Raw genomic sequence first — 115,343 nt, forward strand, 5'->3', positions numbered from 1 at the left:
GTGAGCTTTGGATCTACACCCTCAACACCCTGCAGATTCAGGGTGCACCCAGGAAAAAATCTCAGTTCATTGATATAACGAGTTTCCCGCAGGTGCTGGCGATGACTGACCTGAAAGTATTCATGGGCACTGAGCGTACCGGACAATCGTTCAGAAGTCATCAACCCAAATTCATAGCTTTTTGGAAAATGAGCTTTTGGGAAGGCTATCTCAAAGCTTCATTGAGCAAGGACAGAAACAATGAAAAGGAAATGCTCTACGAATATCATGAAAAAATAAGGAATAAAGCGATTGAAAAGTCCAGATCTGATTTAATAAAAGACTGGGTTCTAGCTCGATCTTTGCTGCTGTCAAGAGATTTCATTCAAACCAAAGAGGTGACGGTTCCGGCTGCCACTAAACCAGCCACTTCAACTCAACTCACTTCGGCAACAGTTACAAATACTGAAAAAGCAAAAAAAACAATAAATGCCACCAGACGACGAACGGAGCTGAAGCCAGGCATCAGACCCTCTACAGAACAAGTCAATGAACAACTACATACACAGTATTTGTTGCAACTGGATAACAAGATTATTCAGGAAGTCAAATGTATTCATGAGAACCCGGAAGTTTTTTTGCAACAGGTGGAAAAGCACATTACTGCATTCAGAAAAGTTTTATTAAGAAATCATGACCATACAACAAACAAGCTTGGAATGGGTTATTACTATTTTCTGAAAGCACTGGCCATGTTAGGGGCCAAAATGTCGGATGACAACAAAACTATTGAGTTGTCCTTTAGTCCCGAAGTCAAGCTCAACGCCAAAAAGATAAAAGAGGCTATTGTATTGTCTAATAGTCATTTTTTCCCTTATGCCCCGATACTCTTGCTATTTTTTGAACATGGTATGGAAGGCAACCCCAGCGCAGTCACGCAAGCTCATCTCTCTGCATTCTCGGGGGTATCTCAGTCTATTGAGATTTTATTCGAATCGGACTCAGACTCAGCGGTTCAGGCCGGAATGTTACTCAAGTGGCTGGTGCTGATTCCAAGGACTTTCGAACTGAAACTGGCCTTTGATCCAGACACATACCTGAAAAACCCCCATAGCCAGATGCCGGGAAGGGTAACACCTTCCATAAGTGTACTCAGAGAGTTTCTGGAGCAGCTTTCAATAAAAGGCTCTGATGGAGCAGTTGATTTTGTTTTGAATCGAATGAGCCAGAAATTTAAAAATACCCGACATTTTTCAAAAATACAGTATGAACGAGTGTTAGTAAAACCGGAATCAACTGCAGCTGTGCTTACCGCAAAAGAGGCTAATGCAGCGGCAGAATTAGCCGTAAATGAAGAGCAAACGAAAGCGAGAGCGTTCAAGGAAGCGAAAGAGTTAGAGGAAGTGAAAGCAAAAACCTTATCGGCAGTGGATTTAACAGCGAAAGTGCAAGTACTAACAGCAAAAAAAGCAGCTCAAAAAGCAGCACAGGAAGCAAAAGCAAAACTGACAGCAGCAAAGAAAGCGATAGCGGCAGCTGAAGAGGCAGCGACAAAGAAAGCGATAGCGGCAGCTGAAGAGGCAGCGGCAGCTGAAGAGGCAACTAAAGTGAAAGCGGCAGAGAGGGCGGAAGCAACAATAAGATTGATACTGTACTTCGCAACCGGTCGAATGGAACTGTTGGATTTTGGTTGCCTGGATTTATCTCTGTACATCATTAACTTTTCTATATTCGGCTCTGAAGCAAACCCGGAGATTCCCATATTCCTTAGAAAAGCTCAGAGGACGCTCTCTAAAGATATTGACCGTCATAATCGGGCATTGGCAGATATTATAGAACTTGCTTTTTATCTGGTTGGTGCATCAACAGAAGCAGAGCCGACTCTCCCCCATCTTAAAGCCCTCCCCTTCGTTAACCAGGCTCGCTTAACATCCCTTCATTTTGGTCATGATGTACAACATCTGACAAAGTTAATTGGTTTTTCTCGTGAACTGGTTACCGAGGATAACACGTCGTATTGTTATAACACCCTTTCGCTGATACATCAGCATATCATCACGCTCATCGGTGGAAATGCAGAAAATGCACGAAAACTCCAGATTGATTCAGGTGATTGGGAAGAATTACGCAAAATATTTAAGCTCTTTATATGGCATAAGCCAGTAAAGGCTGTTGCACGTAATGTTCAATCAAAATTCATCGACTACTTTGTCTTTAACAGTGAAAATTTGAAAAGGTTCGCAGATGGAGACGAAAGTGCTTTTTTTCTTGCCATTGAACAAGCCAAACAAGCTGGCTATCAGAAATTAAAACAGAAGTTAAGTCTGTATGAAGATAAAATGGATTCCGAATCATTGCAGATGTCAGGCTGGCTTCATTGCCTGGCTGGATTGACGCTTCTGGAGGCAGAATTAAGATCTTTCCAAGAGCCGATAGTATTAACCAGTCGCAAAAGAGTTCTGCCCAGTGCACATGATCATTTCAGGAAAGCACGTCAACTTGGCTTCCCTTATGGTGGTTATCTGGAATCACTGGTGAGTATGCGGCTAAACAACTACCAGCATTATCAGACCGAAACATCAGAAGCCCTGCAAAAAGACTCGACCAATGGGCTTGTCATTCAATACGCATCGACCATAAAACCAGGGGAAAAGCTCTTTATTGAAGCGGGCAAAATTGTTACGGACACATTGCCCGGATTGTTATCAAGCTCTCTAATGGGTGTGAGTTTTGCTGCCGAAGCAGCCATAAGAGTATTTACTAATGAACGGTTTAATCTTCTGCATATTCCTCAGGCTGGTTGGTCAGCACTGATCACAAAGCAATTTTTGATTACCCCCGTAAACCATAACCTCCAATTTGTGTTCAATAATGATGGCACTGAAGTTGAAAAAGCGTTATTTCCCAGGATAATTGATCCAGACAGTATTGAAGGAATACTTTTGAAACCACTGGAAAAAACAAAGCATTTTTCCATTAAAAAAAGACCGAAACACTATGGTATTTGGCTGGATGGTGAAATCAAAAGTGGTGGCAGGTCAGAAAATATTAAAAAGTATTTAAGACTTGTCAAATCTTTTGTATTGGGTGAATCAGACGCACTGGATATATCATCAGAGGCAGCAGCTTCTGATGTTGAACAACTCTCAGAAAATACTGCAAGCTATGAGCTAAGCCGATATGATTATGCAACATCGTTTGAAGTACTGCGGGAAACACCAAAACCTGAAACCTATTTCGATGAGTTCGTTTATAACCTTCCCCGGCTGGAATCTCACCCAAATTATGAGGCTATAAGTAATGCTCTTTTGAAGAAACATCGCACAAAGTCAGCCCTGGTTCATTATTACTTATGGGCTTACGAGACCCTTAATGATCACTTTGATAACGAACGGGATCTGTTCTGGGATGAGATAATGACAAAGAAGATTGACGAAAATGAACCAATGAAACGTGCTTTCCTGGCAGTTCTGGCAACGTCCGACTTAACGGTTATGTACGATAAAAACCGGGAGGCCATGAACATTGCATTTCAAACGTATAATAGAGATCTTGCCTCCTGGCTGGCCTTTTTTCACAGGATCTCGGCCAATTCCGCCTTTATTCTGGGAGAGACACAAAAAGCAGATTTCCATCAAAAGCATTATGATAACCAAAAAGCAATATTACTTTATTCAGTACCTGACCCGTAAGATTACCAGAAAGACCAAAGGCTAAGTTAGCCTTATCTGTTGTTTGAACTATAATACAACGGTCTCCTACTGTAAGGGATGCCGTTATGCAATATGCTCTCTTCAAGTCATTTCTTGATGCCATTTCGACATTGACCAGCCATCAGAAGAATATTCTTAACAAAGCTCTTTCTCCAGAGGTTGAGACCAAGACGCATCAGCCGAACCTGAGCACCACCATTCAACAGAAATTCTCTGAGCACCCGAGGTGCCCTCATTGTGAAAGTGATCAGATAAAACGCTGGGGTAGCAGTGATGGCAAGCAGCGCTACCGTTGCAAGTCATGCCACAAAACATTTAATGCATTAACAGCAACCCCGTTAGCCCGGCTTCGACATCCTGAAAAGTGGCAGACTTATCTGAATGGAATGAGCCACTCCACAACCCTGCGAGTGGCAGCATCTGAATGTGGCGTCACTCTGCGCACCTCTTTCCGCTGGCGACACCGCTTCCTTGTCGTGCTGGAGGATGACCAAGGAAATGATCTGGGTGATATTGTTGAACTGGATGAAACATTTTTGCGTGAGTCCTTCAAAGGGCAGAGATCAGAGCTACCAAGACCAGCAAGACAAAGAGGTAATGATAAAAAAACGGATTGCCGCAAAATTCCCGTTTTGGTCGCAAGAGATCATTCCTCACGAACAGTTGATGGCATCCTCGCCAATGAAAGTGCATCGGAGATGCAGCAGCACCTCGAAGGCCATCTGTCTTCAAAAGCCATTCTGTGCGCTGAAGCCAGCCTGGCTCACGAAAAGCTGGCCAGAGACATGGAGCTGCCGTTGAAAGAGTTAGTGACCTCAGCCGGCCAGCACGTCATTGAAGGTGTGTTCCACATCCAGCATGTGAATGCTTACCACAGCCACTTGAAAGGATGGATTCATGGTGTTTTTCACGGGATTGCGACCAAATACTTGAAACATTATCTGGGCTGGCGGCGAGTGCTGACAGAGGCTACCGAGCTAACAGGTGAACGGCTTTCTGAAAAAATTGCGGGACACTGGTTCAAACAACAGATAAAAGCAACTTAGCCAAGACCAAATGTGTAAATTGAAGACTTGGGTTCAGTTTACGCTCATTATTTTCTATAAACGGCGATAGTTTTCTAACCAGTCAAATAAGGGATCTACAACCCAGCGTTCGGCAGAATTACATAAACCCCATTAAAAGCTATTCACGCAGATACAAAGCCACTCTTGCTACATCTTGGTCCCACTGCTATTTTTTCTCAGTCTCCGTAGAGATCAGAACAATTTATTCAATCAGTATCAATAAAAGCTGTTATTTAACAGGTCAACTCTGATTAACAAATTATCAAATGGGGTCTACGGCAGCTCTATGCCTGTTTGTCACAGAAGACTGTTAAAACTTCACTTAATTGCGCTGCTATTCGCGATTGAAATGAACGTACATTCAGGTCATGCCTCCAGCTACCAGAATGAACCTGGGTACAAGGCGCCAGAAATCCGCTTTTTAGGTCTCTACGCAGGATTTAAAGCCAATAACTTTCACCTCAAGCTGAGTAATCATTATCACGTAATACACGACGTTGGCACCCCCAAAAAGCTGTCCCTTTTTTTCAGGCATCAATGGTTGAGTCACCTGCCCGGCTTTCTGTTAGCAAAGCTGCTTCCTCCTTCAATCGTACCCTACCCTTCTTTCAGTCGCGGATTTCCCTCACTGTCCCGGGCTTTTGGTGATGCCCCCGATTGCAACCCTCATCCGGTGATGATCGATCACTCTTTGCTGAAAGGCCAACTGTCAATTCAAACCACTTGTATCGAAAATCATCCTGTCTGGCAAATTACGGCCTCACCCTCGACATCATCGTCAGAGACTCAGGCCGTCGAGGGTGATTCTCTGTCTGCCTGGCTGTCGCTTTGGAAACTACTAAACGACACCCATACCAGTACCCTTTTCCTGCGTCCCTGGCGAGAAAGTCAGCAGAATCGCCTGCAGGCCATTATCTGCCAGACCAATCCGCTTACAGAGCATAAAAAGTGTCAGAGCGTTCTTATTGATTTCCCGCTGAATCACGCAAAACCCTGGCTATTGCCCGAACTGGCTAGAAAAGACAGTATCAGCGCTGACGGGCAAACCGCTTTGGACAGTAGTTATATCAAGCGGGTCAATCAGGCTATTGATTGCCTCTCTTCCCACGATAAGTTGTTTGGAGAACCCAATAAAAGCAAGCCAGCTGACAAAGAAAAAATACACGCTTGCCAAAATAATCACTGGCTTTATCAGTGGTCAGATCAAAACTGGGTTTATCAACCTGGCATTCCCGAGACTGCAATAAACCCCGGTCCGGCACTCATGACCGGGAAGTACTTTAACCTCTGGGCACTGGAAAAGGTATCGCCCGGCAATGATACCTACCCGGCCTGGTCGAGATCTTCTTTGTTCATCGCCCGCAACGACAGACATCGGAAATACCATTTCTGGGGAGCAGGTGACCCGGTGCTGCTGATGCGGTTCGCTGATGCCCCTTATAATGTCGAGGATCATTACGCCGGTTGGGATGGACCAGAGATTGGCACCCTGGTAGAAAGTGAGCATCTCAACCTGGCTGCCCTGCTTATGAGCACGGTGACCAATACGCCCTTTAATCTCTATCAGTGGCGGGGAATTCTCTCAGGGTTCACATCACCCATCCCGAAAAGCCTCAGTGTCCTGGTAAGGGAGCAGATTCTGAGCGACCCTGGTTCACTTTACCAGTTTGTTAAACGGCGGCCTGAGTTACTGAACAATGTGTTGACCTATTTAAACCGTGAGTTTCCGGGCCACCCTGTCCACTCATACTTTTCCGGTCGTGTATCACCTTTTTTTAGCCATCAAACAAACGGAAACCCATTGGCTTTGGTGCCCGAAACAAGCAACGTGTTCGACGGCTTTAATCCTCCTGCCATCCCTCATCAGCCAGATATGTCACTCTCTTCTACAGGGTTTGTATCAGGCATAATGACTGCTTCTGGTGTCCAGGGGAATAATGGACTGCCTGAATTCCAATCCTGCCCGGCTTTTTCCTCTGAACAAAAAGCGCAACAAAGCAGCAACAGAAGTCAACGAAGTGCTAAATCAAATGGTGAGAACAATATTGACGACAATGAGCCACCACCGGGCGGCAGCCATCGGGTCACACTGGCAAACGCAGTATCTTCGGCATCCTTGCTTAACCATCTATTGTATTTTTACCGGCGCTTCGAGCTCAGGCCCGGAAGAGTGATTGGTGTGTCCGATTTTCTTCAGGAAGAACTTGATATTAAATCCAGTGGAAGATTTGAAACATTGGTCAGTGAATGCCAACCACCTGACTGCGACAGTGAAACATTATATGACCAGATACTCCAGGGTTTTGATCCGAAAAACCAACAACACATGGAATTGGCATCAAAAGCCTTGCAAAATTCTATAAAGGTCATCGTGCCTGGTGGTCAGAAATATCGCTACTACAGCCATGATATAAACCATGCTCATACGCCTCAACAGCCTCTGGAGGAGTTTGAAGGTATTCATACGTTCCTCTTTAGCGAGAATCACGCGGTAAGACTGTCCCGTCACGATGACAACGACCTGTGGTTCAATCACTTCCTGAACCGCCCCCACTTAAGCAAACAGGAGAACAAATGGCTGCGAGGCAGTGAGTTTGAAAATGCGTTATGGGAGCTGTTTCCACAATGGCAAAAAGATATTTTATTATGCCGGGAAAGTCTTCAGTGCAACACTATAAAATCTGCCAGCAAGCAGCTAAAACAGGCGTTTACTGCACCCGATAAATTCATGCAGGGAGAATACGGACACAACCTATTCAGTTTTTACAACAAATTACGCCTTGTTTGTTACACGTTCGACGATACAGGGAACCCCGACGGAACATTTTACATCAGCAAAAACCTGCTTGGAGCAGTGATTTTTTTCTGGGAAGATTCTGCCAGTAAATATATCGCCCTTATAGCTCCGGATCTCTCGACATCAACAATAAACTACAAAATGCAATTTTTGGATATTCATGTAAAAGCTTATTACGAGGGCGCCTTTTTAGTAAAAAAACAGGATGTCCGCTATGTAATTCCTGCACTATTGGTGCTCGCACCTGTTTTTAGAAAAATCTATACAGAAATCTGGAGTGTTATATCAGATATTGGTGGTGCTCTTGTTTATGGGGGTATAGCCAGGTGGCAACATCTTTCATTGTTGGTTAAGCCCACCGAACTTGGCAAGGTCCCTGTTATTAATGATATTGATTTGGCAGTTGAGGATATCAAAAGTCTGAAAACCATTTCAGCCGCTTTAGAGAAAAAGCTAAAAAGTACCCTGTCTGGCCCCATTGTTAGAAGCGGCAACATTCATGCTATGGCTCTAACCAACCCAAAAGAATTGCAGCGCAAACGGCTACTGCATAACGTAAAGATCACCTGCCTTCACGATAAAAACAATGAAAAGACACTGGGGGACGTCCGTTACAAGACAAAAAAATGGCGAATCTTATCGATCGATATTTCTGCTGGCCCTGAAGGGTATTTCGATTTCACGCGTGTAGAACCTTTTGCCAGGAATTCCAAACTGCTTATGCCAAGCCTGCCCGCTATGGTTGAACAACTGCTTCAGGACACACAACCTGATCAAACCTACCCGGGTATTGTTGCAAATCGACGGGTGCAAAATGCCCGAAATGCATTGAAAATATTGCTATCAAGTGACGCTGAGCAACAGGTACAGACAATTATTCAACAGTCAGTGTTCAGCGGTTCTTCAGAATTATCCAGGTTACCGGAATTTCTGCATCCTTATATTAAGCCGCAGTCTTACAATGAACAGGAAAGCACTATCAAGGTAGAGAATAAGGCAGAAAACGATGCCAGAGATCAACACTCTACAGTTGCTCATGACAGTGAGGTGGTGGCACCTGATCCTGCTGAAGGGTCAAAAAAGGGAAAGAATAAAACCGCCGCACAAAAGCCAATCCCGAATAAGATCAATTTCGAATCTGCATTGTCACAGTCCGTAGAAATATCAGACTGGCTTAAGGAGATGGATTATAACTTTCCGGACGAGCTTAATAAGGCAATAAAGATGCAACATTGCGATGCCACAGGAGAAGGCGAAACCCCTGAAGAAAGCCCTGCGCGAGATACAGAACTCAATACACTGCAAAATCAGCTGGAAGACGGAAAAACAAAAACCCTGCAAATACTGGCCTGCTCCGGAGCTTCTGCAGATAAATCCGGTGACCAACCGGTCATCACCATCAATCTCGCTAATACCCCGGGCAGTCAGCAGCGCAGAGACTTGGAACAGGCCGCTTATGAGAGCCACTTCCCCTATGCACAACTGGTTCAGGCGTTGTTCATTTTGAACCAGAAACTCCCATCTGGAAAACCAGAAGTACTTCAGATCTATGAAAAAACCTTCGAGCTGCTGTTACCGGCAGCCATTGCCGGTATACCGCTTTCGTACCAATTATTAATCGGGATGCAATTACACAACCAACATCCGGCAGGCTGGCCCCAGATGGAACCTGTCAACCGGCTGTTACGCAGCATGGCTACCAGAGCGACAAGCTTCAACCAGATAAAGGTTGAAGGCCTGTTGAAAGGTGGATTTCTGGAGCAGCTCTATCAGGATACTGACGTCACTACCCTGACCAGGATTGAGCAGGGGTTAGCCAGAGAGTCAGATCTCTCAGACAGAGGCAGTCAAGTAAAGGCCATTGTCAATGCCCTGAGAGAACCGGATAACCCCTCCACACTAACAGCACTAAAGACAATCCACTTCGGGGCTCGGGAACTGGAACAAACCATCGGGTCGCTGATACTGATACTGGAGAGAAAAAAAGAACCCGCAGTCGGTCAGATTCACAGTGAACTTTGGTCGTACAGCCTCAACGCCCTGCAAATTAAGGGCGCCTCGAAAAAAAAACCTCAGTTCATGGATATATCTTATTTCCCAAACGTACTGGCCATGACTGATCTGAAAGCATTCATGGATACTGAGCAAACCGGACAACTGCTCAAATATCATCAACCCAGATTCATAGCCTTTTGGAAAATGGGTTTTTGGGAAAGCTATCTCAAAGCGTCGTTAAGCAAAGACAGCAAGGCTGAAAAGGAAATATTTGACGAGCATCATGACCAAATAAATAATAAGGCGATTAAAAAGTCCAGACCCGATTTAATAGAAGACTGGATTCTTGCCCGATCTTTGCTGCTTTCAAGAGACTTTATTCAAATCAAAGAAGTTCCGCCTCACCCTACTCCATCGACTTCGGCGCAACTAACGTCTGAAACAGATAAAAACCCTGAAAAAGCAAAAAAAACCGCAAACGCAGCCGGTCAAGCAACAGCACTGAAGCCAGGTATCCGACCCTCGGCAGGACCATTCAATCGGGAAGAACATCTCCAGAATTTGTTTCAACTGGATGACAAGATTATTCAGGAAGTCAAATTTATTCAGGAAAACCCGGCATTTTTTTTGCCGCAGGTGGAAAAGCAGATTTCTGTATTCAGAAGGGCTTTACTAAAAAATAAAAATCAGACAAACGAGCTGGGAATGGGTTATTACTATTTTCTAAAGGCACTGACACTGATGGGGGCAAAAATACCAGAGGATTACGAAACGATTGAGTTGCCCTTTAGCCCGGAAATTAAACTCAACGCCAAAAAGTTAAAAGAGACTATTGTGTTGACCGGTCACAAAAGTGCACTGGCCAGTGCTTATGATCATTTCATGAAAGCACGTCAACTCGGCTTCCCTTATGGTGGTTATCTGGAATCATTAGTGGCTATGCGGCTAGACGACTATCAGTATTATCAGGACGAGACATCAGAAGCCTGGCAAACAGACTTGGCCAATAAGCCTGTTATTCAATACTCATCGACCATAAAACCCGGGGAAAAGATCTTTATTGAAGCAGGTAAGATAGTTACGGACATTTTGCCCGGGCTATTAGCAAGCTCTCTACATGGTGTACGTTTTGCCACTGAAGCAGCCATCAGAGTCTTTACTAATGAACGGTTTAATCTTCTGCATATTCCTCAGGCTGGTTGGCCAGCACTGATGGCAAAGTTTTTTTTGATTAACCCCTTTGAACATAACATCCAATTTGTGTTCAGCAATGATGGCCCTGAAGTTGAAGAAGCGTTATTTTCCAGGATAGTTGACCCAGGCAGTATTGAAGGAATGCTTTTGAGGCCACTGGAGAAAAAAAGGGAATTTACAATTAAAGAAAGACCAAAACAATATTGTATTTGGCTGGACAGTGAAATCGAAAATAGTGACAGGCCAGAAAATATTAAAAAGTATTTAAGTCTTGTCAAAGCTTTTATATTGGACACATCAAAGGTGCAGACTACATCATCTGGGAAAACAGCTTCTGATATTGATAAATTGTTGGAGGATATTGCCAGCTACAAGCTAAGCCGGACAAAATTGTTTGAAGTGTTGAAGGAAACATCACATTCTGAAAACAATTTAGATGAATTCTTTTATAACTTGTCCTGGCACCAACCCCACCCGAATTGTATGGATTTAAGTTATGCTCTTTTGGAAAAACATCGCACAAATTCTGCCCTGGTTCACTATTATTTGTCGGCTTACGATACCATCACTGATAGCCGTTACAACGCACAGGTTCTGTTCTGGAACGCGATAATGAAACAGGCGATTGAAGAAAATGAACCAATGAGAGAGGCTTTTTTCGCACTTCTGGCAACCGCCGATCTGACGGTTATGTACGATGATAACCGGGAGGCCATGAGCATCACATTTAAACCATACAAAAAAGACCTTAATTCCTGGTTGTCTTTTTATCACTGTATGTCAGCCCAAATCGCCACTATTCTGGAAGAGGCGCAAAATACAGATTTCAATTCCACTTATTTTGAAGTCTCAAAAAAATATAAAATCATTAAGCACCGGATCCGTTGATTCTGTCGCATAGTGATTGAGTTTACTGCGTTGACCCGATGCTGTCAGTCTGGCCTCTGTAGACAAAGCCGCTCACTGCAGCAACATAAAAAAGTTATCACAAGATTCGCAGCCAGCAGCCAATCCGAACACGGAACCATTCTTGCTACATCCTGAACCCACTGCTATTTTTTCTCAGACTCCATAGAGGTTAGAACAATTCATTTAATCAGTATAAAAAAACTGTTGTTTAACAGGTCAACTCTGATTAACAAATGAAGTTATCGAATGGGATCTACGGTAATTCTATGCTTGTTTGTCACAGAAGACTGTTAAAACTTCTCTTAATTGCTCTGCTGTTCATAATTGAAATGAACGTACAATCAGGTCATGCCTCCGGCCACCAGAATGGACCCGGGTACAGCGCACCAGAAATCAGATTTTGGGATCTCTACGCCGGATTTAAGGCCAATAACTTTCACCTCAAGCTGGGTAATCATTATCACGTATTACACGACGTTGGCACCCCCAAAAAGCTGTCCCTTTTTTTCAGGCATCAATGGTTGAGTCAGCTGCCCGGGTTTCTGTTAGCAAAACTGCTTCCGCCTTCAACCGTACCCTACCCTTCTTTCAGTCGCGGCTTCCCCTCACTGTCCCGGGCTTTTGGTGATGCCCCCGATTGCAACCCTCATCCCGTGATGATCGATCACTCTTTGCTGAAAGGCCGACTGTCAGTACAAACCGCTTGTATCGAAAATCATCCTGTCTGGCAGATTACGGCCTCACCCTCAACATCATCGTCAGAGACTCAGGCCGTCGAGGGTGATTCTCTGTCTGCCTGGCTGTCGCTTTGGAAACTGCTAAACGACACACATACCAGTACCCTTTTCCTGCGTCCCTGGCGAGAAAGTCAGCAGAATCGCCTGCAGGCCATTATCTGCCAGACCAATCCGCTTACAGAGCATAAAAAGTGTCAGAGCGTTCTTATTGATTTCCCGCTGAATCACGCAAAACCCTGGCTATTGCCCGAACTGGCTGGAAAAGACAATATCAGCGCTGACGGGCAAACCGCTTTGGACAGTAGTTATATTAAGCCGGTCAATCAGGCTATTGATTGCCTCGCTTCCCACGATAAGTTGTTTGGAGAACCCAATAAAAGCAAGCCAGCTGACAAAGAAAAAATGCATGCTTGCCAAAATAATCACTGGCTTTATCAGTGGTCAGATCAAAACTGGGTTTATCAACCTGGCATTCCCGAGACTGCAATAAACCCCGGCCCGGCACTCATGACCGGGAAGTACTTTAACCTCTGGGCACTGGAAAAGGTATCGCCCGGCAATGATACCTACCCGGCCTGGTCGAGATCTTCTTTGTTCATCGCCCGCAACGACAGACATCGGAAATACCATTTCTGGGGAGCAGGTGACCCGGTGCTGCTGATGCGGTTCGCTGATGCCCCTTATAATGTCGAGGATCATTACGCCGGTTGGGATGGACCAGAGGTTGGCACCCTGGTAGAAAGTGAGCATCTCAACCTGGCTGCCCTGCTTATGAGCACGGTGACCAATACGCCCTTTAATCTCTATCAGTGGCGGGGAATTCTCTCAGGGTTCACATCACCCATCCCGAAAAGCCTCAGTGCCCTGGTAAGGGAGCAGATTCTGAGCGACCCTGGTTCACTTTACCAGTTTGTTAAACGGCGGCCTGAGTTACTGAACAATGTGTTGACCTATTTAAACCGTGAGTTTCCGGGCCACCCTGTCCACTCATACTTTTCCGGTCGTGTATCACCTTTTTTTAGCCATCAAACAAACGGAAACCCATTGGCTTTGGTGCCCGAAACAAGCAACGTGTTCGACGGCTTTAATCCTCCTGCCATCCCTCATCAGCCAGATATGTCACTCTCTTCTACAGGGTTTGTATCAGGCATAATGACTGCTTCTGGTGTCCAGGGAAATAATGGACCGCCTGAATCTCAGTCCTGCCCGAGTAATCCCTCTGCACAAAAAGCCGAACAAAGTGGCAACAAAAGTAGACGAACTGCGAGCCCTGACGGCAGGAATAATATTGACGATAATGAGCCGCCACCACCGGACGGCAGCCACCCGGTCACACTGGCAGACGCAGTAACATCAGAATCCTTGCTTAACCATCTATTGTATTTCTACGGGTGCGCTGGACTCCGGCCTGAAAAAATAGGCGATATATCGGATTTTCTTCCAGAACAGCTTGGTATCACATCCAATAAAAAATTTGAAACCCTGTTCCATCAATGCCAAATACCCGATTGCGATAGTGAAACATTATATAATCAGATGTTCTGGCGTTTTGACCCGAATAATCAACGACACATGATTCTGGCATCAAAAGCACTGGAAAACTCTATACGGATTTTTGTTTCTGATGGTCAGGGATATCACTCCCACAACTACCATGATCGTACGCCTCAACAACTGGACAAGTTTGAAGATGTCGTTACGTTTCTGTTTCACGAAAATCACGCTGTAAAACTGTCTCATCTCAGTGACAACAACCTGTGGTTCACCCACTTCCTGATCAGCTCCTGCTTGAATAAGCAGGAAAACGAATGGCTGCAAGACAGTGATTTTGAGAATGCATTATGGGAACTGTTTCCACAATGGCAAAAAGACATTTTGTTATGCCGGGAAAGTCTTCAGTGCAACGCCATAAAATCTACCAGCGAACAGCCAAAAGAGACGTCCATAAAATCTGCCAGCCAAGTGCTAAAACAGGCATTTACTGCACCCGATAAATTCCTGCGGGGAAAACAGGGACAGAACCTGTTCAGGTTTTATAATAAATTAGGTTTGGTTTGTTACCCGTTCGACGCTACAGAGAAACCCGATGGAACGTTTTACATTAGTAGAAACGTGCTTGGCGCGGTGATTTTCTTCTGGGAAGAATCTGCCAGTAAATATATCGCTTTTTTAGCACCTGATCTCTCCACATCAGCAATAAACAACGAAATGCAATCTTTGGATATTCATGTAAAAGCTTATTACGAGAGCGCATTTTTAGTAAAAAAACAGGATATCCGCTACGTAATTCCTGCACTATTGGTGCTCGCACCTGTTTTTAGAAAAACCTATACAGAAGTCGATAGAGTTATATCCGATATTGGAGATGTTCTTGTTTATGGTGGTTTGGCACGATGGCAACATCTTTCGTCATTGGTTGGCCCTACCGAACTTGGCAAGTTACCTGTTACCAATAATATTAATTTGGCAGTCGATAATATCAAAAGTCTGGAAACCATTTCGGCCTCTTTAGAGAAACAGCTAAGCAGCGCACTGGCTGGCACCGTCGTAACACGCAGCTACATTCATACTATGATTTTAGCTAACCCCAAAGAATTGCAGCACAGTCGGCTACTGCATAACGTAAAGATCAGCTGCACTCCCTGTAAAAACAATGAAAAGGCAATGGGGTTCGTCACTTGCAAGGCAAAAAAATGGCGAATCTTCTCGATCGATATTTCTGCTGGTCCTGAAGGCTATTTCGATTTCACCCGTGTAGAACCTTTTACCAGAGGTTCCAAACTGCTTATGCCAAGCCTGCCCGCTATGGTTAAAAAACTGCTTCAGGACACGCAACCTGATCAAACCTACCCGTGTATTAATGCAAATCGACGGATGCATAATGCTCAAAATGCATTAAAAATCTTGCTCGCGAGTGACACTGAGCAACAGGTTCAGGCGATTATTCAACAGTCACTGCTCAGCCGATCTTCAGAATCATCCGGGTTACCGGAATTTCTGCTTCCTTATATCAAGCCCGAACCTGACAAGGCACTGGAAAGCAATAGTGATATTGACGAACATGCAACAGTTTCTACTGCTAATTATGCCGAAGGTGCAGAGGCGATAACAAAAGATTCTTCTTTCAATTCCCATAAGAAGGAACAGAAACAACAAGAAATAAGCGACATTGCCACTGTGCCGGAAAAAAACGATATCACAGTAGAAGCAAGCCCTGATGATCAACGCTCTACAGTTGCTCATATTAGCGAGGCAGTGGCACCTGATACTGCTGAGCACTCAAATAAAGGAAAGAATAAAACCGCAGCCCAAAAGTCAATCTCGAATACGATCAATTTCGAAACAGCCTTATCTCAGTCCGTAGAAATATCAAACTGGCTTAAGGAGATGGATCATCGCTTTGCGGACGAGCTGAACAGGACAACAAAGACACAAGATTGCAAAGCCCCTGCAGAAAACCCTGCACCCGATACAGAATTCGATACACTGCAAAAACAACTGCAGGACGGAAAAACAAAAACCCTGAAAATACTGGCCTGTTCCGGAGCATCTGCTGATACATCCACAGACCAACCGGTCATCACCATCGATCTGGCCCATACCCCGGGCAGTCAGCAGCGCAAAGGCCTAGAGCAGGCCGCTTATGAGAACCACTTCCCCTATGCGCAACTGGTTCAGGCGTTGTTCATTCTGAACCAGAAATGCCCTGCTGAAAAATCAGAAATACTGCAGATCTATGAGAAGGCTTTCGAGCTACTGTTACCGTCAGCCATTGCCGGTATACCGCTTGCCTACCAATTATTAATCGGAATGCAATTGCGCAACCAACATCCGGCAGGCTGGCCCCAGCTGGAACCTGTCAACCGGCTGTTACGCAGCATGGCTTCCAGAGCGACAAGCTTAACCCGGATAAAGGTTGAAGGCCTGTTGAGCGGTGGATTTCTAGAGCAGCTCTATCAGGATACAGACGCCATCACCCTGACCAGGATTGAGCAGGGGTTAGCCAAAGAGTCAGACCTCTCAGACAGAGGCAGAGAGGTGAAGCACATTGTCAGTGCCCTGAGAGAACCGAATACTGCGTCCATATTAACAGCCCTGAAAACAGTTCGACCCAGGGCTCGGGAGCTGCAACAAACCATCGGCTCACTGATACTGATACTGGAGAGAAAAAAAGAACCCGCAGTCGGTCAGATTCACAGTGAACTTTGGTCGTACAGTCTCAACGCCCTGCAAATTAAGGGCGCCTCGAAAAAAAAACCTCAGCACATGGATATATCTTATTTCCCACAGGTACTGGCCATGACTGACCTGAAAGCCTTCATGGATACTGAGCAAACCGGACAACTGCTCAAATATCATCAACCCAGATTCATAGCCTTTTGGAAAATGGGTTTTTGGGAAAGCTATCTCAAGGCTTCGTTAAGCAAAGACAGCAAGACTGAAAGGGAAATATTTGACGAGCATCATAACCAAATAAATAACAAGGCGATTAAAAAGTCCAGACTCGATTTAATAGAAGACTGGATTCTTGCCCGCTCTTTGCTGCTTTCAAGAGACTTTATTCAAATCAAAGAGGCTCCTGCCTGCCCCACTCCGGCGCAACTAACGTCTAAAACAGGTACACATTCTGAAAAAGCAAAAAGAACCGTAAATGCGGCCAGGCAGTCAAAAAAAATGAAGCCTGTTATCCGACCATCAACAGGACAACACAATGAACAAGTACATACCGGGTATTTACTTCAACTGGATAACAATATTATTCAGGAAGTCAGATTTATGCAGAAAAGCCCGAAATTATTTTTGCAACAGGTAGAAGAGCACATCACAGCATTCAGAGTAGCTCAGGTACAAAATGGCAATGATTCAACAAACACGCTGGGAATAGGTTATTACCACTTTTTGAAGGCACTGGCCTTGATAGGGGCCAAAATGTCAGATGACAACAAAACTATTGAGTTGTCCTTTGGACCGGGAGTCAAACTTAACGCGAAAAAGATAAAAGAGTCTATTTTAATCTCTAAAGAGTATTACTTCCCCTATGCTCCAATGCTCTCTCTGTTTTTTGAACATGGTATGGAAGAAAAGCTTAAAACACCAAAGCAGGCCCTCTACTCTGCATTCTCCGGGGTGTCACAGTCCATTGAGATTTTATTAGAATTGCAAACATATGCACCGGTTCTGTCCGGACTGTTACTCAAGTGGCTGATACTGATTCCAAAGACTTTCGAACTGAAACTGGCCTTTGATGCAGAGACTTACCTGAAAAACCCGCAAGTCAATATTCCGGGCAGGGTAACACCTTCCATTGGTTTACTCAGAGAGTTTCTGGAGCAGCTTCCGGTAAAAGGCTCTGATGGCGCAGTTGATGTTGTTTTGAATCGAATGGGTCAGCAATTTACCAATACCCGGCATCTGCAAAACGTACAGCATGAACAAGCGGAAGCGACTGAGTCCGTGTCAGCAGAAGCGGCTACGACAAGTGCAGCAGATGCCATAGCTGAATTAGCCATAGAGGTAGCGATAGCAGAAGCAAACTCGCACTTGTGCTCGAGCTCGTGCTCGTGTTCGAACTCGAACTCAACAGAAAACGCTATAGTGTTAGCGGAAGCAATAGCGGAATCGAAAGCAAACGTCAAAGCGAAAGCGATAGCCTTGGCGGAAGCGACAGAGAAAGTGACAGCAGAAACGAACTCGAACGCGACAGCGTTAGATAAAACGACAGCGGTAGTGGCAGCGTTAGATAAAGCGGCAGAGACAGGTAAAGCGGCAGCGATCACGGTTCTGGAAAGGTTAAAGGAAGCGAAAGCGAAAGCAATTAAGGAAACGATAGACGAAACGGTAAACGAGGCGGTCAAGGTAGCAGTAAAGGAAACGGCAGAGAGTAGAGCAGCAACATTAAGATTGGTACTGTACTTCGCTACTGGTCGAACGGAATTGATTGATTTTGTTTACCTGGATTTATCCACATTGACCATTGTTTTTTCTATAATTGGCTCTGAATCACACTCGGGACTCTTCGAGTACCTGAAAAAGGCTCATAGGCAGCTCTCTAAAGAGACTAATTTTGATGATCAGATGATGGCAGATATTATAGAACTTGCTTTTCATCTGGTTAGTGTATCATCAGAAACAAAGCCGACCCTTTCTTGTCTTAAAGCCCAACCCTTCAATGCCCAGGCCCTTTTAACCGCAATGCATTTCGGTCATAACTTACAACTTCTGACAAAATTAATCGGTTTTTCTCGCGAACTGGTTACCCAAGATACCAAATTGTATATTTACAACATTCTTTTGCTGGTTCACCAGTATATTCTCGAGCTTATCGGTGGAAATGCAGAAAAGGCAAAAAAACTTCAGGTTGACTCAGATGGTTGGCAAACACTACATACATGTTTTAGGAACTATGTATGGCATAAGCCAGTCAAGGCTGTTGCACATAATATGCAATCAAAAGTCATAGACCATGTTGTCTTTAACAGCGACAGCGTAAAAAATTTCACAGATGGAGACGAAAATACTTTTCTTGTTGCTATTGAGCAAGCCAGAAAAATTGGCTATCAAAAATTAAAACAGCAGTTAAACCAATATGAGGGAAAAGTGGATTCTCAATCTACAGCGATGTCAGGCTGGCTTCATTGCCTGGCTGGATTGACGCTTCTGAAGGCACAAACAAGTTCTGATGACCAGCGGGTAATATTGACCGGTCGCAAAAGAGTACTGACCATTGCTCATGAGCATTTCGCAAAAGCACGTCATCTCGGCTTCCCCTATGGAGGTTATCTGAAATCACTGGTGGACATGCGGCTAGACAACTACCAGTATTACCAGAACGAGACATCAGAAGCCTGGCAAAGAGATCTGACCAATAAGCCTGTTATTCAATACGCATCGATCAAAAAACCAGGGGATAAGATCTTTATAGACGCGGGTAAAATTGTCACGGACATCCTGCCCGGGCTATTATCAAGCTCTCTATATGGTGTACGTTTTGCCGTTGAAGCAGCCATCAGAATCTTTACTAATGAACGGTTTAATCTTCTGCATATGCCTCAAGCTGGTTGGCCGACACTGATCGCAAAGCACTTTTTAATTCTCCCCGTAAACCATAGCTTACAGTTTGTCTTCAACAATGATGTCACTGAAGTTGAAGAAGCGTTATTTCCAAGGATAAGTGATCCTGACAGTATTGAAAGAATACTTCTGGAACCAATGGAGAGAACCAGGCAATTTGCCACTGAAAAAAGACCAGAACAATATGGTATTTGGCTGGACAGTGAAATCGAAAATGGCGACAGGCCAGAAAGTATTAAAAAGTATTTAAGCCTTGTCAAAGCTTTTTTATTAGATAAATCAGATCTGCTGGAAACACCGGCAACAGTTTCTGATAGTGATCAATTATCAGAGAGTACTGCAAGCTATAAGCTACGCCGACTTGACTATACAGCATTGTTGGAAGAACTACAGGAAACACCACAACCTGAAACCGGTTTGGATGAATTCGTTTATAACCTGCCCAGACTGGAGTCTCACCCAAATTACGAGGCTATCAGTAATGCTCTTTTGAAAAAACATCGCACAAAGTCAGCCCTGATTCACTATTATTTATGGGCTTACGAGATCCTCAATGATAGTCGTAACAACGAACGGTATTCGTTCTGGAATAGGATAATGACACAGAAGATTGAAGAAAATGAACCAATAAAAAAGGCTTTTTTCGCACTTCTTGCAACCGCTGATCTAACGGCTATGTACGATGATAACCGGGAGGCTATGTGCACCGCATTTAAAAAATACAAAAAAGATCTTAATTCCTGGTTGTCTTTATTTCACTGTATATCGGCTGAAATCGCCTCTTTTCTGGGAGACGACCTAAAGAAAGATCACCATTATCTCGAGTATTTTAGAGCCTTGACAGAATATTAAGTCATTAAGTAACAGCCCCCTTATTCTCATCTATCTGAATACCAACTTTTTCCATCCCTCTGCGTTCCAACTCAGTTTAATTGGCTGAAGCTATTCGCCTGTTGTTGTCACCAAAGCTATAAACGCCTTAAAGGATGAAAACCTTCTGAAAAATATTAGTGTTAGGCACCCTACGGTTGCCACTCATTTCAACTTCGACAGCCCAAAAGAATTCATCAATGAACATGAAACAAACTGACGTACGATTCTCAACGTATATCAATTTAGCAAATAGATTTTTGTCGTATAATTATTGAGTCTGCTGCTTTAACCCGAAGTTGCCAGCCTCACCTCCGGAAACAGAGCCGCTACCTTCAGCAGCAACATAAAAACGTTATCACAAGATTCGAAACCAGCAGCCAAACCGAACGCGGGACCATTCTTGCTACATCATGAACCCACTGCTATTTTTCCTCAGTCTCCATAGAGACCAGAACAATTCATTCAATCAGTATTAATAAAAACTGTTATTTAACAGGTCAACTCTGATTGACAAATTAATAATTATCAAATGGGATCTACGGCAATTCTATGCTTGTTTGTCACAGAAGACTGTTAAAACTTCTCTTAATTGCCCTGCTATTCATAATTGAAATGAACGTACAATCAGGTCATACCTCCGGCCACCAGAATGAACCCGGGCACAAGGCACCAGAAATCCGCTTTTTGGGTCTCTACGCCGGATTTAAAGCCAATAATTTCCACCTCAAGCTGGGTAACCATTATCACGTAATACACGACGTTGGCAGCCCCAAAAAGCTGTCCCTTTTTTTCCAGAATCAATGGTTGAGTCATCTGCCCGGGTTTCTGTTAGCAAAGCTGCTTCCTCCTTCAACCGTACCCTACCCTTCTTTCAGTCGCGGATTTCCCTCATTGTCCCGGGCTTTTGGTGATGCCCCCGATTGCAACCCTCATCCGGTGATGATCGATCACTCTTTGCTGAAAGGCCAACTGTCAATACAAACCACTTGTATCGAAAATCATCCTGTCTGGCAGATTACGGCCTCACCCTCGACATCATCGTCAGAGACTCAGGCCGTTGAGGGTGATTCTCTGTCTGCCTGGCTGTCGCTTTGGAAACTACTAAACGACACCCATACCAGTACCCTTTTCCTGCGTCCCTGGCGAGAAAGTCAGCAGAATCGCCTGCAGGCCATTATCTGCCAGACCAATCCGCTTACAGAGCATAAAAAGTGTCAGAGCGTTCTTATTGATTTCCCGCTGAATCACGCAAAACCCTGGCTATTGCCCGAACTGGCTAGAAAAGACAGTATCAGCGCTGACGGGCAAACCGCTTTGGACAGTAGTTATATCAAGCGGGTCAATCAGGCTATTCACTGCCTCTCTTCCCACGATAAGTTGTTTGGAGAACCCAATAAAAGCAAGCCAGCTGACAAAGAAAAAATACACGCTTGCCAAAATAATAACTGGCTTTATCAGTGGTCAGATCAAAACTGGGTTTATCAACCTGGCATTCCCGAGACTGCAATAAACCCCGGTCCGGCACTCATGACCGGGAAGTACTTTAACCTCTGGGCACTGGAAAAGGTATCGCCCGGCAATGATACCTACCCGGCCTGGTCGAGATCTTCTTTGTTCATCGCCCGCAACGACAGACATCGGAAATACCATTTCTGGGGAGCAGGTGACCCGGTGCTGCTGATGCGGTTCGCTGATGCCCCTTATAATGTCGAGGATCATTACGCCGGTTGGGATGGACCAGAGATTGGCACCCTGGTAGAAAGTGAGCATCTCAACCTGGCTGCCCTGCTTATGAGCACGGTGACCAATACGCCCTTTAATCTCTATCAGTGGCGGGGAATTCTCTCAGGGTTCACATCACCCATCCCGAAAAGCCTCAGTGCCCTGGTAAGGGAGCAGATTCTGAGCGACCCTGGTTCACTTTACCAGTTTGTTAAACGGCGGCCTGAGTTACTGAACAATGTGTTGACCTATTTAAACCGTGAGTTTCCGGGCCACCCTGTCCACTCATACTTTTCCGGTCGTGTATCACCTTTTTTTAGCCATCAAACAAACGGAAACCCATTGGCTTTAGTGCCCGAAAAAAGCAACGTGTTCGACGGCTTTAATCCTCCTGCCATCCCTCATCAGCCAGATATGTCACTCTCTTCTACAGGGTTTGTATCAGGCATAATGACTGCTTCTGGTGTCCAGGGAAATAATGGACCGCCTGAATCTCAGTCCTGCCCGAGTAATCCCTCTGCACAAAAAGCCGAACAAAGTGGCAACAAAAGTAGACGAACTGCGAGCCCTGACGGCAGGAACAATATTGACGACAACGAGCCACCACCGGGCGGTAACCATCCGGTCACACCAGCAGACGCAGTGCACTCAACATCCTTGCTTAAACATCTATTGCATTTTTACAGACACTGCGGACTTTGGCCTGGAAGAGTAATCCATGGCTCGGATTTTCTTCCAGAGCACCTCGATATCACATCCAGTGAAAATTTTGAAACCCTGGCCCGTCAATGCCAACCACCTGACAGTGAAAGTGAAGCATTATATAACCAGATGCTCCGGGGTTTTGATCCAAAAAACCAACAACACCTGGTGCTGGCATCAAAAGCCCTGCAAAACTCTATACTGGCCATCGTTCCTGACGGTCAGAAATATCGCTGTTATAGCCATGATATAAAACATGATCACATGCCTCAACAACCTCTGGAAGGGCTTGAAGATTGTCATACGTTCCTGTTTCACGAGAATCACGCTGTAAGACTGTTTCATCACAGTGACAGCAACCTGTGGTTCACTCACTTCCTGATCCGATCCCAATTAAACGAAGAGGAAAACCAATGGCTGCAAGACAGTGAGTTTGAAAATGCTTTGTGGGAGTTGTTTCCACAATGGCAAAAAGACATTTTATTATGCCGGGAAAGTCTTCATTGCAACGCCATAAAATCTACCAGCGATCAGCTAAAAGAGGCGTCCATAAAATCGGCCAGCAAACAGCTAAAACAAGCGTTTACTGCACCCGATAGATTCATAGAGGGAGAACACGGACATAACCTACTCAGTTTTTACAATAAATTACGCCTTGTTTGTTACCTGTTCGATGATACAGAGACTATCGATGAAACTTTTTACATTAGCAAAAACCTGCTTGGAGCCGTGATTTTTTTCTGGGAAAACTCTGCCAGTAACTATATCGCCTTTATAGCTCCAGATCTCTCGGCATCAACGATAAACAACAAAATGAAATCTTTGGATAATCATTTAAAAGCCTGTTCCGAGGGCGCATTTTTAGTAAAAAAACAGGATATCCGCTATGTAATTCCTGCACTGTTGGTGCTCGCACCTGTTTTTAAAAAAACCCATGCAGAAATCGAAAGTGTTTTATCCGATACTGGAGATGCTCTTGTTTATGGGGGTTTAGCCAGGTCGCAACATCTTTCATCAGTGGTTAAACCCACCGAAATTGGCAAGATACCTGTTACCAATGATATTGAATTGGCAGTCAGGGATATCAAAAATCTGGAAACCATTTCGGAGTCTATAGAGAGTAAACTAAGAAGCGCTCTGTCTGGTACCATCGTTAGGCGCAGCAATATTCACACTATGGTTTTAAACCCAAAAAAATCGCAGCGCAGACGGCTAAGGAATACCGTAAAGATCAACGGCTATCCTGATAAAAACAATAAAAAGGCCATGGGGTTGAGCCGTTGCAAAGCAAAAGAGTGGCGAATCATATCAATCGATATTTCTGCCGGTCCTGACGGGTACTTCGATTTCATCCGTGTAGAACCTTTTGCCAAGGGTTCCAAACTGCTTATGCCAAGCCTGCCCGCTATAGTTGAAAAACTACTTCAGGACACGCAACTTGATCAAACTTACCCGGGTAGTAATGCAACAAAGCGACAGGCGCAAAATGCTCAAAATGTATTAAAGATCTTGCTCGCAAGTGACACTCAACGACAGGTTGAGGAGATTATTCAGCAGTCAGTGTTCAGCAGCTACTCAAAATCATCCAGGTTACCCGAATTTCTGATGCCTTATATCAAGCCACAACCTGACAACGAACAGGAAAGCACTATTAATGTAGAGAATAAGACAGAAAATGATGCGAGCGATGAACACTCTACAGTAGCTCATGACAGTAAGCCAGTGGCACCAGTCCTGGCTGAACATTCAAAAAAGAAAAAAAACGAAACCTCCGCCAAAAAGTCAATTTCCGATACGATCGATTTCGAAACGGCATTGTCTCAGTCCATAGAAATATCAAACTGGCTTAAGGAGATGGATTATAACTTCCCGAATGAGCTGAATAGGGCAACAAAGGCACAAGATTGCGAAGGCTTTGAAGAAAACGAAGCCTCTAAAGAAAACCCTGCGTCCGATATAGAATTCAATACACTGCAAAATCAACTTAAGGAAGGAAAAACAAAAACCCTACAAATACTGTCTTGTTCAGGGGCTTCTGCAGATACATCCGGTGAGCAACCGGTCATCACCATCAATATGGCAAATACCCCGGACAGTCAGCAGCGCTCAGGGTTAGAACAGGCTGCTTATGAAAACCACTTTCCCTATGCACAACTGATTCAGGCGTTGTTCATTCTGAACCAAAAAATCCCATCCGGAAAACCGGAAGCACTTCAGATCTATGAAAATGCTTTCGAGCTGCTGTTACCGGCGGCCCTTGCCGGTATACCGCTTGCCTACCAATTATTAATCGCGATGCAATTACACAACCAACATCCGGCAGGCTGGCCCCAGATAGAACCTGTAAACCGGCTGTTACGCAGCATGACTTCCAGACAAACCAGCATCAATCAGGTGAAGGTTGAAGGCCTGTTGAGTGGTGGATTTCTGGAGCAGCTCTATCAGGATACAGACGTCACCACCCTGACCAGGATTGAGCAGGGCTTAGCCAAAGAGTCAGAACTCTCAGACAAAGGCAGAGAAGTGAAGCACATTGTCAATGCCCTGAGACAACCGGATACCCCCTCTATATTAACAGCCCTGAAAGCAGTTCATCCCAGGACTCGGGAGCTGCAACAAACCATCGGGTCACTGATACTGATACTTGAGAAAAAAAAAGAACCCGCAGTCGGTCAGATTCATAATGAACTTTGGTCGTACAGCCTCAACGCCCTGCAAATCAAGGGAGCCTTGAAAAAAAAATCTCAGGTCATTGATATATCGTGTTTCCCATATGTGCTGGCCATGACTGACCTGAAGGCATTCATGGATACTGAGCGCACCGGACAATTGCTCAAAAATCATCAACCCAGATTCATAGCCTTTTGGAAAGTGGGTTTTTGGGAAAGCTATCTCAAAACTTCGTTAAGCAAAGACAGCAAGACAGAAAAGGAAAGATTTGACCGGCATCATGAAAAAATAAGCAATAAAGCGATTAAAAAGTCCAGATCCAATTTAATAAAAGACTGGATTCTTGCCCGATCTTTTCTGCTTTCAAGAGATTTTATCCAAATCAAAAAGGTTCAGGCTTCCCCCACTCCATCCACTTTAACGCAGCTATCATCTGGAACAGCTACAAACTCTGAAAAAGCAAAAAGAACCGTAAATGCAGCCAGACAGTCAACAGAACTGAAGCCAGGCATTCAACCATCAAAAGGACTATTCAATGAACAACTACATAACCAGTATTTATTTCAGCTGGATAACAACATTATTCAGGAAGTCAGATTTATGCAGGAAAACCCGAAAAGATTTTTGCAACAGGTAGAAGACCGCATTACCGCATTCAGAAAGGCTCTGGTAAAAAATAGCAATAACTCAACAAACAAGCTGGGAACAGGTTATTACTATTTTCTGAAGGCACTGGCCATGATAGGGGCCAAAATGTCAGATGACAACAAAACTATTGAACTGTCCTTTAGCCCGGAAGCCAGACTCAACGCGATAAAGATAAGGGAGTCTATTTTAGTGTCCAAAGATCTTAACTTCCCTTATGCCTCGATGCTCTTTCTGTTTTTTGAACATGGCATGGGAAGAAAGCCTAATCAAGTAATCCAGGCCTATTGCTCTGCATTCTCCGGGGTATCACAGTCTATTGAGTTTTTATTAGAATCGCGCGCAGATACACCGGTTCTGGCCGGACTATTACTCAAATGGCTGGTGCTGATTCCAAAGCCTTTCGCACTGAAACTGGCCTTTGATGCCGACACTTACCTCAAAAACCCGCAAAGCAAGATTCCAGGCAGGGTAACACCTTCTATACATATACTGAGAGAATTTCTGGAGGAGCTTCCGGTAAAAGGCCCTGGTGGTGCAGTTGATGTTGTATTGAATCGATTGAGCCAGCTATTTACAAATACCGCGTATCTGCTAAACGAACAGCATGAACAAGGGGAATCGTCTCAGTCAGCCTCAGTGGCAGCAATTGAGGCCAAGAAAGCGGCAGAAGAAGCCATAGTAGAAGTAGCCATAGCAGTAGCGGTAGCGGTAGCGAACGAGAACGAGAACGAGTTAGCGAACGAGATAGTAAAAGTGAAGGCGACCGCAAAAGAGAAAGCGATGGCGTTAACGAAAGCAACAAGGAAACTGACACTAATAACGAAGTCGAACGCTACAGGGTTGGAGATATCGACAGAGGTGGTAACGGCGATAGGTAAGCTGGTAGACGCAGGTAAAGCGGCAGCGAATACGATAATAGAAGTGTTAACGGACGAGAAAGCGAAAGCGGTAGAGGAAGCGGTAGAGGAGGCGATAGACGATACGCTAAGGGTAACGGTATTAGAGGCGGAAGAAAGAACAGAAGCAGCATTAAGATTGATACTTTACTTCGCCACTGACCGAACGGAATTGATTGATTTTATTTGCCTGGACCTATCCATATTGACCATTGTCTTTTCTATAATTGGCCCTGAATTAGACACGGAGCTCCCCATATACCTGAAAAAAGCCCAGAGGAATCTCTCTGAAGATAGTGAACCTGAAAATCGGGCAATGGCAGATGTTATAGAGCTTGCTTTTCATCTGGTTGGTGCATCACCAGAAGCAGAGCTGGCCCTCCCTCATCTTAAAACCCAATCCTTCGATAACCAGGCTCTCTTAACCGCTATGCATTTTGGTCATGACTTACAATTTTTGACAAAATTAATTGGTTTGTCTCGCGAACTGGTTACCGAAGATAGCCATTCGTTTTATAACATTCTTTTGCTGGTTCACCAGCATATTCTCACTCTTATCGGTGTAAATGCAGAAAAGGCAAAAAAACTCCAGGCTAACTCAATGGGCTGGAAAATATTAGGCACCGGGTTGAAGAACTCTGTATGGTATAAGCCGGTCAAGACTGCTTCCCATAATATGCAATCAAAAGTCATGGACTATGTTGTCTTTAAAAATGACAGCGTGAAAAAGTTCTGGGATGGAGACGAAAGTATTTTTATTCTTGCTACCGAGCAAGCCAGAAAAGTTGGCTATCGGAAATTAAAACAGCAGTTAAACCAATACGAGGGTAAATTGGATTATCAATCTTTACAGATGTCAGGCTGGCTTCATTGTCTAGCTGGATTGACACTTCTGGAAGCAAAAGTAAGTTCTGATCACCAGAAGATAATATTAACCGATCGCAAAAGCGTCCTGATCAGTGCTCATAATCATTTTATGAAAGCACGTGAAATTGGCTTTCATTATGGTGGTTACCTGGAATCTCTGGTATTTATGCGACTAGCAAACCACTACCAGTATTATCAGAACGAGACATCAGATACCTGGCAAAAAGACTCAATCTATAAGCCTGTTATTCAATACACATCGACCAAAAGACCAGGAGAGAAGATTTTTATTGAAGCGGGAAAGATTGTTACGGAAATTTTGCCCGGTTTGCTGGCAAGTTCTTTACTTGGTGTACGTTTTTCGGCCGAAACAGCCATCAGAATCTTTACTGATAAACGGTTTAACCTTCTGCATATCCCACAGGCTGGCTGGCCGACAATGCTCACAAAGTACCTTTTGAGTTGCCCTGCAAACTATCGCATCCAGTTTCTGTTCAGCAATGACGGTCCTGAAGCTGAAAATGCGCTATTTCCCAGGACAAATGATCCAGACAGTATTGAGGGAATACTTCTGAAACCACTAGATAAAACAAGACAGGTATCCATTAGCGAAAGACCAGAGTATTATGGTATTTTTCTGGACAGTGAAATCGAGAATGGTGACAGGCCAGAAAGTATTAAAAAGTATTTAAGCCTTGTCAAAGCTTTTTTATTCAATAAATCAGATCTGTTGGATACACCATACGAGGCAACAGTTTCTGACAGTGATCAATTATCAGAGAGTATTGCAAGCTATAAGCTAAGCCGGTTCGACTATACAACATTGTTGAAAGAACAACAGGAAACACCACAACCTGAAACCGGTTTGGATGAATTCGTTTATAACCTCCCCAGGCTGGAATCTCACCCAAATTACGAGGCTATAACGAATGCCCTTTTGAATAAGCATCGTAAAAAGTCAGCCCTGATTCATTATTATTTATGGGCTTACGAGACCCTCAATGATAGCCTTGAAAACGAAAGGGATCTGTTCTGGAGTGAGATAATGACAAAGAAAATCGAAGAAAATAAACCAATGAAAAAAGCTTTCTTGGCACTTCTGGCAACCGCCGATCTAACGGTTATGTACGATGATAACCGGGAGGCAATGATCAATGCATTCAAACAATACAATATAGATCTTTCTAGCTGGCTGGCCTTTTTACACTCGATCTCAGCCACTTCCGCCTTATTTCTGGGCGAGAAGCAAAAGGCAGATTATCATTTCGAGCTTTTTGAAAAACTAAAAGGCATGTAACTTCATTAATTAACTAATCAGCAGGAATAGCAGGAAGACCAAATCCGTAAATTGAAGGCATGTGTTCAGTTTACGCTTAGCTACAAAGCCACTCTTGCTACATCCTGAACCCACTGCTATTTTTCCTCAGGCTCCATAGAGATCAGAACAATTCAATAAATAAAATCTGTTGTTTAACAGGTCAATTCTGATTAATAAATTAATAATCATCAGTTGGGATCTATGGCAACTCTATGCTCGTTTGTCACAGAAGACTGTTAAAACTTCTCTTTATTTCGCTGCTGTTCATGATTGCAATGAACGTACAAACAGGTCATGCCTCCGGCCACCAGAGTGAACCCGGATACAAGGCACCAGAAATCCGCTTTTTGGGTCTCTACGCCGGATTTAAAGCCAATAACTTTCACCTCAAGCTGGGTAACCATTATCACGTAATACACGACGTTGGCACCCCCAAAAAACTGTCCCTTTTTTTCAGGAATCAATGGTTGAGTCATCTGCCCGGGTTCCTGTTTGCAAAACTGCTTCCGCCTTCAATCATACCCTACCCTTCTTTCAGTCGCGGCTTCCCCTCACTGTCCCGGGCTTTTGGTGATGCCCCCGATTGCAATCTTCATCCGGTGATGATCGATCACTCTTTGCTGAAAAGCCGCTTATCAGTGCAAACCACTTGCATCGAAAATCATCCTGTATGGCAGATTACGGCTTCACCCTCGACATCATCGTCAGAGACTCAGGCCGTCGAGGGTGATTCTCTGTCTGCCTGGCTGTCGCTTTGGAAACTACTAAACGACACCCATACCAGTACCCTTTTCCTGCGCCCCTGGCGGGAAAGTCAGCAGAATCGCCTGCAGGCCATTATCTGCCAGACTAATTCGCTTACAGAGCATAAAAAGTGTCAGAGCGTTCTTATTGACTTCCCGCTGAATCACGCAAAACCCTGGCTATTGCCCGAACTGGCTAAAAAAGACATCATCAGCACTGACGGGCAAACCGCTTTGGACAGTCACTATATCAAGCGGGTCAATCAGGCTATTCACTGCCTCTCTTCCCACGATAAGTTGTTTGGAGAACCCAATAAAAGCAAGTCAGCTGACAAAGCAAAAGTACACGCCTGCCAGAATAATCACTGGCTTTATCAGTGGTCGGATCAAAGCTGGCTTTACCAACCGGGTATTCCCGAGACTGCGGTAGAACCCAGCCCGGCGCTCATGACCGGGAAGTACTTTAACCTCTGGGCACTGGAAAAAGTATCGCCTGGCAATGATACCTGTCCAGCCTGGTCAAGATCTTCTTTATTCATCGCCCGCAACGACAGACATCGGAAATACCATTTCTGGGGAGCAGGTGACCCGGTGCTGCTGATGCGGTTCGCTGATGCCCCTTATAATGTCGAGGATCATTACGCCGGTTGGGACGGACCTGAAATTGGCACCCTGGTAGAAAGTGAGCACCTTAACTTGGCCGCCCTGCTTATGAGCACGGTGACCAGTACGCCCTTTAATCTCTATCAATGGCGGGGAATTCTCTCAGGGTTCATATCACCCATCCCCAAAAGCCTCAGTGCCCGGGTAAGGGAGCAGATTCAGAGCGACCCCGGTTCACTTTACCAGTTTGTTAAACGGCGGCCTGAGTTACTGAACAATGTGCTGACCTATTTAAACCGGGAGTTTCCGGGGCACCCTGTCCACTCACACTTTTCCGGTCGTGTATCACCTTATTTTACCCGTCAAACAGACGGAAACCCACTGGCTTTGGTGCCCCAAACAAGCAACGCATTCGAGGGTTTTCATCCTCCTGCCATCCCTCATCAGCCAGATGTGTCACTCCCCTCTATGGGGTTTACATCAGGCATAGTGACAGCTTCTGGTGTCCAAGGGAATAATGGACCGCCTGAATCTCAGTCCTCCCCGAGTAATCCCTCTGCACAAAAAGCCAAACAAAGTGGCAACAAAAGTAAACGAACTGCCAGCTCTGTCGGTAGGAACAATATTGACGACAATGAGCCACCACCACCGGGCGGCAAGCATCCGGTCACACCAGCAGACGCAGTACCCTCAGCATCCTTGCTTAAACATCTATTCTATTTGTACAGGCGCTCCGGACTTCGGCCTGAAAGAATGGCCCATAGATCGGACTTTCTTTCAGAACAGCTTGGTATCACATCCAGGGAAAAATTTGACACCCTGCTCCGTCTATGCAAACCACCCGACTGTGGCAGTGAAACATTATATAACCAGATGCTCCGGGGTTTTGATCCAAAAAACCAACAACACATGATGCTGGCATCCAAAGCACTGGAAAATTCTATACAGGTCATTGTTACTGATGGTCGGGGGTATCTCTCCTATAGCTACCATGACCACACACCTCAAGAGCCTCTGGATGGGCTTGAAAATATCCATATGTTTCTGTTTCACGAGAATCACACGGTAAAACTCTCTCATCAAAGTGACAACACCCCCTGGTTCACTCACTTCCTGATCAGCTCCTACTTAAACAAGCAGGAAAACGAATGGCTGGAAGACAGTGCGTTTGAAAATGCTTTATGGGAACTGTTTCCACAATGGCAGAAGGATATTTTGTTATGCCGGGAAACGCTCCAGTGCAACGCCATAAAATCTGCCAGCGAACGGCTGGAGGAGGCGTCCATAAAATCTGCCAGCGAAATACTACAACAGGCGTTTACTGCACCCGATACATTCATGCAGGGAGATCTCGGACAGAACCTGTTCAGGTTTTACAATAAATTACGCCTTGTTTGTTACCCGTTCGACGATACAGAGAACCCTGATGGAACATTTTACGTTAGCAAAAACCTGCTTGGAGCAGTGGTTTTTTTCTGGGAAGAGTCTGCCAGTAAATATATCGCCTTTATAGCCCCTGATCTCTCCACATCTGCAATAAACGACAAAATACAGTCTTTGGATAATCATGTAAAAGATTATTCCGAGGGCGTATTTTTAGTAAAAAAACAGGATATCCGCTATGTGATTCCTGCACTCCTGGTGCTGGCACCTGTTTTTAGAAAAACCTATGCAGAAGCCGAGAGTATTATATCCGATACTGAAGATGCTCTTGTTTATGGGAGTTTAGCCAGATGGCAACATCTCTCGTCATTGTTTAAACCCACCGAACTGGGCAAGGTACCTGCTACCAATAATATTGATCTGGCAGTTGAGAATATTCAAAGTCTGGAAAAGATTTCGGCCTCCCTTGAGGAAAAGCTGACACGCGCCCTGCCTGGCACTACCGTCAGACGCAGCAACGTTCACACCATAGTTTTGGCCAACCCGAAAGAATTGCGGCGCAGTGGATTACTGCACACCTTAAAGATCCATTGCTTTCCCGATAAAAACAAAGAAAATACAATAGCGTTCGCCGCTTGCAAGACCAAACAATGGCGAATCATATCGATTAATATTTCTGCCGGTCCCCAGGGGTATTTCGATTTCACCCGTGTAGAACCTTTTGCCAAGAGTTCCAGGCTACTTATGCCAAGCCTGCCCGCTATGGTTGAAAAACTGCTTCAGGACACACAACTTGATCAAACCTGCCCGGGCATTGATGCAAAGAAAAGGGGGCAAAATGCTCAAAATATATTAAAAATCTTGCTGGCGAGTGACACTGAGCAACAGGTTCAGGCGATTATTCAACAGTCACTGCTCAGCCGTTCTTCAGAAGCATCCGGGTTACCGGAATTTCTGCTTCCTTATATCAAGCCCGAACCTGACAAGGCACTGGAAAACAATAGTGATATTGACGAACAGGCAACAGTTTCTACCGCTGCTTATGTCGAAGCTACAGAAGCGATAACAAAAGATTCTTCTTTCGATTCCCAAGAGAACAAACAGAAACAACAAGAAATAAGCGACATTGCCACGGTACCAGAAAAAAACGATATCACAGTAGAAGCAAGCCCTGATGATCAACGCTCTGTAGTTGCTGATAACAGTGAGGCAATGGCACCTGATCCTGCTGAACGCTCAAATAAAAGAAAGAATAACACCCCAGCCCAAAAGTCAATCTCGAATACGGTCGATTTCGAAACGGCCTTGTCTCAGTCCGTAGAAATATCAAACTGGCTTAAGGAGATGGATCATAGCTTTGCGGACGAGCTGAACAGGGCAACAAAGACACAAGATTGCAAAGCCTCTGCAGAAAGCGAAGCCCCGACAGAAAATCCTGCGCCCGATAAAGAATCCAATACACTGCAAAAGCAACTGCATGACGGAAAAACAAAAACCCTGAAAACACTGGCCTGTTCCGGAGCATCGGCTGATACATCTACAGACCAGCCAGTCATCACCATCAACCTGGCCCATACCCCGGCCAAAAGCTTAGAACAGGCGGCTTATGAGAACCACTTTCCTTATGCGCAACTGGTTCAGGCGTTATTCATTCTGAACCAGAAATTCCCAGCTGGAAAATCAGAAGTATTGCAGATCTACGAAAAAACCTTCGAGCTACTGCTACCGGCAGCCATTGCCGGTATACCGCTTGCCTACCAATTATTAATCGGGATGCAATTGCGCAACCAACATCCGGCAGGCTGGCCTCAGATGGAACCTGTCAGCCGACTGTTACGCAGCATGGCTTCCAGAGCGACAAGCTTCAACCAGGTAAAAGTTGAAGGTCTATTGAAGGGTGGATTTCTGGAGCAGCTCTATCAGGATACAGACGCCATAACCCTGACCAGGATTGAGCAGGGGTTAGCCAAAGAGTCAGACCTGTCAGACAGAGGCAGAGAGGTAAAGGCCATTGTCAATGCCCTGAGAGAACCGGATACCACCTCGATATTAACATCCCTGAAAGCAGTGCGTCCCGGGGCTCGGGAGCTGCAACAAACCATCGGGTCGCTGATACTGATACTGGAGAAAAAACAAGAGCCTGCAACCAGTCAGATTCACAGTGAACTTTGGTCGTATAGCCTCAATGCCCTGCAAATTAAGGGAGCCTTGAAAAAAAAACCTCAGCACATGGATATATCTTATTTCCCACAGGTACTGGCCATGACTGACCTGAAAGCATTCATGGATACTGAGCAAACCGGACAACTGCTCAAATATCATCAACCCAGATTCATAGCCTTTTGGAAAATGGGTTTTTGGGAAAGCTATCTCAAGGCTTCGTTAAGCAAAGACAGCAAGAGTGAAAAGGAACTATTTGACGGGCATCATGACCAAATAAGTAATAAGGCGATTAAAAAGTCCAGACCCGATTTAATAAAAGACTGGATGCTTGCCCGCTCTTTGCTGCTTGCAAGAGACTTTATTCAAATCAAAGAGGTTCCGGCTTCCGCCACTCCGGCGCAACTAACGTCTGGAACGGGTACACATTCTGAAAAAGCAAAAAGAACCGTAAAAGCAGCCAGGCAACCAAAAGACCTGAGGCCTGGCATCCGACCATCAACAGGATCGCACAATGAACAATTATATATCCGGTATTTAGTACAACTGGATAACAATATTATTCAGGAACTCAGACTTATTCAGACCAACCCGGAGAATTTTTTACAACAGGTAGAAGCTCACATCACTGCATTCAGAAAAGCTCTGGTAAGAAATGGCAACGATTTAACAGACAATCTGGGAATCGGTTATTACTATTTTCTGAAGGCACTGGCCATGATGGGGGCCAAAATGTCAGATGATGAAAAAACCATTGAGTTGTCTTTTACCCCTGAAGTCAAACTCAACGCTAAAAAGATAAAAGAGACTATTAGATTGTCTGATAAACATTTCTTCCCCTATGCCCCATTGCTCTTGCTGTTTTTTGAGCATGGCATGGGAGGAAATACTAATACAATAGCGAAGGCCCATTACTCTGCATTCTCCGGAGTGTCGCAGTCTATTGAGATTTTATTAGAATCGCTCTCAATCCCACAGGTTATGGCCGGACTATTACTCAAGTGGCTGATACTGATTCCAAAGCCTTTCAAACTGAAACTGGCCTTTGATGCAAACACCTACCTGAAAAGCCCGCAAAGCAATATTCTCGGCAGGGTAACACCTTCCATACGAATACTCAGAGAATTTATGGATCAGCTAACGGTAAAAGGCTCTGACGGCGCAGTTGATGTTGTTTTGAGTCGAATGGGCCAGAAACATACCATTACCCAGCATCTGCCAAACAAACAGAATGAAAAAGCGGAAAAGAAATCGGCTGCAGCCGAGTCAGGCAAAGCAGGAGTGGCTGGAGTACTGTTAGCCGCAACGAAAGAAGCTCTGAAAGCTTTAGAAGTAGCGAAAAATGCTTCGAAAGCAGCAGCAGTAGCTCTGGAGACAGCAAATGCAGAAGCGAGAGAGGCTTCGAGAGCGGCTGCAGTTGCCTTAGAGGTAGCGAATACAGAAGCGAAAGAGGCTTCGACAGCGGCAGCAGTAGCCTTAGAGATAGCGAATACAGAAGCGAGAGTATTAACGTTAAATACGGAGTTAGCAAAAGCTAAAGCGGAAGTGATAGCTGCAGAAAAAGCGCTGGCGGCAGCGAATTTGGAAACAGTAGAGACAGCGGAAGCAGAATTAAGATTGACACTTTACATCGCTACTGGCCGAACGGAACTGTTGGATTTTCATAGCCTGGATTTTTCGACATTGATCATTAACTTTTCTATATTAGGCTATGTTTCAGACTTGGAGGTTACCACATTCCTGAGACAGGTTCAGAGCGAGCTCACTAAAGATATTGATCCGGAGAGGCGGGCACTGGCAGATATTATAGAACTTGCTTTTTATCTGGTTCTGTATAATCCATCACCAGAAGAAGAGCCGGATCTCCATCATCTTAAGGCCCTTCCATTCTCTTCCCAGGCTAACATGACCATTCTTCATTTTGGTCATGACTTACGACTTCTGGCAAAAATAATTCATTTGCTTCCTGAAATAGCTGTCCACGATACCATGTCGTATTATTACAACACCTTTTTTCTGATTCACGAGTATATTCTCACGCTCATTGGTGGAAATGCAGAAAAGGCAAAAAAACTCCAGATTGATTCAGTTGGTTGGCAAACATTACACGATTGGTTTAGGCACTATACATGGTATAAGCCAGCAAATACTGTCGCAAGTCGTATTGAATCAAAAATCATGGAACAGGTTGTCTTTAACTATGACAGCTTGGAAATATTCATAGCTGGAAACGAAAGTATTTTTATTCTTGCTATTGAGCAAGCCAGAAAAGTTGGCTATCAGAAATTAAAACAGCAGTTAAACGAATATGATGGTAAATTGGATATTCAATCTGTACAGATGTCAGGCTGGCTTCATTGTTTGGCTGGATTGACGCTTCTGGAGGCACAAGTAAGTTCTGGCTTGCAGCGGGTAGTATTAAACGGACACACAAGCGTCCTGTCCAGTGCTGTTTATCATTTCGGAAGAGCACGTCAACATGGCTTTCCTTATGGTGGTTATCTGGAATCACTGGGGTTTATGCGGCTGTCAAACCACTTCCAGTATTATCAGGATGAGACTTCAGAAGCCTCGCGGACAGACTCCACCAATAACCCTGTTATTCAATACACATCGACCAAAAAACCAGGGGAAACGATCTTTGTTGAAGCAGGTAAAGTTGTTTACGATATTTTGCCCAGCTTATTAACAAGCTCTAGATTGGGTGTACGTTTTGCGGCTGAAGCAGCTATCAGACTCTTTACTGACAAGCGGTTTAATCTTCTGCAAACCCCTCAGGCCGGTTGGCCAGCACTGATCGCAAAGCATTTTTTGATTACCCCCGTAATCCATAACCTGCAATTTGTATTCAGCAATCATGGCCCGGAAGTTGAAGAAGCGTTATTTCCCGAGATAAGTAATCCTGACAGCATTGAGAGAATACTTCTGGAACCACTGGAGAAAACAAGGCATTTCCCCATTAAAAAAAGACCAAAACAATATGGTATTGCTCTGGACAACGAAATCAAAAGCAGTAGCAGGCCAGAAAATAGTAAAAAGTATTTGAGCCTTGTCAAAGCTTTTGTATTGGGTAAATCAGAGGTGCCGGATATATCATCCCTGACAACAACTTCTGATGTTGATCAATTATCAGAGAATATCACAAGCTATGAGCGAAGTCGGTTTGACTATACAACGTCGTTTGGATTGCTACATGAAACACCACAACCTGAAACCGGTTTGGATGAATTCGTTTTTAATCTGCCCCGGCTAAAATCTCACCCAAAGTATGAGGCTATCAGTAATGCTCTTTTGAAGAAACATCGTACAAAATCAGCCCTGATTCACTATTATTTATGGGCTTACGAGACCCTCGATAACAGCTATGACAACGAACGGCAGCTGTTCTGGGAAGAAATAATGACAAAGAAGATTGAAGAAAATGAATCAATGAAAAAAGCTTTCCTGACACTCCTGGCAACCGCCGACCTAACGGTTATGTACGATGATAACCGGGATGCCATGAACACTGCATTCAAACAATACAATACCGATTTTGCTTCCTGGTTGGCCTTTTTTCACGGGATCTCGGCCACTTCCGCTTTTGCTCTGGGAGAGACACAAAAAGCAGACTTCCATCAAAAGCAATATAAAAACCAACAAAAAATATTACTTCATTCAGCACCTGGCTGGTTAAGAGCACTGGAAAGGCCAAATGAGTAAATTGAAGGCATGTGTTCAGTTTACGCTCAGCTACAAAGCCACTCTTGCTACATCCTGAACCCACTGCTATTTTTCCTCAGACTCCATAGAGATCAGAACAATTCAATAAATAAAAACTGTTGTTTAACGGGTCAACTCTGATTAATAAATTAATAATCATCAATTGGGATCTATGGCAACTCTATGCTTGTTTGTCACAGAAGACTGTCAAAACTTCTCTTTGTTTCGCTGCTGTTCATGATTGCAATGAACGTACAAACAGGTCATGCCTCCGGCCACCAGAGTGAACCCGGATACAAGGCACCAGAAATCCGCTTTTTGGGTCTCTACGCCGGATTTAAAGCCAATAACTTTCACCTCAAGCTGGGTAACCATTATCACGTAATACACGACGTTGGCACCCCCAAAAAACTGTCCCTTTTTTTCAGGAATCAATGGTTGAGTCATCTGCCCGGGTTCCTGTTTGCAAAACTGCTTCCGCCTTCAATCATACCCTACCCTTCTTTCAGTCGCGGCTTCCCCTCACTGTCCCGGGCTTTTGGTGATGCCCCCGATTGCAATCTTCATCCGGTGATGATCGATCACTCTTTGCTGAAAAGCCGCTTATCAGTGCAAACCACTTGCATCGAAAATCATCCTGTATGGCAGATTACGGCTTCACCCTCGACATCATCGTCAGAGACTCAGGCCGTCGAGGGTGATTCTCTGTCTGCCTGGCTGTCGCTTTGGAAACTACTAAACGACACCCATACCAGTACCCTTTTCCTGCGCCCCTGGCGGGAAAGTCAGCAGAATCGCCTGCAGGCCATTATCTGCCAGACTAATCCGCTTACAGAGCATAAAAAGTGTCAGAGCGTTCTTATTGACTTCCCGCTGAATCACGCAAAACCCTGGCTATTGCCCGAACTGGCTAAAAAAGACATCATCAGCACTGACGGGCAAACCGCTTTGGACAGTGGCTATATCAAGCGGGTCAATCAGGCTATTCACTGCCTCTCTTCCCACGATAAGTTGTTTGGAGAACCCAATAAAAGCAAGTCAGCTGACAAAGCAAAAGTACACGCCTGCCAGAATAATCACTGGCTTTATCAGTGGTCGGATCAAAGCTGGCTTTACCAACCGGGTATTCCCGAGACTGCGGTAGAACCCAGCCCGGCGCTCATGACCGGGAAGTACTTTAACCTCTGGGCACTGGAAAAAGTATCGCCTGGCAATGATACCTGTCCAGCCTGGTCAAGATCTTCTTTATTCATCGCCCGCAACGACAGACATCGGAAATACCATTTCTGGGGAGCAGGTGACCCGGTGCTGCTGATGCGGTTCGCTGATGCCCCTTATAATGTCGAGGATCACTACGCCGGTTGGGACGGACCTGAGATTGGCACCCTGGTAGAAAGTGAGCACCTTAACCTGGCCGCCCTGCTTATGAGCACGGTGACCAGTACGCCCTTTAATCTCTATCAATGGCGGGGAATTCTCTCAGGGTTCATATCACCCATCCCCAAAAGCCTCAGTGCCCGGGTAAGGGAGCAGATTCTGAGCGACCCCGGTTCACTTTACCAGTTTGTTAAACGGCGGCCTGAGTTAATGAACAATGTGTTGACCTATTTAAACCGGGAGTTTCCGGGGCACCCTGTCCACTCACACTTTTCCGGTCGTGTATCACCTTATTTTACCCGTCAAACAGACGGAAACCCACTGGCTTTGGTGCCCCAAACAAGCAACGCATTCGAGGGTTTTCATCCTCCTGCCATCCCTCATCAGCCAGATGTGTCACTCCCCTCTATGGGGTTTACATCAGGCACAGTGACAGCTTCTGGTGTCCAGGGGAATAATGGACCGCCTGAATCTCAGTCCTCCCCGAGTAATCCCTCTGCACAAACAGCCGAACAAAGTGGCAACAAAAGTAAACGAACTGCCAGCTCTGTCGGTAGGAACAATATTGACGACAATGAGCCACCACCACCGGGCGGCAACCATCCGGCCACACCAGCAGACGCAGAACCCTCAGCATCCCTGCTTAGACATCTATTCTATTTGTACAGGCGCTCCGGACTTCGGCCTGAAAGAATGGCCCATAGATCGGACTTTCTGTCAGAACAGCTTGGTATCACATCCAGGGAAAAATTTGACACCCTGCTCCGTCTATGCAAACCACCCGACTGTGGCAGTGAAACATTATATAACCAGATGCTCCGGGGTTTTGATCCAAAAAACCAACAACACATGATGCTGGCATCCAAAGCACTGGAAAATTCTATACAGGTCATTGTTACTGATGGTCGGGGATATCTCTCCCATAGCTACCATGACCACACCCCTCAAGAGCCTCTGGACGGGCTTGAAAATATCCATATGTTCCTGTTTCACGAGAATCACACGGTAAAACTGTCTCATCAAAGTGACAACGCCCCCTGGTTCACTCACTTCCTGATCAGCTCCTACCTGAACAAGCAGGAAAACGAATGGCTGGAAGACAGTACGCTTGAAAATGCTTTATGGGAACTGTTTCCACAATGGCAGAAGGATGTTTTGTTATGCCGGGAAACGCTCCAGTGCAACGCCATAAAATCTGCCAGCGAACGGCTAGAGGAGGCATCCACAAAATCTGCCAGCGCACTGCTGGAAGCGGCGTCCATACAATCTGCCAGCGAAATGCTACAACAGGCGTTTATTGCACCCGATAAATTCATGCTGGGAGATCTCGGACAGAACCTGTTCAGGTTTTACAATAAATTACGCCTTGTTTGTTACCCGTTCGACGATACAGAGAACCCTGACGGGACATTTTACGTTAGCAAAAACGTGCTTGGCGCAGTGGTTTTTTTCTGGGAAGAGTCTGCCAGTAAATACATCGCCTTTATAGCCCCTGATCTCTCCACATCTGCAATAAACGACAAAATACAGTCTTTGGATAATCATGTAAAAGATTATTCCGAGGGCGTATTTTTAGTAAAAAAACAGGATATCCGCTATGTGATTCCTGCACTCCTGGTGCTGGCACCTGTTTTTAGAAAAACCTATGCAGAAGCCGAGAGTATTATATCCGATACTGAAGATGCTCTTGTTTACGGGGGTTTAGCCAGATGGCAACATCTCGCGTCATTGTTTAAACCCACCGAACTGGGCAAGGTACCTGCTACCAATAATATTGATCTGGCAGTTGAGAATATTCAAAGTCTGGAAAAGATTTCGGCCTCCCTTGAGGAAAAGCTGACACGCGCCCTGCCTGGCACTACCGTGAGACGCAACAACTTTCACACCATAGCTTTAGCCAGCCCGAAAGAATTGCGGCGCATAGGGTTACTGCACACTTTAAAGATCCATTGCTTTCCCGATAACGGCAAAGAAAATACGATAAGATTCGCCGCTTGCAAGACCAAAAAATGGCGCATCTTATCGATCAATATTTCTGCCGGCCCTCAAGGGTATTTCGATTTCACCCGTGTAGAACCTTTTGCCAAGAGTTCCAGGCTACTTATGCCAAGCCTGCCCGCTATGGTTGAAAAACTGCTTCAGGACACGCAATTTGATCAAACCTACCCAAGCATTGATGCAAAAAGAAGGGGGCAAAATGCTCAAAATATATTAAAAATCTTGCTGACAAGTGACACTGAGCAACAGGTTCAGGCGATTATTCAACAGTCACTGCTCAGCCGTTCTTCAGGCTCATCCGGGTTTCCGGAATTTCTGCTTCCTTATATCAAGCCCCAACCTGACAAGGCACTGGAAAGCAATAGTGATATTGACGAACATGCAACAGTTTCTACTGCTACTTATGTCGAAAGTGCAGAGGCGATAACAAAAGATGCTTCTTTCAATTCCCATGAGAAGAAACAGAAACAACAAGAAATAAGCGACATTGCCACGGTGCCAGAAAAAAACGCTATCACAGTAGAAGCAAGCCCTGATAATCAATGCTCTGCAGTTGCTCATAACAGTGAGGCAGTGGCACCTGATCCTGCTGAGCGCTCAAATAAAAGCAAGAATAAAACCGCAGCCCAAAAGTCAATCCCGACTACGATCGATTTCGAAACAGCCTTGTCTCAGTCCGTAGAACTATCAAACTGGCTTAAGGAGATGGATCATAGTTTTCCGGACGAGCTGAACAGGGCAACAAAGACACAAGATTGCAAAGCCTCTGAAGAAAACCCTGCACCCGGTACAGAATCCGATACAGTGCAAAAGCAACTACAGGACGGAAAAACAAAAACCCTGAAAATACTGGCCTGTTCCGGAGCCTCTGCTGATACATCCACAGACCAGCCAGTCATCATCATCAACCTGGCCAATACCCCGGGCAGTCAACAGCGCAAAGACTTAGAGCAGGCGGCTTATGAGAACCACTTCCCCTATGCGCAACTGGTTCAGGCATTGTTCATTCTGAACCAGAAATTTCCATCTGGAAAATCAGAAATACTGCAGATCTATGAGAAGGCTTTCAAGCTGCTGTTACCGGCAGCCATCGCCGGTATACCGCTTGCCTACCAATTATTAATCGCGATGCAATTGCGCAACCAACATCCGGCAGGCTGGCCTCAGATGGAACCTGTCAGCCGACTGTTACGCAGCATGGCTTCCAGAGCGACAAGCTTCAACCAGGTAAAAGTTGAAGGTCTATTGAAGGGTGGATTTCTGGAGCAGCTCTATCAGGATACAGACGCCATAACCCTGACCAGGATTGAGCAGGGGTTAGCCAAAGAGTCAGACCTGTCAGACAGAGGCAGAGAGGTAAAGGCCATTGTCAATGCCCTGAGAGAACCGGATACCACCTCGATATTAACATCCCTGAAAGCAGTGCGTCCCGGGGCTCGGGAGCTGCAACAAACCATCGGGTCGCTGATACTGATACTGGAGAAAAAACAAGAGCCTGCAACCAGTCAGATTCACAGTGAACTTTGGTCGTATAGCCTCAATGCCCTGCAAATTAAGGGAGCCTTGAAAAAAAAACCTCAGCACATGGATATATCTTATTTCCCACAGGTACTGGCCATGACTGACCTGAAAGCATTCATGGATACTGAGCAAACCGGACAACTGCTCAAATATCATCAACCCAGATTCATAGCCTTTTGGAAAATGGGTTTTTGGGAAAGCTATCTCAAGGCTTCGTTAAGCAAAGACAGCAAGAGTGAAAAGGAACTATTTGACGGGCATCATGACCAAATAAGTAATAAGGCGACTAAAAAGTCCAGACCCGATTTAATAAAAGACTGGATGCTTGCCCGCTCTTTGCTGCTTGCAAGAGACTTTATTCAAATCAAAAAGGTTCCGGTTTCCCCCACTCCGGCGCAACTAACCTCTGGAACAGGTACACATTCTGAAAAAGCAAAAAGAACCGTAAAAGCAGCCAGGCAACCAAAAGACCTGAGGCCTGGCATCCGACCGTCAACAGGACCATACGATGAACAAATTTATAACCAGTATTTATTACAACTGGATAACAATATTATTCAGGAACTCAGACTTATTCAGAGCAACCCGGAGAAATTTTTGCAACAGGCAGAAAAGCAAATCACTGCATTCCGAAAGGCAATAATAAGAAATGGTAACCATTTAACAAACAGACTGGGAATCGGTTATTACTATTTTATGAAGGCACTGGCCATGATGGGTGCCAAAATGTCAGATGACAACAAAACCATTGAGTTACCCTTTGGCCCGGAAGTGAAACTCAACGCCAAAAGGATAAACGAAACTATTTTATTGTCTGGTGATCATGGCTTCCCTTATGCCCCGATACTCTTGCTGTTTTTTGAATATGCTATGGAAATAGAGTCCAGTGCAACATCCAGAGCCATTTACTCTGCATTCTCCGGGGTGTCACAGTCTATTGAGATTTTATTAGAATCGGATTCAAACCTAATGGTTATGATCGGAGTATTGCTCAAGTGGCTGATACTGATTCCAAAGCCTTTCGAACTGAAACTGGCCTTTGGTACAGAGACTTATACGAAAAACCCGCAAAGCAATATTCCCGGCAGGGTAACAACTTCCATACGAATACTCAGAGAGTTTATGGAGCAGCTTCCGATAAAAGGCTCTGATGGTTCAGTTGATACTGTTTTGAGTCGAATGAACCAACAATATACTATTACCCAACATATGCGTAACGGACAGCATGAACGATCGCTGGTGAAAGCGGGAACAGCTGCGGCAGTGATAGCGACGTTGAGAGAGGCTGCGGCAGAGAGAGAGGCTTCGGCAGTCAGGGAAGCTGAGAATGCGGCAGCAGTAGCCATAGAGTTAGCAGATACAAAAGCGACAGCAGCAGCGATAGCGCTGGCAGAAGCTACAGTGGAAAAGAAACCTCAAAGGAGAGCGCCAGAGGAATCGGGAACGGTAGCGACAGCAATAGCGGAAACGAAAGCGGCAGTGACAGCGGCAGCGAAAGCAAAAGTAGTAGCGGAATCGAATGCGGCAGAGAAAGCAAAAGTAGCAGCGAAATCGAAAGCAGTAACAAAAGCGGCAGCGGAAGCAGAAGCAAAATTGCAAGCGGAAGCTGATAAGGAAGCAATATTAAGACTGATTCTCTACCTCGCTTCTGGTCGACCGGATTTGTTGGATTCTGATTATCTGGATTTATCTATGTTGACCATTTACTATTCAGTCTTCGGCCTGGCATCAGACTCGAACGTGTACGTATCCCTGAAAGAAGCTCAGGGCAAGCTCTCTAGTGATACTGATCCTGATATTCGGGTAATGGCAGATATTATAGAACTTGCTTTTTATCTGGTTAGTGAATCACCAGAAGCAGAGCCGGATCTCCCTCATCTTAAAGCTCTTCCCTTTGAAATCCAGGCCCGCACAACCGCACTTCATTTTGGTCATGACTTTCGACTTCTGAAAAAAATAATTCATTTGCTTCCCGAAATGACTGCCAACGATAAAGAATCCTACTGGTACAACACCTTTTTTCTGATTCACGAGTATATTCTCAGGCTCATTGGTGGAAATGCAGAAAAGGCAAAAAAACTCCAGATTAAGTCCTATGACTGGGAAACATTTCTCGCACGTTTTCAACACTTTGTATGGCATAAGCCAGTAAACACTATTGCAAGTCATATTGAATCAAGAATCATCGAACATATTGTCTTTAATCATGAACACTTGAAAATGTTCACAGCTGGAAACGAAAATATTTTTATTATAGCTATTCAACAAGCGAGAAAAGCTGGCTACGAGGAATTAAAACAGCAGTTAGAAGAATATGAAGATAGAATGGACTCTCAATCATCAGAGATGTCAGGCTGGCTTCATTGTCTGGCTGGCCTGACACTTCTGGAGGCACAAATAAATTTGGACTCTCAGCAGATAATATTAACCGGTCACAAAAGAGTTATGCTCAGCGCACATGCCCATTTCCAGAAAGCACGCCATCTCAACTTTCCTTATGCCGGTTATCTGGAATCACTAGTGGCTATGCGACTGGATAACTACCAGTATTACCAGGACGAGACATCAGAAGCCTGGCAAACAGACCTGGACAATAAGCCTGTTATTCAATACGCATCGGCCAGAAAACCAGGGGAAAAGATCTTTATTGAAGCGGGTAAGATTGTCACGGACATCTTGCCAGGGCTATTAGCAAGCTCTCTATATGGTGTAGGTTTTGCCGTTGAGGCAGCCATCAGAGTCTTTACTGATAAACGGTTTAATCTTTTGCATATCCCCCAGGCTGGTTGGCCAACACTGATCGCAAAGCATTTTTTGATTACCCCCATACACCATAACATCCAATTTGTGTTCAGCAATGATGTCCCTGAAGTTGAAGAAGCGTTATTCCAGAGTATAAGTGATCCTGAAAGTATTGAGCGAATACTTCTGGAACCACTGAAGAAAACAAGGCTTTTTCCCATTAACCAAAGAATAAAACAATATAGTTTTTGGCTGGACAGTGAAATCAAAAGTGGTGACAGGCCAAAAAATATTAAAAACTACTTAAGCCTTGTTAACGCTTTTTTGTCGGATAAATCGGAGGCGCCTGATACATCATCTGAGGCAACTGCTGCTGATATTGATCAATTACCAGAGACTATTGCCAGCTACGAGCTAAGCCGATATGACTATACAAACCTGTTTAAAGCACTGCGGGAAACACCACAACCTGACTCCAGTTTTGATGAATACGTTTATAACCTTCCGCAACTGAAATCGCACCCGGATTATGAAGCTATAAGTCATGTTCTTTTGAAAAAACATCGCACAAAGTCGGCCCTGATCCACTATTATTTTTGGGCGTACGAGACCCTCAATGATAGCTGTGACAACGAACGGGATCTGTTCTGGAATGGGATCATGAAACAGAAGATTGAAAAAGATGAAAAAATGAGAAGCGTTTTTTTGGCACTGCTGGCAACTGCCGATCTAACGCTTAAGTACGATGATAACCGGATGGCCGTGAGGACCGCATTCAAAAAATACAATCTGGAAATTAGTTTCTGGGTGACTTTTTTTCACATTTTCTCACGCGAAATCGAATTTTTTTTGCATAAATCAGAACATGGAAATGGCGATGGATGAGATGTGGATGTTTATTAAAAACCGAATGATAAGTACCTGGCCAGTTGGTTTCGCATATTCTGGCGAGTGGATTTTTTCATCCTTCAAGGCGCAACGACGGGCGCGTAGCCATAGCTACGCAACCAGAGTTGGAACGCAGAAGGGTGGAAAAAGCCGCCGTCCAGAATATGCGAAACCAACTGGTTAGGTACTTAATGTTCGGTCTTTAAAAAGTTGTTGATAATCTACTCAGTAAGAGTATCAGGAGGCCCGTGGCTGAAATACCCAACCTGACATCAATGATGTGTATAGTTTGCTCGGGAATAATCCGGTATATTGTTGTTCAGCCTTATCTCATCTCTCAAACACTGTAGCATCAACATTCTCATGCAAGGCCAGAATTTATTTCATGCTGAGCCGGGGTCTCCCGCTCAATCAGACAATCAGCGTCCTCTGACGGTAACAGAGCTGAACAGCCAAACCCGGAGAATGCTGGAAACGCGCTTCGCAAACGTCAGGGTGGAAGGCGAACTTTCCGGCCTTGCCCGACCCGGATCAGGACACTGGTACTTCACCCTTAAAGATGCCAATGCCCAGATTCGCTGTGCGATGTTCAAAAACCGCAATCGCAGCATTCGTTTTGTTCCGGCTGAAGGCATGCAACTGATTGTCAGGGGTCGGGTGAGCCTTTATGAGGGCCGGGGCGACTACCAGCTGATTGTCGATCACATGGAAGAAGGCGGTGCCGGTGCTCTTCAACGTGCTTTTGAGGCGCTTAAGCTGAAGCTGGACAACGAGGGTCTGTTCAATGCGGAGCGGAAAAGGCCCCTGCCTGCCCTGCCCTCCCATATTGGTGTTGTGACCTCTCCAACAGGCGCGGCTATCCGCGACATCCTGGCGGTATTAAAAAGACGCTTCCCCTCCATACCCATCACAGTCATTCCCAGTTCGGTTCAAGGGAAAGAAGCCGCCGACGAGCTGGTCAGATGCATTGAAATGGCCAATCGCAGTGGGTTGTTTGACGTTTTGATTGTCGGTCGTGGGGGTGGTTCACTGGAAGACCTCTGGCCTTTCAATGAGGAAAGAGTCGCCAGAGCCATAGCGGCTTCTGAAGTTCCCGTGGTCAGTGCTGTGGGCCATGAAATTGATTTTACCATTGCTGATTTTGTCGCTGATTACCGGGCACCGACGCCATCGGCGGCAGCTGAAGTACTCAGTCCGGACCAACAGGATATTCTCAATAAGCTCGGTCTGCTGAATCGAAAGCTACAGACTCTGATGAAGCATCGTCTGCAGGCCCTGTCCCAGCGGCTTGATAACACCAGTCTGCGCCTGCGTCATCCGGGGGAACGCCTGAGAGAGCTCAACCAGCGGCTGAAAGATCTGGACATTCGTCTGCAACAATCGATGACCATAGCCCTTCAGGCTCAGGCTGCAAAGTATCAAAGGCTAAACGACAGGCTTTTACAGTCTTCACCTTCAAGACGCATTGAGCGGCTGCAAGGAGAGTTGAATCTGCTGAAAAGCCAGCTTGATTCATTTCTGCAGGTACTTTTAAAACAGAAAGAAAATCGCTTGAAACAACTGACAGGCATGCTGGATGCTGTCAGCCCTCTGGCAACCCTGTCTCGAGGCTACAGCATTGTCGCCAGAGGCGATGAATTTATTCGGGATGCCGGACAACTGACTGAAGGTGAACAGGTGACAGCCCGATTCAGCCAGGGTTCAGCAGACTGTCAGGTGATTAAGATTCACAAATCGTAGGCGTTTTGCAACACCTTCTTGATGAAAAAGATAAAGAAACACTCTTGTTTTCTTAATGTATCCTTCTTCTCTGTAAACCAGAGGGCAAGGATAGAATTATTAAACAATCACTTTTTGCGGCACTGCTGTTACTGTCGTTTTCTGTGGTCTGCCCATCAGTCACTGTAGACACAAACGGCAATGTAGGACCAGGCTCATCACCTGATGACAAACGACACAAACCTGATAGTCAGGAAGTGCAAGCGAATCTTATAGAGTCAATTTCCTGGCCATGGCGTTACGCGACGAATCTGCTGGTTGCTTATGAGCTCATTCTGACTACCAGAGACGCCTCTCCAGGCTCAAACCCTCATTCACCCATAGCTGTAGAAGCAGTTTTCACTGTTGGCTGGCTTTTAAAAAGCTATTGGAATGCCAATTCACTACTGTTTAACCCAATTGAGCAACAAGAGGCGAGTCAAAATCACCGACTTGCTATCACCGCCGTGATGCCAGGCTCGGAACAAGGCCCACCTCCCTATCAACCATCAGAATCATCAGGCCAGGGTGCCCCACAAACCAGCACTTACACCAGAGGCTATTTCACCAGTCTCCTGTTTTCTGACTCTGCCGACGGTGACGAGGGTCCTGAACAACACCTGCATACTTTGGGTTTAAATTGTTATATCTATCCCTGTAATGGTGTTTGTCGATTCCGACAATCTTCCGACCCATCCGATAGCGTAGAGCCAGGTTGTGAAGAAAGTTCGACATACGACACTGAAGAAACATCCGGAAAAAGTGCATGCTCCCACCTGGCCAGTAGACACTGTTATCGTTGCGGCCCTGTAGACGGGGTCGCCTTAGACGGGGTCGCAGACTCAACAGGTGCAGGGGCCGCCAGTACAATTGACACTACCGGGCGAGCAACCTGCAACGTAATCTTAGTCGGCGAGGATGGCCAACTGTGGCAATGCCGGAAAGTCTACAAGAATGAAAAAACACTTTTGTCTCACAAAAACCAATACCATAGCGGGCAAAAAACCTGTTACGTCACAATAGTCGGGGAGGATGGGCAGCCAAGGCCTTGCGGAATGGTCTGCCAGAATGTTGTAGCCCTCAAGTATCACAGGAGAAGCGTCCACACCAGGCAACAAACCTGTAACGAAACCATAGTTGGGCAAGATGGCCAGCACCGACCATGCGAAAAAAACTACAATAGTCTTCAAGCCCTGTCGAATCACAAAAACTTATACCACAGCGGGGAAAAAACCTGCGGCGTAAAAGTAGTCGGAAAGGATGGCCAGCCACGACCATGCGGAATGGTCTACAGAAGTGTTGGTGCCCTGTCGAGTCACAAAAGTAGATTCCATACCGGGCAAAAAACCTGTGTCATGATGGTGCTCGGGAAGAATGGCCGGTCGCAGCCATGCGGAACACTCTGCAGCAATGCTAAAGCCCTGTCAGCTCACAAAACCGCTCTCCATAGCAGGCAACGAACCTGTGACGTAACCGTGATCGGGGAAGATGGCCAGCCTCACCGATGCAGGACGCTCTGCAAAAGTTCTAAAGCCCTGACGGATCACAAAAGAACCTTCCATACTGGACAACAAACCTGTGACGCAACCTTAGTTGGGGAAGATGGCCAGAAGCGACTATGCGGGACAGTCTGCAAGAATGCTCAAACTCTGTCTAATCACAAATGCAGAATGCACAGCGGGAAACGAACTTGTGGAGTGACCATGGCCGGAGAGGACGGCCAGCAGCAGGCATGCGGAAAGGTCTACAAGAGTTATCAGGACCTGAGGAATCACATAAGAAAAGATCACACCGGGCAACAAACCTGTAAGGAAACTGTCATTGGGAAGGATGGGCAGCAGCGGCCGTGCGGGGCGGTGTATAAGAATGCTATGTGCCTGTCGAGTCACAAAAGCACATACCATAGCGGACCAAAAACTTGCGACTTAACACTCATCGGAGTGGATGGCCGACCATGGCCATGCAGAAAGCTCTTCAATAATTCCTATGCCCTATCGACCCACAAAAGAAGAGACCACAGCGAACCACAGACCTGCGATGTGACAGTGATCGGCGAGGATGGTCTGCAGAGACCATGCGGGACTGTCTGCAAGAGTGCTTTTGACCTGTCGAATCATAAAAGAAGACATCGAAAACGCCAGCTTGTTGATGTAAACCGGAACAATCACCTCAATCCTTGAAATGGCACCCGCCCTTGAGGGGGTATCGCAAAATTCCCTTGTCGCCAGAGGCGATGAATTTATTCGGGATGCCGGACAACTGACTGGAGGTGAACGGGTGACGGCCCGATTCAGCCAGGGTTCAGCAGACTGTCAGGTGATTGAGATCCACAAATCCTGGTTGTTGGCGTTTTACAACGCCTTCTTGATGAAAAAGATAAAGAAACACTCTTGTGTTCTTAATCTATCCTTCTTCTCTGTAAACCACAGGGCAAGGATAGAATTATTAAACACTCACTTTTTGCGGCACTGCTGTTACTGTCGTTTTCTGTCGTCTGCCAGACTAAAGCGTTGGCAAGACGTTTTGTTATCGAGGTTGAACAGAATGCAGATTTTCCCGATCATAACTTTTCTATAAAGCTTAACCGACCAACATTTTCAGGCAACCCATCAGACATTGTCGACACAAACGGCAATGTAGAGCCAGACTCATCAGCTGATATAAAACGACAAGTGCCTTACAGTCAAAAAATGAAAGCGACTCTTGTAGAGTCGATTTCGTGGCCATGGCTTTATGCGACGAATCTGCTGGTTGCTTGTGAGTTCATTCTGACCACCAGAGATGCCTCTCCAAGCTCAAACCCTTATTCATCCTTAGCTATAGAAGCAGTTATCACCGTTGGTTGGCTTTTAAAAAGCTATTGGAACGCCAATTCACTGCTGTTTAACTCTACTGAGCAACAGGAAGCGAGTGAAAATTACCGGCTTGCTATCACTGCTGTGATGCCAGGCTCTGAACAAGGCCAACCCTATTATCAAGCACCGGAATCATCAGGACGTGCTCCACAAGCCAGCACTTACAGCACAGGCTATTTCACCAGTCTTCTGTTTTCTGACTCTGCCGACGGTGACGAAGATCCTGAACAACACCTGCATACTTTGGGTTTAAATTGTTATACCTATCCCTGTAATGGTGTTTGTCGATTCCGACAATCTTCCGACTTATCCGACAGCATAGAGCCAGATTCTGAAGAAAGTTCGACATACGACACTGAAGAAACATCCGGAGAAAGTTCATGCTCCCACGTGGCCAATAAACACTGCTATCGTTGCAGCTCTGTAGACGGGGTCGCCTCAGACGGGGTCGCCTCAGACGGGGTCGCAGACTCAATAGGTCCAGCCGCAGCCGGTACAACTGAATCTGACCGGCGAGCAACCTGCAACGTGATCTTAGTCGGCGAAGATGGCCAACTGCGGCAATGCCGGAAGGTCTTTAAGAATCAAAAAATACTTTTGTCTCACAAAAACAGATACCATACCGGACAAAGAACCTGTGGCGTTACACTCGTCGGGGAGGATAGCCAGCCAGGGCCATGCGGAACGGTCTGCCAGAATGCTGCAGCTCTCGCGTATCACAAAAGAAGTGTCCACACCGGGCAACAAACCTGTAACCTGACCATGGTTGGGAAAGACCGCCAGCAGCGACCATGCGGAAAGTCTTACAGCAGTCTTCAAGCCCTGTCGAATCACAAAAGCTTATGCCATAGCGGGGAAAAAATCTGTCACGTAAAAGTAGTCGGAAAGGATGGCCAGCCACAACCATGCGGAATGGTCTACCGAAATATTGGTGCCCTGTCGGATCACAAAAAAAGATGCCATACCGGGCAAAAAACCTGTGTCGTGATGGTGATCGGGAAGAATGGTCAGCCGCAGCCATGCGGGGCAGTCTGCAGCAATGCTAAAGCCCTGTCAGCTCACAAAAACAATCACCATAGCGGGCAACGAAGCTGTGGCGTAAACGTGATCGGGGACGATGGCAAGCCTCGCCGGTGCGGGGCGCACTGCAGAAATTCTAAAGCCCTGGCGGATCACAAAAGAACCTTCCATACTGGACAACAAACCTGTGACGCAACCCTAGTTGAGAAAGATGGCCAGAAGCGACTATGCGGGGTAGTCTGCAGAAACGCTCAAAAACTGTCGAGTCACAAAAGCAGATTCCACAGCGGGAAACGAATCTGTGGCGTGGCCGTGGCCGGAGAGGATGGCCAGCAGCAGCCATGCGGCAAGACCTACAAGAATTCTCAGGACCTGAGTGATCACATAAGAAGAGATCACACCAGGCAACAAACCTGTAAGGAAACTGTCATTGGGAAGGATGGGCAGCGGCGGCCATGCGGGTCGGTGTGTAAAAGTGCTTCAAGCCTGTCTATTCACAAAAGCACATACCATACCGGACCAAAAACCTGCAACCTGACACAAGTCGGTAAGGATGGCCGACCATGGCCATGCGAAAAGCTCTTCGATAATGCCAAAGCCCTGTCGAACCACAAAAGGAAAGACCATAGCGAACCACAAACCTGCGATATGACAGTGGTCTCAGAGGGTGGTCTGCAGAGACCATGCGGGACGGTCTGCAAGAACGCTTTTGACTTGACGAATCATAAAAGAATACATCGAAAACACAAGCTTGCTGATGTAAACCGGAACAATGACCTAACTCCTTGAAATCACCTCCTTGAAATGACACCCGCCCTTCAGAGGGTGTCGCAAAACTCTCTCCGGCGTGGGAACGCGCTGACTCCCGTCATTGCCGGCTTCATTCTCGTCATTCCCGCGAAGGCGGGAATCCACACTGACTCTCCACCAGAACCATACTGCCCGGTGTCCCCCTGGCCTTGTCATCCCCGAGAAGGCAGAGATCCACCGTTGGCGCTGGATTCCCGCCTTCGCGGGAATGACGACTTCAGAGCGTGAGAACGAGCTGTTGAAGTTTTGCGACACCCTCTTAGGAGCCTGACCGAGAATAGCGCCCGTAGCGAGGACGGCAGAAAATTGAGGATGAAAATTCGGTTTTGTGAGGAGAATAGCGAGCTATTTGACGAACAAAAGCGGATTTTCAGACCAATTTGCTGCCGCCGCAGTAGGGCAGTCTATTCTCGGTCAGGCTCTTAGTGAAGAAGACACAAAAACACTCTTATTATCTTGATCTATCCTTCAACTCTTTAAACCGGAAGGCTGACCTGGAATGGTGCCCGTTCTCGCTACGGGCGGACCATATAAGCCTCCTGGAGAAGTGCTACCCGAAATTCTTGAAGAGTTTCGCCGAAACCCTGGGCAACAGAAGGACCCCACCAAGTAGCTCAACTCAGACATTTAGCAGATCGCCAGCCAGAAAACTGGCTGGCCAGAAGGATCAGAGCAAAATTCCCAACATCCGACGCAGAGGCTCTGCAGCCCCCCACAACAACTGGTCACCTACCGTAAAGGCAGACAGATATTCAGGACCCATATTCAATTTGCGAATACGACCCACGGGAATATCCAGACTGCCGGTCACCGCTGCCGGTGTCAGCTTCTCCATGGTCACCTCACGATCATTGGGAATCAGAGAAACCCAATCGTTGGCATTGGCAACAAGGCTTTCGATATCAGCTATTGGCACATTTTTGTTCAGCTTGATGGTCAACGCCTGACTGTGGCAACGCATGGCACCGACACGAACACAGACACCATCAACCGGCACCAGAGCCTGACCGTCCAGACCGAGAATCTTATTGGTCTCTGCCTGAGCTTTCCACTCCTCACGGCTCTGCCCGTTCTCCAGTTGACGATCAATGTAAGGAATCAGACTGCCTGCCAGAGGCACCCCGAACTCACTTTGTGGTAAATCCGAGCTGCGCAGCAGATCAGATGTCTTACGATCAATATCAAGAATGGCACTGGCTGGATCGGCCAGCTCCCGGGCAACGTTATCGCGAATCACACCCATCTGAGCGATCAATTCACGCATGTTTCGGGCACCGGCGCCACTGGCAGCCTGATAAGTCATGGCGCTGACCCAGTCCACCAGCCCCTCACGAAACAGACCACCAATGGCCATCAGCATCAGGCTGACAGTACAGTTACCACCGATAAAATTCCTGACACCGGCATCAATGGCCCGATCGATAACAGGACGATTGACCGGATCCAAAACAATAACACTGTCGTCCTTCATCCTCAGAGAAGAAGCGGCATCAATCCAGTAGCCGTGCCAACCACTGTCACGCAATGGCTGAATAACCTTATTGGTGTAATCGCCACCCTGACAGGAAATAATGATATCCATAGCGGCCAGCGCTTCAATTGAGTGAGCGTCCTGAAGCGCTGTAGCAGGTCTGCCCGCATCCTGACCTACGAGTGGACCAGGCTGACCCTGCTGGGAAGTGGTAAAGAAGACCGGGTCAATATTCGCAAAGTCGTTTTCTTCACGCATACGATCCATCAAAACCGAGCCGACCATTCCCCGCCAGCCAACAAAACCGACCTTTTTCATAACTAGCCTCCCTAAATGCTCAACCCTTCAAACAAGCCACTAAGGCATCGCCCATTTCAGAGGTGCTTACCTGTTTGCAACCTGCTGATGCAATATCTCCGGTACGCAGTCCCTGATCCAGAACATCGCTGACGGCTTTTTCAATCGCATCTGCCGCTGCAATTTCCCCCAGGGAGTATCGGAGCAGCATCGCCAGAGAAAGAATCTGAGCCAGCGGGTTCGCTTTACCCTGACCGGCAATGTCCGGGGCAGAACCATGCACAGGCTCATACATCCCCTGGTTGGCTTCGTTCAGGGAAGCCGATGGCAACATACCAATGGAGCCGGTCAACATAGCAGCACAGTCGCTGAGAATGTCGCCAAACATGTTGCCGGTGACCATTACATCAAACTGTTTGGGTTCACGCACCAGCTGCATTGCCGCATTATCAACATACATATGGCTCAGTTCCACATCGGTGTAGTCAGAGCCCATATCTGACACTATTTCACGCCAGAGAGCGGTCACTTCAAGCACATTGGATTTATCAACCGATGTCAGTCGACCACCACGCTTTTGAGCCGCTTCAAAAGCCACTTTGGCAATACGCTTGATTTCAGATTCACGGTAGACATAGGTGTTGTAACCTTCCCGCTCTCCGCTCTCGAGGGTACGAACACCTCTTGGCTCACCAAAGTAGATACCACCGGTCAGTTCACGGACGATCAGAATATCCAGACCCGCCACCCGTTCGTGCTTGAGACTGGATGCTTCTGCCAACTGGGGAAACAGCATTGCTGGTCGCAGATTGGCGAACAGTCCCATTTCGGAACGCAGCTTCAGCAGTCCACGCTCAGGACGGTTCATCATCGGCTGGTCATCCCACTTGGGACCACCCACAGAACCAAAGAGAATCGCGTCAGATTTTTTCGCTTCGGCCAGAGTCTCGTCGGTCAGGGGAACACCATGAACATCCAGCGAAGCACCACCCACCAGACCTTCACTGATTTCAATAGCCAACCCAAAGCGGGTTTTAACGACATCCAGAACTTTCAGCGCTTCTGCCACAATCTCAGGGCCAATGCCGTCACCGGGCAGGCATAAAATCTGTTTACTCACTTCCCTTTACCTCTCATTAAAAACAGTGTTTTGTAAGCTCGATTTGACACTGGGCAGGCTGTTGAAAAACTCCCCCAGGGCTCCGGCGGCTGTCACAAAAAGCTGATTCCCACGCTCTCAGGCCCTTTGGACCCCGGCGCGGGAGTGAGAGCTTTGCAATAGCCTCTGATGTATGGGAGCAAGAGTCGACTTACTTTGTTATTTGTTAAACTGGCAAAATTTAATGAATAGCATCAAAAAGCCAGGGCTGACTGTTGCGATGGCGCCCTTCAAAGGCTTTGATCGCATCAGCGTCCTGCAATGTCAGACCTATGTCGTCCAGACCATTGAGCAGACAGTGACGTCTGAACTCATCAATCGAAAAGCTGAGTTCACTGCCATCAGGCTTGATCACTTTTTCACGTTCCAGATCCACTTTCAGCTGATAGCCTTCCTGCGCATCAATTTCACTGAACAGCTCGTCAACAGCCTCTTCCGAGAGAGTGATCGGCAGAATGCCATTTTTGAAACAGTTATTGTAAAAAATATCAGCAAAGCTCGGCGCAATGACGCAGCGAAAACCAAAATCATCCAGAGCCCATGGAGCGTGCTCCCGACTGGAGCCACAACCAAAGTTTTGACGGGCGATCAGTACCGATGCCCCCTGATAACGATCCTGATTCAGCACAAAGTCAGGATTCACCGGACGCTTTGAACAATCCTGGCCGGGCTGGCCCTCATCAAGGTAGCGCAACTCATCAAACAGATTGGGACCAAAGCCAATGCGCTTGATGGACTTGAGAAACTGCTTGGGAATGATCATGTCGGTATCAACATTGGCACGATCAAGAGGTGCTACCAAACCTTTATGAATAGTAAATGCCTTCATGGTGTCTTAAGCCCCCTGCCCCATCATCTGACGCACATCAACAAAATGGCCGGTTACCGCAGCCGCTGCGGCCATAGCCGGGCTTACCAGATGGGTTCGACCACCAAAACCCTGACGACCTTCAAAATTGCGGTTTGAAGTGGATGCGCAATGCTCACCGGCACCCAGTTTGTCGGCATTCATGGCCAGACACATGGAGCAGCCCGGCTCACGCCATTGCAGACCGGCCGCTTCAAAGATTTTGTCCAACCCTTCATTTTCTGCCTGTTCTTTTACCAGACCCGAGCCCGGGACAACCAGAGCTTCCTTAACGGTGTCAGCTACCTTTCGACCTTTTACGACAGCAGCCGCCTCTCTGAGGTCTTCAATTCTGGAGTTAGTACAGGAACCAATGAAAACACGATCAACAGGGATATCCGTGATCGGCATGCCTGCTGTCAGCCCCATGTACTCGAGGGCTCTTGCATAACCTTCCGCATCTGCCGGGGACGGTACATTAGCATCCACAGGCAGAACCATTTCAGGTGAGGTACCCCAGGTCACCTGAGGTTTGATGTCTTCACCTTTTAAAACAACCACTTCATCAAAAACAGCATCAGCATCAGAGTGCAGATCGGACCAGGCCTCTACCGCCTTGTTCCAGAGCTCACCTTTGGGTGCAAAAGGACGACCTTTTACATAATCGACCGTGGTCTGATCGACCGCAACCATACCTGCACGGGCACCTGCTTCAATAGCCATATTGCAGACAGTCATTCGACCTTCCATACTCATGGCTCGCAGAACGTCGCCACCAAATTCGACAGCAAAGCCGGTACCACCAGCGGTTCCGATCTTGCCAATAATGGCCAGAACCACGTCTTTCGGCGTAACACCCAAACCCAGCTCGCCATCAACACGCACCAGCATGTTTTTCATTTTCTTGGCAACCAGGCACTGGGTAGCCATGACGTGTTCGACTTCGGAGGTACCAATACCATGGGCCAGCGCGCCGAAAGCACCGTGAGTAGAGGTATGGGAATCACCACAGACTACGGTCATACCTGGCAGAGTTGCGCCCTGTTCAGGACCCACAACATGGACAATCCCCTGGCGGGTATCCATCATATCGAACTGGACGATATCGAAATCGTGGCAATTATCATCCAGCGTTTTAACCTGAATTTTCGAGATAGGATCTTCGATACCATCAATGCCGGTTTTGCGCTCATTAACGGTAGTTGGCACATTATGATCAGGCGTTGCCAGGTTGGCATCAATTCGCCAGGGTCGGCGGCCAGCAAGACGCAGACCTTCAAACGCCTGGGGAGAGGTGACTTCATGAAGTAGCTGTCGATCAATGTAGATCAAAGACGAACCATCGTCTCGTTGACGAACAAGGTGGTTGTCCCACAACTTGTCATAGAGCGTCTTACCTGCCATTGGTTGAATCCTCATTACAGCGTTTCCGTTTTATGGGTATCCTAGAACGACAGAACAGATTACTCAAATTCATCTTTTTCATGCTATTAATAACTATAAGTTATCAATCATTTACCCCTTACAAAAAACTGAACCATGGATATACCCAGCCTCACCGCATTTCTGACCGTTGCTGAGTGCAAGTCTTTCTCCCAGGCGGCAGAAAAGCTGCATTTAACCCAGCCGGCCGTCAGCAAGCGCATTGCTTCGCTTGAGAGCCAATTAGGCACCCAGTTATTTGATCGCATGGGTCGACAGATCAATTTGAACGAAGCTGGACGCATCCTTATGCCCAAAGCCAGACAAATGCTGGACTTGATGAAGGACTCCCGTCAGGAAATCAGTAACCTGAAGACTCAGGTAAAAGGGACTCTGGCCATAGCCACCAGTCACCATATAGGCTTACGCAGGCTCCCTGACATCTTGAGGGAATACTCCCGCCGCTACCCGGATGTCAAGCTCGACATTCGCTTTGTGGATTCGGAGGTGGCTTATGAAATGCTGAGTCGTGGTGAAATTGAATTCGGTATCGTAACACTCTCTCCTGACAACCCGGATCGATTTGAATCCCGTCTGGTCTGGAATGACCCGCTGATTTTTATGGCGGCCAGAGACCACCCCTTATCCAGCCTGAAAAAAGTCACCACCCAGCAGTTAAGTGAACATCAGGCAATTCTGCCAAGCTCAAACACATTCACTCACCGGCTGGTTCGCACACTGTTTGAAGAAGAAGGTCTGTCTTTGCAAACCACCATGTCTTCCAATTACCTCGAAACAATCCGTATGCTGGCTTCCATCGGCCTGGCATGGACCATTTTGCCCGCCTCGATGCTGGACGACGATCTCATTGCATTGAACACACAATGCCATACGCCTTCAAGAAAGTTGGGGTATATCATCCACAAAGAGCGAACCCTGTCGAATGCGGCCAATGCGCTTCTGGACCTTCTGAATCAGGAAACCGGCTGATCATTGTTATTCGCCAACTTGTCCCTATAATTCCACTATCGATTTCACTACCTTTCACAGAACTGACGGGGTGTTGTATGTTCAAGGCGCTGTTGCTGGAGCAGGAAGGCCAAGCCACTGTATCTTCTGTCCGGGAACTGGACGACAGTCGTTTACCCGAAGGGGAGGTCACGGTAGCCGTCGAATATTCCTCGCTGAACTATAAGGACGGTCTGGCCATCACTGGCAAGGGCAAGATTATCCGCAACTTTCCCATGGTACCGGGCATTGATTTTGCGGGTACAGTCATTGATTCTGACAATCCTGAATTTTCAGAAGGTGACAAAGTTATCCTCACCGGCTGGGGCGTGGGTGAAAACCACTGGGGTGGTATGTCTGAAAGAGCCAGGGTCAAAGCCAGTCAACTGGTAAAAATGCCAAAGGGACTCAACAGCCAGAAAGCCATGATGATCGGCACAGCAGGTCTGACAGCAATGTTGTGCGTAATGGCTCTGGAACACTCAGGTGTCACACCTGAAAAAGGTGAAATTCTGGTCACCGGTGCCAGTGGTGGCGTGGGCAGTACTTCTGTCGCCCTGCTGGCAAAATTGCATTACGATGTTGTCGCTGTATCAGGTCGTCCGGAAAACTCCGGCATGCTGGTCAACCTGGGAGCCAAACTGATCCTGCCAAGAAGCCGTTTTGAGGAGCCAGCCCGCCCGCTGGATAAACAAATGTGGGCGGGTGCAATTGATACGGTTGGCAGCAAGCTGCTCGCCAGGGTTCTCTCAGAAATGAACTATGGCGGTGCCGTTGCAGCCTGTGGACTGGCAGGAGGTTTTGACCTTCCGACTACGGTGATGCCATTCATCTTGAGGGGCGTAAACCTCCAGGGCGTCGACTCTGTGATGTGTCCAACAGAAAAACGTACTCAGGCCTGGGAGCGACTGGTGGACCTGTTACCTGCTGATTTTTACAACTCTGCCTGTCAGGAAGTGACACTGGAAGAAATTGCTGAGTACGCTGAAGCCATCACGGTGGGTCAGGTGACCGGTCGTGTGATCGTGAAAATCTAACCCGTTCTTTTTATAAGTCATTTTTATAAGCAGCCTTTACAAAAGGCATCGAATTTTTCGCTCTGCTGTTTTTCAGCTGACTCATTTTCTCATCCTCTTGATGTTGTCGTGCTGTTCATGATCGCTCCATGAATCTTGCGGCAACATGCTTTCATGGCAAAAATTGAGGATACACTCATTGAAGCCATGTACTGGTATTAACCCCTAATTACTTCGAACCCTTTAAGTGCAATAGTTCGAGGTTTGACTGATTAAACAAAAACAACCATGAATTTGCGCCCCGTTCTGCTTGTCATAGGCCTGTTTCTGATGATGCTGTCAGTATTGATGCTACTGCCAGCCCTGCATGATTTCGTCATTGGCGAGGAAGGAATTTATTCATTCGGCTTGTCGGCCCTGATCACCCTGTTGGCAGGCGCACCACTTTACTACTTTTGTCGTGTACCTGTATTCAGCCTGCAACCAAGGCAAATATTTCTGCTGACCAACGCATCCTGGTTGACACTGAGTGCCTTCGCAGCTCTGCCTCTCTACATACAGCTGGATATCAGCTACACCGACGCATTCTTTGAAACCATGTCCGGGATTACAACCACCGGTTCTACCGTGCTCAGTGGACTTGACCAGATGAATACTGGGGTCCTGCTGTGGCGCTCTCTGCTTCAATGGCTCGGCGGCATTGGCTTTATTGTCCTGGCTGTAGCGGTACTGCCTTTTCTGAAAGTCGGTGGTATGCGTCTGTTCCAAAGCGAATCTTCCGACTGGTCAGACAAAGCCATGCCCCGTTCAGGCAGCATCGCCAAACGTATTGTTTGTATCTACTTGGGCATGACCATTTTTTGTGCGTATCTCTATTTTCTCGGAGGCATGCATGGCTTTGAAGCCATCAACCACGCCATGACCACGCTTTCCACCGGAGGCTACTCAACTTCCGACAGCTCCATGGGTCACTTCAAAAACCCCTTCATTCACTGGGTTGCTATAGTGTTCATGATTTTTGGATCGCTTCCCTTTGTCCTTTTTGTCAAATTTCTCAGGGGTGATTCTCAGTCTTTGTTGAGGGATAACCAGGTTCAGGCTTTTCTCAAATTCCTGCTCATACTCTGGGGCTTTTTGACTCTGCGACTGTTTATAAACAGTGATTATTCACTGCTCAAGTCTTTGACCCTGGTCGCCTTTAATACTACTTCTGTGATCACGACGACAGGTTTCGCATTGACTGACTACGAGTCATGGGGAGGGTTTGCAGCCGCCCTCTTCCTCTGCCTGACGGTCATTGGTGGCTGCTCAGGCTCCACAGCAGGAGGAATAAAGGTTTTCCGTTTTCAGATTGCAGCACGTTTGCTGGGCATTCAACTGAAACAACTGGCTCATCCGAGAGCCTGTTTTGTACAAAGCTACAACGGCCATCAAATCAGTAGCGACATATTGAGATCTCTGATCGCTTTCTGCTTCTTTTTCGCACTCCTGACCACTATTCTCACCCTGCTTTTGAGCTTTCTGGGGCTGGATCTTGTCACCAGTCTCAGTGGTGCATTGACAGCAGTTGCCAACGTAGGACCCGGACTTGGAGATATTATCGGACCTGCGGGCAACTTTTCATCACTGCCTGATGCCGCCAAATGGTTCCTGAGCGTGGGAATGCTGCTAGGCAGACTGGAAGTTATTACCGTTTTGGTACTCTTCACTCCAGCATTCTGGAAGCACTAGAAAACTGATATAAATCAAATAGTATTTATCGTTACTGCTGTAATATTCTTCGCCGCAAACGAAAGCATTGAAAGCAGGCTGCAACCTGTTTGATGCTAAATAAAATCAGCCATAAGCAGAAAGTGTCGTTTTTTGAACCGAGAAAACAGTCACTTCTATAATATGTATATTGCTTGCCAATGAATGATAATCCTCCGTCGCACCTTGTCAGCCTGATTCGTCAGCGCTCAAATAACCATTCCCGTCAAACGGCTATTCGTTTCTCTGAAAATCATCAATGGCAATCCATGAACTGGCAGCAGCTCGGAGAAAAGATCGATTGCGTTTCCCGCTCTCTGCTAACAGACAATCTGCCGATTCAGACTAATATCGGGATCTGGTCACAGAACCTTCCCGAATGGACTATTGCAGACCTTGGCATTTTGCAGACTCGCTGCGTCACTGTGCCCATTTACCCAACCAATACCGCTGAGCAGGCTCGCTACATTATTGAAGATGCCGGAATTTCCATTTTGTTTGTCGGCGAACAGGAGCAGTTCGATAGCGCGCTGAAGCTTCTGGACCATTGTGAATGTCTGGAGAAAGTTATTGTATTTGACTCCCGGACTAACCTGAAAGGCTGCGATAAAGCACTGTATTTCAGTGATTTTATGGCCAGTGCTCCCACTGAGTCCGAATTATTGACAGAACGCCTGAAAAATCAGGCTCTGGACGACCTCTACACCCTGATCTATACCTCGGGCACCACCGGTCAACCAAAAGGCGTTATGCTCGATTACAACAGCATCGGTGCATCGTTTGAGTCACATGATCTTCTGATTCATATTGACCATACCGATGTATCCATAGCGTTTTTGCCTCTGAGCCATATTTTTGAAAGGGCCTGGAGTTATTACGTTCTGACCCGGGGCGCTGTTAACTGCTACCTGAAAGATCCGACCAAAATTGCAGAAATATTGCCCACACTGAAGCCAACGGTGGTCTGTGCAGTACCACGCTTCTACGAGAAGATTTATACCGGCGTGAACACCATGGTACAAAAGGGCTCTCCGCTTAAGCGCTTTATTTTCAAGACGGCTATGAAAGTCGGTCTCACCACCATGGAATTGAAGCGCCAGGGCAAGACAGTACCCGGTTATCTGACAAGCCTGAACCAGCTGGCTGACAGAATGGTGTTCAGCAAAATCAAAGAAAAGCTGGGAGGGCGTATCCGTTTCATGCCCTGTGGTGGTGCCCGGCTGGATGACGAAATCAACCGTTTTTTCCATGCCCTTGGCATCAATGTCAAAGTGGGTTATGGCATGACTGAAACCACGGCAACTGTTACCTGCTTTCGCGATACGGGTTACCAGTTTGGCAGCTGCGGCTCACCGCTCCCCGGCACTCAGGTTAAAATCGGGCAGGAAGGCGAGATACTGGTGAAAGGCCCAACCGTCATGCGCGGCTACTACAAAAAGCCGGATGAAACAGCCAAAGCCTTTGATGCCGATGGCTGGCTAAAAACCGGCGATGCAGGTCTGATCGATGAGACAGGGCAGCTTCGCATCACCGAGCGCATCAAGGAGCTGATGAAAACGTCCAACGGCAAATATATTGCACCTCAATACATAGAAGGCACTTTGGGCAAGGATCGGTTTATTGAACAGGTTGCCATCATTGCTGATGCCAAAAACTATGTTTCTGCTTTGATAGTACCTGCTTTTGAAGCATTGGAAGAGTATGCAAAAAGCACTGACCTGAAATACGAAAACAAAATGGATCTGATCCGCAATGCGGATATCCGGGCTATGTTCCAGAAACGCCTGGATCACATTCAGAAAGAACTGGCCCGGTACGAGCAGGTTAAGAAATTCACTCTGCTGCCTCGTGAATTCTCCATCGAAACGGGAGAGATCACGCCAACACTGAAATTGCGCAGAAAGATTATCATGGAACGTTTCCGCAAGGAAATCGAAGCCATGTACCAACCGGTCACGTCACCCTGACACCAAGGCAGGCCATTCTCAAAACGGATGGCCTCTTAATGCTGCAGTGGAAAGCCCTACTTGGCTTATCAATATTAAATCACCTATCCTTCCCTGCTTCAGTTTTATTAGCCTGTCAAAAGACTCTTCATTCATCTAAAGGTTTAAGTGCTCATGGAGCAATATAATTTCACCTATAACGATATCCATAACACCATTCGCGCCTCAGCGGAAAAGATCAGAGCCTCCGGATTTGAGCCTGATTATCTCCTGGCCATTGGTGGCGGTGGTCTGATTCCAGCACGCATCATGCGCACCTATATCAACAAACCGATTCTGATTGTATCCCTCTCCCGCTACAGTGACGAGACAGGTACGGCGCCATCAGAGACACCGGTCAAACTACAATGGCTGGAAACAGACACCAACCTGGATGGTAAAAAAGTTCTGGTCATTGATGAGGTCGATGATGAAAGAACCACTCTGCAGTTCACACTGAATCATCTGTACGACACACACCCTGAAACCGAGTTTGCTGCCTTCGTCGTGCACAATAAACTGAAAGAAAAGAAAGGCACACTGCCAGAGAGGCTGAACCACTTCTTCACTGGTGAGGACATCCACGACCACTGGATTAACTACGCCTGGGATGCTGAAGACATTGATCAGTTTGGCAAAAAGTAAGCCACTGAAAGCCGTTGAATACTCATAACACAACCCCCGACCCCTGACAGAGGGCCGGGGAACGGAACGGTTCAGGCCTGACCCTGAATAACCGGAGCCGGACTGACCACATCAGCATTCTGGGCACGTTGACGCATCAGGTGATCCATCAGGGTGATAGCCATCATGGCTTCAGCAATGGGTACAGCACGAATTCCGACACAGGGATCGTGACGTCCCTTTGTGACCACTTCAACAGGTTCGCCTTCCATATTGATGCTCTTGCCAGGCGCAGTCATGCTGGAAGTGGGTTTCAGGGCAATATGGGCAACAATATCCTGACCTGAGCTGATACCGCCAAGAACACCACCGGCTGAATTGGACAGGAAGCCTTCTGGCGTCAACTCATCACGATGCTCTGTTCCCTTCTGGGCTACAGAGTCGAAGCCATCGCCTATCTCAATACCTTTGACGGCATTAATGCTCATCAGAGAATGAGCCAGGTCGGCATCCAGACGATCAAAAACCGGTTCACCCAGTCCCGGCATCACACCTGTAGCCATCACGGTCACTTTGGCCCCGGTAGAATTACCATCACGACGCAAATCATCGATCAGTTTTTCCATGGCGGGCACTTTATCCGCATCCGGGCAGAAGAAAGGATTGTTGCGAACTTCATCCCAGTCAATCTTGTCGATACTGATCGTGCCCAGCTGGGACAGATAACCTTTAATTTCGATGCCCTGACTTTCCAGGTATTTCCGGGCAATCGCACCGGCTGCAACACGCATGGCGGTTTCACGAGCAGACGAGCGTCCGCCGCCACGGTAGTCACGAAAGCCGTATTTGTGGGTGTAGGTATAGTCAGCATGGCCAGGACGGAAACGATCCATGATATTGGAATAATCTTTGGAACGCTGATCCACATTTTCGATAAGCAAACCAATGGGGGTGCCGGTGGTTTTACCTTCAAAAACGCCGGACAGAATCCTGACCTGATCCGGCTCACGACGCTGCGTCGTATATTTAGAGGTACCGGGCTTGCGCAGATCGAGATCCTTTTGCAGATCGGCCTCACTCAGAGGTATGCCCGGAGGGCAGCCATCCACTATACACCCCAGGGCAATACCATGGGACTCACCAAAGGTCGTAACCCTGAAAACCTGGCCTATGCTGTTGCCTGCCATTTCAACTTCCCCCTCCTCTGACAGTTGTCCGTCGTTGCTCCCGTCAGGGATTTAATGCTCTACTGTGAAACCTTTTTCCAGAAAAAGGTTTCAGTCATTCATAGCTGTTTCAGCCTGCTTTCTTTGCTCACGGCTGCTAAACAGAGGCTGATATTTACGACAGCTTCCGGCATCCAGTATCAGGATGCCATGACCACCTGCCTCAAACTCCGGCCAGATAAACGGCACATCAGGATACTCATCTCTCAGGGCCCAATGACTGTTACCTACTTCCAGAACCAGCAAACCCTTTTCATCCAGAAAGTCTGCGGCACGCGCCAGAATAACGCGGGCCATATCCAAACCATCTTCTCCCGCTGCCAGACCGAGCTCCGGCTCGTGGCTGAACTCATCCGGAAAATCGACCATATCTTCAGCATCCACGTAGGGTGGATTGCTGACAATCAGCTGATACTTTGGCTTTTCCGGAGCATGATCGATCGCTTCAAAAAGATCAGAACGAATGGCCTGAACCCTGCCCCAGAGCTCATGACTGTCGATATTGATACCCGCCACTTCCAGAGCGTCTTCTGATATATCCAGTAAGTCGACTGTGGCTTGAGGAAACTCATGGGCCGCAGCAATACCAATACAGCCGGAACCTGAACAAAGATCCAGCACCCTTTCAACCCGGATGTCCATCAACCAGGGTTGAAACTGATGCTGAATCAGCTCGGCAATCGGTGAACGAGGTACCAACACTCGCTCATCAACGTAATAGGGTTGACCACAGAACCAGGCCTGATTGACAAGGTAAGCCAAGGGTTTGCGTTCTGAAATTCTGCGCTCGATCAGCCCTGCCACTCTCTCCTGCTCATTCAGGGAAAGTCGGCAGTCCATGTAGGGTTCCGGCAATTCCCAGGGCAGCTGTAGCACCTGAAACACCAGATGAAAAGCCTCATCCAGAGCATTATCACTTCCATGCCCGAAAAACAGCCCGGCTTCGTTAAATCGTGATGCTGCCCAGCGAATGAAGTCCCGGATACTGACCAGACCATCATAGGGCTTGATGGCTCTGTAGGACTTGCCGGTATGCGTGTCACTGATTTCAGTCACTCTCTCTCCTCTGGGTCACTTTCAGGATCTCCCCTGCAAAACCGCCATAAGGTAGCATATTCAGGCACAGGCAAAGAACCACTTTTTCGCCGCAAACGGCTCCGAACAGCTGCCACGGTATTAGTCAGACCACAATTAGGGTTAGAATACCTCTATTTCAGGCTACCGGGAGCCTGTTAAGTCTGTTTAAAAATGAGCGCAGAGTCATGACCGAAAACGATAACGACGATCAGGAAGGCCTGTTCAAAGAAGCCATGATGGACGTGCGGCCATTGAAGAAAACCAATCGCTCTGCTGAGCTCAAAAAACCAGCGACTAAAGTGCCCGACTGTACACTCAGAGCTCGTCGGCAGTCTGCTCAGATGGAAGACAAGCCGGGCGGAGCCGCTCTTTCGGAAGCCTGGGTTGAACCTATAGAACCAGAGCAAAAACTGGTATACAGCAGATCAGGCATTCAACATACCCGTATGCGCCAGTTACGCCAGGGATTACTGCCTATCCAGTATCAACTGGATCTCCACGGTTACAGGATCGAGGAAGCCAGAGAGCTGATTTCAGAGTTTCTATTGTTCTGCCGTAATGAAGGCATGCAATGCGTTCGAATTATCCATGGCAAATCACACCGCAGTACCAATCGCCAGAACACCCTGAAAAGTCATGTCAATCACTGGCTGCGACAGCTTCCGGAAGTCCTGGCATTTTGTTCAGCACCCCCTTCAGAAGGCGGGACCGGGTCGCTTCTTGTGCTTTTGAAGAGAAAAGCCTGATAACCCTTCACAAACACCTTCAGCACTCAGCCTCACTAATAGGTTGAGGTTTTTTTCAAATAGAGGAAACTTATGCTTCCAGGAGAATGGCAGACTCCTCCTGGTGACGGGATTCCCATTGATCCAGGGCATCAATAGCCAATTGTCTGCCCACAGCCGCGATCTCGTTAAAGCGATGGAATTCGTAGAACTGACAGATGTTTCGAGGCACATTGACCAAGACATCTGGCTGATAGCCCGCCATTTTATATCGGGAAAGTGACTCCTGCATCACTTCCATGGATTGGTTGGAAATTTCCATCAGGCTCATGGAAGCACTGAGTTCATCCTGAGACTTTTTACTCTCATTGACACCTACAAACTTGTCAATAAGCCCGTCAAAAATGGATTTTTTCTCCTTCTCTCTCTCTTCAGCCCCGTCATTTTTCTGAAAAGGTTTGCCCAACAGATCAACAGCCACCACCATATCGGCCAGAGCGGACCCTGCAGGTGCCATTGGCAAAGGATTAAGCACACCGCCGTCTACCAGCACCTGACCATGTATTTCTACCGGACTGAACAAAGAAGGAATGGCACTGGAAGCACGAATAGCCGTCACCAGATCACCACGCTGGAACCAGATTTCCTTGCGATAAGTCAAACTGGTAGCCACCGCTGTATAAGGAATCGGCAGATCTTCTATACGACAGTCACCAATAATATCGCGCATGCGTTCAAAAAGACGGTCACCCTTGATGACGCCCGGACGCCCCAAAGAAATATCCAGCAAACGGATAATCTCGAACGAATCAAGGGTCTCGGCCCATTGACAGTACTCATTCAGTTTACCCGTAGCCCATAGACCACCGATCAGTGAGCCCATGGAAGAACCGGCTATAGCCGTAATTTTGTACCCTCTGGCCTCCAGCTCCCGAATGACCCCGACATGGGCATAACCCCGGGCACCACCACTGCCCAAGACCAGAGCTACTCTTTTTGTCATCGCTCTTGTGTCCTTTGAATTGCTTGCGTTGGGCAATAGCATGAACCCTGTCAGCCCTCAGGTCTATAGGGTCTGGATACTTTGAGTTATCGGTAATGACTGAAGTCAACCAGCACTCTGTTTCGATCCAGACAGCAGGTTTACTCATACTGGTTTTTGTTTTTTTCCCGGGAGATGGCAAGGTATTGCGATGAGTATGGTCGAAACTGTCAAGCTAGCCTGCCCGCAATCTGAGCTACACTCAGCCCTGACTAAAGGAAGATGGAAATTTGAGTGCAAATTAAAACAGTGATCTTTCTTATAATCGGGACGCTCTTGATCTCTTTGGCAGTCAGTGGATTTGGTGATAGCCGTTTTCAAGGACGTCTGCTCATCGTCACAAACAGGGCGCTTGACCAGGAGGCTTATCTGATAACAAATTTTGTCTTCTTTGTGCCTGAAGACTCTCTGGCCTTGTTTGAAGAAATGCTGGTCGCTGCAAATGCTACCCACATTGGCAGGGTGCCAATAGACGAAGTTTCATTCAACTGTTATCTACTCAATCGCGATAACATTGAAACTCCCTCAACGGAACAAGGAAACTTCTTGTGCATCAGCCCTGCATTGCAACTGGATAGAACTGACAGTGACGAGGGTGACCTGGCTACAGGTAAGGTTTCTGAGGAAGCAGAGAAAAACGGCATGAGCTTCGCATTGCCAGAATGGCCCGCATTAATACCTGAACCCAACTTGCGATTATCAGGGGGAGGCTTTCCATTTGACCCACCACCGCCTTCTCCTCCTTTTATGCCGGGTATTCCTGCCAAGGGATTTTTTAATCTGCCCGACTGGCAGTTTGACTACCTATTAGCTTTGGCCCGGATCAGCCAGTGGCTGAAACAATGGCTTCATAATGGGTATCCCACCACTTCCGGTAAATCCCGACAATTCGTCAGGGCAACAGATTTATCTGCGGCTTTGGATGGAATTAAAAAGGCACACAATAAATCCTTATTCCGCCAAATGCCGTTAGATGCCTCAGAACTGCTTGCTCAACCTCCAGGGAAAGGTTTGTCCGGCTATTCGCAGATACATCAGTCAGAGAAAGTTATGTTGCATCCCGTATTTATACTACCAAAGTCTGCGTCAAACAGCTTTGAAGAAGCGCAAGGGGTTGAATATGTTGGAAGAACTTGCAGCATATGTCTGACTAATTTTGAGGAATCTGAGGACGTGGTGAAAACGTCATGTTCGCATTTGTTTCATGTAGACTGTCTGAAACTGTGGTTAACGACAGAAATTGATGAGCGAACAGTTAATTCCTGCCCGGAATGTCGGCATGATCAGGGCGTTTTACATGGTTTTTTGATCCATAAAGAAAACACTGTCAACCAAGAGAGACTAGTCAGCTCTGCTCGTATCGCACTCCAGGAGGTTGCTCAAATTGTAACGGAAATGCAGGCAGGGAGAAGAACCTGGCCTGAAGATGACGAATGTACCTATGCAAGGTTGAGCAGTGCAATACGTAGCAATGATCCGGCCATTACTGAGCAGGCACGAGCACTTAGGCCATTGGTTAATTTTTACTCTGTGCAGCATCTGATGTCACAACTGCGGGCAGGGAGAGGAACCTGGCCTGAAGATGACGAATATATCTATTTAAGGTTGGGTAGTGCAGAACGTCGCAATGATCCGGCTATTGCTTTGCAGGCACAGGCACTCAGGCCATTGGTTAATTTGCACTCTGTGCAGCATCTGGTGTCACAAATGCAGGATGGGAGAGGAACCTGGCCTGAAGATGACGAATATATCTATTTAAGGTTGAGAGGTGCAGAACGCAGCAATGATCCGGCCATTGCTGAGCAGGCACAGGCACTCAGGCCATTGGTTAATTTGTACTCTGTGCAGCATCTGGTGTCAGAAATGCTGGCAGGAAGACGAACCTGGCCTGAAGATAACAAACATATCCATGCAAGGTTGAAAAGTGCAGTACGCTGCAATGATCCAGCCATTGCTGAGCAGGCACAGGTTCTCAGGCCATTGGTTAATTTTTACTCTGTGCAGCATCTGGTGTCACAAATGCAGGATGGGAGAGGAAACTGGCCTGAAGATGACAACCCTGTCTATGCAAGGTTGAGAAGTGCAGAACGCAGCAATGATCCTGCCATTGCTGAGCAGGCACAGGCACTCAGGACATTGGTTAATTTGTACTCTGTGCAGCATCTGGTGTCACAAATGCAGGATGGGAGAGGAACCTGGCCTGAAGATGACGACCCTATCTATGCAAGGTTGAGTAGTGCAGAACATAGCAATGATCCTGCCATTGCTGAGCAGGCACAGGCACTCAGGCCATCGGTTAATTTGTACTCTGTGCAGCATCTGGTGACACAAGTGCTGGCAAGGAAAGGAACATGGCCTGAAGATGACAACCCTATTTATGTAAGGTTGAGTAGTGCAGAACGAGACAATGATCCGGCCATTGCTGAGCAGGCACAGGCACTCAGGCCATACGTTAGTTTTTTACACCGTGAAGTATCCGGTGTCACAAGTGCAGGCAGGGAGAGGAACCTGACCAGAAGATGACAACCCTATCTATGCAAGGTTGACCAGTGCGGAACCTGGTAATGATCCGGTCATTGCTGAGCAGGCACGGGAACTTAGGCCGCTGGTTGATAAATACCGTCGTAAGTCGTCAGTCAAGTGCTTCCCTGAAGATAGCCATCGCTTCGAGCAACAGACAACCACCTTGGCAAAAGCTGGTGGAGAGCGTTTAAAGCACTTTCAAGTCCGATGGTCACTGACCTTGTTATCATGGTTTGACGGCTGTTTTTAAATAAGAAGTAATTTGTGGCTTCACGACCAGCTTCATTGTCAACTTAATAGTGAATTCAGCAGCTACTGCCGCTACTTTTACCTTTCGGTCAGGTAATTTTCCACAAGAATTAGCGGCTGCAGCAAGGCTTTTAGAAATATTCACCAAACCTCTGGTGGCGGACCGGAATGTTATGTCAGAGACGCCCTTTGGCATCAAATTCTCTTCAACTTGACAACTCCTTACCTCTCGGACCCGGAATCTTCCTGAGTCACCCTGGGCAATGCCATTAACCTGACAGCCCGAGTTTGTTCTTAAATGGGCAGGCCAGTTTTGACCGCAAAGTTTTTCCAAGATCATACTAACATCCTTGTCATAAGACTTAGCTTCGATACTTTAACAATAGGAATTTGGTTCAGATCTCACAATTAGATCAAAGTATTACTTGTTGCCTCTCCTGATGTGGGCTGGTAGTGCTTTATTTACTGGCTGACTAAATATTAAACAGTGAAAACGGGGCGTTAAAAACATTCTCTGTCTGTTGCTTAGAACCTTCTCAGCATAAGAGCTTTTCTAAGTACCTGGCCAGTTGGTTTCGCATATTCTGGCGAGTGGATTTTTTCATCCTTCAAGGCGCAACGACGGGCGCGTAGCCGTAGCTACGCAACCAGAGTTGGAACGCAGAAGGGTGGAAAAAGCCGCCGTCCAGAATATGCGAAACCAACTGGTTAGGTACTTATATGCACAGGGAACTAAATGCATAGACAATGATCTAAAACTATAAGCCATTTGAAAAATCAGAGACAGGAGTATGAGATATGAACGGAACCAGACCACCCGGCACACCACCCGGCACACCACCCGGCACACCACCCGGCACACCAAGTCCGTCAGCACCTTATCAAGAGCCCACCGACAATTGCCCTGTTTGTCTCGAATCCTTTGCCGGAAGGGAAGTCAAGGTTCTCGAAGATTGCCGCCATATGTTTCACGAAGACTGCCTGGCGAGGTGGCTATCGGACAATAATATCTGCCCTATGTGCAGAACCAGTCTCAGGGGAAGGGAAGTACAACCAGTGCCTGCCATGCCATTGAACTTTCTAGATTTGTTGCTTCATCAGCCAATCTACTTCGAGTTCACTCTATCTAGGCAGCAGAGATTGAGTTGGCCAGAACATTCAATCAACTCACCCAGAGTTGACGCTCGTTACGGCTAATTAAAAGAAATCACTGTGAAATTCCCTTGGGTCACTTGGGTTGCTACTTTCTCAAGTTTTCGCAGTGGTTCCTGTTTTGACGAATGAATGGGATCGGGCCACTCTTTTTCTATCTGGAAACTGTTGTACCATTAGCCCGACTTGGAGGTAATGGTGCATTTCGCCTTTATATGTGATGCTTTATTCTAAAAAACCGCCCTATTCCGGCAAAAGCGGGCTGAGGTATATCATGCGTCTTGAAAATGTGCGTCTACATCAACAGGAAGGCCTGTTTGATATCCTTTTTAATCAGGGCATGATCCTGAGCGTTACTCCCGCCGGTACTCAACGCCAGCCTGACACTGATAGCCTTGACGCCGGGGGTAAGCTGGCACTCCCTCCCTTCATTGATCCTCATGTCCATCTGGATACCTGTCTAACGGCAGGTGAACCCGTCTGGAATCGCACAGGCACCCTCTTTGAAGGGATTCAAAACTGGTCTGAGCGCAAGAAAAACCTGACTCACGACGACGTCAGGCAACGAGCCAGAAAAGCACTTGCCTGGTATATAGGTCAGGGCGTGCAGCATGTTCGCAGTCATGTTGACACTACCGATCCGGGTCTTACCGCAGTTCATGCTCTGCTTGAGCTGAAAGAAGAAGTTAAAGATCTGATTGATATCCAGCTGGTCGCCTTTCCGCAGGAAGGCATCCCATCTTTCCCTAAAGGTGCAGAGCTTCTCGAAGAAGCCATGAGACTTGGCTGTGATGCCGTCGGCGCTATTCCCCATTTTGAATACACCCGTGAATATGCTCTGGACTCTCTCAATACCGCCTTTGACCTTGCCGAAAAATACGACAGCCTGATCGACATTCACTGCGATGAGATAGACGATGAACAATCCCGATTTGTCGAGACTGTTGCCTGTCTGGCTCTGGAACGCAACATGGGTCAGCGTGTGACTGCCAGTCATACTACTGCCATGCATTCCTATAACAACGCCTATGTCGTGAAGCTGATGCGGCTGCTGAAACGGTCAGGCATACACTTTATCGCCAACCCGGTAACCAACCTGAACCTTCAGGGGCGAATGGATTCTTACCCGAAACGCCGTGGTATTACTCGTATACCAGAACTGCTTGAGGCCGGTGTAAATGCTTGCTTTGGTCAGGACGACATTGTTGACCAATGGTTCCCGATGCAGGGCTGTAATATGCTACAAGTGTTGTTTACAGGTCTGGTGGGCTGTCAAATGACAGGGCTGGATCAGATAAATCAGGGCATCGACCTGATTACCACTAACAGTGCGAAATGCCTGAATATTCACGACCAATACGGGATTGAAGAAGGGAAACCCGGCAACCTGATTGTTTTGGACTCCGAGACCGTCTTTGATGCCATCAGACGTCAGTCAGTGGTAACCCACTCTTTCCGCAACGGCCAGCTGATTGCAGAAACCAGACCCGCAGAGTCGTGCATCAGGGCTAATCACTCGCTGTCTGGCCCTATCGATTATTCTTTCTGCCCTCAATAAGCTTTTTATCTGATAGACATCAGAAGAAGCAGATACTTAGAATCTGCCTGCTGAAAAAATACTTGCCTCCCTCTTGGGGAGGCAATGTTATTCACGGTAGAATAACTGCCTTAAAATTAAAACATAGCCCGGTGCAGTCGCATCCGGGGCAGTCAACCCGCCCTTTTTAATCGTAACCAAACCATGAAAAACAGCGATTTACAGGCTCGCTTCAACGCCATACGCTCCAACAAGATATTTGAACTCTTTGTCGTTAGTATCATCATCTTCTCTGCCCTGGTCATTGGCGCGAAGACTTATAAGCTGCCACCGTACCTTGAAGGCACTATCAGCGTGCTGGACGTCGGTATTACACTCTTTTTTCTGGTGGAAATACTGATCCGCTTTTTTGGCGAAGAGAACAAAAAGAATTTCTTCAAGTCCGGCTGGAATCTCTTTGACACCCTGATTGTGATCGTCAGCCTGATCCCGGTCAGCGATACCGAGATGGCTCTTGTGGGTCGATTAATCAGAATTTTCCGGGTACTGCGGATGATATCTGTCATCCCCGAGCTTCGACTGCTACTGAACTCACTGCTGAAAGCTCTGCCACAACTGGGTTATGTCATGTTGCTGATGTTCATCATTTTTTATATCTACGCCGCTGTTGGCAGCACCTTCTTCCTGAATATCAATCCTGAACTCTGGGGTAATATCTCCATCAGTATGCTGACCCTGTTCAGGGTCATGACTTTCGAAGACTGGACCGATGTCATGTATGAAACCATGGCTGTCTACCCACTGAGCTGGGCCTACTATCTCAGTTTTATTTTCTTCACGACCTTCGCCTTTCTGAACATGATCATTGGTATTGTCGTCAACGTTCTGGAGGAAGAGCGTCAAAAGGTGCGCAGTGAAGAAGAAGCTATTAAGAATGAGGGTCAACCCAACCTTGAAGATTTGCAGCAACAGCTGACCGAAATCAAATGCCTCCTGCAAAAGAAAAGCTAATCATCGGGTCTCTGCCAGACTGTTTAGCCTGGCAGCCTGTCGGACTTAAGCGTCCGTAGCGAGGATTGCAAGAAATTGAGGATAAAAATCTCTGTTTCTGAGGAGAATAGCGAGCTATTTGACGAAGAAACAGAGATTTTTAGACCAATTTATTGCAACCGCAGTAGGACAGTCTTAAGTCCGACAGGCTGCTAGCAGGTTGGAGATACTCAGAACAAACGGTTCAAACCATCCAGAGTAGCCACACGGTAGGCTTCGGCCATAGTGGGATAGTTGAATGTGGTGTTCAGGAAGTAGCGGATATTGTTAGCTTCCCCTTTTTGGGACATCACAGCCTGACCGATGTGTACGATCTCCGATGCCTGGTCACCAAAACAATGGATACCCAGCACTTCACCGGTCTCGCGGTGGAACAGGATTTTTAGCATACCCACTGTTTCGCCGGTAATCTGGGCCCGGGCCAGCCTCGAGAAGAAAGCTTTGCCCACTTCATAGGGCACAGCAGCAGCTGTCAACTCTTCTTCGGTTTTACCCAGCGAGCTGATTTCCGGAATGGTATAGATACCGGTCGGTACTTCGTTGACAAAACGCCACTGCCCGATATTTTCCATATTACCTGCGGCGGACCTGCCCTGATCATAAGCGGCACTGGCCAGGCTGGGCCAGCCAATCACATCGCCCGCTGCATAGATATGATCAATCTCTGTCTGATAATTCTCATTAACAGACAGCTGTCCGCGGCTGTTCGGCTTCAGACCTATCAGTTCAAGGCCCATATCCTGAGTATTGCCCGTTCTGCCATTGGCCCACAATAGAATATCCGCTTTCAGCTTCTTGCCTGATTTCAGGTGCATCACTACGCCGTCATCCAGCATTTCCACTTTCTGGTATTCTTCATTGTGACGAATAATGACGTTCATTTTCCGCAACTGGTAGCCAAGAGCATCGGAAATCTCCTTATCCAGAAAAGAGAGCAGACGATCACGGGTATCCACCAGATCCACCAGCACACCCAGACCAGAGAAAATGGAGGCATACTCGGAACCGATAACACCCGCTCCATAAATGATCATCCGGCGTGGAGTAGTGGTTAGCTGAAGAATAGAATCACTGTCGTGAATCCGTGGATGACGGAAGTTAACATCTGCAGGCTGGTAAGGACGGGAGCCGGTGGCAATCAGAATATTGGACCCGTGAAGTTTTTCGACATGGCCATTATCCTGCTGAACCTCAATAGTATGCTCGTCAACAAAGGAGGCATGGCCAAAATAAAGATCAATCCGGTTTCGGGCATAATATAAGGTGCGGGACTGCACCTGCTTCTGAATGACGCGTTCAGCCGTTTTCAAAACCTTGGGAAAACTGAACCAGCGGGGCTCACCAATTTCACGGAACATGGGATTGGTATTGAAGTCCATGATCTGTTTGACTGAGTGCCGCAGAGACTTGGAAGGTATGGTACCCAGATGGGTACAGTTACCACCTACAAAGGCATTCTGCTCAACGACTGCAACCTTCTTGCCCAGCTTGACAGCATTCATTGCCGCCCCTTCGCCCGACGGCCCGGAACCCAGCACAACCAGATCGTAGTGACTTACACCCATCCTTTAACCCCTCAAAGCGATCCGGGCAGCATTGCATCAGGTCATGAACTCTGTGCCCAGAGGTTCATGACACTGCAAGGCTCCCATATTTTTATTAATTTTCTCAGAGGCTGCCCACAAACTTTAAGGGAACAGCCTCTTAACCTTCAATACAGAAACAATCGGTCATCCGTATTGGGAAACTCCGGTTTTTTCCGGATATTGCTCGCACTCTTCCTGCAGAGCAGAAAGCCCGTTCAGAGAGCAAATCAACTCTTCTTAACAGTCTTTTCGGCAGTCGCATCGTAAAACAGATGCTCCATATCCCTATGCTGACCTTCAGAGAAAGGATCGTTCTTGTCCCCACCGCCACAGATCATGCAGCCATCCTTCAGGCCAAGGGTGCTCAAACCACCACAGGACCCCTTGATCGGCTTGTTGGCAACAATTACACCAATGGCCATCAGGGCCATCAGTAGCAAAAAGATTCCAAATGTAATCAGCATCAGTGTCATGATATTGCCCTCCTGAGAAGAGGCCCGTAGCTAAAGAAAACACTCTTATTTATCTAGCACCGCTCGGGCACTGTTAATTTTATATGACAGTTTTTCACTGCAATAAGTGCTCTGTCGTTTGCAATGGCCAGGGTTATCGGCCTGGTCATCACTCAATTCTGTTCTGGCAGAAAGGGTTTGAATGCATCACTGCTGACCGCTTCAAAACCCTTTTCAGTATGATAGGTGAAGTAGGCTGAGATTCCCTCCCTGTTGGCCAGCTTCAGACCTTCTTTATCACCTAAAACCATAAACAGGGTGGCCAGTGCATCAGCCTCAGCAGCATTATCCTCAATCACAGCCACTTCGGCCAGACGCCCCATTTCAGGATGGCCGGTTCGGGGATTGATCGTATGGGAATACTTCTGGCCATCCACTTCAAAATAATTCAGGTAGTCGCCTGATGTCGCCATGGCCCTGTTTTCCAGCTCAACAATCAGGGCCGGATTACTGCCGATCATAGCTGGACCACGGATACCCAACTTCCAGAGAGAGCCATCCGGTTTAGGGTCACCGACTATGACCTCACCACCAATCTCAACCAGATAACTGTTGATGCCTTCTGACTTGAGCAGATAAGCCACTTTGTCGACACCATAACCTTTGGCAATGGAGCTGAGATCCACAAAGACGTCTTTGGTTCGGGTCAGCTCATCGTTTCGGGTATCTGCGATAACCGCCTGATAACCCACTTTAGCCTGAGCTGCAGCAATCTCTTCATCAGAAGGCAGTTCAGCCGGATAATTATTGATCATCCATTCTATGTATTCCGGAGCTTTTTTATCACCGGAACCGGACGATTCTTCTTTACTTTGTGAGGCTTGCCTGCTGGCATCGGAAGGGCCAAAACCCCACAGATTTACCAGAGGACCCACAGTCACATCGTAGGCACCATCCGACATGCGGGAAACCACCAGACTTCTCTCGACAAGATCCACCAGCTCATCGGAAGCCTTGAATGGCTTCCCGATTTCGGCGCGGTTGAATTGCATCAACTCGGAGTCTTCACGGTAGGTAGACATGCTGTCGTTGATCTCTTCCAGCAGCCTATCCACCTGCTTTTTAACACTCCCTGTCGAATGGGAAAAAGGCGTTGAAACGTAAGTAATACTGTAGGTAGTGCCCATGGTCTCACCCTTTATATGCTTCAGGGTAGGACGCAAAGACAGAGCATAAAAGCCAGCAGCCAGAAGAATTAAGCCGATCAACAGTGACCACTTATAGGATTTGGACAACAACCTGTTCTCTCCCGTAGACACTGGAAATGCCGTTCTGACACCTCCAGAATTCGTTCAAGGGGACGCAGTGTACCACCGGGAGTGTTGCATCGTCATCCGTACAGAGCACCAGAGCGCTTTCTTATCTGACCAGACCATCAATATTGACTGGTCTGCCAGCCGGAGCACATCTGAATACCCTTCTCCAGATTGCTCTCAGGTGTCTTTCCGGTCAGGTTCATGATCTTTTGTCAGGTCGGTCAGATAAAAACACTCTCTGGCTCAAAAGCCCCTGCTATTTTTGATACGATCTAATCGTTGGTCCGTCAGCCCAGGTAGCGTGGGTACCACTACTGATACGGTGCGGAAGCACAATGCGGCAAAGGGCTCCTGCTTCTAAATCTCTGGCATCGATCAACACACACTCCGAACGGTTTTCATTCATATCCGTAATGAAGGTCACCAGGTAACCGTCGTCTTCATCTTTCGCGTTGATACGCGGTACAAAGGGCGCTTCACTGCCAAAGCGCTGTTCACCAAAGGGCAGGCTCCAGGACTCACCGGTCTGAGTATCATGCTTGACAATGCCTGAGAAAATAAACATATCGGGCTCACCCCAAACGGAATACACGAATCGAGATTTCTGGCCAGCGTACTGTTGATTAAACGTGCCGAATTCCAGATCCCGATCATCCAACCTGCCCTCAACAACCTCACCTGTTACGAGGTTAAATCGCCAGCGATACAGCTTCGGCTGAAGATGATTCAGGGCCAGCTGAGCCATCAGTTTACCAGCGCCTTTGGGCAAGCCAGGAATGGGACCCGGATTGGGGTTTTCCTGAAAATATCCTTCCAGAATAACTTCATCACCCTCTTCGTAGGCATTAAGCCAGTGCAAAACATAAGTCGGCTTTGCTTCAAACTGAACAATGTCTTTCTCGTTACCGAACCTGGGAATGATAGAAAATCGCGAAGGCAACTCAGGGTAATAGCAAGGGAAGTGAATATTGTCTTCCAGCAGCAAGGGGTCCCAAAACAGTGGCAGGTCGGCAAAAATCGAGTAGTTTTCAGAGAATGCCATGTCATGGGGCAAGCGGGGACCGGGTAGCGGCACCGGTGTGAAGTGCACCAACTTGCCGTCACGATTAACGACACCGTAGTGTTGATAAGGTGGATACCTGGAATAATTGAAGAACAGCATCTCACCCGTCTTTTCATCGACTTTCGGATGGGCAGATATCCCATCAATGGGTGCCCAGCTAACTGTGCCCAACTGTTCAAGGGTATAGGGGTCCAGCTGATACCCGTCACCGCATTGCCAAAATGTGGAAATGATCTTGCCTGCGTGAACCACCACGTCCGTTGATGAACCATCTTTCGAACTGCCCTGAGCACCAACCCCCGGGCGCTTCGACATCTTGTGGTCATTGATAAAACCAGCCCAAAGCGCTTCTCCGGCCTCCTGCTCGGCGACAAACCCCTTGGTGCGAACAAAGCGGTTACTGTATTCAGCCTTTCCATCGCGAAATGACATCGCATGAATCATGCCGTCAGCATCAAAAGGGTGGTAATGACCGATGGGTTCCTGCACAGGATTTTCAGTATTTCTTACATATACGCCGTCTATATCGGTCGGTATTTCCCCAATAACCTCCATATCACAGGCCGTGTATTCCGTGAAATTGGGAGTCCAGGCACCGCTTAGATAGGGGTGTGAACTGGGCTTCAGACTGTGTTTGACCTCGTTCTTATGGGTAATCTTCATCATTTACCCCCTTTCCGGGCTAGTGAAATACTGGGCTCTGAAGGAGCGTGGGAACCCATACCTATCTCGCGCTGCAGAGTCCGCTTTTCAGGGGAGAAGCGAGGCGTCGCCTCGCTTTCAGGTGAATGTTGCAAAATTACTGCCCGCGCACAATAAACCAGTCCGTAACGTAATTGACCTGGGGCTTTCACAGTCCTTGTTGCTCCAGTGTAATAAAGAGTTTTCAACAGTCTGGATAGCAATAGGACCACCTGTGCCAAACATACCGATGCAGAAACCGGAGTCTATGTAGGTCGTGGAATGAATCCACTCTTGTGTAAAGGTATCTGCCAAGTTTAGATAGCTGAATGGCTTAACTGTTTTTATATCAGTGACTATTGCTTCGTTGTAACAGGTTATAACGTTTTTAATAGAGAATTTTTTTACTCCGCAGTGCAAGAAATGTTCGAACTGATGACATGATGGAAGCTGATCCTTATCGTCTTCGCAAGTCGTACAGTAATTGGCCCCTAGTGAAATCCACTGAACAAATCGTTTTCCCCAGAGAGCCGGAGGGTGATATTCACGCTCAATGTCGTCCTGCTCTTTGACAACAAAAGAAATATCGTCATCTTTGTCTTGAAAAAGTGATCTTATGTACTCATTAGCGCCCTCATCACAAAATGAGCCAAAAGCTCTGCCTCCGATTTCAAAGCTATGGAGGGTTGTTTTGTTGGTAATAGAGGGATTTATTAATGACTGATGTGTCTGTATAAACGAATCCTTTATATAAACCCTGACAGTTTTTGCATGGCCTGTTTTTTTACCGGCAAATGAGGTGTTGCTGTTTTCCTCTGGACTATTGTTGTTCACGGTTTTTTCGGGGCGAAACACAGTGTTTGTGCTAGATGATATGTTCATCATATTTCCTGTTTTTTTGCGCAAGTACGATTGCATTGCCTATTGGCCATAAGAGCGCCCCCAGCCTTGTTAGAGTTCATCCCTTGAATCAGGGAGGTTAGGATCAACAAGGCCTTTCTCATCCACCAACCGGGTAGTAAAAGAATGAAAATAGTTTAATCCGTTTAATGGATAGCTCAGCCCCTCCAGCTTGTCGGGCCGCGTGTAGTGCGCAGAAGCTTTTTCCCACTGGCATTGCCTGGGCTCTATCCAGGCACCTTTTGTCCAGGCTTCTCCAGAGGTCAAACCGGTATCGCATTGATAGACGAACTGCCCAAAACCTTCAAAGTCCGCTTCTGCAGAATAGATAATGCCCTTTTTCATGCTGATCATATGATGATGCGCATAACGCTTCTTCTCTTTAGTGGCTGGCAGTAAATCAGATTTATCCTGAAAGTCGTGGGTCACTCTGAATGTTTTGGGATAACCATCTTCAAGCAGCGGTGGTTCTTTGCCATCCAGTATTTCCAAGCTCACCGCTTTTCCCCAGGCACCAATATAGGCCATGCTCACGGGCTCTACAGGGTATCGAACAACGACCAACTTGTGATGCTTGCCTCTGAGCACCATTGAACGGGTGTAAGGGTCAACATTAAGGCCACTGAAGTCTCCTCTCAAAGTGGAAGGCACAAGAGCGTGTATTTCTAACATATCGCTCGTTATATAGTTGGTTTCGCCGAACTGTAAGAGACCATCCCCTTTCGCATTGATCGGTTCATCTTTTATATCATCCCAACGGCTGGCAGGCTTGCCATTATTGAGGTTGACACTTTGCAGGAGCGCTCTGGAGTAATAACTCTCAGCTTTCTTCAGATTTCTTTGCATGATACCCAGTACATGGAAAGTTCCTTCATTATCCTGGTAAATATCCAGCCCGGTCATGGGTTTGGAGTGATCAACCCCCTTGCGGAAATCTTCCATTGGAAGGTAGGTTCGGTGTTCCCAGCCCGGTACTGTCACCAGCTCTTTCTTGTCAATATCGATGATAAACAGATGTCCATGCTGAGCGGCAAACAACCAGTTTTTCTTATAGCGCTGGTTAAATTCAGCACTATGCGCCAGATAAACAGGCGAGTTGGCATAGGATAAATTGAAGAAACCAAGATTTGGTGATGGAGAATCGATTGAGAAAGACTCCTCTCCTTCGCCCCCAACAAATACCAAACCGTTGGAACAACCAAAAGCAAACCGGTTATTTCCCAGAGGCTTATGGAATGAACTCAGACTGTGATGATGAGCCATGGTTTTTCCGGTTAGAGGGATATTGGTAAATTCATTCATAAGACAACCGGGAAGGTTACCATTAAAAACCGTTTTCCAGGCCTTGCTGCCTGGCCTGCTTTCGATAACAACTGCATTACCGTCACTATTGACAGCTCCAAGCTGAAATACCAGGGTTTCCTCAGCATGTGAATTCAGTGAGGATACCAGCGTGACAGACGACAACAACAGAGCTTTAAGTGTCCGGATCATACAAACCTCCTTATCAGGGTAATAATGTAAGTACCTAACCACAAATAAATGGCCTCTATGAGTTTTGACTCAGTAAATTGCCAAGGGTTCAATGAAACCGACAATTTTAGACGAGCGGGCTAAATAGGCCACACACTGCAAAAGTTAAGAAAGGCAGGTCAGGCTGATCGGGCACAGACCGTCGTTTTGCAGGACACCACCTTCTTGCCCAACAACCCGGTAGCCAGCAGTTCATGTTCATAGCTCATAGGGTGTGGGCGCCCCTGCCCTTTTCGGGGAGTCCTGTTAGAGTTCATCTCTTGGCTTAGGATCATTGGGATAAATAACGCCCGTTTCGTCCTCCACCCGATCGCTGAAGAAATGGATTTCGTCCATCACTCGGGCCGTGAAGGAATGGTAGTAGTTCAATCCGGTTAATCGATAGTTCAGCCCCTCCAGCTTGTCGGGCCGGGTGAATCTGGCAGAAGCTTTTTCCCAATTGCATTGCCTGGGCTCTATCCAAGCACCTTTTTTCCAGGCTTCTCCAGAGGTCAGACCGGTATCGCATTGATAGACGTACTGCCCAAAACCTTCGGAGTCTGCTTCTGCAGAAAAGATAATGCCTTTTTTCATACTGATCATATGGTGATGCGCATAGTGTTTCTTCTTATCTTCAGTGACCGTCAGTAGATCAGAATCATACTGAAAGTCATGGTTGACTCTGAATGTCTTGGAATAACCATCTTTAAGCAATGGAGGCTCTTTGCCATCCAGTTTTTTTGAGCTCACCAATTTTCCCCAAGCACCGATATAAGGCACGTTTACGGGTTCTTCAGGGTATCGAACAATAACCAGCTGATGATGCCTGCCCCTTAGCACCATTGCCCGGGTATAAGGGTCAACATTGAGGCCACTGAGGTCTCCTCTTAAAGAGGTATTCGTACCAGGGTGGTGTATCCCATTTTCTTTATCTGCTATAAACAGGGTTTCACCAAACTGTAACAGACCATCTCCTGCCCTGTTGATCGATTCATCGTCAATATCATCCCAATAGCTGTAAGGGATTCCATCTTCGAGCGTTACATGTTGCAGGAGTGCTCTGGAATAATAACGCTTTTTTTTCTTCAGATTTCTTTGCATGACACCCAACACATGGAAAGTCCCTTTTTTGTCCTGGTAGATATCCAGCCCGGTCATGGGCATAGAGTAATCAACACCCATGCGGAAATCCCACATAGAGAGGTAGTTTCCTTCTATCCAGTGCGGAAACCTAACCAGCTGCCACTTGTCGATATCGATAATAAACAGGTGTCCATGCTGGGCGGCAAACAACCAGTTTTTCTTGTAGCGCTGATTAAATTCGGCACTGTAGGCGAGATAAACAGGCGAGTTGGCATAGGATAAATTGAAGTAACCAAGATTAGGAGATGGAGAATTTACCGAGAAAGGCTCCTCTCCTTCGCCCCCAACAAACACCAAACCGTTAGAACAACCAAAAGCAAACCGGTTGTTTCCCAGAGGCATGTGAAAAGAGCTCAGACTGTAACGATGAGCCATAGTTTTGCTGGTCAGGGGAATATTGGTAAATTCATTCATCAGACAACCGGGAAGATTGTCATTAAAAACCGTTTTCCAAGCCTTGCTGCCAGGCCTGCTTTCGATAACAACTGCGTTACCGTCGCTGTTGACCGCTCCAAGCTGAAACACCAATGTTTCCTTAGCTTGTGAATTCGGTGAGCAAAGCAGCGTGACAGATGAAAACAACAGGGCCTTAAGAGTCCGAATCATAAAAACCTCGAAATCAGGGCGATGAATGAAGCCATAAGTGCTTGGCCTTTATGAAATTTGACTCAACAAATTGCCAAGGGCTCAATGAAACGGATAAGTTTAGACAAGCGGGCTGAATACGCCACGCATCAGGAAAGGCAGGTCAGGCGGTCACCCAGAGAATAACGGCATCTTCCTCACTGAGAGAAATCAGAGCATGTCCCATCTCGGCATCGTAATAGGTGCTATCACCCTCATTGAGTTCTACCGGTTGATAAAACTCTGTGTAGAGCATGATTTTGCCACTGAGAACCAGCAAAAATTCCTCACCCTCATGCCTTACCCAATCCTGATAATCCTCAAATGACCGGGCACAAACCGTCGTTTTGAAGGGCACCATCTTCTTGCCCGACAACTCAGTCGCCAGCAGCTCATGTTCGTAAGTGGTGGTGGGGTGTGGGCGCCCCTGCCCTTTTCGGGTAATGTCCCGGCGACCGCTGGCGGCCTTCTTTTCCGAAGGTTGGGTGAACAACTGGGGGATATCAATACCCAGACCCCTTACCAGTTTGGTCACAGCAGTAAAGGTGGGCGATATCTGCTCATTTTCTATTTTGGAGAGGGTTGATCGGGCCAGACCGGTTTTCTGGCTGGCTTCTTCCAGTGTCAGATTGAGGCTCAGACGGATTTCACGGACTCGCTGTCCCAGTTGCAACGGCTCAACAGCAGCCTCCCTGTTACTGCGGGAGATGATGACCGACTGTTTTTCCTGCTTCAGAAAGTGCGCCTGCTCTGATATTTCCTGTTCTGACATTTATAGTTATCTCTACTTCCAGACGTACTCGATACTATATAAGCTTCCCGTAAAAAGAAATAAGCTACCCGGAAATTAAATTCCCCTAAAATCTGTCAAAAAACATTCAGCGTTGTATTTACTCAATTAATTCATTAAGTTAGGCGTACCGTCAGGATAAGAAACCTTTGTACTGCAGGTCTCGTCCTGACCCTGATCATCTGTCTGAGCTGACACCCTGTGGTGTCCTATAACAAAGACCTGAAAATAATAACAGAACATCCAATAGCGTGGAGTGAAGTTTCATAATGGAAACACTGACCGAAATCATCGGTGCCATTAATGGCGTCGTTTGGGGACCCATGATGCTGGTCCTCATGCTGGGGATAGGACTATTCCTGATGCTGGGCCTGCGACTGATGCCCATCCTGAAGCTGGGCACCGGCTTTAAACTCCTCTGGCAAGGCCGCAGTGCCGGGTCCGGCGACTCCGGTGAAATCCCTCCTTTCCAGGCCCTGATGACCGCCCTTTCTGCCACCATCGGTACCGGTAACATTGCCGGTGTTGCAACGGCCGTCTTCATGGGGGGTCCCGGTGCGCTGTTCTGGATGTGGTGTACTGCTCTGGTGGGTATGGCCACCAAATTCTCGGAAGCTGTATTGGCCGTAAAATACCGTGAGGTCGACGAAAACGGCAAGCACTACGGTGGCCCTATGTACTACATCAAGAATGGTCTGGGTTCACGCTGGGCATGGCTGGGTACAGCCTTCGCTATTTTCGGTGCGATCGCCGGCTTCGGTATCGGCAACACCGTTCAGTCCAACTCGGTGGCTGACGTCCTGCAAAGTAACTTCAACCTGCCTCCCGTCGTGACCGGTTTTATTCTGATGTTCCTGGTAGGTGCTGTACTGATTGGCGGCATCCGTAGAATTGGCGCGGTGGCCAGTACTCTGGTTCCCCTGATGGCCATTGCCTACCTGGTCGCCGGTCTGGTTGTTCTGGCTATCAATGCTGAGCAAATTCCTGCCGCCCTGAGCCTGGTCTTCACCCACGCCTTTACACCTACTGCGGCTACCGGTGGTTTTGCTGGCGCTGCGGTATGGGCTGCTATCCGCTTTGGTGTCGCTCGTGGTGTGTTTTCTAACGAAGCCGGTCTGGGTTCTGCGCCTATCGCTCACGCGGCAGCAAAAACCAACGACCCCGTTCGTCAGGGCCTGATTGCCATGCTGGGTACTTTCCTGGACACACTCATCGTCTGCTCCATCACCGGCCTGGTCATCATTACTTCCGGTGCCTGGACCTCAGGTGCGACAGGGGCCGCGTTAACTTCTGCCGCATTTGCTGAGGCACTGCCGGGTGTCGGTAACTATGTGGTTGCCATTTCTCTGGCTATCTTCGCCTTTACAACCATTCTGGGCTGGAGCTTCTACGGCGAGCGTTGCATAGTATTCCTGATGGGCCCAAGAGCGGTAAAAGCCTATCGTTTCCTTTGGATTGTCGCCGTTCCAGTGGGCGCTACTGTGAGCCTGGATTTCATCTGGCTTGTAGCTGACACTATGAACGCCATGATGGCTATTCCCAACCTGATTGCCCTGGCGCTGCTAAGCCCCGTTGTATTCAGGCTGGTGCGTGAATACTTCGGCAAGCAATCTGAAACATCAGAGGCAGTCACTGAGTAAACAGGCCTCTAACCAGCTTCAATGAAGGTGCAAACCTACCCTCTGTTTGCACCTCTCTTCCTCACCCTCTCATCATTAAGTACTTCACTCCTTACCCAAACCCTGACAAACATTCAGAGGGCCACAAAAAAGCGCTACCCGCTAGCCCTGTCACTGCTAATATTCCAGAAACCTGTCGTTTCAGTTACCGGTCAGGGGTCTTTTTTATGGCCAGTAAAGATATCAGAAACCATCGAATGTCTGACGAGGTTTATCAGGAGAACTTTTCTGATATCAAGCCTCCGTTATCGTGCTATCAGGCCAATATTGAAGCCAGTCGTTGCCTGTATTGTCATGATGCCCCCTGCATTTCTGCCTGTCCGACAGGTATCAATATTCCCTCGTTTATACACCGAATCGCAGATCATAATGAAGACGGCGCCGCCAGGGTTATTCTGGAAGAAAACATTCTGGGGGGGAGCTGTGCCCGGGTCTGTCCAACAGAAGTCCTTTGTGAGCAGGCTTGCGTTCGAAACCACTCGCCAGAATGTAAACCGGTGATGATTGGTCGCTTGCAAAGGTATGCCATTGATCACCGGCAAAAAGCTTCTCACCCATTTATCCGCGCTCAGAAAACAGGCCAAAACGTCGCCGTTATTGGCGCGGGCCCTGCCGGTCTGGCCTGTGCACACAAACTAGCCAGACTGGGACATGACATCACCCTGTTCGAGGCTCATGACAAACCCGGCGGGCTCAATGAGTACGGCATAGCCGCTTACAAACTGGTAGAGGATTATGCCCAGGAGGAAATCCGATTCATTTTCGAAATCGGCGGCATAAACCTTGAGACAGGACGCAGAATCGACCTTGCGCAACAGCTTGCCGACCTGACCATTCAGTTTGATGCCGTCTTTCTTGGCATTGGACTGGGGTCTGCGAAAGCCATTGGATTGCCCTGTGAGCAATCCGGAGGTATCCAGGAAGCGCTTGGCACCATTGAAACCGTTCGTCAAACCAAAAACCTCGCCGAACTGCCCGTAGCTTCAAAGGTCGTTGTGATCGGCGGCGGTAATACAGCCATTGATGTGGCCAGCCAGATGCGCCGACTGGGAGCCGATGAAGTGACGATCGCTTATCGAAGAGGTCTTCAACAGATGTCAGCCACTCATCATGAACAATCATTCGCAAAAGAAAGCGGTGTTCGCATTATTCCCTGGCTGAAACCCAAAGGTTTTGAGACAAAAGCCGGGCAATTGCATGGTGTTCGTTTTGTGAAAACAACTCAGGACTCTGCTGGCCAGCTGCTTGAAACCGGCGAGCTGAGAGTAATTCCCGCTGACCGGGTTTACAAGGCCATTGGCCAGACAATAACAGCAGAGTGCTTTTCTTCTGGAAAGCTCGCCAGAAGTCAGAACGGAAAAATCAGAGTGGACGATCAATTCAGAACCTCTATCGGTAATGTCTGGGCAGGAGGCGACTGTGTTGATAACGGGGAAGATCTCACCGTCCATGCAGTCCAGCATGGCAAACTGGCTGCTGAAGCCATCAACCGGTTTCTGCAACCGCTCGAAGTATAGGCAGTAAAAGATGATGGCAGACCTTAGCACCGGTTTTCTCGGGATTCGGTCCCCCAATCCATTCTGGTTAGCCTCAGCACCGCCCACGGATAAGGCATACAACATTTACCGGGCATTTTCGGCAGGCTGGGGAGGTGCCGTATGGAAAACTCTGGGTGAAGACCCGGCGCCGACCAATGTTTGCTCAAGGTACTCTGCTCATCGGGATACTCACGGGCGGATTCTGGGCATCAATAACATTGAGCTGATTTCAGATCGCCCGTTACAAGTCAATCTGGATGAAATCAAACAGACCAAAAAAGACTGGCCCGATCGGGCTTTAATTGTCTCTCTGATGGTGCCCTGCGAAGAAGCGAGCTGGCAACGTATTCTCAATCAGGTTGAAGCAACCGGCTGTGACGGCGTCGAACTCAATTTTGGTTGCCCCCATGGCATGCCGGAGCTCGGTATGGGCGCGGCGGTAGGGCAAGTCCCCGAACTCATTACCAAAGTCACCGGATGGTGTAAACAACATACACGACTGCCGGTTATTGTTAAACTGACGCCTAATGTCACCGATATTGTCCAGACAGCCAGTGCCGCTCTTGCAGGTGGAGCAGATGCGGTGTCACTGATCAATACCATTAACTCCATTACCAGCATCAATCTCGATACCATGGTCGGCTACCCGGCCGTCGGCAATTATTACACCAGCGGTGGTTATAGCGGCGAGGCCGTCAAACCTGTTGCCCTGAATATGGTGGGACAACTGGCACGACACGATGAAACAGCCAAACTCACGATATCCGCTATGGGCGGAATCACGACCTGGCGGGATGCTGCAGAATATCTGTCACTGGGGGCAACAAGCCTGCAAGTCTGCACAGCGGTGATGCTGAATGGATTCAAGATCATTGATGAACTGGTTGACGGACTCTCAAGATGGATGGATCAGAAAGGTTATCAGGCGCTGTCTGAATTTCGTGGGGCTGCCGTTGCCAGCCTTACTGACTGGAACAGACTGGATCTGAGCTACAAAAGTGTTGCTCATATTGACCAGAGTCATTGTATCCGGTGTGGCCGTTGTTTTGCGGCCTGCGAAGATACTGAACATCAGGCCATAGCCTTGCAAACATCTGATGACGGAAAAGACCGAACCTTTGAAATCATTCCGGGGGAGTGCGTCGGTTGCAACCTTTGTCAGATCACCTGTCCCGTTGAGGGGTGCATCACGATGATCAGTCTTCCTGGCTCAAATCCAGAGCTGTAGGTCATTTGAGCCTGCTGGATTTATTGCGTTCCGGCATTGTGTACAATTCTCCATATATCCATAAACACCTCATCAGCGTCGCCTCCCAAAGCATCTTCATATTTTCCATATCTCTCTTCTGCTATTTTTATGGCTGGTTTGGGGTCTGCTCCGTGATCTAAAAGGCATCTGGCGATTTTATAAAACTCTCTCAAATCCTCATCATTTAATTCACAGTCTGAAATACGAAACATTACTAATCTTAAAGGCGTAATCGGTTGTATAAACCCGTTTGGATCGTCCTGATCTGTGGCCTGCCTGTAACTTGGATCAGCTCCTCTGTTCAAACAGTCTTCAACTCTTTCAAAATCATAATTACTTACCGCCTCCATTAATTCTTCGTCAACGGCTCTCTTCTGACTTGCTATTACTACCAAACCTGGATCCGAGGTCAGTAATACTGTGTCAGAACCGCTCGCTGCAACATGTGTAGTCGCGGATGCTACCGGAAACCCTGAATTGAATGTTGCTAAAGAATAATCATTTGATGAAATTGTTTCTGTGCTTCCAGCAGTGGTGCTTTCAGCATAACTGCCTGTACTCGATGGGGCCAACCTAACCGTAAAGGTAAACGGACTGTCATCTTCACTACTGCTATATGGCGCGCTTGAACTCGGCATGATCCTTGAGCTATCAAGCCCGGCACCTAAAAATAAAGCACCCGCCCATAACCGTCCAGCCATCGCTGGAGTTGGAGGCAGCGACGAATCGAAACCCTGAGTAAAGCCTGACTGTAAAGTTAAAGTGGACATCAAAGGCAATAGATAGGAAGCGGAGTGTTTCATAATGACGGAATTCCTGTCAACAGCTACAACCTCTGTAGCCAGAACGAAGCCGAACTTTCAATATTAATCAAAACTCAGGATTTTTCTATTTAACAACTCGTTCCCACGCTCTGAGGGTGTCGCAAAACTCCAACAGCTCGTTCCCATGCTCTGAGTTCGTCATTCCCGCGAAGGCGGGAATCCAGCGCCAACGGTGGATCTCTGCCTTCTCGGGGATGACAAGGCCAGGGGAGCACCGGGCAGTATGGTTCTGGTGGTGAGTCAGTGTGGATTCCCGCCTTCGCGGGAATGACGAGAATGAAATCGGGAATGACGGGGGTGAAGGCGGGAACCAGAGTTTTGCGACACCCTCGCTTTGCGTGGGAATGCATACTTCCCCTGATGTTGGAGTTTTGCGACAGCCTCAAAGGCGGGAATCATTCAGATTGAGTTAATAAGCTTGCAGTTGTAACTGCTGGCGAGTACCCATTCACCCTATAACAAAGTTGTCAGATTTACTGTCAGAAACGGAACATTCCATGTATGGAGAGTGTCTAGGTTTTATCAGCCATAAATGGACAGGGACAGCAACAATGAATATATCTTCGACTCCGAGCACTTCCTCATTGAATCTTGTGTCGACAAAAGACGCTGAGAGCAGTATGGATGAAACTGATAAGGCTGATGCAAAATTCAGTATTGTGGCACTGGATCATTGTTATGCCAGACTTTCGCAGGAGCTTACTGATACTCTGACGACCACAGAAGAAATACCTGTGCTGGAAAGGGTGGCAACTTCTCACGTCACCCCAGAGCCTACAAAAAAAATATCGATTTGCTCGCAGAGTTATTCATTGACAGGCAAGAGCCTATCGAGTTGGAGCTCCATCACTACCTGCCAGCTTGATCAAGTTGTTCAGGTAGCTTGTGTCGTAGAAGTCGAAACAGCAACAGGGCCTTCTTCATCCGCAGCAGTCAGAAGCAAGAAGTCAAGGAATAAAAAAGCAAGATCACCTGAAAGAAGAAGGCTTGAGAACAGGGAGTCTGCTCGAAGAGCCAGACAAAAGGCAAAAACTCGTTTGGCATACCTGGAAGAAGAATTGCAAAACATTAAAATGGAGAATTTGTACCTGCAGGTTAAGAACACTGAAATGGCAGAGCACATTTCCGAAAGGAAAGCAGAAAATATGATTTTAAGAGGAGTATTGCCAGGGGAGAGATTTGTGCCAATTGCTGACAATTATAAATGGGATTCTAACAAAATGGGCGACCCGGAGGATGAAGACGAGTGTGCAGAGAAAATACCGCCAAAGAAGGAATTTGCATCTGCTCCTGAGTACTTCGAACTGGATGATCAAGCAATATTTGATAGCGATGATGATGCCAGCTAGACCATACGAAATATTCGATTCCGAATGGCTGGGTGCTTAGTCTCAACTACCAGATGCAATGACATTAAGTGGTGCAAGCGTGAATGAATGGGCTCATACAAGAGTGGACAAGACAGCAGCACTGTTACCATTACTTTCCCCGAAATCTTATAAATCATTGATTTTTATAAATTTTTACCCACCTCGTTTCCTATAGGAAACAAATGGGTTGATGTGAAACCTCCAGATTTGCTACTCTGCCAATTCTCTGAATGTATGTTGAATTTTTTTAGTCGTTTAATTCAGGGATCTTATCGTGGAAAAACAACGGCTTCTTTCAGACCAGAATCGTTAGTCCGATAAAAATCTAAAATACAAAAGGTTTTTATGAGATAAGAATACAGAGGGAGCAGATCATGGGACTGAGCATTTTCGACCTTTTTAAAATTGGCATCGGGCCTTCATCCTCACATACCGTGGGTCCCATGGTGGCTGCCAACCGTTTTCTGGATGAACTCCACACCAACCAGCACTTCGAGCAGACACACCGCATTAAGGCCGACCTCTATGGTTCTCTGGCCATGACCGGAGAAGGACACGCTACAGATGTTGCCGTCCTTCTGGGACTTCTGGGCGAACACCCTGATAGAGTGAGTCCCGACAAAGTGCCTGAATACGTCTCTGACATTAAGAACAACGATCGACTCAAGCTGGGTGGAATCAGGACTATAACCTTTCATTTCGATACTGATCTGCAATTTCATTTTGGAAACTCCCTGCCCAATCACCCCAATGGCATGTCACTTACGGCTCTCGATGCCGATGGGCAAGTCCTTTACAAGAACCGATATTACTCGGTAGGTGGCGGTTTTGTTCTCAACGAGCAGGAAGCCTCTTCCAATCTATCCACCAACCTTCAAGCTGCCCCCATTCCCTACCCTTTTGAAAAAGGTCAGGACCTACTGGACCACGGCAAAAACAGTGGTTTATCCATCGCCGAGCTGGTGCTTGAAAACGAAAAACATCTGGGTCGCAGTCAGGATATTTCCGGGGATCTGATGGCCATCTGGCAGGTGATGGATCAATGCATCCAGCGCGGTTGCCAGCAAACCGGGAAACTGCCCGGGGGACTGGATGTTGCCCGCCGCGCCAGTGACATACACAAACGCTTAATCAACAAGCCAAAAGAGCATTGGGATGACCTGCAAAGCATGGACTGGGTAAGTCTTTTTGCCCTGGCCGTGAATGAAGAAAATGCAGCAGGGGGCCGGGTCGTCACCGCACCGACTAATGGTGCTGCCGGTGTCATACCCGCCGTTCTGGCTTATTATGATCGCTTTGTTCCCGGCAGCTGCGAACAGGGCATTCAGGCTTTTCTGGCTACCGCAGCCGCCATTGGTATGCTGTACAAAAAAAATGCCTCCATTTCAGCCGCTGAAGTGGGCTGTCAGGGCGAGATCGGGGTAGCCTGCTCCATGGCAGCAGGGGCACTCTGCGCCGTTCTGGGCGGCACCAATGAACAGATAGAAAATGCGGCAGAAATTGGTATGGAACATAACCTGGGACTGACCTGTGACCCGGTTGGAGGTCTGGTTCAGGTGCCATGCATAGAGCGAAACACTATGGGTGCAGTCAAAGCCATTAATGCGGCACGACTCGCCCTACAGGGTACCGGCCAGCATCGGGTCTCACTGGACAGCGTGATAGAAACCATGCACCAGACTGGCCTGGACATGCAGGATAAGTACAAGGAAACCGCCACTGGCGGACTGGCAGTCAATGTTGTCGTGTGCTGAGACTCGTGACAGATGCCAATAAAAGCAAAAATAATCAGCACAAATACCCGGAATGCTCCGTATAACCCGGAGCATTCCCATGGGAGCATGGGCCGAGGTCCGTGGTTCAGGTATTTTCAGACCATCACAGGGCTGTCCCATCCACCGACGGCCGTCAGAGAAAGGTAGAAACATGGCTGTTGATAAACAGGCACTCAGCGCTCTGGAACAGAGCAACGCATTTACCGGTCGTCACATTGGCCCGGATCAGGCTCAGCAACAGGCAATGCTGTCCGAACTGAAACTGGAGTCACTGTCTGATCTGATTGAACAGACCGTTCCCAAAGCCATTCGCCCATCCACTACCCCAGGAGAGAACACCCTGGCGGTTGCAGCGGGCAAGACAGAAGTTCAGGCGCTGGCATACCTGCGTTCACTGGCTGACCAGAACAAGGTGAACAAATCCTACATTGGTATGGGCTACTACAACACCCATATTCCAAACGTCATCCTCAGAAACGTTCTGGAAAACCCCGGCTGGTACACTGCCTACACGCCTTATCAACCCGAAATCTCCCAGGGCCGTCTGGAAGCCTTGCTGAACTTCCAGCAAATGGTCATGGACCTGACCGGTATGGAAGTCGCCAACGCTTCCCTGCTGGACGAAGCCACCGCAGCTGCAGAAGCGATGGCACTTTGCCATAGATCCAGCCGCAGCAAGAACAGGGTGTTCTTTGTTGCAGACGACGTCCACCCGCAAACCATCGACGTCATCAAAACCCGTGCTGAGCACATGGGCATCCAGGTAGAAGTCGGCAACCCTGTTACCGATCTCGAAAAACACGATATCTTCGGTGTACAGCTGCAGTACCCTGGCACTCACGGACAGATTACCGATGTCGCCAGCATCGTCGCCAAAGCCAAAGAACAAAAAGCCATGGTGTCTGTCGCCACCGACCTGATGGCTCTGATGCTGCTGAAGTCACCCGGTGAGCTGGGGGCTGACATTGCTTTGGGCAGCAGCCAGCGATTTGGTGTCCCTATGGGCTTTGGTGGTCCGCACGCCGCTTTCTTTGCTGCCAGTGAAAAACTGAAGCGCTCCATTCCCGGTCGTATTATTGGTGTTTCCATCGACCGCCGTGGTAACCAGGCTTACCGCATGGCGATGCAGACTCGTGAGCAGCACATCCGTCGTGAAAAAGCGACGTCCAACATCTGTACTGCCCAGGCTCTGCTGGCCAACATTTCTGCGTTCTATGCCGTTTATCACGGGCCACAAGGTCTGAAGACCATTGCTGAGCGCATCCACCGCCTGACCACTATTCTGCATAAAGGCCTGACCACTCTGGGCGTTCAGTGTAATAATACTTTCTTCGACACCCTGACCCTGAAAGTGGGCAGCCAGCAGGAAGCGATCTATAACCGCGCCCTCGAAGCTGACTGCAATCTGCGTCGCATCAGCTTCGATCAACTGGGCATCAGCATTGATGAGACCACAACAGCGGAAGACATCACGCAGCTGTTCAATATCATTCTGGGACAGGGTCAGGATCTGGATATTCAGACCATTGACAGCCAGATTGCAGTGTCCGGTCTCAAAGACGAGCATCGTCGTACTGATGCCGTACTGACTCACCCGAATTTCAACAGCTATCATTCCGAAACCGATATGATGCGCTACCTGAAGCGTCTGGAGAATAAGGATTACTCCCTGACCCACGGCATGATTCCTCTGGGCTCCTGCACCATGAAACTGAATGCCGCTGCTGAAATGATTCCGGTGTCATGGCCTGAATTTGCCAACATCCACCCGTTTGCGCCCAGAGATCAGGTCAAGGGTTATATGACCATGATCAACGAACTGGAAGCGGCACTGGAAGAAATCACCGGTTACGACAAAATCTCCATGCAGCCCAATTCCGGCGCCCAAGGCGAGTATGCCGGTCTGCTGGCCATCCGTAACTATCAGGAGGCCAATGACCAGGCACACAGAAATATCTGCCTGATCCCCTCTTCCGCTCATGGCACCAACCCAGCTTCTGCCGCTATGGTCGGCATGAAAGTGGTGGTCGTTGACTGTGACGAGAATGGTAACGTGGATGTTGCCGATCTTCAGGCCAAAGCTGAACAGCACAGTGAAAACCTGTCCTGCCTGATGGTGACCTACCCTTCCACCCACGGCGTTTATGAAGAGGAGATTCGCAACATCTGCGACATCGTTCATGAGCACGGGGGACAGGTCTACATGGACGGCGCCAACATGAACGCCCTGGTCGGCATTGCCAGGCCCGGCAAGTTCGGCTCCGACGTTTCGCATCTGAACCTGCATAAAACCTTCGCTATTCCTCACGGTGGCGGCGGTCCCGGCATGGGCCCCATCGGCGTCAGAAGTCATCTGGCGCCTTACCTGCCAAACCACTGCGTCAGCCCGATTGAAGGCGATAACGAAGGTATGGGTGCAGTATCAGCAGCGCCATTTGGCAGCGCCTCTATCCTGCCCATCAGTTATCTGTACATTGTCATGTTGGGACAGCAGGGTCTGCAACAATCCAGTGAAGTCGCCATTCTCAACGCCAACTACATGGCTGAGAAACTGGCTGCTCATTACGACGTTCTGTATCGTGGCCGCAACAACAAGGTGGCTCATGAGTGCATTATCGATATTCGTCCGATCAAAGAAGCCTGCGGTGTCACCGAAGAAGACATTGCCAAGCGCCTGATGGATTACGGTTTCCATGCACCGACCATGTCCTTCCCGGTTGCCGGCACTCTGATGATTGAGCCGACCGAATCCGAGTCCAAAGACGAGATCGATCGTTTCGTCAGCGCCATGATTGCCATCCGCAAAGAAGTTCACAAGGTACAGGAAGGCGAATGGCCTGCCGAAGATAACCCGCTGTGCAACGCTCCGCACACTATGGAAGATCTGGTAGACAGCGAATGGAGCCATCCGTACAGTCGTGAAGAAGCCGTCTTCCCGTTGAAAGGCTCTATCGATGGCAAATACTGGCCCACTGCCAACCGTATCGATAATGTCTACGGCGATCGCAACTTTATCTGCTCCTGCCCATCTATCGAAAGCTATCAAGAACAAGACTAAAGTCGTCTGAGAACCAGCATTGAAACGGGGAAGTCACTTCCCCGGCTTCTTCACAATTTCAGGGAGTATCCCTAATGACCGAACTTAAAAAAACACCACTGCATAGCCTGCACCAGGAGCTGGGCGCGAAAATGGTTCCTTTCGCAGGCTTCGATATGCCGGTTCAATATCCTCTGGGGGTTAAAGCCGAGCATCTGCACACCCGTGCAAAAGCGGGTTTGTTCGATGTCTCCCACATGGGGCAGGTTCGTCTGACAGGCAACAATCCGGCCAGGGCTCTGGAAGCTCTGGTACCTGTCGACATTATTGATCTGCCTGAGCGCAAGCAACGCTACGCCCTGTTCACCAATGAACAGGGGGGCATAATGGACGACCTGATGGTCACCAACGAAGGCAATGACAGCCTGTACATTGTTGTCAACGCCGCCTGTAAGGATCAGGACATTGCTCACATGAAGGCTCATCTGCCTGAGGATGTTAAGCTGGAGGTTCTGGATGACCGTGCTCTGGTCGCCATTCAGGGTCCTGAAGCAAAATCCGTTATGGCCCGCTTCGCGCCTGAAACAGAGAAGATGGTCTTCATGGACTCCATTCACATGACTATTGAAGGCGTTGACGTTTACATCAGTCGCTCGGGTTACACTGGTGAAGATGGTTTTGAAATCTCAATCCCGGAAGCGGACGCTGACAAATTCTGTCGTATGCTGCTGGATCAGCCGGAAGTCGAGTTCATTGGTCTGGGTGCCCGTGACTCCCTGCGTCTGGAAAGTGGACTCTGCCTCTATGGTCACGATCTGGATACAGATACCACTCCCATCGAAAGCAGTCTGATCTGGGCCATCAGCAAAAACCGTCGTAAGGATGGTGAGCGTGCTGGCGGCTTCCCCGGCGCAGACAGGATCCTGAGCCAGATTGAAAACAAAGACCTCACCCGTAAACGTGTTGGTTTAATCGGCAGCAGTCGTGCTCCGGTTCGTGAAGGGACTGAAATCGTCAACGCCGATGGCGAGAAGATCGGCGTTGTGACTTCAGGAACCTTTGGACCCACTGTTGGTGCTCCTGTCGCAATGGCCTACGTTACAACTGAATATGCTGCCTTGGAAACAGAAGTTTTCGCGCAGGTGCGCGGCAAAAAATTGCCTATGACTGTGAGTCGTATGCCGTTTATTGAACAGCGTTACTATCGCGGCTAAGCTCTGCGAAAAAGCCCGGTTAACCGGGCTTTTTTTATCAGTGATAAGCTGGTTTCTGTTTTGCCCGCTTTAAATAACCATTGGCGCAAAAACAAAACCAAAGGCAACACAAAGTGCAATACAGACAGTGCCCGGCATAAAGAATGGGTGGTTAAATACCAGTTTGCCGATACGGGTAGACCCGGTCTCGTCCATTTCTACGGCTGCCAGCAGTGTTGGATAAGTAGGCAGAACAAACAGAGCGGATACCGCTGCGAAAGAAGCGATAGCGGTCACAGGATCAACCAGAGCCAGAGCAGCAGGCATCAGGGCTCGAGTGGTGGCAGCCTGAGAGTAAAGTAGCATAGAGGCGAAGAACAGTGTAACCGCCAGCAGCCATGGGTAGCTGTTCAGTAAATTGCCTGCCAGAGCCTGGATAGAATCAATGTGCGCCCCCACAAACGTATTACCCAGCCAGGCAACACCCAGTACGCAGACGCAGGCACTCATACCGGACTTGAAGGTCTGGGCATTGAGGATATTGCCAGAATCAATCTTGCAGAAGATAGTGATCAGGCCAGCCGCAATCATCATAAATACCATGATGGCAGAGTCGCGGGGCAAAACAGGATTTTCAATCAGACCGACGTTACCGCTGATAGCCGTAGCGTAAAGCACCACAGCCAAAATACTGAGAGCAAAAATACCGACAGACAGACCGGCGCCTTTCCTGCAGTCCTGACGGGCTTTGGTCTCACGCAAGGTAATCAGACCAGCTTTCAATCTTTCCTGATAGATAGAATCCTTGTCCAGATCCACACCCATGAAATTACAGATAACAGCGGTCAGCATAACCGCCGCATAGGTAGTAGGAATGCAGATGGCCAGCAGTTGCAGGTAATCAATGCCATAGGGCTCAAGGAAGCCACTGAACACGACCACTGCGGCAGAGACAGGTGACGCAGTAATGGCTATCTGGGAAGCAATCACAGCGATACTCAGTGGACGAGATGGACGGACACCGTTTTCTTTAGCCACTTCTGCAATCACCGGCAGAGTAGAGTAAGAAGTATGACCTGTACCTGCCAGCAGAGTCATAACGTAAGTGACAGTCGGTGCAAGAAAAGTAATATACTTTGGCTTACTGCGAAGAAGCTTCTCGGCCAGCTCAACCAGATAATCCAGACCGCCAGCCACTTGCATGGCAGCCACTGCACCAATCACCGACATAATGATCAGGATAACATCTATAGGTATTGCCCCGGGTTCGAGCCCGAGGCCCAGAGTCAATACCAGCACCCCCATAGCACCGGCAAAACCAATCCCGATACTACCCAGCCGAGCCCCAAGAAAAATAGCCCCAAGTACAACCGCTAACTGAACCCAAAGCATGAAGAGGTCCCCTCTATCGTAATAATGCTTCAACCAGACAATGGCAATGTCACTGCCTGAAACAAACAAACTTAGCGTTAATATATTAACTAGTTTCCAACAGGGAAATAATAAGTTTATATGCTAACTATTTACGGATTACCGAAACATCTTTCTCTACTCTTCCCATGAATAAAACTCGACTTACTGTTAACTCCTTTTCCGTCGTGTCAGCATTTAGTCGTCAGATCCATAAAAAATAAATAGGAAGGAAAAATGCTTCAGTCGAAAAATAGCAGAGTCAGGAGCTCGAGAGGTCATGAAATTTATGGGTCAACTTCAGGCCACCGCCACAGTTTTTGAAGATAATGCCTGATAGAACTGACCATCGACATAATTTAGGGCGACAAGGTCATCAGCACTTACTCTGCCTTAACCTAAAAGTCGATGTTATATAGCTCGCGCCGGTAATGTGTTCTAACCTTATGCCTTCGATTTTCATAATTCAAAGGTAAATACATGAATTTGCTGAAACATGTGTTCACATTTTTTATCTTATGTTACTCAATACAGTTGTTGGCAAGAGACAGGGTGGAAAGGTACACTGATCCAGCAGAAGTAGTTCCTGTAGGGCAGCTTCCCTGGATTGTACAGCTAAATAATATTTTTGATCCCTGTTGTATAACAAGGTGTACCGCATTTTTGATCACTCAAAGACATGTTTTAAGTGCGGCTCACTGTTTCCTTTCTGAAAAAAAAGCATTAGATTCATATGTAGATTTCAAAAACATGGATAGCAAAAAAAGAATTAAAGTTAAAAGATTCATTCTTCATCCGGATCTTGAAATGCCAAAAACAGATATTGCAATTATGGAACTTTCAGAAGATGTCATTCTTGACAACCATCCCCTTCTTGATTTTTCAATATATAATTGTTCAAATCTAGCCAGTTTTATAAGAAACCCTTTTGCAGCAGGCTACCAGGGAACCTCAGTACTTAAAAAAGTGAGCTTATCATGGCTAACACGGCGGATGTGCCAACATAAGGATCTTAGATATATCTTAAACTATCCAGGGGATGGAAAAGGTGGAGATTCAGGCTCACCGCTATTTTATAAGTTTAATAATACTGAATATCTAATTGGTATACATTCAACCGGGTCTACTTACAATGGAAGCCCGATAATCTATACGCCAATATTCACTAACGCTGATTTTATAACCAAAAGCATTTACCTTAATTCATCAGCTAATCGAACATACTTTTATGATGCATTGACATCAAATGATTCTGAGTGGACTGATTTAGTTACTTCAACTGATCCGGCTACTTCAACTACCTCGACTGCTTCAACTACTTCAACTACCTCGACTGCTTCAATTACTTCAACTACCTCGACTGCTTCAACTACTTCAACAACATCTATTACTTCTGCTAGTCGAATTTACACATTGATTATACCAATAGCTATTATTTTTTTTGCTGAGTGACGTGATTATCTCTTGAGATAGTCATGGGCAAAAAGTTTCTGAAGTTAACCGTCGGATATTGGTTCAATGATAAATCCAACAAAAAAACCGGTGAACTCTGAGAGTATCGCCGGTTTTTTGTATCGAGAACAACTGAGTGCTCACGAATAAACATCTGCATCAGACTGCTGGATTAACCACCGAAGTGATTAACCACCAAAGTCGTCCAGCATGATGTTTTCAGGTTCAACGCCCTGATCTTCAAGCATCTTGATTACCGCAGCATTCATCATGGGAGGTCCACACATATAGAACTCACAGTCTTCAGGTGCAGCGTGTTGCTTCAGGTAGTTGTCAAATAGCACCTGGTGAATAAAGCCGGTGTAACCTTCCCAATTGTCTTCTGGCTGAGGATCAGACAGAGCTAAATGCCAGGTGAAGTTAGGGTTATCTTTTGCCAGCTTGTCGAACTCGTCTACGTAGAATGCTTCACGCAGGGAGCGGGCACCGTACCAGAAAGAAATCTTGCGGGTAGATGACAGACGCTTCAGCTGGTCGAAGATATGAGAACGCATAGGCGCCATACCTGCACCACCGCCGACAAAGACCATTTCGTTGTTGGTGTCTTTCGCGAAGAATTCACCGAAGGGTCCGTAAACGGTCATCTTGTCACCTGGCTTCAGGTTAAAGACGTAAGAAGACATCTTGCCCGGCTCAAAGTCAGTACCCGGAGGCGGTGAAGCGATACGGATATTGAATTTGAGGATACCTTTCTCTTCAGGGTAGTTAGCCATGGAGTAGGCACGGATGGTCTCTTCATCCACCTTGGAAACGTACTTCCACTGGTCAAACTTGTCCCAGTCGCCACGGTACTCATCCTGAATATCGAAGTTCTTGTACTCAACCGTGTGCGCAGGCGCTTCCAGCTGCACATAACCACCGGCGCGGAAGTTAACGTCTTCTCCCTCTGGCAGTTTCAGAACCAGCTCTTTGATGAAGGTGGCAACGTTCTCGTTGGAAACAACTTCACACTCCCACTTCTTAACACCGAAGAGCTCTTCTTCAACTTCGATTTCCATGTCCTGCTTGACGTTCACCTGACAGGACAGGCGCCAGCCTTCCTTCTCTTCACGCTTGGTGAAGTGAGAACGTTCGGTGGGCAACATCTCGCCGCCACCATCGAGTACTTTACACTTGCACTGTGCACAGGTACCACCACCACCACAGGCAGATGGCAAGAAGACGCCCGCACCTGACAGAGTCGTCAGAAGCTTGCCACCGGCCACCGTGGTGACGGCCTTATCGGGGTCTTCGTTGATGTTGATGGTTACATCACCGGTGCTGACCAGCCGCGAGCGAGCTGCCAGAATGACCGCTACGAGCGTCAGCACGATAACGGTAAACATGACTACGCCCAATACGATAGTAGAATCCATATTTACACGACCTCCTTAGAGCTGTACGCCAGAGAATGACAGGAAGCCCAGTGACATCAGACCAACAGTTATGAAGGTGATGCCCAGGCCACGCAGGCCCGAAGGCACGTCACTGTACTTCAGCTTTTCACGGATACCGGCCAGGGCGGCGATTGCCAGAGCCCAGCCAACACCAGCTCCCAGCCCATATACCGCAGACTCGCCAAGATTATAGTCACGCTCAACCATGAACAGGGAAGCTCCCATAATAGCGCAGTTCACGGTAATCAGCGGCAGGAATACACCCAGCGCGTTATAAAGTGACGGTACAAACTTGTCCAGGAACATTTCCAGAATCTGGACCAGAGCCGCGATAACACCGATGTAGGTGATCAGACCCAGGAAGCTCAGATCGATACCGGGTGCCAGCGCCCCATCTTTCAGGATATTCTGATAAATCAGATTGTTAATGGGTACAGTAATGGTCAATACGGCCACTACAGCAACTCCCAGACCCAGAGCTGTTTTCACCTGCTTGGACACCGCCAGGAAGGTACACATACCCAGGAAGAAAGCCAATGCCATGTTTTCAACGAACACTGCTTTCACAAAAAGTGAGATGAAATGTTCCATGGCTTAGTGGGCCTCGCTGAACTTGGTGTTAGGAGCCATTTTGAACTCGTTGTCTTCAACCTGATCCGGCTTGCGACTGCGAATCACCCAGATCAGCAGACCGATCAGGAAGAAAGCGCTTGGAGCCAGCAGCATCAGGCCGTTAGGCTGGTACCAGCCACCGTTGTTAACAGTCTTGAGGATTTCAACACCGAACAGGTTGCCGGCACCGAACAATTCACGGAAGAATGCCACAATCAGCAACACCGCACCGTAACCCAGACCGTTACCAATACCGTCCAGAAACGACAGCCTGGGACCGTTCTTCATAGCGAAGGCCTCAGCACGCCCCATCACGATACAGTTGGTAATGATCAGACCAACAAACACAGACAGCTGCTTGGAGATGTCGTAAGCGTAAGCTTTCAGAATCTGATCTACCACGATTACCAGGGAAGCAATCACGGTCATCTGACAGATGATACGAATGCTGTTGGGAATGTGGTTACGAATCAGAGATACCGCCAGGTTGGAACAGGCGGTAACACCGATTACCGCCATGGCCATTACCAGGCTGACCTGCATGCTGGTGGTCACCGCCAGTGCCGAGCAGATACCGAGGATCTGCAGGGTTATGGGGTTGTTGTTAACGACCGGTTCCAGCAGGATATCCTTAGTCTTCTCAGACATTATGCATCCCCCGCTTTCAAATTAGTAAGGAACGGTTTGAAGCCATCTTTACCCATCCAGAAATGAATCAGATTGGTTACACCGTTACTGGTCAGAGTGGCGCCGGAAAGACCGTCGACCTTGTAAGGAGACCTGGGATCCGCACCGCCTTTTACCAGGCCTGCTTCCACTACACCTTTATTGTCGTAGATCTTCTTGCCAGGCCATTTGTCCTTCCAAAGTGGGTTGTCTACTTCGCCACCCAGCCCCGGAGTTTCCTTCTGGTCGTAGAAACCGAATCCCTTAACGGTGTTCAGGTCGCTATCCAGAGCCATAAAGCCATACATGGTAGACCAGAGTCCGTAGCCGTGTACGGGCAGAATGATGGTTTCCAGCTTGCCATTTTTCTCAACGATATAGACCTTGGCAATGTCAGCCTGACGCTTGATGCTGGCAATATCTTCAGCACCACTCAGGGCACGGGACTCATCAGGAATCTTGGCTGCAACACGCTGGTCGTAGTTATCAGCGGTTTGACCTTCAGGTGTTTCCTCAACGAACTTGCCTGTTTTGAGGTCAACCAGTCGCGGCTGAACCTGTTTGTAAAGTTCGGCCACTTCGCTGTTGCTCAGCGCCTTGGCATCTTTGGTGAGACCAGAAATACTCAGAATGTTGCGCTGCACGTCGAGCTCAACATTCTGGGTCTGCTGCGGCTTCAGGAAAACAGCTGCAGCAGATACCACAACGGAGCACACCAGAGAGAGCAGAATCGTTACAAATAACGTCTTCTTGATACTATCGTTACCCATCAGGCACGAGCCTCCCTACGCTTGATGTTGGCTTCAACCACGAAGTGGTCAATCAGCGGCGCAAACAGGTTGGCGAACAGAATGGCCAACATCATACCCTCTGGGTAAGCCGGATTAACGGTACGGATCAGGATGACCATGATGCCAATCAGAATACCGTAATACCAGCGACCGGTATTGGTCATGGAAGCGGATACAGGATCGGTTGTCATAAAGATCAGACCGAAAGCAAAACCACCCATAACCAAGTGCCAGTACCATGGAGTACTGAACATCATGTTGGTTTCGGAACCAATCATGTTAAACAGGGTTGCCGTTGCAATCATACCCAGCATGGTACCGGCGACGATTCTCCAGGAAGCAATACGTGTCGCCAGCAACACAGCACCACCAATGAAAATTGCCAGAGTAGAGGTCTCACCGACAGAACCCTGGATGGTACCCAGGAAAGCGTCAAACCAGGTAATGCCATTGGAGACTACCTGATCTATACCTCCCTGCTGCGCCAGACTCAGGGCAGTCGCACCAGAGAAACCGTCTACAGCAGTCCAGACCAGGTCACCGGAAATCTGTGCAGGGTAAGCGAAGAACAGGAACGCACGCCCCGTCAGCGCCGGGTTAAGGAAGTTCTTGCCGGTACCACCAAACACTTCCTTACCGATTACAACACCGAAGGAAATACCCAGGGCTACCTGCCAAAGCGGAATACTGGGGGGAACAATCAGGGCGAACAGGACAGAAGTGACAAAGAAACCTTCGTTGACTTCGTGACCACGAACGATAGCGAACAGTACTTCCCAGAAACCGCCGACCAGGAATGTCACGGCATAAATAGGCAGGAAATAAACAGCACCATAGATGAAGTTATCCCACAGACTTGCCGGATCATGACCCGCCAGCAGGCTGATCAGGGCACCGTGCCAGTCAGCAGGAGCAGCCAGACCACCAGCAATAGCCGTGTTGGCCTGGAAGCCAACATTCCACATACCAAAGAACATGGCCGGGAAGGTGCAGAGCCAAACCATGCCCATCATACGCTTCAGGTCGATCGCATCGCGAACGTGAGCGGTGTTATGGGTCTTGTTAGGAGCTGTATAGAGCAGAGTGTCTACTGCCTCATACAGTGCATACCACTTCTCGTGCTTGCCACCTTTGACAAAGTGGGGCTCGAGGGAGTTAAGGAGTTTTCTCAAAGCCATTTCTCAGCCCTCCAGCTCGATACGGGTCAGGTTGTCGCGCAGGATGGGACCGTATTCATACTTGCCGGCACACACGTATGTACACAGTGCCAGATCGTCTTCTTCCAGTTCCAGGGCGCCCAGTTTCTGGGCCATTTCCGTATCGCCAACCACAATCGCACGCAGCAATTGTGTCGCCAGGATATCCAGAGGCATGACTTTTTCATACTGTCCCACTGGTACCATGGCACGTTCACTGCCGTTGGTGGTGGTTGTAAAGTTGAACAGCTTGCTTCTGCTCAAGCCGGAAGTCAGAACATTCAGCACAGAGTAACGGTTCACAGTAGGGTTTATCCACCCCATGAACAAACGCTCATTGCCTTCTTCCAGAACAGAAACCTGTGTGTGATAACGACCCAGGAATGCAAAGGAGCCTTTAGCAGTACGGCCACCAAATACAGAACCAGAGATAATACGGTTATCACCCTCTTTCAGTTCACCTGCAGCCAGCTCATCAGTGCTGGCACCCAGTCGGGTCCGCATCAGACGAGGCTTCTCAACCTGAGGACCTGCCAGAGCTACAACACGATCAGTAAAGAGTTTACCAGTGGTGAACAGTTTGCCAACGGCAATAACGTCCTGGTAGTTAATCTGCCAAACGGTCTTTTCAGCACTCACCGGATCCAGAAAGTGAATATGGGTACTGGGCTGTCCAGCCGGATGAGGCCCATCAAACTCTTCTGCAGTCGCAATACCGGCCGGAATACGAGCACCGGGTGCTTTACACAGGAAGATTTTGCCACCGCTGAGTTTGCCGAGGATATTGATGCCCTGTTCAAACGCTTCAGCATGCTCACTGATGATGATTTCCGGGTTAGCTGAGAGAGGATTGGTATCGATGGCAGTAACAAAAATGGAAACCGGGCGAGAACCCAAGGCTGGCACTTTACTGAAGGGTCGGGTGCGAAGGGCAGTCCACAATCCGGATTCATTCAGTTGTGCTTCTACCTGATCAGCAGTCAGGGCTGACAGTGCTTCTGGCTTGTGCTCAGTAAACGAGACTTCATCGTCACCATCGACATCAATAACAACGGATTGTAGTACCCGCTTTTCACCACGATTAATCGCAGCAACCACACCGCCGGCAGGCGCAGTGTAGCGCACACCCGGTGTTTTCTTATCAGTAAAGAGCTCTTGCCCTTTTTTAACTCGATCTCCGACAGCGACGGCCATTGTAGGTTTCATACCTACATAATCAAAGCCAATCACGGCGACAGAGCGAACTGCTCGGCCATCGGATATGCTTTGATCAGGCGCCCCTGTAATCGGAAGATCCAGCCCCTGTTTGATTTTGATCATACCTTTCGCCTAATCAATCAATTTTCAGGTCCGGAATAAACCCGCCTCTCCAGTGATAACCGACAACTGACCAGAACAACCCCGAATACACAGCTTTTCTCCAACCGGAAAGTCAGAATTCAAGCTATGATCTCTACTTCAATCAGATACACAGAAGGGTGTCAGTCAGACCTGAGTCCGTCCTGCAGGCTCCCTGAAGAACGCACCCAGGTAGAATGAACCCTGTTTGGCAGTATTCTGATCCAAGCAAAATGACGGTTAACATCCCCAAGCCTCATGCTGTCGAAGAGCGTGTCGGCCTCATGCTTGAAAGCATAAGTCCGAAAGGCTTCTGTCTGAGACTCAAGTAAAATCGCACATCAATTCATCGTTATGTGGCCGCAGCGGCTCACCATTGAAAAAAATGGTTGCGCAATTATAAAGACAGTCTTCTGGATATGCCATAGGCGAATGATCGTGGAATCCCTTAATGTAGAAAGAAGTCACCATTATCTTGATAGTGGAGATCGACTCAGTGAATATCCACTCATTGATCGTTACCGACAATCTGGAGAGTCGGCCAATTGATTGGATGCCTGCATTTACAACCAACCCTCTCTTCAGTCAGAAGCCGCTTTGGGGAACAACCGGAAAAAATTTTCAGAAGTGACCTCAGCCAGCTTTTCTGGTGAGATACCTTTTAACTCTGCCACACATTTTGCAACATCAGGCAGATAACGAGGCTCATTGGGCTTGCCTCGATGAGGAACGGGTGCCAGGTAAGGGGAGTCGGTTTCAATCAGCAGCCGATCCAGAGGCACCTTCTTGACGACCTCTCTTAATTCAGTCGCATTCCTGAAGGTTACGATGCCGGAAATAGAGATGAAGTAGTTCAACTCCATCGCCTCTTTCGCCATCTCCCAGCTCTCTGTAAAGCAGTGCAGCACTCCTGCTTTTTCCAGATCGCCATGCTGGCGTATCAACTTAAGGGTATCCTCTCTTGCGTCTCTGGTATGGACAATCATTGGAAGTTGTGACCGCTGAGCTGCCTGCAAATGAATTCTGAACCGTTCCTGCTGCTTTTCTTTATTGTCAGCCGAGTAATAATAATCAAGACCACTCTCACCCAGTGCAATCACTTTTGGGTGTGCCGCATAATGCAACAGGGTTTGCAGATCCGGCTCGGCGGCCTCTTTTTCGAGAGGGTGTATTCCAACCGAGGCATACACATCCTGATATTTGTCAGCCAGACCAACCACAGCATCTGCATGCTCAAGATCAATCCCCACGCAAAGTATTCTTTCAACCCCCGCCCGCCTTGCCGCATTGAGTGCTGCTTCCAGATCACCGTCGTAGCTGTCGAGCTTGAGACGGTCGAGATGGCAATGTGAATCAATCAACATATTCAGTCGTAAAAAATCCAATACTGTTCAGATAATGAATGAAGTCAAAACCTCAGGCAACGAGACTGCCTCAGGCCAGAGCTCTACATGGTACTGGTTTCGCGATCGGACTTGAGCGCCCCCGCCAAATACATTTCTATTTTAGTTCTGACCGTGTCTGTTGCGTCAGTAAACTGAACACCTATCCCGGCCATTCGGGCAGAGCCCTGGGGTGTGATCCAGACCACTTTGCCGGGAACAGGTAATTTATCCGCTTCATCCATCAGAGTCAGACGAATAAAAACCTCATCTCCCAGTGAGTAACGCTTTGAAGTCGGAATAAATAACCCACCACCCGTTATAAAAGGCATATAGGATGAATAGAGAGAAGAGGAGTCTTTGATCGTCAATGACAAAATGCCTGACATACCACCCTTTGCACGGTTCATCATTCTTCTCCTGTTATTGTGATTCTTCTTTTTCCCATAGCCCAGACTGAATTTGAGCTTATCTTTCAGTCAGTGTAACCCGTCCATCGATGAGTTGACAGAGACTATTTTCACAAGAAAAACTCAGATTTGTGCGCACAAAAAGATCTGGTCGACACTTCCTGTCGCACCGTCAGTGATGACTTGGGAGCTTTCAGGAGCATTGCCGATGCAGGACATCATCACTGCATCGTGAGGGTGATGGTCATGAGTCGATAATGACTCTCTGTCTGATAGTCTATCCTGCTATCTGGCATCGAATTCGTTATGGACTGAACGCATTCATCTCTGAACAACTGTTTGGACGGAAAAGCACCTGGCTGGCATTGCGGAAAGTTCTTTGACTGTAATTTTCATGTTCGGTGATTGAAGCCTGAACGGGATAGTGTATGACGGATACCAGAGTGATATGAAAAAAACATATTACGCACTTGCTGTTTGCAAATTTCTTTCGTCCTGTTTTATGGTGCAACTGGCAACGATTCAGCTGGCAGTGGCCGTCAATAGCATCTCCGGGCAGATGTCATTAAGTTCGCTTTTGCCTCTTATGGCCACTGTTTACCGGACTATTCCCGAAACAAAACACCATTTGCCTGACCTGAATACGCCACCACAGCCTGCTCAGCATGTCGGAAGTAGCTCATGTCCTTTTGATAAAAAACTTTCTGTCGTTTCTCCACAATACGCTCAGATAAAATTACCAGTCACTCTGGCTGCAGGCAGTGGTTTTGATAGCTCTGATAACAATGACCTTGACGCAGTCGAAAACCCGTTAACCTGTCTCCTTCGTAGCCCCTTGCCTCTGTCAATCCGTTATGTTGAATCCGGTATTCCGGTTTTATTTCAGGATGAAATCTGGCTAAGGCTTGATCAGGAAGAATCGCTGATTCTTGCACCTTCTGAGTTTGCTGCTGCGGCGAGAGTCAGCGATATTGCCGGGGAAAACTGGCCGCAATTCATTGCGGCTGAATCTGTTCAGAGTGACACCGGCAGTGTCAGATCTGTCTTCAGATGGGCTAATAAACTGACACTGGACTCATTATTCGATGACCCGCTATTAAGATTTCTCGCATTCACTCACGGCACCGCTTTTTATATTCAGGACAGTAATGGGCAACCGTCATACATCATCCAGGACAACGGCAAGCTGATATTTATCAGCAGGATTGAGGCCTGCTTGCGGTTCAGTCAGTTCAGCCAGAACTTTCTTGAGTCATTGTATCCGGAGATTTTCGGCCCATCGCTGCCAGCGGGTGGTGGTTGGCATGAATGGAACCGCTGCATTCGCAAGAAGCCTTTCCATCCTGATCATTCAGAACGCCCCTCGGAACCCGACACAGCCTCTAACGAAAGGGATGGCAGGCAAATACGGATCAACCCACAGAAAAATACGGCTGCTGGTGGTGGTCTGTCCTCTGGAGACGGTCGTATGTTCTCCGGAGACGGTCGTCTGTTACAAGTGGAGTACGCTGGAGAGGCTGTCGGTCTTGGTCTCTGCGTGGTCGGAGTAAAGTCTGCCGATACCGTCGTCCTGGCTGTGAGAAAGAAGTCGTTGCAGCTGCTGGAGAGCCACACTATCGGTAAAATCGTCAGGCTTGATGAGCACGCTCACCTGGCCTTCGCTGGTCTGTCTGCTGACGCCCGTATTCTGATCCGGAAGGCTCAGCTGGAGTGCCAGAGCTACCGTTTGTCCTACGAGGACGCTATGGATATCAACTGCATAGCCCGTCATATTGCTGAAATCCAGCAGAAAGCTACTCACTCTGCAGGTTGTCGCCCTTTCGGTGTTGCCTGTGTCATTGGTGGCTTCAACATGGATGGTACCCCTCAGCTCTGGCAGACTGAGCCCGCCGGTGTCTGCGCCAGCTGGAAGGCCTGCTCTGTCGGACAGAAGAGTAAGGCTGTGTTGGAGCTTTTGGAGAAAGAATACAGGGATGACATGAGCCGCGATGAAACGATTAAATTCGCCCTGAAGGGCCTGCTGGAGGTTGCCGACTCTGGTGCTCGCAACGTTGAGCTGTTAGTCCTTGAACGTGATCACTCCTCCAGGTGGTTGGATGACACCGAGCTTGAGCAGCTGGTGACTACTCTGAACAAGGAGCGTGAAGAGGAGGCCGCCAAGAAGAAGCGCCCCCGTGATGAGCAAAAATCAGCAGCGAACTGATTACCCGGATGCGACGATGCGTTTTTATTTTCCTGCCGCCACTTTTTGGGAGGACGTAAGGTTAAGAGGGCGTTTGTAGGGCTCTAATCCTGAACTTGCAGTCTGTCTGATGAAAAACTGACATTGTTCATTCGACATCATTTACAACACCCACTCAAGACAGCGACAGAAGACACCTTCCATTAACATCTGCGGGTTAAGATTTCCCCCTTCGAGTAGTGACTGTCTTTGCGACATCAACCACTCCCTCTCCTGCAGAAGTGCTTTGGCATCGCTTTTTCGAGCCAGATACTCGAGCATTTTCAACTGGTCGCGATTTCGAAGGTCTGAAGGGTCGCCGTTTAAACCCAGCTTAACGGCATCATCGAGCCAACCAATGATCCAGCTGATCGTAAGAGTCAAATCTGCTGACTGCCAGTTTTTTGCCAATTCAACAGGGGTTAGCTTTCCCTTGAAAAGTCCTTTTATGCCATCAGCCAGGGCTTCTCTTTTTTCAAGGAGTCCCTGATCGGCAAATCGTTTGGCCTCCAAAGGCGAGTTAGCGGTGAGATCCAACAATTGCGATACCAGACTTGAGTCTTCCAGCTGCAAAGCTAACCATTGCTCCGCTTCTGATCTTTTGGGAGTCGCAAAGTTTAATTGCTGGCAACGACTGCGTATGGTGGGCAACATATCGCCGGAGCGAGCACTGACCAGCAGGAAAATGGTATCTTCTCCCGGCTCTTCGAGACACTTGAGCAGCGCGTTGGCCGCATTGACATTCATCGCCTCTGCCGGACTCAGGATAATCACCCTGCGCCCCCCCTGCTGAGCTGTTTTATGGGCAAACTCGTTCAATTTTCGAATACTGTCAATCCGGATAGGTCGACCGGGATCATCAGGCTCCAGCACTGTAAAATCAGGATGCGTGCCGGCCTTCAGTAGCTCACACTCCTTGCAGTGACCACAAGCCCCTGTCGCCTGAGGATTCATACACAACAGATAAGCCGCTAATGCTTTGGCAAACTGGAGTTTTCCGGTACCTGGCAGACCTCTTAACAAATAGGCATGGGCCAGGTTGTCCGACTGCTGACAGTGAACCATCTGCTCCCACTGAGCGTTTTGCCAAGGAAAAATACTCCAGTCTTTCATTATCGACCTCCCAGTCTTCTCTCAAGCACTTCCAGCAACTGTTGTTGAACACTTTCAAGAGACTGTCCGGCAGCAATCACTTCAAACCGCCCCGGAGACTGCTTTGCCCTTTCCAGATAGGCATTACGAACCCGAATAAAAAAGTCCATTTTTTCTTGCTCAATCCGATCCAGCCTGCCGCCTCGTCCTTTGGCTCTGGCCATACCGGTTTCAGGATCAACATCCAGCAGAATGGTCATGTCCGGACGCAGGGAGCCCTGCACCAGGTTCTCCAACATCTCAACCGGTTGGGTATTCAGACCACGACCGCCCCCCTGATAGGCATAGGTGGCATCGGTAAAGCGATCACAGAGTACGATTTTTCCCGCTTCCAGCCCGGGCAAAATATTATGAAACATATTTTGCGAGCGAGCGGCAAACATCATCAGCAATTCAGTCATATCAGACAAGGGTTCGCCATGATGCCCCAGCAACAGCGAGCGAAGCTCTTCAGCTACCAGGGTACCGCCCGGCTCACGGGTTTCAGTAAATGCCAGCTGATGCTCAGTCATCCAGCTCTTGATAAAATCAACCGCCGTCGTTTTACCCGCACCTTCGCCACCTTCAATCGTCAGGAAAAAACCGGAGGGAGCATTAGCCATTATTGAGTCTCCACAGTCGATCGGTAATCCTCTCGACGCTGTTCGATCTGATACTTTCTGACAGCACGATTATGCTCTGCCAGAGTTTTCGAAAAATAGTGGGTACCGTCACCCTTGGCGACAAAATAGAGTGTTTTGCCATCTTTCGGATGCAAAGCAGCATGAATCGCTTCCCGACCGGCCATGGCAATAGGCGACGGAGGTAATCCTTTTATCAAATAAGTGTTGTATGGAGTGGCTCTGCGAAGCATTTGACGACTAATGTTTCCTTTATAGCTATCACCCAGGCCATAAATCACGGTGGGATCAGTTTGCAGCCTCATACCTTTTTGCAAACGCCTGACAAAAACACCTGCTATTTCACCTCGCTCATAAACGACACCCGTCTCTTTTTCCACCAAAGAAGCCATAATCAGTGCCTCGTAAGGATTTTTGTAAGGGAGTCCTTCGGCACGTTTTCCCCATTCTTCGCCGAGTACTGAATCCATCCGGTTATATGCTCGCCTGAGTATGGATTCAACAGAAGCACCGGACTGGAAGAAATAAGTATCAGGAAAAAACAGACCTTCCGGGTTCAATTCTATTGCCAGACTTTTGTAAAGTGATTGCAACGCCTTGTCGTCCATAGGTGAGGATAGTTTTTCGTGTTGATTCAAGGCAGTCACGACCTCTTCCAGCGTATGACCTTCAACCAGTGTCACGTTGTAGTAGCGCACCTGGCCAGAAGTAAAAATCTTCAGCAACTCCCTGTGACTAATGCCAGCCGGAATCAGATAATCCCCGGCGTGAATCCCGGCGGCAGCCTTCTCTATTCGAGCCAGCAGTACAAAGATTTTCGGGTGTTGAAGCCAGCCCAACTCAGCCAGACTGTCTGCTACAGCAGTCATGGACTCGCCCTGAGAAATAGTAAACTCCAGGTTATCATTACCGTCGGGCGCCATCACAGGTTGATCACCGTACCAACCCAACGCCTCCCAAAACACGACGGCTGTCAGCAACCCTGCAAGACAGAGACCTACCACAACAAACAACAACTTCTTAAGCATTCAAAACTTCCTGAACCTTGTCTCTGAATGTCCGGGTCACACTGCCTACTGACCAGTGTAAATGTCCGCAGGCGATCACCGGCCAGACTCCATTAACGCTGTTACAAACGAATACTTCATCGGCCTTTGCAAGATCTTGCAGGCGATAATCCCCCACCTCTGCTTGAAAACCCCATTGACAGGCCTGCTCCAGAATCAGATCCCTGCAAACCCCTTTGACACCTGATTTGTCGAGAGCGGGCGTCCTCAAGGTTTTACCCGATACCAGGAATAAATTGCTCATGGTTCCTTCTATAAGCCTGTCGTCCATACCCAGCAATAAACCTTCCAGGCATTCGGTACCCTGCCATTCAGAGCGAGCCATGACGTTCTCAAGACGATTAAGGTGTTTAATTCCTGCAAAGACATTATCACCGAGCCTGATTTTACATTGATGCAATCTGACACCTGTGATGGCGGGGTCGTCAGGATAGACCGGAAATGGATGAAAGGAGAGAATCCGACTGGGACGGTCACAACCCTCCGGGTTGTACCCACGACCGCCAGAACCACGGGTCACTATCGCTTTGAGCACTCCTTCCTTCAGATTCTGCTTTTGCAGAAAGTCTCTGACTTCATTTTTAAACGCTTCCAGATCAAAAGGAATACCCAGCACAGCAATACCGTAACAGAGCCTTTTACAATGAAGATCAAAAAGAGTGGGGACCCCGGCCTGAACCCGGATGGTCTCAAAAAGACCATCTCCATAAGCCAGACCTCTGTCGCTGACCAATACTTCAGAAGCTGGCTCTCCATTGACCCAGCTGACAGGATGATGATTATCCAAAGTTTTTAACCCAGTTTCGAGAAAGCCAGAGTCACATTAGTACCCCCGAACCCAAAGGAGTTGGTGAGCACATGCTCCATCTCAATGGATCTGGCTTTTCCGGGCACATAATCCAGATCACAACCTTCACCCGGATTTTCCAGATTAATCGTGGGAGGTGCCATATTATCCTGCAGCGATTTCACTGCAAACACGGCCTCCAACGAACCGGCCGCCCCCAGCAAATGACCGGTCATGGATTTGGTGGAGCTGACGGCAACCTGCCTGGCAGCCTGACCAAAAACAGTGTGCACTGCCCTGGTTTCAGCGATATCACCGGCAGGCGTGGAGGTACCATGGGCATTAATATAGGCCACCTGTTCTGCCTTGAGGCCGGCATCATCCAATGCTGATTGCATGGCCCTGGCGGCTCCACGACCATCTTCAGGTGGTGATGTCATGTGGTAAGCATCACCACTCATTCCTACGCCACTGAGCTCAGCATAAATAGTGGCTCCACGTCGTACAGCATGTTCGTATTCTTCCAACACCACAACACCAGCACCATCACCCAGCACAAAGCCATCGCGATCCTTATCCCATGGGCGGCTGGCCGCTTCAGGCTGGTCATTCCTGGTAGACAGGGCTCTGGCCGCCGCAAAACCAGCCATCCCCAGTGCTGAAGAGGCTTTCTCAGCACCACCGGAGACCATAATGTCAGCATCACCGTAGGCAATGGTTCTGGCAGCCAGAGCAAGGGCATGACTACCCGTTGCACAGGCAGTGGAGGTGGAAAAATTAGGTCCTTGCAAGTTGTAGTGCATGGACAACCAGCCCGCCGCCATATTGATAATAGCCGCTGGTATGAAGAAGGGAGATATACGACGAGGGCCTGACTTCTGAAGCGTATCATAGCTCTGTTCAATAGAAGTGATACCACCAATACCGGAACCAATGACAACACCATAGCGACCAACATTATCGCCTTTCAGCAAATCACTGCCATCAAGCCCTGCATCTTTCATCGCTTCAACAGAAGCCGCCAGTGCGTACTGAATAAAGACATCCATTTTTCGGGCATCTTTAGGGTTGAAGTGATCACCTGCTCGAAAGCCTTTTACTGTACCACAGATACTGACGCTGAATTTCTCAGTATCCAGATGATCGATGGTATGAATACCACTGCGACCAGCCAACACTGACTGCCAGCTCTGA

At 47.7% G+C, this 115,343-nt stretch carries 62 protein-coding genes (2 of these 62 cut by a window edge); 30 read left to right on the forward strand and 32 right to left on the reverse strand.

Annotation, left to right across the window (positions count from 1 at the left end):
• From ACO6V5_RS08830 to ACO6V5_RS08880, 11 genes are all read left to right on the forward strand, one after another.
• On the forward strand, nt 1-3,671 hold the 3' end of the coding sequence (locus ACO6V5_RS08830) for a hypothetical protein (protein WP_422442396.1). The gene continues 4,810 nt to the left of window position 1, outside the view; 3,671 of the gene's 8,481 nt are visible here — the last part of the coding sequence; the start codon falls outside the window, past its left edge; its stop codon occupies nt 3,669-3,671.
• A gap of 86 nt (nt 3,672-3,757) precedes the next feature.
• Nucleotides 3,758-4,738 carry an IS1595 family transposase gene (locus ACO6V5_RS08835; protein WP_422413678.1) on the forward strand — a complete coding sequence of 327 codons (981 nt, stop codon included), beginning with the start codon at nt 3,758-3,760 and terminating at the stop codon, nt 4,736-4,738.
• 370 nt (nt 4,739-5,108) lie between these two features.
• On the forward strand, nt 5,109-11,633 hold the full coding sequence (locus tag ACO6V5_RS08840; RefSeq protein ID WP_422492091.1) for a hypothetical protein: 6,525 nt from the start codon (nt 5,109-5,111) through the stop codon (nt 11,631-11,633).
• A 350-nt stretch (nt 11,634-11,983) separates the two neighbouring features.
• Entirely contained in the window at nt 11,984-20,314 is an 8,331-nt protein-coding gene (locus tag ACO6V5_RS08845; protein ID WP_422492092.1) for a hypothetical protein, read from the forward strand.
• Between the two features lie 633 nt (nt 20,315-20,947).
• Entirely contained in the window at nt 20,948-29,137 is an 8,190-nt protein-coding gene (locus tag ACO6V5_RS08850; RefSeq protein ID WP_422442391.1) for a hypothetical protein, read from the forward strand.
• Nucleotides 29,138-29,433: 296 nt separating this feature from the next.
• The gene (locus ACO6V5_RS08855; RefSeq protein ID WP_422442390.1) at nt 29,434-37,749 is read left to right on the forward strand and encodes a hypothetical protein; all 8,316 of its coding nucleotides are present in this window, start codon (nt 29,434-29,436) and stop codon (nt 37,747-37,749) included.
• A gap of 246 nt (nt 37,750-37,995) precedes the next feature.
• Nucleotides 37,996-46,272, forward strand: a complete 8,277-nt coding sequence (locus tag ACO6V5_RS08860; RefSeq protein WP_422442388.1) for a hypothetical protein — start codon at nt 37,996-37,998, stop codon at nt 46,270-46,272.
• Between the two features lie 366 nt (nt 46,273-46,638).
• A complete protein-coding gene (gene xseA, locus ACO6V5_RS08865; protein WP_422413537.1) occupies nt 46,639-48,015 on the forward strand; it encodes an exodeoxyribonuclease VII large subunit in 1,377 nt (458 codons plus the stop codon).
• A 143-nt stretch (nt 48,016-48,158) separates the two neighbouring features.
• Nucleotides 48,159-50,213, forward strand: coding sequence for a hypothetical protein (locus tag ACO6V5_RS08870; RefSeq protein WP_422413539.1), 2,055 nt, complete (start codon nt 48,159-48,161; stop codon nt 50,211-50,213).
• 330 nt (nt 50,214-50,543) lie between these two features.
• A complete protein-coding gene (locus ACO6V5_RS08875; protein WP_422413541.1) occupies nt 50,544-52,697 on the forward strand; it encodes a hypothetical protein in 2,154 nt (717 codons plus the stop codon).
• Between the two features lie 15 nt (nt 52,698-52,712).
• Nucleotides 52,713-52,946, forward strand: coding sequence for a hypothetical protein (locus ACO6V5_RS08880; protein ID WP_422133402.1), 234 nt, complete (start codon nt 52,713-52,715; stop codon nt 52,944-52,946).
• Nucleotides 52,947-53,385: 439 nt separating this feature from the next.
• Here the strand turns inward: ACO6V5_RS08880 and asd are convergent, their stop codons facing one another.
• The 4 genes from asd to leuC all read right to left on the reverse strand — a co-directional run bounded on the left by asd (nt 53,386) and on the right by leuC (nt 57,896).
• The gene (asd, locus tag ACO6V5_RS08885; protein WP_422133401.1) at nt 53,386-54,507 is read right to left on the reverse strand and encodes an aspartate-semialdehyde dehydrogenase; all 1,122 of its coding nucleotides are present in this window, start codon (nt 54,505-54,507) and stop codon (nt 53,386-53,388) included.
• Between the two features lie 19 nt (nt 54,508-54,526).
• On the reverse strand, nt 54,527-55,606 hold the full coding sequence (leuB, locus tag ACO6V5_RS08890; RefSeq protein WP_422133400.1) for a 3-isopropylmalate dehydrogenase: 1,080 nt from the start codon (nt 55,604-55,606) through the stop codon (nt 54,527-54,529).
• A gap of 220 nt (nt 55,607-55,826) precedes the next feature.
• Nucleotides 55,827-56,474: a 3-isopropylmalate dehydratase small subunit gene (gene leuD / locus ACO6V5_RS08895; protein ID WP_422411297.1), complete on the reverse strand. Its 648-nt coding sequence runs from the start codon at nt 56,472-56,474 to the stop codon at nt 55,827-55,829.
• Nucleotides 56,475-56,480: 6 nt separating this feature from the next.
• Entirely contained in the window at nt 56,481-57,896 is a 1,416-nt protein-coding gene (gene leuC / locus ACO6V5_RS08900) for a 3-isopropylmalate dehydratase large subunit (protein WP_422137099.1), read from the reverse strand.
• A gap of 135 nt (nt 57,897-58,031) precedes the next feature.
• Between leuC and ACO6V5_RS08905 the strand changes: the two genes are divergently transcribed.
• The 5 genes from ACO6V5_RS08905 (at nt 58,032) to ACO6V5_RS08925 (ending at nt 64,317) form a co-directional block, all read left to right on the forward strand.
• Nucleotides 58,032-58,904 (forward strand): LysR family transcriptional regulator, encoded by an 873-nt coding sequence (locus ACO6V5_RS08905; RefSeq protein ID WP_422133398.1) that lies wholly within the window; start codon nt 58,032-58,034, stop codon nt 58,902-58,904.
• A 77-nt stretch (nt 58,905-58,981) separates the two neighbouring features.
• Nucleotides 58,982-59,959, forward strand: coding sequence for an MDR family oxidoreductase (locus ACO6V5_RS08910; RefSeq protein WP_422137753.1), 978 nt, complete (start codon nt 58,982-58,984; stop codon nt 59,957-59,959).
• Nucleotides 59,960-60,226: 267 nt separating this feature from the next.
• Nucleotides 60,227-61,669, forward strand: a complete 1,443-nt coding sequence (locus tag ACO6V5_RS08915) for a TrkH family potassium uptake protein (protein WP_422133396.1) — start codon at nt 60,227-60,229, stop codon at nt 61,667-61,669.
• Between the two features lie 179 nt (nt 61,670-61,848).
• Entirely contained in the window at nt 61,849-63,654 is a 1,806-nt protein-coding gene (locus tag ACO6V5_RS08920; RefSeq protein ID WP_422137752.1) for an AMP-dependent synthetase/ligase, read from the forward strand.
• A gap of 153 nt (nt 63,655-63,807) precedes the next feature.
• Nucleotides 63,808-64,317, forward strand: a complete 510-nt coding sequence (locus tag ACO6V5_RS08925; protein WP_422137751.1) for a phosphoribosyltransferase — start codon at nt 63,808-63,810, stop codon at nt 64,315-64,317.
• A gap of 71 nt (nt 64,318-64,388) precedes the next feature.
• Here the strand turns inward: ACO6V5_RS08925 and aroC are convergent, their stop codons facing one another.
• Nucleotides 64,389-65,483, reverse strand: a complete 1,095-nt coding sequence (gene aroC, locus ACO6V5_RS08930; RefSeq protein WP_422133392.1) for a chorismate synthase — start codon at nt 65,481-65,483, stop codon at nt 64,389-64,391.
• A gap of 90 nt (nt 65,484-65,573) precedes the next feature.
• Nucleotides 65,574-66,578 carry a 50S ribosomal protein L3 N(5)-glutamine methyltransferase gene (gene prmB, locus ACO6V5_RS08935; RefSeq protein ID WP_422133391.1) on the reverse strand — a complete coding sequence of 335 codons (1,005 nt, stop codon included), beginning with the start codon at nt 66,576-66,578 and terminating at the stop codon, nt 65,574-65,576.
• A gap of 206 nt (nt 66,579-66,784) precedes the next feature.
• Between prmB and ACO6V5_RS08940 the strand changes: the two genes are divergently transcribed.
• On the forward strand, nt 66,785-67,345 hold the full coding sequence (locus ACO6V5_RS08940; protein WP_422133390.1) for a Smr/MutS family protein: 561 nt from the start codon (nt 66,785-66,787) through the stop codon (nt 67,343-67,345).
• 70 nt (nt 67,346-67,415) lie between these two features.
• Here the strand turns inward: ACO6V5_RS08940 and ACO6V5_RS08945 are convergent, their stop codons facing one another.
• Complete coding sequence (locus ACO6V5_RS08945) at nt 67,416-68,327, reverse strand: patatin-like phospholipase family protein (protein ID WP_422133389.1); 912 nt, start codon at nt 68,325-68,327, stop codon at nt 67,416-67,418.
• Nucleotides 68,328-68,600: 273 nt separating this feature from the next.
• Here ACO6V5_RS08945 and ACO6V5_RS08950 point away from each other — a divergent pair, with 273 nt between their 5' ends.
• Nucleotides 68,601-70,889, forward strand: coding sequence for an RING finger domain-containing protein (locus ACO6V5_RS08950; protein ID WP_422411292.1), 2,289 nt, complete (start codon nt 68,601-68,603; stop codon nt 70,887-70,889).
• 226 nt (nt 70,890-71,115) lie between these two features.
• Here ACO6V5_RS08950 and ACO6V5_RS08955 read toward each other — a convergent pair whose 3' ends face one another.
• On the reverse strand, nt 71,116-71,283 hold the full coding sequence (locus tag ACO6V5_RS08955; RefSeq protein ID WP_422442386.1) for a hypothetical protein: 168 nt from the start codon (nt 71,281-71,283) through the stop codon (nt 71,116-71,118).
• 653 nt (nt 71,284-71,936) lie between these two features.
• Here ACO6V5_RS08955 and ACO6V5_RS08960 point away from each other — a divergent pair.
• The 3 genes from ACO6V5_RS08960 (at nt 71,937) to ACO6V5_RS08970 (ending at nt 74,838) form a co-directional block, all read left to right on the forward strand.
• Nucleotides 71,937-72,335, forward strand: a complete 399-nt coding sequence (locus ACO6V5_RS08960) for an RING finger domain-containing protein (protein ID WP_422411286.1) — start codon at nt 71,937-71,939, stop codon at nt 72,333-72,335.
• A 229-nt stretch (nt 72,336-72,564) separates the two neighbouring features.
• Nucleotides 72,565-73,848 carry a cytosine deaminase gene (codA, locus tag ACO6V5_RS08965; protein WP_422137747.1) on the forward strand — a complete coding sequence of 428 codons (1,284 nt, stop codon included), beginning with the start codon at nt 72,565-72,567 and terminating at the stop codon, nt 73,846-73,848.
• Between the two features lie 183 nt (nt 73,849-74,031).
• Complete coding sequence (locus ACO6V5_RS08970; RefSeq protein ID WP_422133384.1) at nt 74,032-74,838, forward strand: ion transporter; 807 nt, start codon at nt 74,032-74,034, stop codon at nt 74,836-74,838.
• Nucleotides 74,839-75,047: 209 nt separating this feature from the next.
• Here the strand turns inward: ACO6V5_RS08970 and sthA are convergent, their stop codons facing one another.
• The 8 genes from sthA to ACO6V5_RS09010 form a co-directional block, all read right to left on the reverse strand.
• Nucleotides 75,048-76,442: a Si-specific NAD(P)(+) transhydrogenase gene (gene sthA, locus ACO6V5_RS08975; protein ID WP_422133383.1), complete on the reverse strand. Its 1,395-nt coding sequence runs from the start codon at nt 76,440-76,442 to the stop codon at nt 75,048-75,050.
• A 248-nt stretch (nt 76,443-76,690) separates the two neighbouring features.
• On the reverse strand, nt 76,691-76,936 hold the full coding sequence (gene nqrM / locus ACO6V5_RS08980) for a (Na+)-NQR maturation NqrM (RefSeq protein WP_422133382.1): 246 nt from the start codon (nt 76,934-76,936) through the stop codon (nt 76,691-76,693).
• Nucleotides 76,937-77,088: 152 nt separating this feature from the next.
• The gene (locus tag ACO6V5_RS08985) at nt 77,089-78,210 is read right to left on the reverse strand and encodes an FAD:protein FMN transferase (RefSeq protein ID WP_422133381.1); all 1,122 of its coding nucleotides are present in this window, start codon (nt 78,208-78,210) and stop codon (nt 77,089-77,091) included.
• 277 nt (nt 78,211-78,487) lie between these two features.
• Nucleotides 78,488-79,960 carry a carotenoid oxygenase family protein gene (locus tag ACO6V5_RS08990; protein WP_422411282.1) on the reverse strand — a complete coding sequence of 491 codons (1,473 nt, stop codon included), beginning with the start codon at nt 79,958-79,960 and terminating at the stop codon, nt 78,488-78,490.
• Between the two features lie 114 nt (nt 79,961-80,074).
• The gene (locus tag ACO6V5_RS08995) at nt 80,075-80,881 is read right to left on the reverse strand and encodes a hypothetical protein (RefSeq protein ID WP_422137745.1); all 807 of its coding nucleotides are present in this window, start codon (nt 80,879-80,881) and stop codon (nt 80,075-80,077) included.
• A gap of 45 nt (nt 80,882-80,926) precedes the next feature.
• Entirely contained in the window at nt 80,927-82,369 is a 1,443-nt protein-coding gene (locus tag ACO6V5_RS09000) for a hypothetical protein (RefSeq protein WP_422411279.1), read from the reverse strand.
• 285 nt (nt 82,370-82,654) lie between these two features.
• Nucleotides 82,655-84,055, reverse strand: a complete 1,401-nt coding sequence (locus ACO6V5_RS09005) for a hypothetical protein (RefSeq protein WP_422411277.1) — start codon at nt 84,053-84,055, stop codon at nt 82,655-82,657.
• A gap of 223 nt (nt 84,056-84,278) precedes the next feature.
• Nucleotides 84,279-84,866: a helix-turn-helix domain-containing protein gene (locus ACO6V5_RS09010; protein ID WP_422140081.1), complete on the reverse strand. Its 588-nt coding sequence runs from the start codon at nt 84,864-84,866 to the stop codon at nt 84,279-84,281.
• Nucleotides 84,867-85,213: 347 nt separating this feature from the next.
• Between ACO6V5_RS09010 and ACO6V5_RS09015 the strand changes: the two genes are divergently transcribed.
• From ACO6V5_RS09015 to preA, 3 genes are all read left to right on the forward strand, one after another.
• Entirely contained in the window at nt 85,214-86,584 is a 1,371-nt protein-coding gene (locus ACO6V5_RS09015) for an alanine/glycine:cation symporter family protein (RefSeq protein WP_422411275.1), read from the forward strand.
• A 206-nt stretch (nt 86,585-86,790) separates the two neighbouring features.
• Nucleotides 86,791-88,140 (forward strand): NAD(P)-dependent oxidoreductase, encoded by a 1,350-nt coding sequence (locus ACO6V5_RS09020; protein ID WP_422133374.1) that lies wholly within the window; start codon nt 86,791-86,793, stop codon nt 88,138-88,140.
• A 13-nt stretch (nt 88,141-88,153) separates the two neighbouring features.
• Complete coding sequence (gene preA / locus ACO6V5_RS09025; RefSeq protein WP_422137098.1) at nt 88,154-89,389, forward strand: NAD-dependent dihydropyrimidine dehydrogenase subunit PreA; 1,236 nt, start codon at nt 88,154-88,156, stop codon at nt 89,387-89,389.
• Nucleotides 89,390-89,409: 20 nt separating this feature from the next.
• Here preA and ACO6V5_RS09030 read toward each other — a convergent pair whose 3' ends face one another.
• Both ACO6V5_RS09030 and ACO6V5_RS09035 read right to left on the reverse strand, forming a co-directional pair.
• Nucleotides 89,410-90,213: a hypothetical protein gene (locus ACO6V5_RS09030; RefSeq protein WP_422411272.1), complete on the reverse strand. Its 804-nt coding sequence runs from the start codon at nt 90,211-90,213 to the stop codon at nt 89,410-89,412.
• Between the two features lie 89 nt (nt 90,214-90,302).
• Complete coding sequence (locus tag ACO6V5_RS09035; RefSeq protein WP_422133372.1) at nt 90,303-90,584, reverse strand: hypothetical protein; 282 nt, start codon at nt 90,582-90,584, stop codon at nt 90,303-90,305.
• A gap of 270 nt (nt 90,585-90,854) precedes the next feature.
• On the opposite strand from ACO6V5_RS09035, the gene ACO6V5_RS09040 reads away from it, so the two are divergent.
• From ACO6V5_RS09040 to gcvT, 4 genes are all read left to right on the forward strand, one after another.
• Complete coding sequence (locus ACO6V5_RS09040; protein ID WP_422410446.1) at nt 90,855-91,583, forward strand: bZIP transcription factor; 729 nt, start codon at nt 90,855-90,857, stop codon at nt 91,581-91,583.
• 395 nt (nt 91,584-91,978) lie between these two features.
• Nucleotides 91,979-93,358, forward strand: coding sequence for an L-serine ammonia-lyase (locus tag ACO6V5_RS09045; protein WP_422410448.1), 1,380 nt, complete (start codon nt 91,979-91,981; stop codon nt 93,356-93,358).
• Between the two features lie 172 nt (nt 93,359-93,530).
• Nucleotides 93,531-96,437, forward strand: coding sequence for an aminomethyl-transferring glycine dehydrogenase (gcvP, locus tag ACO6V5_RS09050; protein WP_422410450.1), 2,907 nt, complete (start codon nt 93,531-93,533; stop codon nt 96,435-96,437).
• Nucleotides 96,438-96,511: 74 nt separating this feature from the next.
• On the forward strand, nt 96,512-97,630 hold the full coding sequence (gene gcvT / locus ACO6V5_RS09055) for a glycine cleavage system aminomethyltransferase GcvT (RefSeq protein ID WP_422410452.1): 1,119 nt from the start codon (nt 96,512-96,514) through the stop codon (nt 97,628-97,630).
• 69 nt (nt 97,631-97,699) lie between these two features.
• On the opposite strand, the gene ACO6V5_RS09060 is transcribed toward gcvT, so the two are convergent.
• A complete protein-coding gene (locus tag ACO6V5_RS09060) occupies nt 97,700-99,001 on the reverse strand; it encodes an anaerobic C4-dicarboxylate transporter (protein ID WP_422410454.1) in 1,302 nt (433 codons plus the stop codon).
• Nucleotides 99,002-99,499: 498 nt separating this feature from the next.
• Between ACO6V5_RS09060 and ACO6V5_RS09065 the strand changes: the two genes are divergently transcribed.
• A complete protein-coding gene (locus tag ACO6V5_RS09065) occupies nt 99,500-100,471 on the forward strand; it encodes a trypsin-like serine protease (RefSeq protein ID WP_422133366.1) in 972 nt (323 codons plus the stop codon).
• 188 nt (nt 100,472-100,659) lie between these two features.
• Here the strand turns inward: ACO6V5_RS09065 and nqrF are convergent, their stop codons facing one another.
• From nqrF to ACO6V5_RS09105, 8 genes are all read right to left on the reverse strand, one after another.
• Complete coding sequence (gene nqrF, locus ACO6V5_RS09070) at nt 100,660-101,886, reverse strand: NADH:ubiquinone reductase (Na(+)-transporting) subunit F (protein WP_422133365.1); 1,227 nt, start codon at nt 101,884-101,886, stop codon at nt 100,660-100,662.
• 15 nt (nt 101,887-101,901) lie between these two features.
• Nucleotides 101,902-102,498, reverse strand: a complete 597-nt coding sequence (gene nqrE / locus ACO6V5_RS09075; RefSeq protein ID WP_317141965.1) for an NADH:ubiquinone reductase (Na(+)-transporting) subunit E — start codon at nt 102,496-102,498, stop codon at nt 101,902-101,904.
• Nucleotides 102,499-102,501: 3 nt separating this feature from the next.
• Nucleotides 102,502-103,167, reverse strand: a complete 666-nt coding sequence (locus tag ACO6V5_RS09080) for an NADH:ubiquinone reductase (Na(+)-transporting) subunit D (protein ID WP_422133364.1) — start codon at nt 103,165-103,167, stop codon at nt 102,502-102,504.
• Nucleotides 103,167-103,955 (reverse strand): Na(+)-translocating NADH-quinone reductase subunit C, encoded by a 789-nt coding sequence (locus ACO6V5_RS09085; protein WP_422137733.1) that lies wholly within the window; start codon nt 103,953-103,955, stop codon nt 103,167-103,169. The genes ACO6V5_RS09080 and ACO6V5_RS09085 overlap by 1 nt, the downstream gene beginning before the upstream one ends.
• Nucleotides 103,955-105,154 carry an NADH:ubiquinone reductase (Na(+)-transporting) subunit B gene (locus ACO6V5_RS09090; RefSeq protein ID WP_422133362.1) on the reverse strand — a complete coding sequence of 400 codons (1,200 nt, stop codon included), beginning with the start codon at nt 105,152-105,154 and terminating at the stop codon, nt 103,955-103,957. The genes ACO6V5_RS09085 and ACO6V5_RS09090 overlap by 1 nt, the downstream gene beginning before the upstream one ends.
• A gap of 3 nt (nt 105,155-105,157) precedes the next feature.
• On the reverse strand, nt 105,158-106,492 hold the full coding sequence (locus ACO6V5_RS09095; protein WP_422410458.1) for a Na(+)-translocating NADH-quinone reductase subunit A: 1,335 nt from the start codon (nt 106,490-106,492) through the stop codon (nt 105,158-105,160).
• A 599-nt stretch (nt 106,493-107,091) separates the two neighbouring features.
• The gene (locus tag ACO6V5_RS09100) at nt 107,092-107,895 is read right to left on the reverse strand and encodes a TatD family hydrolase (protein ID WP_422410460.1); all 804 of its coding nucleotides are present in this window, start codon (nt 107,893-107,895) and stop codon (nt 107,092-107,094) included.
• A 62-nt stretch (nt 107,896-107,957) separates the two neighbouring features.
• Nucleotides 107,958-108,302 (reverse strand): PilZ domain-containing protein, encoded by a 345-nt coding sequence (locus ACO6V5_RS09105; RefSeq protein ID WP_422137097.1) that lies wholly within the window; start codon nt 108,300-108,302, stop codon nt 107,958-107,960.
• A 448-nt stretch (nt 108,303-108,750) separates the two neighbouring features.
• On the opposite strand from ACO6V5_RS09105, the gene ACO6V5_RS09110 reads away from it, so the two are divergent.
• Complete coding sequence (locus tag ACO6V5_RS09110; protein WP_422410462.1) at nt 108,751-110,505, forward strand: hypothetical protein; 1,755 nt, start codon at nt 108,751-108,753, stop codon at nt 110,503-110,505.
• Between the two features lie 141 nt (nt 110,506-110,646).
• Here ACO6V5_RS09110 and ACO6V5_RS09115 read toward each other — a convergent pair whose 3' ends face one another.
• The 5 genes in view from ACO6V5_RS09115 to fabF are tightly spaced (at most 5 nt apart) and all read right to left on the reverse strand, a layout consistent with a single transcriptional unit that may run on beyond the window.
• Nucleotides 110,647-111,636 carry a DNA polymerase III subunit delta' gene (locus tag ACO6V5_RS09115; RefSeq protein ID WP_422133358.1) on the reverse strand — a complete coding sequence of 330 codons (990 nt, stop codon included), beginning with the start codon at nt 111,634-111,636 and terminating at the stop codon, nt 110,647-110,649.
• A complete protein-coding gene (gene tmk, locus ACO6V5_RS09120; RefSeq protein WP_422133357.1) occupies nt 111,636-112,277 on the reverse strand; it encodes a dTMP kinase in 642 nt (213 codons plus the stop codon). The genes ACO6V5_RS09115 and tmk overlap by 1 nt, the downstream gene beginning before the upstream one ends.
• Entirely contained in the window at nt 112,277-113,323 is a 1,047-nt protein-coding gene (mltG, locus tag ACO6V5_RS09125; RefSeq protein WP_422133356.1) for an endolytic transglycosylase MltG, read from the reverse strand. The genes tmk and mltG overlap by 1 nt, the downstream gene beginning before the upstream one ends.
• Complete coding sequence (gene pabC, locus ACO6V5_RS09130) at nt 113,316-114,149, reverse strand: aminodeoxychorismate lyase (RefSeq protein ID WP_422133355.1); 834 nt, start codon at nt 114,147-114,149, stop codon at nt 113,316-113,318. The genes mltG and pabC overlap by 8 nt, the downstream gene beginning before the upstream one ends.
• 5 nt (nt 114,150-114,154) lie before the next feature.
• A protein-coding gene (gene fabF / locus ACO6V5_RS09135) for a beta-ketoacyl-ACP synthase II (protein WP_422133354.1) crosses the window boundary here: on the reverse strand, nt 114,155-115,343 show its 3' portion. It continues 65 nt past the right edge of the window; 1,189 of the gene's 1,254 nt are visible here — the last part of the coding sequence; its start codon lies beyond the right edge, outside the window; the stop codon is at nt 114,155-114,157.

Origin of the sequence: Endozoicomonas sp. ALD068 (assembly GCF_049310145.1) — a bacterium.
Lineage (GTDB): Bacteria > Pseudomonadota > Gammaproteobacteria > Pseudomonadales > Endozoicomonadaceae > Endozoicomonas_A.

What these genes read in the sequence shown, in the direction of transcription:
- nqrF (WP_422133365.1), bottom strand. Translation starts at nt 101,886, where the DNA reads ATGGATTCTACTATCGTATTGGGCGTAGTCATGTTTACCGTTATCGTG.
- sthA (WP_422133383.1), bottom strand. Translation starts at nt 76,442, where the DNA reads ATGGGTGTAAGTCACTACGATCTGGTTGTGCTGGGTTCCGGGCCGTCG.
- ACO6V5_RS08840 (WP_422492091.1), top strand. Translation starts at nt 5,109, where the DNA reads ATGAACGTACATTCAGGTCATGCCTCCAGCTACCAGAATGAACCTGGG.
- ACO6V5_RS09020 (WP_422133374.1), top strand. Translation starts at nt 86,791, where the DNA reads ATGGCCAGTAAAGATATCAGAAACCATCGAATGTCTGACGAGGTTTAT.
- preA (WP_422137098.1), top strand. Translation starts at nt 88,154, where the DNA reads ATGGCAGACCTTAGCACCGGTTTTCTCGGGATTCGGTCCCCCAATCCA.
- ACO6V5_RS09110 (WP_422410462.1), top strand. Translation starts at nt 108,751, where the DNA reads ATGAAAAAAACATATTACGCACTTGCTGTTTGCAAATTTCTTTCGTCC.
- ACO6V5_RS08910 (WP_422137753.1), top strand. Translation starts at nt 58,982, where the DNA reads ATGTTCAAGGCGCTGTTGCTGGAGCAGGAAGGCCAAGCCACTGTATCT.
- nqrM (WP_422133382.1), bottom strand. Translation starts at nt 76,936, where the DNA reads ATGACACTGATGCTGATTACATTTGGAATCTTTTTGCTACTGATGGCC.
- ACO6V5_RS08940 (WP_422133390.1), top strand. Translation starts at nt 66,785, where the DNA reads ATGACCGAAAACGATAACGACGATCAGGAAGGCCTGTTCAAAGAAGCC.
- ACO6V5_RS08925 (WP_422137751.1), top strand. Translation starts at nt 63,808, where the DNA reads ATGGAGCAATATAATTTCACCTATAACGATATCCATAACACCATTCGC.
- ACO6V5_RS09035 (WP_422133372.1), bottom strand. Translation starts at nt 90,584, where the DNA reads ATGCATTCCCACGCAAAGCGAGGGTGTCGCAAAACTCTGGTTCCCGCC.
- codA (WP_422137747.1), top strand. Translation starts at nt 72,565, where the DNA reads ATGCGTCTTGAAAATGTGCGTCTACATCAACAGGAAGGCCTGTTTGAT.
- ACO6V5_RS09115 (WP_422133358.1), bottom strand. Translation starts at nt 111,636, where the DNA reads ATGAAAGACTGGAGTATTTTTCCTTGGCAAAACGCTCAGTGGGAGCAG.
- ACO6V5_RS08860 (WP_422442388.1), top strand. Translation starts at nt 37,996, where the DNA reads ATGAACGTACAAACAGGTCATGCCTCCGGCCACCAGAGTGAACCCGGA.
- ACO6V5_RS08845 (WP_422492092.1), top strand. Translation starts at nt 11,984, where the DNA reads ATGAACGTACAATCAGGTCATGCCTCCGGCCACCAGAATGGACCCGGG.
- leuC (WP_422137099.1), bottom strand. Translation starts at nt 57,896, where the DNA reads ATGGCAGGTAAGACGCTCTATGACAAGTTGTGGGACAACCACCTTGTT.
- ACO6V5_RS09040 (WP_422410446.1), top strand. Translation starts at nt 90,855, where the DNA reads ATGGATGAAACTGATAAGGCTGATGCAAAATTCAGTATTGTGGCACTG.
- ACO6V5_RS08915 (WP_422133396.1), top strand. Translation starts at nt 60,227, where the DNA reads ATGAATTTGCGCCCCGTTCTGCTTGTCATAGGCCTGTTTCTGATGATG.
- ACO6V5_RS09085 (WP_422137733.1), bottom strand. Translation starts at nt 103,955, where the DNA reads ATGGGTAACGATAGTATCAAGAAGACGTTATTTGTAACGATTCTGCTC.
- ACO6V5_RS08850 (WP_422442391.1), top strand. Translation starts at nt 20,948, where the DNA reads ATGAACGTACAATCAGGTCATACCTCCGGCCACCAGAATGAACCCGGG.
- ACO6V5_RS09105 (WP_422137097.1), bottom strand. Translation starts at nt 108,302, where the DNA reads ATGAACCGTGCAAAGGGTGGTATGTCAGGCATTTTGTCATTGACGATC.
- ACO6V5_RS09080 (WP_422133364.1), bottom strand. Translation starts at nt 103,167, where the DNA reads ATGTCTGAGAAGACTAAGGATATCCTGCTGGAACCGGTCGTTAACAAC.
- ACO6V5_RS08990 (WP_422411282.1), bottom strand. Translation starts at nt 79,960, where the DNA reads ATGATGAAGATTACCCATAAGAACGAGGTCAAACACAGTCTGAAGCCC.
- tmk (WP_422133357.1), bottom strand. Translation starts at nt 112,277, where the DNA reads ATGGCTAATGCTCCCTCCGGTTTTTTCCTGACGATTGAAGGTGGCGAA.
- ACO6V5_RS09030 (WP_422411272.1), bottom strand. Translation starts at nt 90,213, where the DNA reads ATGAAACACTCCGCTTCCTATCTATTGCCTTTGATGTCCACTTTAACT.
- gcvT (WP_422410452.1), top strand. Translation starts at nt 96,512, where the DNA reads ATGACCGAACTTAAAAAAACACCACTGCATAGCCTGCACCAGGAGCTG.
- ACO6V5_RS08920 (WP_422137752.1), top strand. Translation starts at nt 61,849, where the DNA reads ATGAATGATAATCCTCCGTCGCACCTTGTCAGCCTGATTCGTCAGCGC.
- ACO6V5_RS08970 (WP_422133384.1), top strand. Translation starts at nt 74,032, where the DNA reads ATGAAAAACAGCGATTTACAGGCTCGCTTCAACGCCATACGCTCCAAC.
- ACO6V5_RS09015 (WP_422411275.1), top strand. Translation starts at nt 85,214, where the DNA reads ATGGAAACACTGACCGAAATCATCGGTGCCATTAATGGCGTCGTTTGG.
- ACO6V5_RS08880 (WP_422133402.1), top strand. Translation starts at nt 52,713, where the DNA reads ATGACACCCGCCCTTCAGAGGGTGTCGCAAAACTCTCTCCGGCGTGGG.
- leuD (WP_422411297.1), bottom strand. Translation starts at nt 56,474, where the DNA reads ATGAAGGCATTTACTATTCATAAAGGTTTGGTAGCACCTCTTGATCGT.
- ACO6V5_RS08835 (WP_422413678.1), top strand. Translation starts at nt 3,758, where the DNA reads ATGCAATATGCTCTCTTCAAGTCATTTCTTGATGCCATTTCGACATTG.
- xseA (WP_422413537.1), top strand. Translation starts at nt 46,639, where the DNA reads ATGCAAGGCCAGAATTTATTTCATGCTGAGCCGGGGTCTCCCGCTCAA.
- ACO6V5_RS09000 (WP_422411279.1), bottom strand. Translation starts at nt 82,369, where the DNA reads ATGATCCGGACACTTAAAGCTCTGTTGTTGTCGTCTGTCACGCTGGTA.
- ACO6V5_RS09045 (WP_422410448.1), top strand. Translation starts at nt 91,979, where the DNA reads ATGGGACTGAGCATTTTCGACCTTTTTAAAATTGGCATCGGGCCTTCA.
- ACO6V5_RS09095 (WP_422410458.1), bottom strand. Translation starts at nt 106,492, where the DNA reads ATGATCAAAATCAAACAGGGGCTGGATCTTCCGATTACAGGGGCGCCT.
- nqrE (WP_317141965.1), bottom strand. Translation starts at nt 102,498, where the DNA reads ATGGAACATTTCATCTCACTTTTTGTGAAAGCAGTGTTCGTTGAAAAC.
- ACO6V5_RS09090 (WP_422133362.1), bottom strand. Translation starts at nt 105,154, where the DNA reads ATGGCTTTGAGAAAACTCCTTAACTCCCTCGAGCCCCACTTTGTCAAA.
- ACO6V5_RS08960 (WP_422411286.1), top strand. Translation starts at nt 71,937, where the DNA reads ATGAACGGAACCAGACCACCCGGCACACCACCCGGCACACCACCCGGC.
- asd (WP_422133401.1), bottom strand. Translation starts at nt 54,507, where the DNA reads ATGAAAAAGGTCGGTTTTGTTGGCTGGCGGGGAATGGTCGGCTCGGTT.
- ACO6V5_RS09065 (WP_422133366.1), top strand. Translation starts at nt 99,500, where the DNA reads ATGAATTTGCTGAAACATGTGTTCACATTTTTTATCTTATGTTACTCA.
- ACO6V5_RS08905 (WP_422133398.1), top strand. Translation starts at nt 58,032, where the DNA reads ATGGATATACCCAGCCTCACCGCATTTCTGACCGTTGCTGAGTGCAAG.
- gcvP (WP_422410450.1), top strand. Translation starts at nt 93,531, where the DNA reads ATGGCTGTTGATAAACAGGCACTCAGCGCTCTGGAACAGAGCAACGCA.
- ACO6V5_RS08855 (WP_422442390.1), top strand. Translation starts at nt 29,434, where the DNA reads ATGAACGTACAAACAGGTCATGCCTCCGGCCACCAGAGTGAACCCGGA.
- ACO6V5_RS08945 (WP_422133389.1), bottom strand. Translation starts at nt 68,327, where the DNA reads ATGACAAAAAGAGTAGCTCTGGTCTTGGGCAGTGGTGGTGCCCGGGGT.
- ACO6V5_RS09060 (WP_422410454.1), bottom strand. Translation starts at nt 99,001, where the DNA reads ATGCTTTGGGTTCAGTTAGCGGTTGTACTTGGGGCTATTTTTCTTGGG.
- mltG (WP_422133356.1), bottom strand. Translation starts at nt 113,323, where the DNA reads ATGCTTAAGAAGTTGTTGTTTGTTGTGGTAGGTCTCTGTCTTGCAGGG.
- aroC (WP_422133392.1), bottom strand. Translation starts at nt 65,483, where the DNA reads ATGGCAGGCAACAGCATAGGCCAGGTTTTCAGGGTTACGACCTTTGGT.